The organism is Nonomuraea sp. NPDC003707 (assembly GCF_053587055.1).
Map to the genome: position 1 here is coordinate 57,124 of NZ_JBSFNK010000032.1, position 107,044 is coordinate 164,167.

The 107,044-nt window shown below is 70.9% G+C and carries 94 protein-coding genes (1 of these 94 cut by a window edge); 51 read left to right on the forward strand and 43 right to left on the reverse strand.

Features of this window, described 5'->3' with window-relative positions:
- The 3 genes in view from ACWDRB_RS50705 to ACWDRB_RS50715 are tightly spaced (at most 12 nt apart) and all read right to left on the reverse strand, a layout consistent with a single transcriptional unit that may run on beyond the window.
- A protein-coding gene (locus ACWDRB_RS50705; protein ID WP_363980023.1) for a carbohydrate ABC transporter permease crosses the window boundary here: on the reverse strand, positions 1-173 show its start. 709 nt of this gene lie to the left of the window's left edge; 173 of the gene's 882 nt are visible here — the first part of the coding sequence; it begins with the start codon at positions 171-173; its stop codon lies off the left edge, out of view.
- On the reverse strand, positions 173-1,543 hold the full coding sequence (locus ACWDRB_RS50710) for an extracellular solute-binding protein (protein WP_449907257.1): 1,371 nt from the start codon (positions 1,541-1,543) through the stop codon (positions 173-175). The genes ACWDRB_RS50705 and ACWDRB_RS50710 overlap by 1 nt, the downstream gene beginning before the upstream one ends.
- Before the next feature lie 12 nt (positions 1,544-1,555).
- Positions 1,556-3,409 (reverse strand): glycoside hydrolase family 127 protein, encoded by a 1,854-nt coding sequence (locus ACWDRB_RS50715; RefSeq protein WP_449907260.1) that lies wholly within the window; start codon positions 3,407-3,409, stop codon positions 1,556-1,558.
- Between the two features lie 126 nt (positions 3,410-3,535).
- On the opposite strand from ACWDRB_RS50715, the gene ACWDRB_RS50720 reads away from it, so the two are divergent.
- From ACWDRB_RS50720 to ACWDRB_RS50730, 3 genes are all read left to right on the forward strand, one after another.
- Positions 3,536-4,567: a LacI family DNA-binding transcriptional regulator gene (locus tag ACWDRB_RS50720; RefSeq protein WP_350736589.1), complete on the forward strand. Its 1,032-nt coding sequence runs from the start codon at positions 3,536-3,538 to the stop codon at positions 4,565-4,567.
- Between the two features lie 109 nt (positions 4,568-4,676).
- On the forward strand, positions 4,677-6,638 hold the full coding sequence (locus ACWDRB_RS50725; protein WP_449907264.1) for an Ig domain-containing protein: 1,962 nt from the start codon (positions 4,677-4,679) through the stop codon (positions 6,636-6,638).
- Between the two features lie 9 nt (positions 6,639-6,647).
- Entirely contained in the window at positions 6,648-8,147 is a 1,500-nt protein-coding gene (locus ACWDRB_RS50730) for an Ig domain-containing protein (protein WP_449907267.1), read from the forward strand.
- Between the two features lie 57 nt (positions 8,148-8,204).
- Here the strand turns inward: ACWDRB_RS50730 and ACWDRB_RS50735 are convergent, their stop codons facing one another.
- Both ACWDRB_RS50735 and ACWDRB_RS50740 read right to left on the reverse strand, forming a co-directional pair.
- Positions 8,205-9,455: a hypothetical protein gene (locus tag ACWDRB_RS50735; RefSeq protein ID WP_449907270.1), complete on the reverse strand. Its 1,251-nt coding sequence runs from the start codon at positions 9,453-9,455 to the stop codon at positions 8,205-8,207.
- A gap of 40 nt (positions 9,456-9,495) precedes the next feature.
- On the reverse strand, positions 9,496-10,269 hold the full coding sequence (locus ACWDRB_RS50740; RefSeq protein ID WP_397367978.1) for a pectate lyase: 774 nt from the start codon (positions 10,267-10,269) through the stop codon (positions 9,496-9,498).
- A gap of 183 nt (positions 10,270-10,452) precedes the next feature.
- Here ACWDRB_RS50740 and ACWDRB_RS50745 point away from each other — a divergent pair, with 183 nt between their 5' ends.
- Positions 10,453-14,229 (forward strand): ATP-binding protein, encoded by a 3,777-nt coding sequence (locus tag ACWDRB_RS50745; protein ID WP_449907275.1) that lies wholly within the window; start codon positions 10,453-10,455, stop codon positions 14,227-14,229.
- Positions 14,230-14,356: 127 nt separating this feature from the next.
- Here the strand turns inward: ACWDRB_RS50745 and ACWDRB_RS50750 are convergent, their stop codons facing one another.
- Both ACWDRB_RS50750 and ACWDRB_RS50755 read right to left on the reverse strand, forming a co-directional pair.
- Positions 14,357-15,757 (reverse strand): epoxide hydrolase family protein, encoded by a 1,401-nt coding sequence (locus ACWDRB_RS50750; protein ID WP_449907278.1) that lies wholly within the window; start codon positions 15,755-15,757, stop codon positions 14,357-14,359.
- A 21-nt stretch (positions 15,758-15,778) separates the two neighbouring features.
- A complete protein-coding gene (locus ACWDRB_RS50755) occupies positions 15,779-16,597 on the reverse strand; it encodes an NAD(P)H-binding protein (protein WP_449907281.1) in 819 nt (272 codons plus the stop codon).
- A gap of 124 nt (positions 16,598-16,721) precedes the next feature.
- On the opposite strand from ACWDRB_RS50755, the gene ACWDRB_RS50760 reads away from it, so the two are divergent.
- From ACWDRB_RS50760 to ACWDRB_RS50770, 3 genes are all read left to right on the forward strand, one after another.
- Positions 16,722-16,988, forward strand: a complete 267-nt coding sequence (locus tag ACWDRB_RS50760) for a hypothetical protein (protein WP_449907284.1) — start codon at positions 16,722-16,724, stop codon at positions 16,986-16,988.
- 85 nt (positions 16,989-17,073) lie between these two features.
- The gene (locus tag ACWDRB_RS50765) at positions 17,074-17,301 is read left to right on the forward strand and encodes a hypothetical protein (RefSeq protein WP_449907287.1); all 228 of its coding nucleotides are present in this window, start codon (positions 17,074-17,076) and stop codon (positions 17,299-17,301) included.
- Between the two features lie 207 nt (positions 17,302-17,508).
- A complete protein-coding gene (locus ACWDRB_RS50770) occupies positions 17,509-18,498 on the forward strand; it encodes an aldo/keto reductase family protein (RefSeq protein WP_449907495.1) in 990 nt (329 codons plus the stop codon).
- A gap of 60 nt (positions 18,499-18,558) precedes the next feature.
- On the opposite strand, the gene ACWDRB_RS50775 is transcribed toward ACWDRB_RS50770, so the two are convergent.
- Both ACWDRB_RS50775 and ACWDRB_RS50780 read right to left on the reverse strand, forming a co-directional pair.
- Positions 18,559-19,173: a hypothetical protein gene (locus ACWDRB_RS50775; protein ID WP_449907291.1), complete on the reverse strand. Its 615-nt coding sequence runs from the start codon at positions 19,171-19,173 to the stop codon at positions 18,559-18,561.
- On the reverse strand, positions 19,170-20,129 hold the full coding sequence (locus ACWDRB_RS50780; RefSeq protein WP_449907294.1) for an oxidoreductase: 960 nt from the start codon (positions 20,127-20,129) through the stop codon (positions 19,170-19,172). The genes ACWDRB_RS50775 and ACWDRB_RS50780 overlap by 4 nt, the downstream gene beginning before the upstream one ends.
- A gap of 101 nt (positions 20,130-20,230) precedes the next feature.
- Between ACWDRB_RS50780 and ACWDRB_RS50785 the strand changes: the two genes are divergently transcribed.
- Entirely contained in the window at positions 20,231-20,842 is a 612-nt protein-coding gene (locus tag ACWDRB_RS50785; protein ID WP_449907296.1) for a TetR/AcrR family transcriptional regulator, read from the forward strand.
- 33 nt (positions 20,843-20,875) lie between these two features.
- On the opposite strand, the gene ACWDRB_RS50790 is transcribed toward ACWDRB_RS50785, so the two are convergent.
- Positions 20,876-21,457 (reverse strand): TetR/AcrR family transcriptional regulator, encoded by a 582-nt coding sequence (locus tag ACWDRB_RS50790; RefSeq protein WP_449907299.1) that lies wholly within the window; start codon positions 21,455-21,457, stop codon positions 20,876-20,878.
- A 64-nt stretch (positions 21,458-21,521) separates the two neighbouring features.
- Between ACWDRB_RS50790 and ACWDRB_RS50795 the strand changes: the two genes are divergently transcribed.
- Positions 21,522-22,565, forward strand: coding sequence for an FAD-dependent monooxygenase (locus ACWDRB_RS50795; protein WP_449907302.1), 1,044 nt, complete (start codon positions 21,522-21,524; stop codon positions 22,563-22,565).
- A gap of 2 nt (positions 22,566-22,567) precedes the next feature.
- Here ACWDRB_RS50795 and ACWDRB_RS50800 read toward each other — a convergent pair whose 3' ends face one another.
- The gene (locus ACWDRB_RS50800) at positions 22,568-23,260 is read right to left on the reverse strand and encodes a type 1 glutamine amidotransferase domain-containing protein (RefSeq protein ID WP_449907305.1); all 693 of its coding nucleotides are present in this window, start codon (positions 23,258-23,260) and stop codon (positions 22,568-22,570) included.
- A gap of 292 nt (positions 23,261-23,552) precedes the next feature.
- On the opposite strand from ACWDRB_RS50800, the gene ACWDRB_RS50805 reads away from it, so the two are divergent.
- Positions 23,553-24,401 carry an enoyl-CoA hydratase/isomerase family protein gene (locus ACWDRB_RS50805; RefSeq protein WP_449907308.1) on the forward strand — a complete coding sequence of 283 codons (849 nt, stop codon included), beginning with the start codon at positions 23,553-23,555 and terminating at the stop codon, positions 24,399-24,401.
- Positions 24,402-24,484: 83 nt separating this feature from the next.
- On the opposite strand, the gene ACWDRB_RS50810 is transcribed toward ACWDRB_RS50805, so the two are convergent.
- Positions 24,485-26,014, reverse strand: a complete 1,530-nt coding sequence (locus ACWDRB_RS50810; protein WP_449907310.1) for an FAD-dependent monooxygenase — start codon at positions 26,012-26,014, stop codon at positions 24,485-24,487.
- Positions 26,015-26,087: 73 nt separating this feature from the next.
- On the opposite strand from ACWDRB_RS50810, the gene ACWDRB_RS50815 reads away from it, so the two are divergent.
- Together ACWDRB_RS50815 and ACWDRB_RS50820 are read left to right on the forward strand one after the other, a co-directional pair.
- Positions 26,088-26,771 (forward strand): TetR/AcrR family transcriptional regulator, encoded by a 684-nt coding sequence (locus ACWDRB_RS50815; protein WP_449907313.1) that lies wholly within the window; start codon positions 26,088-26,090, stop codon positions 26,769-26,771.
- Between the two features lie 163 nt (positions 26,772-26,934).
- Positions 26,935-27,465 (forward strand): hypothetical protein, encoded by a 531-nt coding sequence (locus tag ACWDRB_RS50820; RefSeq protein ID WP_449907316.1) that lies wholly within the window; start codon positions 26,935-26,937, stop codon positions 27,463-27,465.
- Between the two features lie 113 nt (positions 27,466-27,578).
- Here the strand turns inward: ACWDRB_RS50820 and ACWDRB_RS50825 are convergent, their stop codons facing one another.
- A complete protein-coding gene (locus ACWDRB_RS50825) occupies positions 27,579-29,579 on the reverse strand; it encodes a WD40 repeat domain-containing serine/threonine protein kinase (RefSeq protein WP_449907319.1) in 2,001 nt (666 codons plus the stop codon).
- Positions 29,580-29,862: 283 nt separating this feature from the next.
- On the opposite strand from ACWDRB_RS50825, the gene ACWDRB_RS50830 reads away from it, so the two are divergent.
- Positions 29,863-30,558: a DUF899 domain-containing protein gene (locus tag ACWDRB_RS50830; RefSeq protein WP_449907322.1), complete on the forward strand. Its 696-nt coding sequence runs from the start codon at positions 29,863-29,865 to the stop codon at positions 30,556-30,558.
- Here the strand turns inward: ACWDRB_RS50830 and ACWDRB_RS50835 are convergent.
- A complete protein-coding gene (locus tag ACWDRB_RS50835; protein ID WP_449907325.1) occupies positions 30,537-31,274 on the reverse strand; it encodes an SDR family oxidoreductase in 738 nt (245 codons plus the stop codon). The two genes, ACWDRB_RS50830 and ACWDRB_RS50835, sit on opposite strands and share 22 nt — an antisense overlap.
- 132 nt (positions 31,275-31,406) lie before the next feature.
- On the opposite strand from ACWDRB_RS50835, the gene ACWDRB_RS50840 reads away from it, so the two are divergent.
- From ACWDRB_RS50840 to ACWDRB_RS50865, 6 genes are all read left to right on the forward strand, one after another.
- Positions 31,407-31,763: a winged helix-turn-helix transcriptional regulator gene (locus ACWDRB_RS50840; RefSeq protein ID WP_350742805.1), complete on the forward strand. Its 357-nt coding sequence runs from the start codon at positions 31,407-31,409 to the stop codon at positions 31,761-31,763.
- Positions 31,764-31,986: 223 nt separating this feature from the next.
- Positions 31,987-34,041 (forward strand): hypothetical protein, encoded by a 2,055-nt coding sequence (locus ACWDRB_RS50845; protein WP_449907330.1) that lies wholly within the window; start codon positions 31,987-31,989, stop codon positions 34,039-34,041.
- Positions 34,042-34,077: 36 nt separating this feature from the next.
- Positions 34,078-36,171, forward strand: coding sequence for a glycoside hydrolase family 36 protein (locus ACWDRB_RS50850; RefSeq protein WP_449907333.1), 2,094 nt, complete (start codon positions 34,078-34,080; stop codon positions 36,169-36,171).
- Positions 36,172-36,182: 11 nt separating this feature from the next.
- Positions 36,183-37,502: an ABC transporter substrate-binding protein gene (locus ACWDRB_RS50855; RefSeq protein WP_397367956.1), complete on the forward strand. Its 1,320-nt coding sequence runs from the start codon at positions 36,183-36,185 to the stop codon at positions 37,500-37,502.
- Position 37,503: 1 nt separating this feature from the next.
- Positions 37,504-38,418, forward strand: a complete 915-nt coding sequence (locus ACWDRB_RS50860) for a carbohydrate ABC transporter permease (protein WP_350742797.1) — start codon at positions 37,504-37,506, stop codon at positions 38,416-38,418.
- Positions 38,415-39,272 carry a carbohydrate ABC transporter permease gene (locus ACWDRB_RS50865; protein ID WP_397367955.1) on the forward strand — a complete coding sequence of 286 codons (858 nt, stop codon included), beginning with the start codon at positions 38,415-38,417 and terminating at the stop codon, positions 39,270-39,272. The genes ACWDRB_RS50860 and ACWDRB_RS50865 overlap by 4 nt, the downstream gene beginning before the upstream one ends.
- Here ACWDRB_RS50865 and ACWDRB_RS50870 read toward each other — a convergent pair.
- From ACWDRB_RS50870 to ACWDRB_RS50890, 5 genes are all read right to left on the reverse strand, one after another.
- Complete coding sequence (locus ACWDRB_RS50870; protein WP_449907337.1) at positions 39,265-39,870, reverse strand: hypothetical protein; 606 nt, start codon at positions 39,868-39,870, stop codon at positions 39,265-39,267. The two genes, ACWDRB_RS50865 and ACWDRB_RS50870, sit on opposite strands and share 8 nt — an antisense overlap.
- A 328-nt stretch (positions 39,871-40,198) precedes the next feature.
- On the reverse strand, positions 40,199-42,373 hold the full coding sequence (locus ACWDRB_RS50875) for a fibronectin type III domain-containing protein (RefSeq protein WP_449907340.1): 2,175 nt from the start codon (positions 42,371-42,373) through the stop codon (positions 40,199-40,201).
- A gap of 191 nt (positions 42,374-42,564) precedes the next feature.
- Positions 42,565-45,270: an outer membrane protein assembly factor BamB family protein gene (locus ACWDRB_RS50880; protein WP_449907343.1), complete on the reverse strand. Its 2,706-nt coding sequence runs from the start codon at positions 45,268-45,270 to the stop codon at positions 42,565-42,567.
- A complete protein-coding gene (locus ACWDRB_RS50885; RefSeq protein WP_449907346.1) occupies positions 45,264-46,136 on the reverse strand; it encodes a hypothetical protein in 873 nt (290 codons plus the stop codon). Before ACWDRB_RS50885 ends, ACWDRB_RS50880 begins: the two co-directional genes overlap by 7 nt.
- Positions 46,137-46,270: 134 nt before the next feature.
- Entirely contained in the window at positions 46,271-46,879 is a 609-nt protein-coding gene (locus ACWDRB_RS50890; protein WP_350742781.1) for a TetR family transcriptional regulator, read from the reverse strand.
- A gap of 87 nt (positions 46,880-46,966) precedes the next feature.
- On the opposite strand from ACWDRB_RS50890, the gene ACWDRB_RS50895 reads away from it, so the two are divergent.
- The gene (locus ACWDRB_RS50895; RefSeq protein WP_449907349.1) at positions 46,967-47,758 is read left to right on the forward strand and encodes an SDR family NAD(P)-dependent oxidoreductase; all 792 of its coding nucleotides are present in this window, start codon (positions 46,967-46,969) and stop codon (positions 47,756-47,758) included.
- A gap of 31 nt (positions 47,759-47,789) precedes the next feature.
- Here the strand turns inward: ACWDRB_RS50895 and ACWDRB_RS50900 are convergent, their stop codons facing one another.
- Together ACWDRB_RS50900 and ACWDRB_RS50905 are read right to left on the reverse strand one after the other, a co-directional pair.
- On the reverse strand, positions 47,790-48,269 hold the full coding sequence (locus ACWDRB_RS50900; protein ID WP_449907352.1) for an ABC transporter permease: 480 nt from the start codon (positions 48,267-48,269) through the stop codon (positions 47,790-47,792).
- Positions 48,155-48,913 carry an ATP-binding cassette domain-containing protein gene (locus ACWDRB_RS50905; protein WP_449907355.1) on the reverse strand — a complete coding sequence of 253 codons (759 nt, stop codon included), beginning with the start codon at positions 48,911-48,913 and terminating at the stop codon, positions 48,155-48,157. Before ACWDRB_RS50905 ends, ACWDRB_RS50900 begins: the two co-directional genes overlap by 115 nt.
- A gap of 97 nt (positions 48,914-49,010) precedes the next feature.
- Between ACWDRB_RS50905 and ACWDRB_RS50910 the strand changes: the two genes are divergently transcribed.
- From ACWDRB_RS50910 to mtnB, 8 genes are read left to right on the forward strand one after another with little or no spacing between them, the layout of a single operon-like run.
- A complete protein-coding gene (locus ACWDRB_RS50910; protein ID WP_449907358.1) occupies positions 49,011-50,033 on the forward strand; it encodes a BMP family ABC transporter substrate-binding protein in 1,023 nt (340 codons plus the stop codon).
- A gap of 2 nt (positions 50,034-50,035) precedes the next feature.
- On the forward strand, positions 50,036-51,520 hold the full coding sequence (locus tag ACWDRB_RS50915) for an ABC transporter ATP-binding protein (RefSeq protein WP_449907361.1): 1,485 nt from the start codon (positions 50,036-50,038) through the stop codon (positions 51,518-51,520).
- Positions 51,517-52,569 (forward strand): ABC transporter permease, encoded by a 1,053-nt coding sequence (locus ACWDRB_RS50920; protein WP_449907364.1) that lies wholly within the window; start codon positions 51,517-51,519, stop codon positions 52,567-52,569. Before ACWDRB_RS50915 ends, ACWDRB_RS50920 begins: the two co-directional genes overlap by 4 nt.
- Entirely contained in the window at positions 52,566-53,435 is an 870-nt protein-coding gene (locus ACWDRB_RS50925) for an ABC transporter permease (protein ID WP_449907366.1), read from the forward strand. Before ACWDRB_RS50920 ends, ACWDRB_RS50925 begins: the two co-directional genes overlap by 4 nt.
- A complete protein-coding gene (locus ACWDRB_RS50930) occupies positions 53,432-54,427 on the forward strand; it encodes a s-methyl-5-thioribose-1-phosphate isomerase (protein ID WP_449907369.1) in 996 nt (331 codons plus the stop codon). Before ACWDRB_RS50925 ends, ACWDRB_RS50930 begins: the two co-directional genes overlap by 4 nt.
- Positions 54,424-55,374, forward strand: coding sequence for a nucleoside hydrolase (locus tag ACWDRB_RS50935; protein WP_449907372.1), 951 nt, complete (start codon positions 54,424-54,426; stop codon positions 55,372-55,374). Before ACWDRB_RS50930 ends, ACWDRB_RS50935 begins: the two co-directional genes overlap by 4 nt.
- Positions 55,371-56,030 carry an acireductone synthase gene (mtnC, locus tag ACWDRB_RS50940; protein WP_449907374.1) on the forward strand — a complete coding sequence of 220 codons (660 nt, stop codon included), beginning with the start codon at positions 55,371-55,373 and terminating at the stop codon, positions 56,028-56,030. Before ACWDRB_RS50935 ends, mtnC begins: the two co-directional genes overlap by 4 nt.
- A complete protein-coding gene (gene mtnB, locus ACWDRB_RS50945; protein WP_449907377.1) occupies positions 56,031-56,660 on the forward strand; it encodes a methylthioribulose 1-phosphate dehydratase in 630 nt (209 codons plus the stop codon). It begins immediately after the preceding gene.
- A gap of 3 nt (positions 56,661-56,663) precedes the next feature.
- Here mtnB and mtnK read toward each other — a convergent pair whose 3' ends face one another.
- Genes mtnK through ACWDRB_RS50965 form a run of 4 tightly spaced genes read right to left on the reverse strand, consistent with a single transcriptional unit; the run spans position 56,664 to position 61,430 of the window.
- Positions 56,664-57,833: an S-methyl-5-thioribose kinase gene (gene mtnK, locus ACWDRB_RS50950; RefSeq protein ID WP_449907379.1), complete on the reverse strand. Its 1,170-nt coding sequence runs from the start codon at positions 57,831-57,833 to the stop codon at positions 56,664-56,666.
- The gene (locus tag ACWDRB_RS50955) at positions 57,830-58,855 is read right to left on the reverse strand and encodes an ABC transporter permease (RefSeq protein ID WP_449907382.1); all 1,026 of its coding nucleotides are present in this window, start codon (positions 58,853-58,855) and stop codon (positions 57,830-57,832) included. The genes mtnK and ACWDRB_RS50955 overlap by 4 nt, the downstream gene beginning before the upstream one ends.
- On the reverse strand, positions 58,852-60,357 hold the full coding sequence (locus tag ACWDRB_RS50960; RefSeq protein ID WP_449907385.1) for a sugar ABC transporter ATP-binding protein: 1,506 nt from the start codon (positions 60,355-60,357) through the stop codon (positions 58,852-58,854). The genes ACWDRB_RS50955 and ACWDRB_RS50960 overlap by 4 nt, the downstream gene beginning before the upstream one ends.
- Positions 60,354-61,430, reverse strand: a complete 1,077-nt coding sequence (locus tag ACWDRB_RS50965) for a substrate-binding domain-containing protein (RefSeq protein WP_449907387.1) — start codon at positions 61,428-61,430, stop codon at positions 60,354-60,356. The genes ACWDRB_RS50960 and ACWDRB_RS50965 overlap by 4 nt, the downstream gene beginning before the upstream one ends.
- A 48-nt stretch (positions 61,431-61,478) precedes the next feature.
- Here ACWDRB_RS50965 and ACWDRB_RS50970 point away from each other — a divergent pair, with 48 nt between their 5' ends.
- The 3 genes from ACWDRB_RS50970 to ACWDRB_RS50980 all read left to right on the forward strand — a co-directional run bounded on the left by ACWDRB_RS50970 (position 61,479) and on the right by ACWDRB_RS50980 (position 63,856).
- Positions 61,479-62,081, forward strand: coding sequence for a 1,2-dihydroxy-3-keto-5-methylthiopentene dioxygenase (locus ACWDRB_RS50970; RefSeq protein WP_449907390.1), 603 nt, complete (start codon positions 61,479-61,481; stop codon positions 62,079-62,081).
- Between the two features lie 696 nt (positions 62,082-62,777).
- Positions 62,778-63,692, forward strand: a complete 915-nt coding sequence (locus ACWDRB_RS50975; RefSeq protein ID WP_449907393.1) for an NAD-dependent epimerase/dehydratase family protein — start codon at positions 62,778-62,780, stop codon at positions 63,690-63,692.
- Entirely contained in the window at positions 63,689-63,856 is a 168-nt protein-coding gene (locus ACWDRB_RS50980; protein WP_449907396.1) for a hypothetical protein, read from the forward strand. Before ACWDRB_RS50975 ends, ACWDRB_RS50980 begins: the two co-directional genes overlap by 4 nt.
- Positions 63,857-64,047: 191 nt before the next feature.
- On the opposite strand, the gene ACWDRB_RS50985 is transcribed toward ACWDRB_RS50980, so the two are convergent.
- Genes ACWDRB_RS50985 through ACWDRB_RS51000 form a run of 4 tightly spaced genes read right to left on the reverse strand, consistent with a single transcriptional unit; the run spans position 64,048 to position 67,888 of the window.
- Entirely contained in the window at positions 64,048-65,019 is a 972-nt protein-coding gene (locus ACWDRB_RS50985) for a PhzF family phenazine biosynthesis isomerase (protein WP_449907399.1), read from the reverse strand.
- Positions 65,020-65,047: 28 nt separating this feature from the next.
- On the reverse strand, positions 65,048-65,416 hold the full coding sequence (locus tag ACWDRB_RS50990) for a RidA family protein (protein ID WP_449907402.1): 369 nt from the start codon (positions 65,414-65,416) through the stop codon (positions 65,048-65,050).
- Positions 65,417-65,447: 31 nt separating this feature from the next.
- Entirely contained in the window at positions 65,448-66,962 is a 1,515-nt protein-coding gene (locus ACWDRB_RS50995) for a leucyl aminopeptidase (RefSeq protein WP_449907405.1), read from the reverse strand.
- Positions 66,959-67,888, reverse strand: coding sequence for a DMT family transporter (locus ACWDRB_RS51000; protein WP_449907408.1), 930 nt, complete (start codon positions 67,886-67,888; stop codon positions 66,959-66,961). Before ACWDRB_RS51000 ends, ACWDRB_RS50995 begins: the two co-directional genes overlap by 4 nt.
- Positions 67,889-68,018: 130 nt before the next feature.
- Between ACWDRB_RS51000 and ACWDRB_RS51005 the strand changes: the two genes are divergently transcribed.
- A complete protein-coding gene (locus ACWDRB_RS51005; protein ID WP_449907411.1) occupies positions 68,019-68,927 on the forward strand; it encodes a LysR family transcriptional regulator in 909 nt (302 codons plus the stop codon).
- Positions 68,928-69,363: 436 nt separating this feature from the next.
- On the opposite strand, the gene ACWDRB_RS51010 is transcribed toward ACWDRB_RS51005, so the two are convergent.
- Entirely contained in the window at positions 69,364-69,936 is a 573-nt protein-coding gene (locus ACWDRB_RS51010; protein WP_449907414.1) for a TetR/AcrR family transcriptional regulator, read from the reverse strand.
- A gap of 97 nt (positions 69,937-70,033) precedes the next feature.
- Between ACWDRB_RS51010 and ACWDRB_RS51015 the strand changes: the two genes are divergently transcribed.
- The 4 genes from ACWDRB_RS51015 (at position 70,034) to ACWDRB_RS51030 (ending at position 73,794) form a co-directional block, all read left to right on the forward strand.
- Positions 70,034-70,960, forward strand: a complete 927-nt coding sequence (locus ACWDRB_RS51015) for an SDR family oxidoreductase (protein WP_449907417.1) — start codon at positions 70,034-70,036, stop codon at positions 70,958-70,960.
- A 178-nt stretch (positions 70,961-71,138) separates the two neighbouring features.
- Complete coding sequence (locus ACWDRB_RS51020; protein WP_449907420.1) at positions 71,139-71,588, forward strand: nitroreductase family deazaflavin-dependent oxidoreductase; 450 nt, start codon at positions 71,139-71,141, stop codon at positions 71,586-71,588.
- 420 nt (positions 71,589-72,008) lie between these two features.
- On the forward strand, positions 72,009-72,512 hold the full coding sequence (locus ACWDRB_RS51025) for a hypothetical protein (protein ID WP_449907423.1): 504 nt from the start codon (positions 72,009-72,011) through the stop codon (positions 72,510-72,512).
- A complete protein-coding gene (locus ACWDRB_RS51030; protein ID WP_449907426.1) occupies positions 72,460-73,794 on the forward strand; it encodes a cytochrome P450 in 1,335 nt (444 codons plus the stop codon). The genes ACWDRB_RS51025 and ACWDRB_RS51030 overlap by 53 nt, the downstream gene beginning before the upstream one ends.
- A 70-nt stretch (positions 73,795-73,864) precedes the next feature.
- Here ACWDRB_RS51030 and ACWDRB_RS51035 read toward each other — a convergent pair whose 3' ends face one another.
- Entirely contained in the window at positions 73,865-74,077 is a 213-nt protein-coding gene (locus ACWDRB_RS51035; protein WP_449907430.1) for a hypothetical protein, read from the reverse strand.
- 31 nt (positions 74,078-74,108) lie between these two features.
- Between ACWDRB_RS51035 and ACWDRB_RS51040 the strand changes: the two genes are divergently transcribed.
- Both ACWDRB_RS51040 and ACWDRB_RS51045 read left to right on the forward strand, forming a co-directional pair.
- Positions 74,109-75,464, forward strand: coding sequence for an L-lactate MFS transporter (locus ACWDRB_RS51040; RefSeq protein ID WP_397367946.1), 1,356 nt, complete (start codon positions 74,109-74,111; stop codon positions 75,462-75,464).
- Positions 75,461-75,571: an MFS transporter small subunit gene (locus tag ACWDRB_RS51045; protein WP_417629245.1), complete on the forward strand. Its 111-nt coding sequence runs from the start codon at positions 75,461-75,463 to the stop codon at positions 75,569-75,571. The genes ACWDRB_RS51040 and ACWDRB_RS51045 overlap by 4 nt, the downstream gene beginning before the upstream one ends.
- Here the strand turns inward: ACWDRB_RS51045 and ACWDRB_RS51050 are convergent.
- Positions 75,568-78,459 carry a CBM35 domain-containing protein gene (locus tag ACWDRB_RS51050; protein ID WP_449907435.1) on the reverse strand — a complete coding sequence of 964 codons (2,892 nt, stop codon included), beginning with the start codon at positions 78,457-78,459 and terminating at the stop codon, positions 75,568-75,570. The two genes, ACWDRB_RS51045 and ACWDRB_RS51050, sit on opposite strands and share 4 nt — an antisense overlap.
- A gap of 124 nt (positions 78,460-78,583) precedes the next feature.
- Between ACWDRB_RS51050 and ACWDRB_RS51055 the strand changes: the two genes are divergently transcribed.
- Genes ACWDRB_RS51055 through ACWDRB_RS51075 form a run of 5 tightly spaced genes read left to right on the forward strand, consistent with a single transcriptional unit; the run spans position 78,584 to position 82,968 of the window.
- Positions 78,584-79,168, forward strand: a complete 585-nt coding sequence (locus ACWDRB_RS51055) for a hypothetical protein (RefSeq protein WP_449907438.1) — start codon at positions 78,584-78,586, stop codon at positions 79,166-79,168.
- An 18-nt stretch (positions 79,169-79,186) separates the two neighbouring features.
- Positions 79,187-79,900: a hypothetical protein gene (locus tag ACWDRB_RS51060; protein ID WP_449907441.1), complete on the forward strand. Its 714-nt coding sequence runs from the start codon at positions 79,187-79,189 to the stop codon at positions 79,898-79,900.
- Between the two features lie 7 nt (positions 79,901-79,907).
- Positions 79,908-81,206: an ABC transporter substrate-binding protein gene (locus ACWDRB_RS51065; RefSeq protein ID WP_449907444.1), complete on the forward strand. Its 1,299-nt coding sequence runs from the start codon at positions 79,908-79,910 to the stop codon at positions 81,204-81,206.
- A complete protein-coding gene (locus ACWDRB_RS51070; protein WP_449907446.1) occupies positions 81,206-82,141 on the forward strand; it encodes a carbohydrate ABC transporter permease in 936 nt (311 codons plus the stop codon). The genes ACWDRB_RS51065 and ACWDRB_RS51070 overlap by 1 nt, the downstream gene beginning before the upstream one ends.
- Positions 82,138-82,968: a carbohydrate ABC transporter permease gene (locus tag ACWDRB_RS51075; RefSeq protein WP_350742823.1), complete on the forward strand. Its 831-nt coding sequence runs from the start codon at positions 82,138-82,140 to the stop codon at positions 82,966-82,968. The genes ACWDRB_RS51070 and ACWDRB_RS51075 overlap by 4 nt, the downstream gene beginning before the upstream one ends.
- On the opposite strand, the gene ACWDRB_RS51080 is transcribed toward ACWDRB_RS51075, so the two are convergent.
- Complete coding sequence (locus ACWDRB_RS51080; RefSeq protein ID WP_449907450.1) at positions 82,943-85,009, reverse strand: amylo-alpha-1,6-glucosidase; 2,067 nt, start codon at positions 85,007-85,009, stop codon at positions 82,943-82,945. The genes ACWDRB_RS51075 and ACWDRB_RS51080 overlap by 26 nt on opposite strands.
- A 162-nt stretch (positions 85,010-85,171) precedes the next feature.
- Here ACWDRB_RS51080 and ACWDRB_RS51085 point away from each other — a divergent pair, with 162 nt between their 5' ends.
- From ACWDRB_RS51085 to ACWDRB_RS51105, 5 genes are read left to right on the forward strand one after another with little or no spacing between them, the layout of a single operon-like run.
- Complete coding sequence (locus tag ACWDRB_RS51085; protein ID WP_449907453.1) at positions 85,172-86,155, forward strand: LacI family DNA-binding transcriptional regulator; 984 nt, start codon at positions 85,172-85,174, stop codon at positions 86,153-86,155.
- A gap of 39 nt (positions 86,156-86,194) precedes the next feature.
- A complete protein-coding gene (locus tag ACWDRB_RS51090; protein ID WP_350742829.1) occupies positions 86,195-87,445 on the forward strand; it encodes a sugar ABC transporter substrate-binding protein in 1,251 nt (416 codons plus the stop codon).
- A complete protein-coding gene (locus tag ACWDRB_RS51095) occupies positions 87,442-88,467 on the forward strand; it encodes a carbohydrate ABC transporter permease (protein WP_449907457.1) in 1,026 nt (341 codons plus the stop codon). Before ACWDRB_RS51090 ends, ACWDRB_RS51095 begins: the two co-directional genes overlap by 4 nt.
- Positions 88,460-89,305, forward strand: coding sequence for a carbohydrate ABC transporter permease (locus tag ACWDRB_RS51100; RefSeq protein WP_449907460.1), 846 nt, complete (start codon positions 88,460-88,462; stop codon positions 89,303-89,305). The genes ACWDRB_RS51095 and ACWDRB_RS51100 overlap by 8 nt, the downstream gene beginning before the upstream one ends.
- 54 nt (positions 89,306-89,359) lie before the next feature.
- The gene (locus tag ACWDRB_RS51105; protein WP_449907463.1) at positions 89,360-90,397 is read left to right on the forward strand and encodes a hypothetical protein; all 1,038 of its coding nucleotides are present in this window, start codon (positions 89,360-89,362) and stop codon (positions 90,395-90,397) included.
- A gap of 10 nt (positions 90,398-90,407) precedes the next feature.
- Here the strand turns inward: ACWDRB_RS51105 and ACWDRB_RS51110 are convergent, their stop codons facing one another.
- From ACWDRB_RS51110 to ACWDRB_RS51130, 5 genes are read right to left on the reverse strand one after another with little or no spacing between them, the layout of a single operon-like run.
- Positions 90,408-91,325 (reverse strand): NAD(+)/NADH kinase, encoded by a 918-nt coding sequence (locus tag ACWDRB_RS51110; RefSeq protein WP_350742837.1) that lies wholly within the window; start codon positions 91,323-91,325, stop codon positions 90,408-90,410.
- 26 nt (positions 91,326-91,351) lie between these two features.
- A complete protein-coding gene (locus ACWDRB_RS51115) occupies positions 91,352-92,623 on the reverse strand; it encodes an MFS transporter (protein ID WP_449907466.1) in 1,272 nt (423 codons plus the stop codon).
- 28 nt (positions 92,624-92,651) lie between these two features.
- A complete protein-coding gene (locus ACWDRB_RS51120; protein ID WP_449907469.1) occupies positions 92,652-93,464 on the reverse strand; it encodes a hypothetical protein in 813 nt (270 codons plus the stop codon).
- Positions 93,461-94,501, reverse strand: a complete 1,041-nt coding sequence (locus tag ACWDRB_RS51125; RefSeq protein ID WP_449907472.1) for a Gfo/Idh/MocA family protein — start codon at positions 94,499-94,501, stop codon at positions 93,461-93,463. The genes ACWDRB_RS51120 and ACWDRB_RS51125 overlap by 4 nt, the downstream gene beginning before the upstream one ends.
- Positions 94,498-95,376, reverse strand: coding sequence for a sugar phosphate isomerase/epimerase family protein (locus tag ACWDRB_RS51130; protein ID WP_449907475.1), 879 nt, complete (start codon positions 95,374-95,376; stop codon positions 94,498-94,500). The genes ACWDRB_RS51125 and ACWDRB_RS51130 overlap by 4 nt, the downstream gene beginning before the upstream one ends.
- A gap of 172 nt (positions 95,377-95,548) precedes the next feature.
- On the opposite strand from ACWDRB_RS51130, the gene ACWDRB_RS51135 reads away from it, so the two are divergent.
- The gene (locus ACWDRB_RS51135) at positions 95,549-96,187 is read left to right on the forward strand and encodes a TetR/AcrR family transcriptional regulator (RefSeq protein WP_449907478.1); all 639 of its coding nucleotides are present in this window, start codon (positions 95,549-95,551) and stop codon (positions 96,185-96,187) included.
- 51 nt (positions 96,188-96,238) lie between these two features.
- Here ACWDRB_RS51135 and ACWDRB_RS51140 read toward each other — a convergent pair whose 3' ends face one another.
- From ACWDRB_RS51140 to ACWDRB_RS51155, 4 genes are all read right to left on the reverse strand, one after another.
- On the reverse strand, positions 96,239-97,522 hold the full coding sequence (locus ACWDRB_RS51140) for an FG-GAP-like repeat-containing protein (RefSeq protein ID WP_449907481.1): 1,284 nt from the start codon (positions 97,520-97,522) through the stop codon (positions 96,239-96,241).
- A 106-nt stretch (positions 97,523-97,628) separates the two neighbouring features.
- A complete protein-coding gene (locus tag ACWDRB_RS51145) occupies positions 97,629-98,474 on the reverse strand; it encodes an ABC transporter permease (RefSeq protein WP_449907484.1) in 846 nt (281 codons plus the stop codon).
- Positions 98,471-99,361, reverse strand: coding sequence for an ABC transporter ATP-binding protein (locus ACWDRB_RS51150; RefSeq protein WP_449907487.1), 891 nt, complete (start codon positions 99,359-99,361; stop codon positions 98,471-98,473). Before ACWDRB_RS51150 ends, ACWDRB_RS51145 begins: the two co-directional genes overlap by 4 nt.
- 122 nt (positions 99,362-99,483) lie before the next feature.
- On the reverse strand, positions 99,484-103,317 hold the full coding sequence (locus ACWDRB_RS51155; RefSeq protein ID WP_449907490.1) for a S8 family serine peptidase: 3,834 nt from the start codon (positions 103,315-103,317) through the stop codon (positions 99,484-99,486).
- Between the two features lie 115 nt (positions 103,318-103,432).
- On the opposite strand from ACWDRB_RS51155, the gene ACWDRB_RS51160 reads away from it, so the two are divergent.
- Both ACWDRB_RS51160 and ACWDRB_RS51165 read left to right on the forward strand, forming a co-directional pair.
- The gene (locus tag ACWDRB_RS51160) at positions 103,433-104,386 is read left to right on the forward strand and encodes a LuxR C-terminal-related transcriptional regulator (RefSeq protein ID WP_449907491.1); all 954 of its coding nucleotides are present in this window, start codon (positions 103,433-103,435) and stop codon (positions 104,384-104,386) included.
- A 34-nt stretch (positions 104,387-104,420) separates the two neighbouring features.
- Positions 104,421-105,401, forward strand: a complete 981-nt coding sequence (locus ACWDRB_RS51165) for a helix-turn-helix domain-containing protein (protein WP_350742859.1) — start codon at positions 104,421-104,423, stop codon at positions 105,399-105,401.
- Positions 105,402-105,655: 254 nt separating this feature from the next.
- Here the strand turns inward: ACWDRB_RS51165 and ACWDRB_RS51170 are convergent.
- Positions 105,656-107,044, reverse strand: a 1,389-nt coding sequence (locus ACWDRB_RS51170) for an N-acetylmuramoyl-L-alanine amidase (protein ID WP_449907493.1), incomplete at its 5' end; no start/stop codon positions are given.

Sequence of the window (107,044 nt, forward strand, 5' to 3'; positions counted from 1 at the left end):
TGGACCATGGTGGCGTAGTTGTCCAGGCCGACGAAGTTCGGGCTGGCGCCGATCGTCCAGTCGGTCAGGCTGAAGTACGCCGACGCCACCATGGGCCCGATCGTGAAGATGACGAACCCGAGGATGGCGGGCAGCGCCATCAGGATGCCCCATCGTGTTTCGAGGCGGCGCATCACAGCTCCTGGGAGTGCTGCCAGCCCTGGAGCATGCTGGAGATCTTCGGCGCGACGGCCTTGAGGATCTCGGCGGCCGGGCGCTTGCCGGTCTCGAGCTCCTGGAGGGCGGGGGTGAGGACGTCGCTGGAGATGGTGGACATGTTCTTGACGCGGTTGCCGAACGTGGGCACGCCGTGGTCGCGCGCGTAGTCCACCACGGCCGTGCGGAACTCCGGCGGGTGGAGTTCGTTCTTGGTCCAGGAGTCGATGGAGGCCTGGTCCTCGTAGTACTTCTTCTCCTGGGGCATCCACAGGCCCTTGGCGAACAGGTCGACGTAGCGCGGGTCGTTGTGGAAGGCGAACAGCTCGACCGCCTCCTGCTCGTGCTTGGACCCCGCGAACACCGCCGAGGCGCCCGCCACCTGGGAGGAGGTGAACGGCTCCTTGTACTTGGGCAGCACGCCGAGGCCGTAGTCGACCTTGCTCTCGTTCATGTCGAGCAGGCTCCAGTGACCGTCCACCACCATCGCCACCCGCTTGGTCTTGAGCAGGATGTTGGTGCCGGGCACGTCGTCGCCGGTCGCGGCCAGCTGGCCCGGGCCGGGGGCGACGCGGTGCTTGTAGATGAGGTCCTGCAGGTTCTGGAACACCTGGATCGCCTCAGGGGTGTCGAGCAGGCACTTCTTGCCGGCCTCGTCGGCGAAGTCGACGCCGTTGCTGCGCAGGAACCCGTACCAGGCGGCGCCGTAGGTGATGCTGCTGGAGATGCCGAACTGCTTGATCTGCTTGGGGTCGAAGCCCGACTCGTCCGGGTGCTTGCCGTTCTGGTCGATCGTCAGCTTGTAGGCGTTCTCGACGAGCTGGTCCCACGTCCACGCGGAGGCGGCGTCGGCGGGCGGCGTCACCCCGGCGGCGGCGACGGCGGACTTGCTGTACCACAGCAGCTCGATCTCGTTCGCGGTCGCGACACCGTGCAGGTTGTCCTGGCCGCTCCACAGGTACGCGTCCGGCAGGTATCCGGCCAGCTGCGGATATTTCTTCAAATAGGGGAACAGGTTGACCAGCTTGCCCTGCTGGCCCAGCCGGTACGACATCGCCAGCGGCACGTACCCGGCGTCCGGGAGCCGGTTGCTGGCCACGAGCGTGTTGAGCTTCACGTCGTACTCGTCGGGCGTGTAGAGCGGCTTGACCGTCACCCCCGCGTGCTTCTGCTCGTACTGCTTGAGCATCCGCTCGACAGCCGCCTTCTCGAACGTCGAACCCCAGTACATGAACTGGAGCTGCACGTTCTTGCCGCCCGAGCCGGAGCCCGAGCCGCCGCCGCAGGCCGCGGCCGCGGTGCCGAGGGCGGCGAGCCCGCCCAGCTTCAACAGGTCGCGTCTTCTCATCCGCGTCTTTCCTTACGCGAGGGGGATCCAGACCCGCATCGGGCCGCCGTCCCGGTTGTCCCACTGGAAGTAGGGGACGGCGGTCGCGGTCACGCTGGTGCTGGTCGCCAGGGTTTTCGTGGTGTAGGGCAATCCGCCGCGCGGCTGGTCCACGGCGGCGGCGTCGGTTTCGATCAGTACGGTGCGCCCGACGCCCGGGAGGTCGTCCACGGGCTTCAGACGCAGGGGCGCCTGCGGGCTCAGGGCGAGGTCGTCCACCTCGACGCCCTCGGGCTGGTCGGTCTGCTCGAAGCAGTAGACGAGCGGTCCGCGCTCCAGGGCCACGCTGCCCCGCAACGCGTCGATCCTGCGGTGGGGGTGGACGATCCTGGGCGTCATGTCGAGCCGGAGCTCGACCGTGTCGCCCCGGCGCCACTGACGACGGATACGGAAATATCCGTCTTCGGCGGCTTGGGCGGGGCTGTCATCGATGGTGGTGTTCTCGCTCCAGGCGGGGATGCGCAGCGCGAGCTCCCATTCGCCCTCGTCCTCGATCGTGATGCGGACGAGCCCGTCCCACGGGTAGTCGGTCTCGATCCGGACCCGGCCGTTCACGGTGCCGGGGACGTACTGGTGCAGCTGGAGGCCGGCGTCGGTGGTCGTGGCCAGGTAGGAGCCGAGCGAGGCCACCAGGCGCATGATGTTCGGCGGGCAGCAGGCGCACGCGAACCACTCCCTGCGCCGGCCGAGATAGGCGTCCTCGACGAGGTCGGAGCGGCGCTGCAGCGGGTTGACGTAGAAGAAGCGCACGCCGTCGGCCGACGTGGAGGCGGCGAAGGCGTTGTAGAGCGTGCGCTCGATCAGGTCGGCGTGGCGCCCGTGGCCGGTGGCCAGGAGCAGCCGCCAGTTCCAGTGGATGCTCGCGATGGCGGCGCAGCTCTCGCTGTAGGAGCGGTCGGACGGCAGCTCGTACCGCTCGCCGAACGCCTCGCCGTCGTGGCGCGAGCCGTGGCCGCCCGTGATGTACGTCTTGGTGGCGACCATGTCCTCCCAGCGGCGCAGCGAGCACTCCAGCAGCGACTCGTCGCCGGTCTCCAGGTAGACGTCGACGATGCCGGCCTCCAGGTAGAGCTGGCGCACGGCGTGCCCGACCGCGGTGTCGGCCTCGCGGACCGGCAGGTGGTCCTGGGCGTACAGCATGCCCATGCCGCTGTCCTTGATGAGGCCCTTGCCGCGGTTGTCGATCAGCTTGGACGCCAGCTCCAGGTACGTGCGCTCGCCGGTCAGCCGGTACAGCTCGACCAGCGCGGTCTCGACCTCGGCGTGGCCGTCGATGCCGTCGTTCCCGCCGGTCAGGAACTCCTCCACCAGGTGGTCGGCGAAGCGCCTGGCGACCTCGACCACCCCGTCGCCGATCCCGGCGCGGGCGGCGGCCACCGCCGCCTGGAACAGGTGGCCGGCGCAGTACATCTCGTGGCTGTACTCGAGCTCGGCGTAGATCTTGTCCGGCTTGACGACCTGGTAGTGCGAGTTGAGGTAGCCGTTGTCACGCTGGGCCTTCTTCAGCACGGCCGCGGCCTGGTCGGCGAACTCGGCGTACCCTGGCTCAGGGACGCGGACGTGCTCCCACGCGATCGCCTCCAACTGCTTGTAGAGGTCGGAGTCCTGGAAGCGGTAGCCCTGGAAGGGCCCTTCGCCCTCACCTCCGGCGCGGCGGAGGTTGGGCAGCACGCCCGAACGCTCCATCTGCTCCAGGCCCAGCGGGATGCTGTCCTCATGATTGATCCGCTGCCATCGCGCGAACGGGCCGCCGGTGATGACGACGTCATTGATGCCGATCGGCCGCCACAGTGCCCGACTGGACGGAACGACAGGACTCTGGTGCATCAAGCTCCTCAACCTCAACTCGGGGCCTCGCTGAGAAAACCTTGGGAATAGGTTTTCTCAAACGGAGGGTAAGGTGTGATACATCACAGGTCAAGAGCGGATGCTTGTGCGCGAAAGGGGACTCGGTTGATCAGTCCTTCGGATGGGACGGCGAAGACCATCACGATCAGGGACGTCGCGGCCGCGGCCGACGTGTCGATCGGCACCGCGTCCAAGGCGCTCAACGGCCGCGGCCGGATGCGCGACGAGACCCGCGACCGGGTGCTCGCCGCCGCCGAGCGGCTCGGATTCCGGCCCAATCCGCTGGCCCAGGGGCTGCTGGCGGGCCGCACGTACACGGTGGGCCTGGTCACGGGCGACAGCTTCGGCCGCTTCAGCATCCCGGTGATGCTGGGCGCCGAGGACGCGCTCGGCGCGGGGCAGATCTCGGTGTTCATGTGCGACACGCGCGACGACCCGATCAGGGAGCGGCACTACGTCGAGCGCCTGCTGGCCAGGCGCGTCGAGGGCATCATCGTCACGGGGCGGCGCACCGAGCCGCGCGCCGGCATCGGCCATGACCTGCCCGTCCCCGTCGTGTACGCGATGACGCAGTCGACCGACGACTCGGACGTGTCGATCATCCCGGACGACGAGGGCGGCGGGGCGCTGGCCGCCCGCCACCTCATGGCGACGGGCCGCACCCGCATCGGCCACGTCACCGGGCCGCAGCGCTTCCAGGCCGCGCGGCGGCGCGCCCAGGGCCTGACCACCGCCCTCGCCTCGGCCGGGCTGTCACCGGCGGGCGAGATCCTGTACGGGCAGTGGAGCGAGGAATGGGGGCGGCAGGGGGCCGACGTGCTGCTACACGCCGCGCCCGACGTGGACGCCATCTTCTGCGGGAGCGACCAGATCGCCCGCGGGGTCGCCGAGACGCTGCGCGAGCGGGGGCGGCGGGTTCCCGAGGACGTGGCGCTGGTCGGGTTCGACAACTGGGAGCCGATGGCGCTGGGGTGCCGGCCACCGCTGACGACCGTGGACATGAACCTGGGGGAGATCGGCCGGATGGCGGCCCGGCACCTGCTGGACGTCATCGCGGGCAAGCCCGCCACCGGCGGCGTCACGATCGTCCCGGCCAGCCTGGTCCTGCGCGAGTCCACCCGTCGCGCCGCCCCGTAGCGGGGGGCGCTACAAGGCGCTGCAAGGGCGGCGGATGGGGTTGACCGGTGCTGTGTAACACCTTACTGTGCGCCAGGGAAAACCTATTCCCATCCTTAAAGGAGTCCGGATGGACCGAGGATGCCGCAGCGCCCCGAAAGCCGCCAGGGGCGCCAGGCGAATCACCGTGGCGGCAGTCGTGCTCGCCTCCTTACTCACCGGCGTGTCGCAGCCCGCGCACGCCGCCGCGCCGACCGCGACGGTCGTCGACATGTTCGGCAGGACCGTCAACGACTACGGCGTCAAGCTCGTCGACTGGCAGGGCTACCTGGCCAACCCGTACGTCGAGCTCACCGTCAAACCCCCGACCGGCGTCCAGTACCCCGTCACGATCGACCTCAAGGCCGAGGGCACCTCCAGGCTCATGATGGACCTGCCCAGCCAGCTCACCGCCACCGGCGCCACCAAGACGCTGACGTTCGCGAGCGCGAGTGACCAGAAGGTGTTCCGCCTCGCGATCCACTCCAAGCGGGGCCCCGGCCAGGATGAAAGTTACACGCTCAAGCTGAACATCCGGGACGGGTCCGGCACGACGACCCTGCAGCAGCTGCCGATCCGGGTGCAGCAGGACGAGAAGACCGCGCTGCAGCCCAGCCTGCCCCTCAACTTCGACTACCGCTACGACAACATCACCGGCTACTTCAACGAGCCGAACTTCAGGAACGCCGCCGAGGAGGCGGTGAAGGACTGGTTCAGGTTCTTCGACATGCAGCCGTTCGACACCGTGGCGGCCGGGGCGGAGAACAACCACCTGCCGGGCAACGACTGGCAGAACACCATCAACGTCACCAACAACGCCGCCTACAACGGCATGTACGTGTTCTTCCGCGGCATCCAGACCCCGTACTCGACCGGCTACCCCGCCGCCAACGGCAAGTACAGCACCCGGGGCGGCCAGCAGCTCGCGGGCCCGCTGCACCGCTCGACCGCGATGATCTTCGAGTACGACGAGGCCGGCAAGCAGCTGTTCACCTCCCTGGCCGACGAGGACTGGTACAAGACGGAGATCGCGGGCTCGGTGCTCGACGTGCACGGCCTGGTCATGCACGAGTACGGCCACGCCGTCGCCTACCACAGCGACTGGGCCGGGATGCGCTCCTACGTGGCCTCAGGGGGCAATGACCCCGATGTCGTCGCCTACGAGGGCTACCCCGTCCCCCTGGACAGCAGCTACCACATCCCCGGCGACCAGAAGTACTGGGACCGGCTCAGCGGCCAGAACGGCGGCTGGACCCACATGTTCCCCACCCGCCGGTGGATGCTGACCAAGCTGGCGCTGCTGGTCGCGGAGAACGCCGGATGGAAGCTCAACCGCAACCTCACCCCGTTCCTGCCGCCGTCCATCGTCACCACCTCCCTCCCGTCGGCCACGCCGGGCACGGCCTACAGCCAGACCCTTCAGGCCAAGGGCGGCGTGCCCTTCTACGACTGGCAGGTCACCGGCGGCTCCCTGCCCGCGGGGCTCACCCTCGACCGGTTCACCGGCGCGATCAGCGGCACCCCCACCACGGCCGGGACGTCCAGCTTCACCGTCCAGCTGCGTGACTACGACAAGCTCAGCACGCCGCAGACCAGGACCTTCCAGCTGACGGTCGGCACCGGCGGCGGCACCTCCACCAACGTGGCCGGCAGCGCGACCCCGTCGGCGTCGTACACCTCCCCGTGGGAGAGCGTGGCGGCCATCAACGACGGCATCGACCCGCCCAGCTCGAACGACACCGTCAACCGGCGCTGGGGCACCTGGCCCAACACCGGCAGCCAGTGGGCCGAGCTCACCTGGCCGTCCGCCCAGACCCTCAAATCCGCCGACGTCTACTTCTTCGACGACGCCGACGGCGTGCGCCTGCCCGCCTCCTGGAAGCTCCAGTACTGGAACGGCAGCGCCTACGTCGACGTCCCCGGCACGTACCCGATCGCCATCAACGCCTACAACAAGGTCACGTTCAACCCGATCAGCACCACACGACTACGCGTGGTCCTGCAGAGCGGTCAAGCCTCGGTGGGACTGCTCGAAGTGAAGGCCTACACCTAGAAGGGTTCAATGCGGAAGATCGCCATCTTCAGCGCGCTGGCTGCCCTGGCCGGCGCGCTGTCGGTCCCCTCCCCCAGCCTCGCCGCACGTCAGCCCGCTCCCGCGCTGGACGTGTTCGACATCTTCTACCGCAAGGTCAACGACTACGGCGTCCAGCTCGTGGACTGGCAGGGCTACCTCGCCAACCCCTACATCGAGCTGACCGTGCGCGCGCCGAAGGTCCCCGGCATCCAGTATCCGCTGAAGGTGGATCTGCAGGCCAAGGGCACCTCCCGGCTGATGTTCAACATGCCGAGCGAGCTGACGGCCGCCGGGGCGACCAAGTCCTTCACGCTCACCGGCCCCGCCGACCGCGAGGTCGTACGGCTGGCCATCCACTCCAAGCAGAGCGGCGGCCAGGACGAGCAGCACCAGTGGATCATGAAGACCACGGACGCGAGCGGCGCCACCGGCACCCAGACCATGCCGATCCGGGTGCAGCAGGACGAGAAGACCCCGCTCAAGCCGACGATCCCCATCGACTTCGACTACCGCTACGACGACATCACCGGCTACTTCAAGGACCCCGGCGTCCGCAAGGCCGCCGAGGCCGCGGTGCGCAACTGGTTCGCGTTCTTCGACCTGCAGCCGTTCGACACCGTCCCGGCGGGCGACGAGGTCAACCGGCTGCCGGGCGACGACTGGCAGAACGAGGTCGAGGTCTCCAACGCCAAGCCGTACAACGGCATGTACGTCTTCTTCCGCGGCATCCAGACCCCGTACTCGACCGGCTACCCCACCATCAACGGCAAGTTCCACACCCAGAACGGCAAGCCCACCCCCTACCACCGCTCGACCAGCATGATCCTCGAGTACGACGAGCAGCTGATGAAGCTGTTCACCTCGCTCAAGGACGAGGACTGGTGGAAGACCGACCTCGGCCAGGTGATCGACATCGAGGGCCTGGTCATGCACGAGTACGGTCACGCGGTCGCCTTCCACAGCGACTGGCAGGGCATGGCCGACTACGTGGCCTCCAAGGGCAAGGACGACCAGGAGGTCATCGACTACCAGGGCTACCCCGTGCCGCTCGACACCAGCTACCACGTGCCCGGCGACGACCCGTACTGGGACCGGATCAGCGGGCAGAGCGGCGGCTGGCGGCACGTCTTCCCGACCCGCAGGTGGGAGCTGACCAAGCTGTCGCTGCTGATCGCGGAGAACGCCGGCTGGAAGCTCAACCGCAAGCTGACCCCGTTCCTCAAGCCCTCGATCGAGACCGCCACCGTGCCCGCCGCCACGGTCGGCGCCGCCTACCAGCACAAGCTCGCCGCCAAGGGCGGCGTCCCGTTCTACGACTGGCAGATCACCGGCGGCTCGCTGCCGGAAGGGCTCACCCTCGACAGGTTCACCGGAACCGTCACCGGCAAGCCCGCCAAGGCCGGGTCGTACGAGTTCACCGTCCAGCTCAGGGACTACGACAAGCTGAGCGCCCCCGTCACGCGTGACTACAAGCTCACCGTCGGATAGCACGAAGGAGGGCGGCGGAGACCCCGCCGCCCTCCCCCTTTCGTCTTTCGCCTTTCGTCAGAGGCCGTAGCGGCTCTTCAGGTGCCGCCACCAGTCCCGGAACATCCACTTGTCGAACTCCGTGATCTGCGCCGCGCTGCCCGCCTTCATCAGGAAGCAGCACTGGCCCGTCGGAGTCCAGTCGTAGAAGTCGTCCAGGCCGAACGAGTGGCCCATCTCATGCAGCAGGATGTGGATGTTGTCGGCGTTGAGGTTCGACATGTAGTACTCGCTGCCGATCCGCTGCCCCCAGTCGCCCCCCGCTCCCCCGCCGAACCCGGCGGTCAGCCAGAGCGACATGTCGTAGTGGTGCGAGGCGCCGCCCGGGCAGTTGGGGTACTGACCGCTCTGGTTGAAGAACCGGCCGCAGGGCTCGGAGCACTGGGGCGCGTTCTCGCGGATGTTGTTGACGTAGATGTCCACGGAGTTGTCGCTCCACTGCAGCTGCGCGCGGTCCCGTACGGCCCAGCCCACGACCTTGACCGGCACGTTCGCGTAGGGCCAGCCGTTGTGGCCGGCCATGACGTCCATCCACTTCTTGAACTGGCGGGCCAGCGCCGCGTGGATCTGGTCACGCTGCGCCGCGGTCACCGTGGCGGTGGTGTCCCAGCGTACGCAGTAGTTGATCGAGCCGCCGTTGGCCATGACCTGGTCCCAGCCGTAGTTGCGGAACCCGTACAGGTTGGGGTACGTGCTCTCGACGTGCTGCCAGACCTCGTTGAGCGGGGTGACCAGGTTGGCGGGCGGGTTCCAGTTCGAGGTGCCGCCGCCGGAGTCGGGGGCCCACGCCTTGACCTCCAGCAGGCCGACCGAGCCCGCGCCGCTCTGCAGCTGGACGCGCAGGCGCGTGGTGCTGACCTGCGTGAAGGTCACCTTGTTGTAGGCGTTGACGGCGATCGGGTACGAGGCGGAGATGTCGACGTAGGCGCTGCCGTTCCAGTACTGGAGCTTCCAGGAGGCGGGGACGCGGACGCCGCCGCCGTCGTCGAAGAAGTACACGTCGGCGCCCTTGAGGTTCTGGGTCGAGCTCCAGGTGAGCTCGGCCCACTGGGTGCCGGTGTTCGGCCAGGTGCCCCAGCGGCGGTTGACGGTGTCGTTCGAGCTGGGCGGGTCGATGCCGTCGTTGATGGCCGCCACGCTCTCCCACGAGGAGGTGTAGGAGGCGGACGGGGTCGCGGTGCCGGCCACGTTCGTGTCGGCCAGGGCGTTCTGGATGGGTAAGAAGAACGTGATGATCAGGAGGAGGGGCAGGACGGCCAGTCGTTTCATTCGGGCCTCTCTGGTTGTGGTAGCGCTAACATTTGAGGGTTCACCGGTAGGTGATGTCGGATGAAGAGTAGATGCAGTTCACGCCGTCGGCCCCGGATCCGATCTTCACCGGCTCCTGGCCCTTGGGGACGCCCCGGTACTTCTCGCAGATGGTGGCGCTGCCGTACACGGTGATCCGGCTGAACCTGGCCGTGTCGCCCCAGTTCGTGTTGATCCCGGCCAGAACCTTGGTGGTGCGGACGGTGACGCCGTCCATGACCACGTTCCGCCGGTAGGAGGTGGAGCAGTTTCCGCAGGCGCGGTAGAGCTTGCCCGAGCCGTGCACCTGGAAGTTCCTGATGGTCAGCGTGCCGGCGCCGTTGTGCTGGAACACCTTGTCGGAGGCGGACTTGGCGCCGCCGCCGTCCACCAGGTAGGTCGCCGACGAGCTGGACGACTTGAACGTCGCGGCGTCCTCGCCCACGTCGTTCCACCACACGTTGCGGATGGTGCACGAGCCCTCGCAATGGATGCCGTCGCCGGCCGGGGCGTCGATGATGACGTTCTGGATGGTGCCGCCGTTGGCCACGACGAACATCGGGTCCTGGCTCTCGCCCTGGCCGCCGTCGCCGATGCCGTAGTAGCGCTTCATGCCGCCGTCGAAGAACGTGCCGGCGTTGCGGGTCGAGGTGAGGTGCACGCTGCCGGTATCCGAGGGCCAGGGGCCGCTGCCGTCGGTCGGGGCTGCCTGCGCGGGCGGCGCCGAGGTGACGGCGGCCAGCAGTCCGGCGGCCATCGCTGTGGCCACCACGGTGGAACGGGATCGGAATGTCAAGGTCGCCCTCCCTTTCGGTAAGCGCTTTCCCAATGGGACTGAACCGCGCCTGCTTTGATCGCACGGGCACGGGTCCACGTCAAACCGCGGACGGGGCTGTCGCCGCCGACCTGCGGTTTCGGGCTGAAAGTTTCATCTTTCCCGGGCCCCTGAATTGTCGGCCCGGCCGCGTAGGGTGCCCGCATGGCGATGCTCATCGGGAGGGAGCGACCCGCGGCCGTGCTCCGCGGCGAGGTCGAGCGCACGCTCGTCAGCCACGGCGCGCTGGTGCTCGTCACCGGCGAGGCGGGCATCGGCAAGAGCGCCCTGGTGGCGGGCGCGGCGGCGGAGGCCGTGCGCGCGGGCGCCAGGCTGCTCGGCGGCGCCTGCTGGGAGGGCGAGGGCGCGCCGGGCTACTGGCCGTGGGTCCAGGTGGTCCGCCGTCTCACGCCCGGGGCGACGCTGCGGAGCCCTTTTCTGGGCCTGGCCGGCTCCGACGGGTTCGAGCTGTACGACGCGGTGACCGGCCTGCTGGTGGACGCCTCCCGCGAGCGGCCGGTGGTGGTCGTGCTCGAAGACCTCCATTGGGCGGACGCGGCCTCGCTGCGGCTGCTGGAGTTCGTGGTGCGTCATGCCTGGTTCGAGCGGCTGCTGGTGATCGGCACCTATCGTGACGCCGAGGTCGACGGGCCGCTGAGCCTGCCCCTGGAGGCCAAGGCCACCGTCCTGACGCTGACGGGGCTGGACCGGGAGGAGGTGGGCCGGCTGGTGGCCCACACCACGGGCGTGGACCCTGGCGAGGAGCTGGTGACGGAGATCCACCGGCGCACGGGCGGCAACCCGTTCTTCGTGGAGCAGACCGCCCGCCTGTGGCAGGGCGGGACCCCTCTCGCGACGATCCCGCCGGGGGTGGGGGCGGCCGTGCGCCGGCGGTTGTCGCGGCTGCCGGAGGAGGTGCTCGAGGTGCTGCGCATGGCGGCGGTCCTGGGCCGCGACTTCACCGAACCCACCCTCCACACCGCCCTCACTCCCCCACCCACCGACCCCCCTCTCGCCCCCTCCCCACCCCACGGCAACGCACCCCTCAGCCCCTCACCCCACGGCCCCTCACCCGACGAGCCCTCGCTTGACCAGCCCCCACCTGACCAGCCCCCACCTGACCGGCACCCACCTGACGGGCCTGCGACCGACGGCCCCTCACCCGACGACTCTCCACCTGACGGACCCCTGCCCTGCCGAGGATCCGCGTCCTCACCCGCTCGCGGCGCCTCTCCGGCCGGGCAGTCGCTCGTGGCGACCGAGCTCTCGGTGCGGCGGGCCCTCGACCAGGCCGTGTCGGCCAAGCTCATCACCTCTCTGGGCGCCGGCCACCATGCCTTCATCCACGACCTCGTACGCGAGACCCTCTACGCCGAGCTGAACGAGCACGAAGTCCGTGCCCGGCACGCGGCAGCCCTCCGCGCCCTCGACCCGGCAGCACCCGCGATCCGCGCCCACCACGCGTACCTCGCCGCCACACCCGATGCCCCCGCCCTCCTCCTCACGGCGGCCAGGGACGCCGAGGCACGGATGGCGAACGAGGAAGCAGTCGGCCACTACCGGCGCGCCCTGGAGCTGACCCCCGCGGGGGAGACTCGCAGACGGGCCACGATCGGCCTGGACCTCGGCGTGGCGCAGCACCGGGTGGGCGACACCGCCACCGGCACCCGCACACTGGAGGCCGCCGTCGCCATCGTCCGTCGCCTCGACGACCCCGACCTGCTGGCCCTGACCGCCCTGAAGCTGCACGACCTCGGCCACACCGACCACGGCCGCTGGACCGACTTCGTCCACGAGACCCATAACCGCCTGGTCCCGTCACCCACCCCCACCGCCGAGGCGCCACCCCACCCTGTACGGGGCGAACCCGCATGCGGGCGACCCGGGGCTCAAAGCGCGCCGGATCAGGACAGGCCCAGCCCAGCGAGCACGATGGACCCGGCACGCGACCACACCCCTACGACACACCGACGCAACGACATCGCACAGACGTCAACCCACGTCTCCCCCGAGACGAGCGGCACCGCACGCGAAAGCGAAACCACCCGCCAGGGCCACACCACACACGAGGGCAACGCCAAGAGACGCCCGCACGGCGACACCACGGGTGAGCGCAATACCACAAGCTCGCGCGATATCACGGGCAACCGGCGCGGCGGCATCGCGCACACGACCACTGACCTGTCCCACGAGACGGCCGACACCGCAAGTCAGCACGACACCACACGGGACCGCAGTGCCCTCCACGAACGCAACGCCCCGCGCGAGATCGACCACCTGCACGAAGACGACGCCCTACGCGGAGGCGACGCCCAGCCCGGAGGCGACGCCCTTTTCAGGGATGACACCACACCCGACACCGCTGGCTACGGCCGAGGACGGTTGGATGTCGCCGCCCGGGAGTTGAGCGAGGTCGCGGCGGAGCTGGCCAGACAGGGGGAGGATGACGAAACACTCGGCTTCAGCCTGCTGACCAGGCTAGGGGCAGTTTGGGGGCCGGGCAGCGCGGCCGAACGACTGGCCGTCACCGAGGAGCTGTCGGCCGTGGCGCGGCGAAGCCGGGACCCACGGCTGGAGCTGACCGCGCGCTCCTGGCGCGTCGGGGCGCTGCTGGAGATGGGTGATCCACAGTGCCTGCCCGAGCTGCAGGCATTCGCCACGCGCGCCGAAGGTGCCGAGCTGGCGCTGTTCCAGCACGAGGCCACGGTCCTCAGAGCCATGTTCGCCACGCTCGCCGGACGCTTCGACGAGGCGGCGCCGCACATCGACGCCGCCTACGAGCTGGGCGAGCAACCAGGCATCGGCCGACGCGACCTGCGCTGGATGCAGCGGTGGTCGGTCGCGACGCTCAGGGGCCACTTCGACGTGGCCGACGGCGTACTGGCGGAGATGGAGCTCGCGGGCAGCCATCACTTCCCGCTCTACCGCGCCGCGACAGCGGTGCAGCGTGGCGACGAGGGTGCGGCGCGCCACCTGGCGGAGGTCGTGACGCCGGGCGAGCAGTACCTGCGGTGGATGGCGCCGCTGTGGCTGAGGCTCCAGGCGCAGGCGGCCGCCCTGTCCAAGGATCCGGTGCTCTGCGAGCGCGCGCGGACCGCGATCACCCCGTACGTCGGCCAATGGGGCGTGACGGCCACTGTCGCCGTCGAAGGGCCGTTCGCGCACTGGGCGGCGGTGCTCGACGCCGCCCAGGGACGCTGGGACGAGGCCGTCGACGGGTTCACCGCCGCCTGGCGCGCGGCCGACCTGCTGGGTGCCCGACCCTGGTCGATCGAGTCCCGCGCCCGCCTGGCCGAGGCGCTGCAGATGCGCGGCGACGACCCCTCCACGCTGATCGCGCAGGTCGAGCGGGATGCCGCCGCCCTCGGCATGCTGGTACGCCTGCCGCCCCCCGCAGCCAACGCCTTCCGCCTCGACGGCGAGGTCTGGGCCCTGACCTTCGCCGGCCGTACCGTGCACCTGCCCGACTCCAAAGGCCTGGCCGACCTGCGCGTCCTGCTCGACCGCCCTGGAAGCGACGTCTCGGCGGTCGAGCTGCTGAACCCGGCCGGCGGCGAGGTCGTGCTCGCCGCCCGGAGCATGGGCGGTGACGACGTACTGGACGAGGAGGCCAGGACCCGCTACCGGAGGCGGCTGGAGCTGCTCGACGACGAGATCGACCGAGCCGCCGAGCTGGGCGACGACCGCCGGGCGGCCGAGCTCGACGCCGAGCGCACGGCGCTGCTGAACGAACTACGCACGGCCGCCGGGCTGGGCGGCCGCCCGCGCCGGCTCTGCGACGAGGCCGAACGCGCCCGCAAGGCGGTCACCAACCGGATCCGCAACACACTGCGCCAGCTCGACCAGCGCCACCCGGAACTGGCCGCCCACCTGAGATCCTCGCTCTCCACCGGCGCCACATGCCGCTATCACCCCAGCCCCGAGGTGCGCTGGCCACCGTGACAACCGGCCCTTGAAGGCGCTAACCACCGCAACGACCGGCCGTTTGGATGCCGGTCGCCGCCTGGGCAGCGTCACCCATGTCACCGAGTTGCCGTTACCGGGCACCCGCCGCCGTCACCGGGCGGAGTCAGCGGAGCTTTGCGAAGAACGCGGTGACGTCCTCGGCGAAGAGGCCCGGCTGCTCGGTGGCGAAGAAATGGCCGCCCTTGTCGTATTCGACCCAGTGCACGATGTTGTGGTCGCGTTCAGCCCAGGGGCGGATGGTGACGTCGCAGGGCTTCGACACGAGCACGCCCGTCGGCACAGTGCCCCGCGCCGCCGCAACCCAGTCCCCCGCACCATCCCAGTCACCCACACCACCCGAGCCGGACGCCCCCGAAGCGGCCGTACCGCCCCAGTCGCTGGCACCCTCCGAAGCGGACGCAGCCGAAGCGGACGCAGCCGAGCCCGACGTACTCAAGCCGGACGCGCCACCCCGCTCACCGGCACCACCCAAATCGGAGGCACCACCCGAGTCGGGAGCATTCGCATCGGGCGTGCCGGCCCAGTCTTCGGAAGTACCGCTCGAGACGGACCCGCCGTTTGAGGTGGTGGCCCAGTCGTCTGCGCCGGCTTCGCTCCAGGCGGCCGCGCCCATGCTCTCGTAATAGAACTGCGCCGACGACCCCGCAGTGCCGGTCAGCCAGTAGATGGTGACGTTGGTCAGCATGAGGTCGCGGTCGAGCGAGTCCTCAGGCAACCCCTCCACCGGGTCCGTCAGCTCCTTGAACTTCTCCATGATCCACGCCAACTGCCCCACCGGCGAGTCGTGCAGCCCGTACGAGACCGTCTGCGGCCGCTTCGACTGGGTCTGGAGGTAGCCGTCGTTGAAGTTCTGCATCGTGTCCCAGCGCCGCCGCTCCTCCTCCGTCAGCCCGTCCATCTCCCCCTCCTGGCCGACGGGAAAGGTGATGGCTGCGTTGAGGTGGACGCCGACGACGTGGTCGGGGGCGTGTTTGCCCATCTCCGGCGCGATGAAGGAGCCGCTGTCTCCGCCCTGCACCCCGTACCTGTCGTAGCCGAGCAGCGCCATCAGCTGCGTGAAGGCTCTGGCGGTGCGGGCGGGATCCCAGCCGGGGCCGGACAGCGGGGCGGAGAAGCCGAAGCCCGGTAGGGAGGGGATGACCAGGTGGAAGTCTCGCGAGAGGGGCTCGATGACGTCCAGGAACATCACGAACGTGCCCGGCCAGCCATGCAGGAGCATGAGCGGCAGGGCGGACGGGTTCTCGGAGCGGATGTGGGCGAAGTGGATGTTCTGCCCATCGATTGTGGCGGTGAACTGGGGGATCTCGTTGAGCCTGGCCTCGTGGGCGCGCCAGTCGTAGCCGGTGCGCCAGTATTCGGCCAGGTTCTTGAGGTAGTCGAGGGGGACGCCGCGCTCCCATCCGGTGCCGGGGAGCTGGCCCTGCCAGCGGGTCATGGCCAGGCGGGTACGGAGATCCTCCAGGTCCTGCTGGGGAACTTCAATACGAAAAGGGCTAATTGTCATGATATTTCTCCTGTTAATGAGCTAAGAGCGGAAGGCGGCGGCGTGCTCCGAGGCCCACTGGGCGAACGTGCGCCCGGGACGGCCGGTCACCTGCTCGACGGTGGGCAGCACGACCGAGGCGGCGTCCGGCGGGTTGGCCCCGAGCCGGACCGCGAACTCGATCAGCTCCTCCCCCGCCCCCCACGCCTCCATCGACGCCCGGTACTGCGCCTCGCTCAGCTCCTCGAACCGGATCTCCCGCCCGACGGCCTCGCCGATCACGCGGACCCGCCGCTCCGGGGTCAGCGCCTCCGGCCCGGTGAGCAGGTACGACTGCCCGGCGTGCCCCTCCTCGACCAGCGCCGCCACCGCGACGGCGGCGATGTCGGCCTCGTGCACCACGGCCCCCGGATGGTTGCCGAAGACCCGGACCACACCCTCCTCGCGGATCGATTCGGCCCATTCGAGCGCGTTGGTCATGAACTCCACGCAACGCAACTGCGTCCAGCCGAGGTCCCCGGCCCGCAGCGCCTCCTCGACCGAGCACTCGTCCCAGCTGCTCAGCACGCTGACCCGGGTCACGCCCGCCTTCGCGGCCAGCTCGACGAGCTCGGGCCCGGTCTGGAGCGCCGCTTGGTCATCACCGGCGACGGTGATCAGGTGCAACCCGGTCACGCCTTCCAGCGCGGGGCCCAGGGACTGCGGCGCGGTCAGGTCGCCGTAGGCCACCTCCACGGCCCCGGGCAGCCGTGCCGCCGCCGGGTTCCTGGTCAGGGCCCGGACCCGCTCGCCACGCGCGACGAGCTGCGCCACGATCTGGCGGCCGACCGTGCCGGTGGCGCCGGTCACGAGAATCGTCATTCTTTCCTCTCATCCGAAGGTCTCGAACGTCTCGACAGGCAGGCGCCACACGGGAAATAGCACCCGCTACACGGGTGGAGGCTCCGTCCTTCCAGTCCGTGCCACATGATCGCGCCCGCCATCGATGACGTACCGGACGAGGACACTGGCGGCCTGGACGCACGCGCTCGGCGTGGGACGCATGTTCAGACAGCGCGGACCCCTCATCGGCGACAGCCCGGCCACCTTGGAGGGCCCTGCCCACCTGCGGCGCCGCCGCCTGATCCACCCGCCGTTCCGCGCCCGCGAGATCCCCGGGTACGCCGGCGTCATCACCCGGCTCGCCCGGGATCTGAGCGGCTCGTTCAAACCGCGAACCCGTACGCCTCGACCGCGCGCTGTACCAGGCTGACCCTCACCGCCGCGGCCGAGACCCTGTTCTCGGTGGACCTGGCGGGTCCGGTCGTGGCGGAGGTCGATCGGTCGTCACCAGCGGCGTGGCACTGCGCGCCTTCCTGCCGCGAGCGTTCGAGCGGCTCCCGTCCGGCACGGACATCCTGCTCAGCCCTTATGTGATCCCGCGCTTCTTCGATGACCGCTTCGACCCCGGCCGTGCCCACCACATCCCGCGCATGGCGTACCTGCCGTTCGGCGCGGGCCCGCACAAGCGCGTCGGCGACGCCCAGCCCTGGGCCGAGCCGGTCATCGTACCGGCCACACGGTGACCGCCGTCCCCAGCGTCGTCCCCCGGCCGGACGACCTTCTCATGATCCCCGAACCCGCACGTGAGCTCCCGACGAGCGACCCACGCGACATTTGACAAATTCACCTTCACCTGCTCTCTCAATTCACCTGGAGAGCGCCTTTAATTAATTTGTCAAATCGCCTCGACAAAGTCCCGAGTGGTCAAAATGAAGCGCTACCGTAAATGCATGGAATTTCGTCGTCTCGGCCGTAGCGGCCTGTCAGTCAGCGCGATCTCCTACGGCCACTGGCTCGCATACGACGCCCCCGACCAGGAAGAGCGTGCGCGAGCGTGCGTCACGGCGGCGCTGGACGCGGGCATCACCACATTCATCACCGCGGACGCGTACGCGAACACCGCAGCCGAGTCGGTGCTCGGCCGCACGCTGAAAGGACAGCGGCGGGAAAGCCTGGAGATATCCACGAAGGTGTTCTGGCCCACCGGGCCGGGCGGGCCCAATGACAAAGGTCTGGGCCGCAAGCACGTCATGGAGTCGGCACGCGCGTCGCTGCGGCGGCTGGGCACCGACTATCTCGATGTGTACCAGGCGCATCGATTCGACCGGACGGTGCCGCTGGAGGAGACCATGGTGGCGTTCGCCGATCTGGTCAGGCAGGGCCATGTGCTCTACGTCGGCGTCTCCGAATGGACGGCCGAGCAGATCACGAGGGGCGCCGCGCTCGCCCGGGAACTGCACGTGCCGTTGGTCTCCAACGAGGCGCAGTACAGCGCGTTGTGGCGGGTGATCGAGGCCGAGGTCGTGCCGGCATGCGAGCGGGAAGGGCTCAGCCAGCTCGCCTGGTCCCCGGTCGCGCAGGGCGTACTGACGGGCAAGTATCGGCCGGGGCAGCCGGCGCCCGCCGGGTCGCGCGGCGCGGACCTGAACGGTGCGGGCAGTTTCATCCAGCCCTTCCTGCGAGAGGACGTGCTGGTACGGGTGCAGCGGCTGCGTCCTCTGGCCGATGAGGCCGGGCTGTCGCTGGGACAGCTCGCGCTCGCCTGGGTGTTGCGGCGCCCCAACGTGGCTTCGGCGATCATCGGGGCATCGCGGCCCGAGCAGGTACGGGAGAACGTCGAAGCGGCCGAGGTCCAGCTCGACGCCGACCTTATGGAGCGCATCGATCAGGTGCTGGACGGCGTTGTCGAAACGAACCCGGCGCTGACGACGAGCCCGTGAAGGGCCTTCGCCCAGCTCGACCGGGCACGGGTTGGTCTTGACCCGGGAGACGGCACGGAGTCAGCCACCACGGCGGTCGTCGACAAGCACGGCCAGGCCAGGCCATACGCCCGCAAAGCGGAGCAGGTCGTCGGCGAGCGGGGGAAGGTGCGCGCCGGGAAGAAAGTGCACGGTCGTCCCCGTGGCGCCGTCGCCGGCGATGGGCTCCAGGCCGGTGACGGGGACGCCGTGCTCGTACCGCTGGGTCCAGGACCCGTTCAGGCGGCGGTTGGTGTGGACAAGCCACTCGCTGAGCGCGGCGACGACGGACATACCGCGGCGCGGATGCCCGTCGGCAAGCACCTCCGCGCCCGGGTCGTCGAAGAAGCGCAGGTCCTTGGACGCCATGACGGGCTTCTTCACCGGCCGCCCCTGCTCGTCGAAGCGGGTGTCGGTGCCTCGCCCCTCGTCGGCCACGGACACCGAGCCGTCGGCGTGGAGGGTGACGGTGCAGCGTCCGGCGCCCGTGCTCGCCGCCTCGTCGGCCGGGTAGGCGAGGACTTCGAGGATCAGGTGCCGGATGCCACCAGGGGCGAACTCGTCCGGGTTCTCCCGGATGCGGGCGAGGTGGCCGAGGTCGACGTCGGCCGCCCAGTCGTGGGTGGTGTTACGCCAGGAGGCTCGGGGTGCGCTCACCCCCGCACCCTATCCACGGTGGCTGCGGACAGAGCGTAGGTGACGCCGGTCAGGCGTTCGGACAACTGCCAGAGGCGTGCGGCTGTGGCCGTGTCGCGGATGGCGCGCTCACGAGTGCGACCGGTGGGCTCTCCGCGCAGTTGCAGCGGCCCGTCGGGAACGATGTAGCTGCCGCCGGGCAAATCCGGCGCGGTCGCCGCGTACAGAGAGGTCTTCGCCCCTTCCGGAGTGGGCCGGAAGGCCACGCGCACCAGCAGGCGGGCAAGGGCCGCATACAGCCGTCCCCTGCCGCTGTTGGCGCCGCCGGTGAGCACGTTGGTGCGGGTCAGACCGGGGGCGACTGCCATGCTGCGCAGCCGCTGTCCGGCGGCGTCGGCCCGGCGCTGCAGTTCCATCGCGAAGTAGAGGTTGGCCCGCTTGGACTGCACGTAGGCGAACGCCGTCCGGTAGCCGCGTTCGGCGTTGAGGTTGGCCAGGTCGAAGCGGGCGAAACGCTGGCCCTCGCTGCTGACGGTGACCACCCGCGGATCGGGCGCGGCGAGCAGATGCGGCAGGAGCAGACCGGTCAGGGCGAAGGTGCCCAGGTGGTTGACGCCGAACTGCGACTCGAACCCGTCGACGGTCAGCGCGTACGGCACCATCGCCACCCCGGCGTTGTTGACCAGCAGATCGATCCGGCCGCGGTCCCAACCGGCGGCGAACTCCCGGATGGAGGCCAGGCTGCCCAGGTCCACCCGGCGCAGCTCCACGCGAGCGCCGGGCACCTCACCCCGCATGCGAGTGAGGGCGGCCTGGCCGCGTTCGGGGTCGCGGCAGGCCAGCACGACGTACGCGCCACGACGGGCCAACTCCCGGGCGGTCACGTAGCCGATGCCGCTGTTGGCTCCGGTCACCACAGCGACGCGCCCGGTCTGGTCGGGGATGGCACGGAGAGTCCCGGAGGGAGAGTTGCGCATGATGTACCACCTCAAGGGGATGCGGCCACATGTATCGCAACTTCGAGTTGCGATACATTCATCCTGCCAGCACCCTCCGAATATCGCAACTTGGAGTTGCAATGCAGTCCGATCCTTCCACCGCCAGGCCGGTCGGCCGGGGCGCCAAAGTACGCGCCGCCGTCCACGCCGCCACGCTCGCCGAGCTCGTGGACAAGGGCTACGCCGCATTGACCATCGAGAACATCGCCCAGCGCGCCGGAGTCCACAAGACGACGGTGTACCGGCGGTGGAAAGATCGAGAGAGCCTGCTCACCGACGCCCTGTCCGAACACATGGCGCTGGACATCCCCGTCCCTGACAGCGGAGCGATCGAGGCCGACCTGCGGGCGCTGGCGCGCTCGCTCGCCCAGGCGTTCACCAGCCCGACCGGGCAGGCCATCCTCGCCGCGATGTTCACCGGGGCCGCCCATCTTCCGGAGATCGCCGCAGCCCGGCGTCACGTGTTCGAGGACCGGCTCGCCAGAGCCGAACCGGTGGTCACGCGCGCCATCGAGCGTGGCGAACTTCCCGGCGACACCGACCCCGCCGAGCTGTTGAAGACCTTGGCCGCACCGATCTACCTGCGCCTGCTCATCACCGCCGAACCGGTCGACGAGACGACCGCCGACCAGGCGGTGCGCGTCACGCTCGCCGCCGCGCACGCCGGCGCCCTGCGGCCGATCGACGGATGACACGGGCACGGCCGGCCCAGCCCAGGTCGCCGGTCAGTTTCGGTGGCGGGGGTAGGCGGAGGCGATGAGGCGGCTCAGGAATCGGTCGAGGTCGTCGAGTCCGTAGGAGGCGAGCACGTCGGGCGGCTGGGTGAGCAGGTAGGTCAAGGCGCTGTTGACGGCCAGGGTCACCATGGCGGCGCTCTCACGGGTGACCGGGAGGCCGGCGGCCTGCTGGGCGGCTAGGTGGAGGTCGAGGTCGGCGCGGGAAAGCCGGGCCAGGGTCTCCTGCACCTGGGGATTCCTGGCGGCCTCGGCGTGCAGCTCGATATAGGCCAAAACCCGGGACCGGTTCACCGTCATCGCCCGCTCGACCATCAGGCGCAGCAACACGAGCAACTGGTCGGGGGTGTCGATCTCGGCCTGCTGCAGCTCACTCCAGTAGCGCTCGACGCACCGCTCGGCGGCGGCCTGGAGCAGGCTGTCGCGGGTCGGGAAGTAGTTCTTGGCCGTGCCTTCCGGCAACTCGGCAGCACGGTCCACCGCACGGTGGGTCAGCCCTCTGCCGCCCTCCCCCGCCAGCACCTCGATAGCCGCGTCGCGCAACCGGTCGCGGCGGTCCCTGTTCTCCACCATGGCCCCCATCCTCCCGCCTTTGTGCAATCACCATAGCTGTGGTACCACATGTGTGGTGATTGAGATGAAAAGAGCTGTCGTCGTCGGCGCCGGAGTCGGCGGGCTGACGACCGCGATCGCACTGCGCGCGATCGGCTGGGATGTTTCGATCTTCGAGCGATGGCCTCGGGTCGTCGCCGAAGGCACGGCGCTGGGCCTCCGCCCGGACGCCCAGGCCGGCCTGGCCCGTCTGGGGCTGGGCGAGCAACTGCGCGAGCGCACCGTCCCCTACCGGCGCGCGCAGATCCGTACCCCCGATGGCAGGCGCCTGGCCGACCTGCCGTTGGAGCGCATCGAACGGCGCGGAGGGGCGCCGGTCCGCATGCTGTCGCGGGTCTCGCTGATCGAGATGCTGGTGCAGCAGGTGGACCCGGCGACGATCAGCACGGGCGTGGAGATCACCGATCCCGCCGCGCTACGCGCCGGCTACGACCTGGTGGTAGGTGCCGACGGGGTGCGCAGCGCGGTGCGCCAGGCGTTCTTCGGCGCCGCGACCCGTCCCCGCTACGCGGGCATCGTCGCCTGGCGCGGCGTGATCAAGGGCTTCGAGCCGCAGGACTACGGCGAGACCTGGGGGCGCGGGCAGATGTTCGGGATGACGCCGCAGGCTCCGGGGGTGACCAACTGGTACGCGCCCGTACGCACCCCGGAAGGGGTTCGCGAGAGCCTCGACGACCTGCGCGCACGCTTCGCCGCCTGGCACGACCCCATCCCCCGCGTGCTCGCGGCCGCCGAGGCGGACGCCGTGCTGCGGCACGAGGTCTACGACCTGGCGCCACCGCTGGGGTCCTACGTCACGGGGAACGTGGCGCTGATAGGAGACGCGGCCCACGCGATGACCCCGGCGCTGGGGCAGGGCGCCTGCCAGGCCCTGCTCGACGCGGTCGAGCTCGCCACCTGCCTGCGTACGCACCCCGGCGACGTGGCGAAGGCGCTGCTCTCCTATGACGCACGGCGGCGCCCGGCCGCCCAGCGGATGGTCACCGCCTCCAGTTGGATGACCCGCCTGGCCGGAGCCGGTCGCCTGGCAGGACCGCGCAACACCCTGATGCGGATGCTGCCCATATAAGCCTACGAGAGGACCTTGAGCAGCCGGTCGGCCAGGACGGCTGCCGAGGCCGGATTCTGGCCGGTGAGCAGGTTGCGGTCGACCACCGTGTACGGCTTCCACACCTCGCCCTTGGTGAAGTCGACGCCCAGGTCGATGAGCTCGTCCTCCAGCAGCCAGCGGGCCTTGGAGCCGAGACCGACCGCGTTCTCCTCCTCGTTGGTGAACGCGGTGACCCGGTAACCGGCGAAGGGCGACACGCCACGGATCCTGGTCGCCAGCATCGCCGCCGGGGCATGGCAGACGACGGCCAGGGGCTTGCCGGAGGCCAGCGCCTCGGTCAGCAGCCGGCCGGCGTCCGCGTCGACGCACAGGTCTTCCATGGGGCCGTGGCCGCCAGGGAAGTAGAGCGCGTCGTAGTCCTCCAGCCGGGCGGTCGCCAATTGGATCGGCCGCCGCATCTCCTCCGCGGAGCGGATGATCGCCTCCAGGTCGAGAGCGATCTGAGCGCTACCGGCCATTTCGGGGCGCAGGCTCATCATGTCGACGGTCGGGACCACTCCGCCGGGCGTGGCGACGACGATCTCGTGGCCGGCGTCGGTGAGCGCCTTGTACGGGGCCGCGAACTCCTCGGCCCAGTAGCCCGTCGCATGCCTGGTGCCGTCCTTGAGCGTCCAGTACGCCGTCCCGGTCATCACGAAAAGTAGCTTCGCCATCGGACAACCGCCTCCCCGTCCTGCGTCTACAGCATTTTATGTCCGGCGTGATGTGCCGGATGAAAGCCACCCATGCCGATATTGTTCTTTTTTTGCCAGGCGGCCGAGTTTCCGACGGTAGCCGGGACCGGATATTCACCGGCGAATGATGAAGGGGTTACGAACACGAGACCGACCGCTCACACGGCGTTTCCCGGCGCGCCTGAAAACCTTGCCGACCTGTAGACCTTTGAGAATGAAAAGGCAGCGAGGCTGAGCCGCCATTCGGCCGTCAGAGCCTAGCGTCAGATCCATGACCTCACCGACCCGGTTCACCCTGACCGAGCACTCAGCCGCATTGTGGCGAGTGACGTTCGACAATCCTCCCGTCAATCTCGTCGACGCGACGATGACGAGCGAGTTGAATGCCCTGTTCGCGCGCGCCGAGGCGAGCGACAGTCTCGCGGTCATCGTCTTCGACAGCGCCGACCCCGACTTCTACTTGGCCCACTACGACCTGTCCGACAGTGACGAGGTGAAGCGCGTCCTGGCCCATCCGGAGGAGGTCCACCCGTGGACGGCGCTGCTGACCCGTCTCAGCTCCCTCCCCGTGGCGACCATCTCCTCCATCAGGGGCAGGGCACGCGGTGCGGGGAGCGAATTCCTCCTCGCCACCGACATCCGCTTCGCCAGCCGGGAGAAGGCCATCGTCGGTCAGTTCGAGATCGGCATGGCCGCCATCCCGGGCGGCGGACCCGCCACGCGTCTGCCCGGCCTGGTCGGACGGGGCCGGACTTTCGAGATCCTCTTCGGCGGGCTCGACTATGACGGAGCGCTCGCCGAAATGTACGGGTACGTGAACCGGGCCCTGCCCGACGACGACCTCGACGGCTTCGTCGACGCGTTCGCGTCCCGCGTCGCCTCCTTCGACCTGCGGACGATCAGGGACATCAAGCGCTTCGTCAACCTCGCCACGCAGCGGCCCGAGGCCGAGTTCAAGGACCAGATGGATGCCTTCTGGGCCGCGGTGACCCGTCCGGCCCAGCAGCACATCGCGAGGCACCTGTTCGAGGCGGGACTCCAGCAGCGAAGCGACGTCGAACGCGACCTCCCGCATTGGGTGACGCGGTTCCCGTACCGCCCTGGCTCCGACGGGAAGTAGACGACCCGCACTTCGCCCTCGGGCCGCCGTTGGGCCACAGACGACGGCTTCCCGTGGCAGGCCCGGGGTCTCGTAAAGCGGCCTCAGCCCGGGCTGAACCAGCGGGTGAGGGCCACCTTCAGGCCGTCGGGGTCCGCGCCTGCCCAGGCGACGTAGCCGTCCGGCCGGATGAGCAATGCGGGTGCCGGGGCGTCGGCGGCGGTTGCGGTCACACGGCGCACCCGGTCGTTCCAGGGCTCTGCGGTGGCGGCGAGGTCGTTCCCGCCGGTGAGGTCGAGAAGCAGGAGGCGGGCGTCGCGCAGGAGCTCGGCGAGGCGCCGCGCGTGTCCGTCGCCGGTGGTCAGCTCAAGGGATGGTACGAACCAGCCGGTGGGCGCGGCGGGGTGTTCCTCGCCCATGTCGTAGCGGACATCGGCACCCGCCAGCAGGGCGGCGACCAGGTGCAGGTTCTCGGTGCGGCCGAGGAGTTCGGCGAAGAGCAGGCGCAGGGCGGTGACATCGCCTCCGGGTGCCATCAGGGCGGTCGCGGCCTGCGTGTGCATGAGCACGCGTTCGCCGCTCGCGTGGCGTTCGGTTCCGTAGCTGTCCAGCAGGCCTTCCGGGGCCCAGCCCTGCAGTGCGGCGGCCAGTTTCCAGGCCAGGTTGGCCGCGTCCTGCAGCGCCAGATTCAGGGTCGGCCCGTGGCTGACGTGGGCGGCGTCGCCGGCGATGAAGACTCGGCCGTCGCGGTAGCGGTCGGCGAGCCGGGAGTTGCGGCCGCACTGGCGGCGAAGCAAGGTAGGCGAACCCTCGGGCGGCGCAGTCAGGGGCAGGCGCACTCCGAGCACCCGTTCGACGCTGCCCTCCATCTCGACCATCGTCATCGGCGCGCCCGGCCCCGGGAAATCGCCTGCCGGGTGATCATCCCATTCGGCGGTGTTGACCAGCGGCCGCTCCGGGTCGTGCGCGAGGAGGGTGAAAACGCCCCGCTCGGTACGGTGGAAGTGCGCCGGGATCTCGCCGAGTCCCTCGATCACGACCCGTCCCCCCGGCACGAAACGGAAGCGGTCGCTCGGCCCGATGAGGGCCGTCCGGTCGACGACGTTGTCGTCGCTGGTGCCGAGGAAGGCGATTCCCGCCTGCCTGCGAATCAGGCTGTGGCCGCCGTCGCAGCCGACGAGGTATCGGGTCGTGAAGGTCGTCTCCGTTCCGTCTGCACCGCGTGCCACGACGTCGACCTGGTCATCGTTCTGGCTGAAGGACAGCACATCCCAATCTCGCCGGACCTCCGCGCCGAGTTCTGCCGCGCGCTCGCCGAGCACCCGTTCCAGGTCACGCTGGTTGACCGGCAGGAGATACATCGGGTTCTCGTCGCCGAGCACGTGCAGCGGCAGCGGCATCCCGCCGAAGAAGAACCCGGGCGCAGGCACCGGTGCCCCTCGGCCCCCGCAGCGTTCCAAGAGGCCGCGGTTGTCCAGCAACCGCACGACCTGGCCGGCGAGGCCGTGTGCCTTGTCTGCCGGGTCCGGTTCCGGCCGTCGTTCCAGCACCAGGGGCCGGGCTCCCGCGAGGCGGAGCTCGCAGGCCAGAAAGAGACCGGCGGGTCCACCGCCGACGATGATGACGTCGAACATCACTGACGCCTCCTTAGGATACGCAGCTGTATCTAACGGCGGACACCGTAAATCACCGCGATAAGATACGCAAGTGGATCCTAAGTACGAGCGGATCGTGGATGAGCGCGGGACGATCGGGGCGCAGGCGGCGGAACGCCGTACCGACGGCGGCGCATCCCGTCGCCGTGGCTCCGAACTCGAGGGCGCGATCCTCGACGCCGCGTGGGAGGTGCTGATCGAGCACGGATACCACGGCTTCACCTACGAAGCGGTCGCCGCCCGCGCCGGTACGAGCCGTCCCGTGCTCTACCGGCGCTGGCCGCAGCGCGACGACCTGCTGCTGGCCACTCTCACCAAGTTCTGGCAGCCGATCGCGGTGCCCGACACCGGCAGTCTCCGCGACGACGCGATCGGCTTCCTGCGCAACGCCAACGCCGACCGCGCGCCCACGATCACGTTCATGAGCGTGCAGCTGGCGGACTACTTCCGCGACGCGGGCACCAGCTTCGGCGAGCTGCGCCGCACCCTCCTCCCGCCGGGCCAGGCGACCGCCTTCGAGACGATCGTCGCCCACGCGGTCGAGCGCGGCGAGCTGCCCGACGTGCCACGCCCGTCCCGCGTGGTGAACCTGCCGTTCGACCTGCTGCGCCACGACCTGCTCACGACGATGCGCGCGGTGCCGGACGAGTCGATCGTCGAGATCGTGGACGAGGTGTGGCTGCCGCTGCTGGGGACACGACCCCGCCCCCAAGCACCGCGACCGGGCCGTCTCTGAAGCCAGGTCGACGAGACGGACGGGGGCGCCATCGGGCCACGGCGTCGGTGGTACGGGACGCGCACCTCAACGTTCGCGAAGACATCTGATGATCTCGTCAATCACCGGCACTCCCCGCCGCGTTCGGGCTACAGTTTGCAGTCATGATCACGGAGGAAATGCTGTGAAACTGTCCAAAGCCCAACGAATCGGCCGGTCGGCGCTGGTCACGGCGCTGGCCGCAGGCGTCATGATGGCAGGCGTCGTTCCCGCGGCGAACGCCGCTGCCACCGCCCAGAAGAGGACGCTAGGACCGTTCGGGTACGGCAACATCAAGCTCGGGATGACGGAGGCGCGGGCCAGGGCGACCGGGAGGATCGTCCGCAAGACCATCAACGTCCCCACCAAGTGCTCGACCTATGACCTGAAGGAGCGGCGGTACAGCGGCAACCGGGCAGGGATGTACATTTCGAAGAAGCAGGGCGTGGTCACGATCTCCGCGCCGGGCCGCGGCGTCAAAACGCCTCAGGGCATCGGCATAGGCGCCACTCCCGCGCAGTTGAAGGCCGCCTACCCCAACCTGAAGCAGAATGCGCTGTACGGCACCTTCGCCACCGTTCCGGGCAACCCCAAGGCGTCCTACGTCTTCCTCGTGTCGAAGAGGATGGTCCTCGGGGTGACCCTGGTCCTGACCGCTCAGGACTGCTTCGGGTAGCGGCCCCGTCACAGGAGCTCGGCCGAGACCGCGAGACCCGGTGGCAGGCCTGCCTGGCGCCCGAACAGCTCAACGGAGAGCTCGCTGAGGCGGGCTCTGTCGATGGAATCCGTTCATGGAGACGGGTACGGGGAGCTCAGGCTCCAGACCCGGACCTTGCCGTCGTTGCCCCCGGAGACCGCCACCAGGCGGCCGTCCAGGTATCCGGTTGCCACCGCTTCGATCAGGCCCACGTGGTCCTTGAAGGGTTCGCCGATCGGCTTGCCGGTCGCCAGGTCCCACACCCGTACGGTCTGGTCGTTGTAGCCGCCGGAGACCACGATCGGGCGGCCGTCGGTCAGTTGCGCCGCGGCCAGGCCGAGCGCCCAGCTCCGGTGGCCTCTGAAGGGCCGGCCGATCGGTTCGCCGGTGGCGAGGTCCCAGACACGTACGGTGTGATCGCCTTTCCCACCGCCGGAGATCGCCACCGGGCGGCCGCCGAGTCGCGCCACCGTCGCCGATTCGATCGGCCCGTCGTGAGCGTTGACGCGCCTGGCCATGGGAGTGCCGGTGGCCAGGTCCGTCATCAGGATGGTGCCGTCGACGTCCCCGGAGACCACGATCGGGCGGCCGTTCACCTCGCCCACCGCCACCGAGAGCACCCAGCCGCGGCCGGTGCCGACGGGGTCGCCGACCCGGTCGCCGGTGGCCAGGTCCGAAACCTGCACCGTACCGTCGAGACCGCCGGACACCGCCACGGGGCGGCCGTTCACCTGCCCGACCGCCACCGATTCGACCGAGCCCCGATGGCCTTGGAAGGGCTTGCCGATCGGTTCGCCGGTGGTCTGGTCCCAGACGCGTACGGTGCCGTCGCGACCACCGGAGACGACGACCGGGCGGCCGCTCACCTGCCCTGTCGCCACCGACCAGACCGGACCCTGATGCCCCCCGAACGGGGAGTGGAGGGGTGCGCCGGTGGCGAGATCCGATATGAGCACCGTGCCGTCGTAGCCTCCAGAGGCGACCACGGGACGGCCGTCCCACTGTCCGACGGCCAGCGACAGCACCCACGGCTGCCAGCCGTTGACGGGCTCGCGGATCAGGGTGCCGAACGGCGCGCCCGTCGTGGAGGGCTTCGCGCCGGCGGTGGAGAGGGGGGTGCCGGGGAGGCCCCCGGTCAGGACGGACGCCAGCCACAAGGCCACGGGGATCGCGAGGACGACGGCGGCCGCCGCGAACACCTTCGCCAAGCCGGGCGGACGTTGACGGCGGCGGCGCGGGGCGTTTTCGGGCGGCGGTGCGGGACGCCGGTAACCCGTGTCCTGGAGGGGGGTCTCGTGGGTGAGCGCGGTGAACAGGTCGGTGATGCTCGGCCGGGACGCGGGATCCTTGGCCAGGCCGGCGGCCAGGAGGGGACGGAGGCGGTCGGGGACGCCTGCCAGGTCGGGCTCGCGGGTCATGATCGCGTTGAGGACTCCCGCGGTGACCGTGCCGGAGAAGGCCCGGTGCCCGGTGGCGGCGTACACCATGGTCGCGGCCCAGGCGAACACGTCCGAGGCGGCCCCGGCCGGCTCTCCGTTGAGCTGTTCGGGCGACAGGTAGGCCGGGGTGCCGATCAGGCCGGATCCCGTGGTGGAGTGGTCCAGTACCCGGGCGATGCCGAAATCGATGACGACGGGGCCTTCCTGGCCCATGATCACGTTGCTGGGCTTGAAGTCCCGGTGCACGATGCCGGCCCGGTGGATCGCGTCGAGCGCGACCAGGGTGGTGATCGCCAACCGGTCCAGCCCGCCGCCCGTGCGCGGCCCTTCCCGGGTCACGAGCTCGTCCAGGGACGGGCCCTGTACGTACTCGCTGACCAGGTAGGGCGCCCGGTCGGCGATCCCGGCGTCGACGACCCGCGCGGTGCAGAACGCCGCCACCGACCTGGCTATCTCGGTCTCGCGCAGGAACCGGTCCAGGGCTTCGGGCTCGGAGGCCATCCGGGCGTGCAGCGTCTTGACGGCCACCTGCCGGCCCGAGGGGGCCTGCCCCAGGTAGACGACTCCCTGCCCGCCCACGCCCAGCATGCCGATCAGTCGATAGTCCCCGATCTGCCGGGGATCGTTCTCGGCCAACGGGCGCGGACCGGACATGAGGCAATCTTCTCCTGGGGTCAGGGAGGATCCACTCGGCTGCTCAAAAGGTATATGTCCGCATGATGACGCAAAAGCCTTGCCTATGGGCGCATGTGGCGGCGATCGCTCAACGCCTGGTGCAGCCGGCCGAGGCGGGACTGGTGGCGGGTGCGCTATCGGGGCGGCGTTTCCGCGCCGATGCGGGCCCCGCGACCGGGACGGCCCGCTGGAGGCGTTGAAGGATCATCCCGACGGGGATGGGGAGGGGAACGCGGAACTGGACGGGAAGGTGAACGGCACCATGAAGACACCCGCGATCGTCACGCCACAGGAGTGGGAGGCGGCGCGCCGGCGGTTGCTCGTCAAGGAGAAGGAGCTGACCCACGCCCGGGACGCGCTGGCCGCGGAGCGTCGGCGGATGCCGTGGCTGGCGGTGGAGAAAGACTACGAGTTCGACGGGCCGGCGGGTAAGGCGAGCCTGCCGGACCTGTTCGAGGGCCGTCGCCAGCTGGTCGTCTACCGCGCCTTCTTCGATCCCGGCGTGCACGGCTGGCCCGATCACGCGTGCGTCGGGTGTTCCATGGTGGCCGATCATGTCGGGCACCTCGCCCATCTGAACGCCCGTGACACCACTCTCGTCTTCGTCTCCCGCGCGCCCCAGCCGGACATCGCGCGGGTGAAGGCGCGGATGGGCTGGACGATGCCCTGGTACACCCTGACCGACGACTTCGACGCCGACTTCGGCGTGAACGAGTGGCACGGCACCAACGCGTTCATGCGAGACGGCGACAGGGTGTTCCGCACGTACTTCATCAACGACCGCGGCGACGAGGCGCTGGGGAGCACCTGGAGCTACCTCGACATGACCGCGCTCGGGCGGCAGGAGGAGTGGGAGGACTCTCCCGAGGGCTATCCCCAGACCCCGCCGTACCAGTGGTGGAACTGGCACGACGAGTACGGCGCGGGCGAGGGCCGTCAGCCGGACAGGACCCGGTAGCCCGCGTCCACCGGGATGCAGGCGCCGGACACGGCGTCGAACCCGCCGGCGAGAATGGAGCCGATCACCGCGGCGACGTCCTGAGGATCGAGCATCCGGCCGAGGACCGAGCGGCGCCCCAGCGCCGCCTCCGTCTCGGGCGTTCGCATCATGGCGCTGGCCTCGGTACGGACCGCGCCGGGCGCCACGACGTTCACCCGGATTCCCCAGGCACCGGCCTCCGCGGCGACGTGCTGGGCAAAGGTGTTGAGCGCCGCCTTCGCCGTCGCATGCGCGACCGCGCCCGGACGTACCAGCTCGGCGCTGAGGCTGGAGACGTAGACGATTCGGCCGTCGCCCTGCTCGCGCATGCGGTCCAGGGCCCGCCGGGTGATGTGGAAGACCCCGGCGAGCTCCCCGGTGACCTTGCCGGCGAAGTCCTCCCACGACATCTCGGCCAGCGGGCCGAACGGCGGGGGGATGTTGGCGTTGCAGACCAGCGCGTCCACCCGCGCGCAGGCCTCGACGAGTTCGGCCACCTGGCCAGGGTCGCGGACGTCGGCCTGGACAGCCTGCGCCGTACCGCCGGCCGCCTGGATCTGCTTGACCACCGAGGTGGCCGCCGACGTGTCGGCGCGATAGTTGACGATCACGTGGAAACCGCGACGGCCCAGCTCATGTGCTGTCGCGGCACCGATACCGCGCCCCGCGCCGGTGATGAGTGCGATGCGTCGCATGTCATGCCTCCTCTGCTCTACGGCTTCGGGGGCAGACTCTAGGTATTGAGCATTCCCAGAGAAAGTACCTACCTTTTGGTAAGCTCCATACCCTGCCGTCGGCTTTCTGCTCGTCAAGGGGTGGCACGACGTATGAGTGACGCGTTTCACAGGGACTGCCCGGCGCGCATGGTGCTCGACCACGTCACCAGCCGCTGGGCGGTGCTCGTGCTGACCGCCGTCCGCGGTGGCCCGCTGCGGTTCCACGAACTGCGCACCAAGATCGAGGGGATCAGCGAGAAGATGCTGTCCCAGACGCTGCGCACTCTCGTACGCGACGGCTTCGTCCGCCGAACGGTCACCCACACCACGCCGCCACAGGTCAGCTACGGCCTGACCGCCCTCGGCGAGGGGATCACCGAGCCGCTCCAGACCCTGTCCGACTGGATCCGGGACCATGCGGGTGACATCCTCGCCGCCCAGGCCGTGTACGAACAGGAAACTCCCTGAGCGGTTCCGCCGACCCTGCGACCCCAAGGTGGCAGGCCGCATCCCGCGCACGCGGCGGACTCTCGGTCGATATTTGCCGGTAACAACCTGGTAACAGGGTCTTCTCCTCGGCAATGTGAGCGGTCACACTCAGGCAACAAGAAATGTGACCGGTCACATCTGCGCACCTCCACGTCCCCCCAAGGGCTCTGACGCCCGCAGCACGCAAGGAGGTTGTCTCGCCATGAGGAGGAAACATGCCTGGTCAGCGATGCTGGCGGTGGTCCTGTTGACGGGTGCCGTGCACGCCGCCCCCGCCCAGGCCGCGTCTCAGCTCGTCGTCGATCTCGGCAGCTCGACCGGCGCGCTCAGGTACGGAGCCACCGGCTTCCTGTACGGGCTCGGCGACGAGGGCATCCCGAACGAGACCATGCTCGCCGCCCTCAAACCGCAGGTCACCGCCCAGAAGGCGCCTGACGGCCTGCAGCACCCGAACGGCGACGCGCTCAAGATCGCCCCCATGTTCAAACGCGCCGGCGGCCGCGAGATCCAGATCTACATGCAGGACGTCTACAAGCAGTGGCCGTACGAGAACCTGGGCATCAACGACTACCTGGCCAAGGTGGACACGATGGTCAGGAAGGTCGTCGCCGACCCGTACCGCACCTCGTACGTCTACGTCCCCTTCAACGAGCCCGACCAGATCTGGTACGGCGGCAACCTCGCCGGGTTCATGAACGACTACCGGACCGTCTACCGCCGGATCCGCTCCCTCGACCCCGGCGCCCGCATCGCGGGCCCGAACTTCGCGAGCTACCGCTCGGCCGACATCCGGACGTTCATGCAGTTCGCCCGGGACAACGCCGTACTGCCGGACGTCACCACCTGGCACGAGCTCGGCGACGACTTCTTCACCAGCTGGCACACCCACTACGCCGACTACCGGGCGATCGAGTCCAGTCTGGGCATCTCCCCCAGGCCGATCACCATCAACGAGTACGGGCGCTTCTCCGGGGACCTCGGCGTGCCGGGCAACCTGGTGCAGTTCGTGGCGAAGTTCGAGAACAGCAAGGTCGACGGCTGCCTGGCGTACTGGACGACGGCCGGCGGGCTCAACGACCTGGTCACCAGGAACAACCAGGCGACCGGCGGCTGGTGGCTGTACAAGTGGTACGGCGAGCTGACCGGCAACACCGTGGCCGTCACCCCACCCGCTCCCGACGGCTCCCTCCAGGTCCTGGCCGCGCTCGACCAGGGCAAGAAGCAGGCCAGGGTGATCTTCGGCGGCAACAACCCGGCCAGCGGCACGTACGACACCAACCTGGTCGTCAAGGGCATCCCGGGCGCCCTGGGCACCACGGTCCACGCCGCCGTCTGGGGAGTGGACAACACCGGGCTGAACCCCTCCCCCGGCCCGTACAAGGTCACCGAGGCGGACTTCACGCCGTCCGGCGGCCAGATCACGATCCCGCTCACCGGGCTGAAGGGCTCCTCGGCGTACCAGGTGATCGTGACCCCGGACAAGGACCCGACCACCGGCTCCCGCTACGAGGCCGAGTACGCCGCCGCGCCGGGCGCGATCACCTACGGCCCGGTCTCCTCCGCGGACGGCGGCGCCAAGTTCGTGGTCACGGCCCCCTCGGACGGCTACTACAACGTGGACCTGCGTTACTCCGCCTCCGCCGCCCGCACGGCCAAGCTGCGGCTCAACGGCTCCGACCTGACCGACGTCAGCCTGCCCGCCGCCGCGAGCTGGAGCACCGTCACCACCAAGGTGTTCCTGACCGCCGGGATCAACCGCCTGGAGGTCGGCGCCGCCGGCGTCAACGTCGACTACCTCGACGTGTCGGCGACGACGGGGACGATCACCGCGTACGAGGCCGAGTCCAGCGCCAACACGCTGGGCGGCGCCGCCAGGGTGGCGGCCAACTCCGCCGCCTCGGGCGGGAAGTACGTCGGATATGTCGGCGCCGGCGCGGCCAACACGCTGCGCTTCAACAACGTCACCGCCGCCTCGGCCGGCCGCTACCGCCTGGTCGTCACGTACGCCAACGGCGAGCTGGGCGAGGGCGCCACCAACTACAACAGCAACATCGTCGACCGCTACGCCGACATCTCGGTCAACGGCGGCGCGGCCCAGCGGCACTACTTCCGCAACACGCTGGGCTGGTCGAACTACCGGACCACGGTCGTGGACGTCACCCTGGCCGCCGGAGCGAACACGATCACGTTCGGCAACGCCTCCACCGGCTACGCGCCCGACATCGACCGCATCCAGATCGCCAAGCCGGTCGGCTGAGACAAGCCGACCGGTAAGAAGCAGCAGAGGAGATCCATGAACACCAGCGTCGTCTGGGGCCACCCGAGCCTGCGGGTCGTGCTCGACGTCTCACCCGACGGCCCGGTCGGCGTCCGGTCGCTGTCCGGTGGCGACGCCGCCACGGCGCACCTGCCCAGGGCGACGCAGCCGCTGGTGGAGCTGCTGGTCCCGGAGGAGGGCCGGGCGCGGGCCTCGCACCGCTTCTCCCGGACGGCCGTCGGCCTGCGCCTGGCCTACCGGGGCTGCGAACAGCGCAGGGAGGGGGCGTGGCACGTGCTGCAGCTCGACCTGCACGACGCGCGGAGCGGGCTGAGCGCCGAGGTGTTCCTGCGCTCGGCTGAGGGCGTCAGCGCGTTCCAGGTCTGGACGCGGGTGACCAACCGCGGCCAGCACCCCCGGCTGCTGCTGGGCGTCACGTCGTTCGCCGCCGCCTTCGCGGGGGCGGTGGACGACCTGGACGTGGTACGGGCCGACAGCGAATGGCTGGGCGAGAGCCGCTGGGTCCGCGAGGCCCTGCGCGGGCAGGCCGTACCCGATCTCCGCCTGGGCGGCCACGGACAGGACGGCCGCGGGCGGCTCGCGGTCGTCAGCACCGGCACCTGGTCGACCGGCTCCCATCTGCCCACCGGCGGCCTGATCGACCGCGCCGGCGGACAGGCGTGGCTGTGGCAGATCGAGCACAACGGCGCCTGGCGCTGGGAGGTCGGCGAGCGGCTCGACGACCCGTACGTCGCGCTGCTCGGCCCGACCGACATCGACCACCAGTGGCAGCACCTGCTCCGACCCGGCGAGTCGTTCACCACGGTGCCGGTGTCGGTGGCGGTGTCCGGCACGGGCCTGGAAGGGGCGGCCGCGGCGCTCACCGCGCACCGGCGGATGATCGTCCGGCCGCACCCCGACCGGGAGCGGCTGCCGGTGGTGTTCAACGACTACATGAACACGCTGTCGGGCGACCCGACCACGGCCAAGCTCCTGCCGCTGATCGACGCCGCCGCCTCGGCCGGGGCCGAGACGTTCTGCGTGGACGCGGGCTGGTACGACGACGGCGGCACCTGGTGGGACAGCGTCGGCGAATGGCAGCCGTCGCAGACGCGCTTCCCGCGCGGCATCGAGGAGGTCCTCGGCCGCATCAGGGAGCACGGCATGGTGCCGGGGCTGTGGCTCGAACCCGAGGTGATCGGCGTCCGCAGCCCCATGGCCGACAAGCTGCCCGCCGAGGCGTTCCTGCAGCGTGGCGGCGTGCGCCTGGTCGAGCACGGCCGCTACCACCTCGACCTGCGCCATCCCCGCGCGATCGCGCACCTGGACCAGGTGGTGGACCGGCTGGTGGAGGAGCTCGGCGTCGGCTATTTCAAGCTCGACTACAACATCGACCCAGGCGCGGGCACCGACCTGGACGCCGACAGCGCCGGGGACGGGCTGCTGGCCTGCAACCGGGCCCACCTGGCCTGGCTGGACGGCGTCCTGGCGCGCCATCCGGGGCTCACCCTGGAGAACTGCGCGTCGGGCGCCATGCGCATGGACTACGCCATGCTGTCCCGGCTGCACCTGCAGTCCACCAGCGACCAGCAGGACTTCCGCCTCTACCCGCCGATCGCGGTGTCGGCGCCGATGTCCGTGCTGCCCGAGCAGTCGGCGAGCTGGGCCTACCCGCAGCCCGACATGTCGGACGAGGAGATCGCCTTCGCGCTGTGCACCGGCATGCTGGGGCGGCTCTACCTGTCCGGCCACCTGGACGGGATGAGCCCCGCCCAGCTCGACTCGGTCCGCGACGCCGTACGCGTCCACAAGGAGATCCGCGCGGACCTGGCCCGCGCGACGCCCGTGTGGCCGCTGGGGCTGCCGCGCTGGAGCGACCGCCACCTCGCCCTGGGTTTGCAGACGGCTGACGTCACATACCTTGGCGTATGGCGACGCGACGGGGCGAAGCCCGTACGGCTGGACCTGCCACATTTGGCGGGCCGCGCGGTCGAGATCGACGTGATCTACCCGCGGCACCTGCCGGACTGGGCTCGCGACTGGCAGCCCGGCACCGGCGTGTTGACGCTCACCCCCTGCTGCGACGAGCCCCACTCCGCCCGGATCCTCCGCATCCGCACCGCCTCATGAAAGAGACCACCATGAAGACCACCTGGACGGCCGCCGCCGTCGCGACGGCGCTCGCGCTCGGCCTCGCCGCGTGCAGCGACCCCTCCGTCGAGACCTCCTCCGCCGCGCCCGCCACCGCCGCGGCCTGGCCCGACCCGGCCACCAAGCTCGACGGCGTCAAGCTGACGATCTGGGCCGCCCAGAACAGCAACACCGTGCCCAAGGCGGTCATCGCCGGATTCCAGCAGGCGACGGGCGCGACGGTCGAGGTCGTGACGATCCCGGACCCGTACGAGCAGGGCATCCAGACCAAGGTCGCCACCGGCGACAAGCCCGACCTGGCGTTCTGGCAGCCGACCGCGTCCATGCTGACCGCGATCAACGCCAAGGCCAACCTCCAGCCGCTGAACGACGCGCCGTGGCTGGCGCAGCTGTCGCCGGATCTGAAGGACATCACCGGCATCCTGGACGGCGCCCGGTACGCGGCCCTCATCACGAGCCCCGCGGTCGAGGGCGTCTACTACAACAAGGAGGTCTTCGCCGCCAACAAGATCACCAGCACGCCGAAGAACTTCGACGAGATGGTGAAGCTGGGACGCACGCTGAAGGCCAAGGGGGTCACGCCGTTCTTCGAGATGGCCGGCGACAAGTGGGCGACCCAGTGGTGGGTGCAGGTCCAGCTCGCGGACGCGGCCAAGGACGGCCTGTGGGAGCGGATCAACACGGGCAAGGAGACGTTCAACAGCCCGGCCGTCGTGGGGGCGATCAAGACGTACAAGTCGCTGATCGACGAGGGGCTGTTCAACTCCGACATCAAGACCGCGAAGTTCGAGGACCAGGGCGCGGCGCTGCTGGCCGGCAAGGCGGCCATGGTCGTGCAGGTGAACTCGTTCTTCGGGCAGCTGCAGGCCTCGGCCGACACCGCCACGCTGAACAAGAAGATCGGCTTCTTCCCGATCTCGCCGTCGGGGAACGTCGGCACGTTCATCCCCGACCAGTCGAACGCGCTGGTGGCGTTCAAGACCGGGGACGCCAAGCGCGAGGCCGCGGCGCGGCAGCTGCTGGCGTACTGGATGGGGCCCGGCTACAAGGACTTCGTCGCCGACCGCAACACCGTCTCCCTGGAGCCGTCGGTGCCCAGCCCGGCGGGCGTGCCGCAGGCGCTGCTGGACGTGCACGCCGCGCTGCCCACCGCGGTCGGGTCGATGCAGGCGCTGGCGGTGGCCAACCCGGACCTGTACCTGAACCTGGCCGACATGATCACCGGGACCATGACGCCGGAGAAGGTCGCCTCGGCCACCCAGGATCAGTTCGCCCAGCTCGCCAAGGCCGCCGGGGCGAGCGGTTTCTGACGTGCTGATCACCACCTCGCGGCAGGCCGCCTCCCGCACCACGACCGCGACCCGCGGACGCCCGGTCGTCGGGAGGCGGACGCACCCCATGTGGTTCATGGCTCCGGCGTTCGCCATCCTGCTGGTGTTCTTCTTTCTGCCGACGCTGTTCAACTTCGTCTACGCCTTCACCGACTGGTCGGGCTTCAAGAGCGCGATCCGGCCCGTCGGGCTGGACAACTTCACCGACCTGGCCTCCAACGGCACGCTGTTCCGGTCGCTGCGGGTCACGGTCGTGTACGCGGTGCTGGTGGCGCTCTTCCAGAACGCGTTCGGCTTCGGCCTGGCCGTGCTGCTCGAACGCGACACCTGGCTCAACCGGGTGGCCAGGGTGTTCTTCCTCATCCCGGTGCTGATGTCGGCCCTCGCCGTCGGCTACATCTTCCAGGCCCTGCTCAAGCCGACGGGCGGCCTGAACCGGCTGCTCGGGATCGACTACGCCTGGCTGGGCGACACCACCTGGACGGTCGTGGTCGTCGCGCTGATCCACGCGTGGAAGTGGATGGGGCTGTCGATGCTCATCTATCTGGCGGGGCTGAAGACCGTCCCGGAGGACATCGTGGAGGCCGCCCACATCGACGGGGCGTCGCGGTGGCGTACGTTCTGGGCGGTCCGCTTCCCGCTGCTGGCGCCCGCGATCACGTTCAACGTCGCCACGGCGCTGCTGGGCTCGATGAACGGCTTCGACATCGCCCAGGCCACCACCGGCGGCGGGCCGGCCCGCACGACGGAGATCCTGAACATCTTCATCTACCGCACCTTCGGCCAGGGGCTGTTCGCGCAGGCCACGACGATGAGCCTGGTGCTGTTCCTGCTGGTGGCCCTCATGGCCTTCCCTGTCATCTACGTGCTGCGTAAGCGGGAGGAGATCCTGTGACCCCCGTCGTCCCCGACCGCCGCGGGGTGAGCGACGCGCCCGTGTGGCGCCGGCTCCAGCCCGCGGTCACGTTCGTGCTCGTGGTGCTGTCCATCGGCATCCCGCTGTGGCTGGTGCTGGTCACGGCGGCCAAGTCCCGCGGCGAGGCGCTCACGCCGGACCTGTCGCTGCCGACCGAGTGGCACCTGCTGGAGAACCTGCGGCAGGTGTGGGGCGACGGCGAGGTCCTGCGGGCGTCGCTGGGCAGCCTGCTCGTCGTCGTGCCCTCGGTGATCGGGGTGCTGCTGTTCGGGTCGATGGCGGCCTGGATCCTGGCCCGCCGCGCCACGCGGCTCAACGCCGTCCTGTACGCGCTGGCGATCAGCGGCATCGTGCTCCCGCCCGCCGTCGTGACCGTCGTCCTGCTGCTGCGCCAGCTCGGCCTGGCCGGGAGCGCGGTCGGGATGATCGGCGTCTACATGGGCATCTACATGTCCACGGTGATCTTCTTCGTCACCGGCTTCGTGCGTACCATCCCCACCTCCCTGGAGGAGGCGGCGCAGCTCGACGGGGCGAGCCCGATGCGGGTGTTCTGGCTGGTGGTGCTGCCGCTGCTGCGCCCGGTGCTGGCCACGGCCACCATCCTGGTCTGCCTGTACGTGTGGAACGACGTCTTCTACGCCTTCTTCGTGATCGGCGGACGCCTGGACACGCTGCCCCTCAACCTCTTCCGCGTGGCCAGCGCCGGGCTCTATCTCAACAACTGGCACCTGATCTTCGCGTACGTGATCCTGATGAGCCTGCCGCTGGTCGTGGTCTTCGCCGTCGCCCAACGCAAGATCATCTCGGGTATCACCAGCGGCGCCGTCAAGTAGCGGGCCGGTCAGCCGCGCCGCGCGCCTCCACCGGGCCGTGCAGCTCGCCGAGCGGCACCGCCGGCTCGGGCGTGCGGACCGTCGCCAAGGTCTCGGCCAGCTCCCGGGCGGTGCCGCTGGGCACGTCCGGCTTGGTGACACCGGCGTAGTCGATGATCTCCCAGTGGTCCAGGTGCTCGGCGGCCATCGCGGCCGCCCGGCGCAGCACGGTCGCCATCACGGAGAAGTTCCCCGCCGCGATCACGCCGGCGTCGTGCTCGCGGGCCAGCCGGTCCAGCTCGGCATAGTCGTCGGCGGTCAGGCCGCTGGAGCCGACGACCACGTTCACCCCGGCGCGCACCGCCGTCCACACGTTGTCCTTGACCGCGGCCGCGCTGGTGTAGTCCACCAGCACATCGACCGGGACCGCCGCCAGCGCCTCGGCGACCGACCCGTACACCCGCCCGGCGCCCACGGAGCCGGACGCCTCCGCCAGGGACCTCCCCGCCGCGGACCGCGACACCCCGGCGGCCAGCGTCAGGTCGTCGGCCCGGTCGATCGCCGCGACGATCGGCGGCGCCGTCCAGCCGGTGACCCCGGCGAAACAGACGTTGATCATGCCGTCACTCTAAGCGTCCGGACCGCCCGTCACGACGCCTTCTGCCAGACCGACACGTGGCTCCTGCTGTCGCCGGTGAGCCCAGCTCGAGAGCGGGGCCTGGTCCCGCCAGCTCGGCGAGGAAACTCACAGCGGGGTCGACGACGGCCGGATCGAACAGTTCCGGCCATTTGGCTTCGTACGTCTGCGCTGTCCGTTCGTCGAAGTGGTTCTCCGGCACAGACCCACTGTGCCCAGGACGCTGGGCGACCGCCACCGATCAACCCGGCCTTCGCCTCGCGCCCGGCCCGGGATTGGCGGGCCGGGCACGACGGGAGAGCCGGGGCGGTCAGGCGCAGGTGTAGCCGGAGGGGAGGGCGGTGTTGCCGTTGGGGCGGGTCGCCTGGAAGCCGACGCTGGTGGTGGCGGCTCCGGGGGCGAGGGTGCCGTTGTGGCTGACGTTCTTGATGGTCACGGTCTGCCCGCTGACGGTGGCGGTGCCGTTCCACGAGCCGGTCAGCGTGTGCCCGGCCGGCAGCGTGAAGGTGACCGTCCATCCGTTGATCGTCGAGGTGCCGGTGTTGGTGATGGTCAGGGGCTGGATGACGTACCCGGTGGCCCACTGGGTCTGGACGGTGGGGACGGCCGTGCACGTTCCGGTGGAGGTGCCGGGCTGGGTGGTGACCTGCGCGGTGTTCGAGACCGGCGAGGTGTTGCCCGCGGCGTCGCGCGCCCTGACCTGGTAGCGGTAGGTGGTGCTCGGGGTCAGGCCCGTGTCGCCGAACGAGGTCGTGGCCGAGGTGCCGACCTGGGTGAACGTGCCGCCGCTCGCGCCGGGCGCGCGCAGGATGTCGTAGCCGGCGACGCCGGTGTCGTCCGTCGAGGCCGTCCAGCCCAGGGTCGTGCCCGTGGACGTGGTCGCCGAGGCCGCCAGGCCGGCCGGGGCCGTCGGCGGCGAGGTGTCGCCACCGCCGGTCGTCGTCGTGAACGTGACCGGTGGCGAGTCGCCGGACAGGTTGCCCGCTCCGTCCCGTGCCCGCACGTACACCTGGTACTGGGTGTTCGCGGTCAGCCCGGTGAGGGTGATCGAGTTGGTGGCGGACTGGCCGAGCTGTGGGTCGGTGGTGCCCTGCTCGCGGTAGACGTTGTAGCCGGCCAGGCCGGAGCCGCCCTGGTCGGTGGACGCGGCCCAGGTCAGCGTGGCGCCGGTGGCGGTCACGTTGGACGCGGCCGGGGTGCCCGGCGCGCTCGGCGGGGTGGTGTCGCCGGAATCGCCGAGCGTGGGAGTCTGCCAGTCTCTCCACTCGGCCAGATTGCCGAGCGCCTTGGACGAGATCCTGATCGCGCCGGGAGCATTGCCCGTCTTCAGCAGGAACTTCTGGATGTTCTGCTGGAGCGGGGTCCGCCATTCCGCCCTGTTGGCGCAGTGGTTGCCGTCCTGGATGTCGGACCAGTACGTGATGTTGTCTCCCGCGCCGAGCGCCTTGTAGACCTCCGCCCCGCCCAACGCCGCCACGCTGGCGGACTTGGGTCCGAGATTGGTGATGTGCGGATTGTCCATGATGAACAGTCCGCGCGGCGCGACCATGGCCACCATTTCATGCGTGTCCACCGGCAGCCTGGCCGGGCTGCTCGTGAAGGAGCCGAACGCGTCGCCCAGCCACGGCTGCTCTCCGTAGGCGCTGCTCAGGCTCTGGGCGCCCTCCCCGGGAATTCCGCGGAAGATGGGAACGCCGGCGCTGCCCGACTCGATCGGCATGGTCAAGGCGATACGCTGATCGAACGCGCCGATCACGAAAGCGCCCTTTCCGAAGCGCGAGCATCCCGTGACGCCGGTCGCATCCGCTTTGAGAATGCCGCCGCCCGACTGTTCGATGACGTCGATGATCCGGCTCACGCCCCAGGCCCAGGCGAGCAGCAGCCCCGTGCTGCTGGAGGAGCCGTAGACGCTGTAGAACGCGCCTTGCTTGTTATTGCGTGGCGTGCCCTCTTTCCCGACCGCGTACGGGTCGTAATTGATGACGGCGGCGCCGGCCGCTTTGATGGCGGCCGTGTCCGCGCCGAATCCGCCCACGACGACGACGGCCGGGAAAGGTCCGGAGTCACTCGGCAGATCGACGCTCGCCGAGAAACTCGAGCTCTTGCCGTTGTGGTTCACGTTCACGGTGATGCCGGTCCTCGAAACCGTTCCGGTGACGCTCGCCGGCTTTCCCGGCTTCTCGCCGTAGACGAATTTCTCCGCCAGCTTCTTGATCTCCTGGCGTCGGCACCGCCAGTCGGACCTGGCGGAGATGCGCGTACCGTCCAGCTTCTTGAAGGGGTCGGGAAGCTTGGAGTTGGTGGGTAAGGAGCCTGCGTCGGGCAGGCTGGTCACCGTGCAGTCGGCACCCTCGTCCTCGACTCCGGCCGCCGCGACGGCCTCGGGGGGCGCTACCGTCACCGCTCCGGCGATCGACAGCGCCGCTGCCGCCGTCAGCGCGACGACCCTCGTACGGATCTTGGAGCGGGCCAAGCTGGTGATCACCAGGGCTCTCCCTTCCGGGTGGAGTGTTGGCGATCAGTCTGGGAATCCCTATGAAACATGTCAATATAAGACAGAAATATTTCAAAGATCAATTTTCTGTCGTGATTGTGAGCTGGGAATATATCAGCACGAATGTCGAAACTTTCGGAGATCGGGCGATGCATAGGGCACCTCTGTCCCCATAAAGCCCGCTATCCCGAAAGTTTCGAGATATCGCCGTTCGAGCCGCCGACGTACACGAAGCCGCCTGCCACGACCGGTCTGGTCTCGATGGGGCTCCCGGTCGGGAAACTCCGGCGCACCGTGCCGGTGGCGGGGTCGAGCGCGTGCAACGTTCCCGCGCCGTCCCCGATGTGAATGGTCCCGCCTGCCGCGACCGGGCCCGCCGGGCGGCCCTTGCCCAGCGGGAACGACCATCGCGACGCGCCGGTGGCGGCGTCGAGCGCGTGCAGCGCGCTGTCGGCGCCTGTGGCGTACACGAGTCCGGAGGCCACGGCGGCATCCCATCGGTAGCCGGGTTTGTCGCCTTCGGTCCGGAAGTGCCACAGCCGCGTGCCGGAGGCGGCGTCCAGCGCGTACGTCGTGCCGTCCCTGCCGCCGAGGCACACGGCCCCGCCGGCCGCCACGGGGCGGAAGTCGACGGAACCGGCGACCTCCGAGCTCCACCGGGCCTTCCCGGAGGCGGCTTCCAGGGCGTGCACCTCGCCGTCGGTGCTCGCGGCGTAGACGACCCCGTCGGCTCGCGCAAGATAGGTGTGGTCTCGTGCTCCGCCGGCCCGGAAACGCCATTTCCGCGCTCCCGAGGCGGCGTCCAGCGCGTACACCGTGCCGTGGTCGTCGCCGACGTGGACGACGTCGCCGGCCAGCACAGGGTCGGGGTTGAGGACGTCGCCCTCCGGCCGGAAGGCCCACGCCCGCTTGCCGGAGGCGGCGTCGAGCGCCACGACCTCGGCGTTCGCGGACCAGGCGCGGCTCCTGGTCCAGACGTAGAGGCGGCCCGCCGCGCCCACCAGGTCGCCGGCCACGTTGAGCCTGCGGCTCCACCTCGGGCGGCCGGTGGCGGCGTCCAGCGCCATCAGCCTGCCCGACGTGTTCGCGACGAAGACGGTGCCGTCCATCACCACGTGATCGAACTGAACGGGGCCGCCTGTCCGGAAGCTCCACCGCAGCCCGCCGGTGGCGGCGTCCAGCGCGGAGACCGTGCCGTCGCCGCTCGTGGCGTAGACGACCCCGCCGGCCACCACCGGCTCGGCGTGGACGGCCGCGTCGGTCGGATGGATCCAGCCGCGCTCGCGGACGGGGCCGGGAGCGCGGGCGCCCGGCCGGTAGCGGGCGAGCAGATTGTCCCGCAGCAACGGGGAGAGGAGCCGCACGGCCTGTCGTGAGGCGGAGCTCAGCCGGACGATGACGGGGCCCGCGTTGACGATCGTCGCGCCGTGGAGTCCGTTCGTCCTGGCCACGGTGTAGGAGAGGAAGTCCGGGCGCTGGGTGGCGAGGTCGACGGCATCGGCCCCCTTGACGGCGTCCACCTCGGCGGTGAACAGCTTTCGCGCGGCCGCGCTCGACGGGGACACCCATTCCACGGAGAGCGAGACGACGGCGCCGTCGTCCGTGGGCGGTATCCAGTCGCATGTCGCCGGTTTCGGCAGCGCCGGATCGTCCTGTCCGGGCACCGCGCGGTAGCCGTCCGCGAGGACGGACAGGTCACGGCCGGCCAGCAGGGCGCAGGCGTCCGGCCAGGCGCTCGCCGGGACGCCGCCGAACCGGGCGGACCCATGGGAAAGCCCGTAGCGCAGCTTGTACGCGGTGAGGCGGCCGTCACCGTACACGAAAGCCAGGTCCCGGATCGCCCCGACGAGGAACACCGACCGCGCGGGCAGGTCGAGCGGCAGTGCGCCGAGCCGTCCGGTGGCGGGGTCCAGGGAGGTCAGGTACGCGGGCAACGGCCATCCGTTGTGCAGGAGGAGCGCGCCGTTGCCGGCCGTCACGGGGTACGAGCCGGCGAACAGGGGCGCGCTCCAGCGGGTCGGGTTCATGACCCGCGCGGCTTTCGAGGCGGTGGACGCCGGGCGGCCTTCCGGACCGTAGAAGAAGTCCTCCTCCCCCACCGAGGCGTGGACATATCCATCCGCATTGGCCGTGAGGGTCATCGGCGGGCCTCCACCCGGCGGCGAGGCGAGCGACGACAGCAGGCGCGCCCAGCCGGGCCGGAGCGTGCGCGGATCCATCGAGGCGAGCCGCACCTGGCTGCTCGCGCAATAGCTGAGCAGCATCACCGATCGGGCGGTCGCGGCGCCTCGAAGGTCGCAGCCTCGCGGGTACGTCGCCCGCACCGTGGTCGCGCCGGTCCGGAGATCGAGGGCCTGGAGGTCGAAGGGTTCGGCAGGCCGCTCGAACACCACGATGCCGCGCTCGGTCACCATGATCCGCGGGCCCCGGTACACGCCGGCGCCGATCGCCGGGGGCCTGTGAGTGGAGACGGCGATCGTGCGCCGCCACAGCGTGGCGCCCGTGGCCAGGTCCAGGCCGGTCAGGGCATGGGCGGCGACGTCGGGCGTTCCTCGCGACACGACCAGCGTGTCCGCCGCGATCCACACGCCGGTGACGGGCGCGGCGGGAGCCGGGCCTGCGGGGACGGTGCGCCGGAGCTCACCTGTACGCGGATCGTGGATCCGTACGGTGCCCTGGAGTGTCGCCATGGCGACCGCGCGTTCGGACACGGCGTAGCGCGGAGTCTCGAAGGGCGGCTCGCCGGTGCCGGCGTCCGCGGGCGCCGACCACGCCACGTGCCACTCGACGGGTACGAGCGAGAGCCGCGCAGCGTCCGCGGACGAGCAGGCCGCCAGGACCACCACGAGCAGGATCACCCCCGCGCGCCGCCCGAGCACGGTCAGCACCCCTTGATCTTTTGGATCTTACGCTCGATCGCGCACGCCTGGCCGCGCGAGATCGGCTGCCAGCCGCCGAGCGAGGAGACGGCGTAGTAGGCGCTGTAGGCGTCGGCGATGCCGGTCACCCGGAACGGGCTCTTCCCCGGCCCCTCGATCGTCACCTGCTCGGTCCGGTCCTCCGCCAGCACGGTGACCAGGAGATCGAACTCGTAATACGCCGCCGTGCCCTTGATCGACAGGGAGAGGGTGACCGGCTCATCCCGTTTCAGGTCTATCTGCTTCTTCCGGAAATACGAAGCGTCCTCTGCGCTGGAGAACCGGGGAGCCGGCTCGTCGAGGTCGGCGGAGAGCTCGATGGTGTCGGCCTCGCCGGCGGGGGTGTAGACCAGCAGCGCGCCGTCCGACACCGGCTCGCGGTCGAGGACCCGCGGCTCGATGTCGACGATGCGTACGCTGCTGCGGTTGCCGATGAGGACGACGGTGACGTTCGCCTGTTCGAGCGGGGCCCGGCGATGGCCCGCCATGATCGTGTCACGGCCCGAACCTGAGGTGTTGCCCAGCAGGGCCGCTCGTTCTCCGGGGTCGGTCACCGGCATCCTCAGGGCGGTGTCCTGCGCGGAGTGGTCGACGGCCACGTGGCCGACCTTGATCAGGGGCGCTCCGCTGATCCGGTCCACCGTGTCGGGTCCGCGGGCGTTGAACCAGGCGGTGAACACGACGCCGATCGCCGCGATGAGCCCGGCGCTGAGAATGCCCGCCACCCACGTCCGCGCGGCCTTCCACCGCCCGGCCCCGGCCTCCTCCGGTCGAGAGGCGGGAGCCTCGTCGGCTCCGGCGGATTTCGCACGCCTTTTGCGGCGCGCTTTGGCCATGAGGCGTCCCCCTGTGCCCGGCGAACGGCGGCTGACTCTCCCCTTACTGTCTACCTATACGGCTGCGACGGCTGTGGCGTTGGGCTGTCGACGAATTTCCTATGGCACGGACGGGGCTCGCCCGCTCGCCTTCGTCAACGGCCGAGAGGCGGGCGGCTCTCGGCGAGGGTGCGGACGGCCGACACCACGCTCTCGCGGCGCCGGGCCAGGGCCGCCTTGTCGTCCTGCTCGTCGAGGACAAGGCGGCACAGCTGGGGGACGGCGAAGTTCCAGGCGACCAGCCCGAGCACGGTGAACATCCAGTCCTGGGCGGCGCAGGTGCGCTCGGGCCCGTCCAGTCCGGCGCCGACGCCGGCGTCCACGAGGTCGCGTACGTTGTCCCGGTACGCCGCGCGCCGTTCGTCCTCGCCCTGGACGGGACCCGGGCCGCTCTCCAGGGCCTCCCACAGCAGCAGCCTGATCAGGTCCGGGTGGTCCTGGTACCAGTCGAACAGCTGCCCCACGGAGTCGGCCACCGCACCGGGATCGAGGGTGTCCGCGTGGCAGACCTCGTCGACCTTGGCCTGCACCACGGCGCCGAACAGCTTCTCCTTGCCCCCGAAGTACAGGTAGATCGCCTGCTTGTTGGCCTTGGCGGCGGCGGCGATGCGCTCGACCCGGGCGCCGGCCAGGCCGTGCGCGGCGAACTCGGCGGTGGCGGACTGGAAGATCCGCTGTCGGGTGGCCTCCGCGTCGTAGCTCATGAACTGAATTAAACCATCCAGTTGACTTTCCGCGCGACATCCGCTTCGATCTAAACCAACCAGATGGTTTATTGCTGAGGAGACATCATGTCCATAGCTCCCGTACCGGTCCGCTCGCCGCTCCCCACCGGCCTGGCCGGCTCCACCGTCGTCCTCATCGGCGGCACCTCGGGCATCGGCCTGTCCGCCGGTGTGCTGCTGGGTGGGGTGGGCGCCCGGGTCGTGCTGGTCGGCCGCGACCAGGCCAGGCTGGCCGCCGCCGTGGACCGGGTACGCGACGCGGCCCCGGCGGACGGCCCGGCGGACTCAGTGCTCGGCATTTCCGCGGACGGGTCGGACGAGGACGCGCTGGCGCAGATCTTCGAGCGGGCCGGACACGTCGACCACGTGCTCGTGACGGCCGGCGGCCTGAGTGGCGCGGGCCCGGTGACCGAGCTCTCCCACGACGACCTCCGCTCGGCCCTGGACTCCCGGCTCTGGGGGGCGGTCGTCGCCGCCCGGCTCGCGGCGACCCGGCTGCCGGCGGGCGGTTCGATCACCTTCACCTCGGGCACGTACGTCGTCCGCCCGATCCCCGGGATGACCGGCCCGCTGGCGGCCGTCGGCGCCGTCGAGACCTTCACCAAGGCACTCGCCGTCGAGCTCGCGCCGAAGCGGCTCCGGGTGAACGCCATCCGCTACGGCACCTTCGACACCCCGCTGCTGCGCACGCTGTCCGGGCTCGACGGCGACGCCGCGGTCGCCAAGGCCGGAGAGGGCTCCCCGCTCGGCCGCTTCGGCACCGCCGAGGAGGCCGCCGCGTCGGCCCTGTTCGTGATGGCCAACAACTACGTCACCGGCCAGGTGATCACCGTGGACGGCGGGCAGAGCCTGGCCTGAGCCGACCGGGGGTGAGCGGCCCGGGCGCCGCTCACCCGTGCCCGCCCGGCAGGCGGCGTTCGGCCAAGCTGAGCAGCGCGTCGGCGGTCTTGCCGAGGAGGGCGAGGAGGAGGATGGACAGCAGGAGGATGTCCGTACGGCCCGTGTTCTGGCTGTCGATCAGCAGGAACCCCAGGCCCATCGAGGACGCGATCAGCTCCGCCGCCACCAGGAAGAGCCAGCCTTGGGCCAGGCCCAGCCGCAGGCCCGCCACCACCGCGGGGGCCGCCGACGGCAACTGAATCCGGGTGAGGAGGGCCACGCCGCGCAGCCCGTACGCCTTCCCGGCCTCCACCAGGTGCGGGTCCACGTGGGACAGGGCCGAGGAGAGCGTGGTGTAGACGGGGAAGAAGGCGCCTATCGCCACCAGCACGATCTTCGGGCCCTCCGCGATGCCCAGCCAGAGCACCAGGAGGGGGACCCAGGCCAGCGACGGGACGGCCCGCAGGGCCGCGATGCTGGGTGCCAGCACGGCTCTGACCGGCGCGTACAGGCCGACGGCCGCCCCCAGCGCCAGGCCGGCCGCGCCGCCTTCGCCTCCGCCTCCGAACGGACCTGGCTCTCCTGCACGAGCGTCGGCAGGATGCGTTCGAGCACCGCGCGCTGCTCGGCCCCCGGGACCGGGCTGACGTCGACCTTGGTGCGCTCCTTGAGGACCAGGGTGGCGACCTCGGGCGACAGTTTGGCCTCGGCCGCCCGCTGGGCCATGCCGCCGGAGACCTGGCGGGGCCGGTGCCGGTGGAAGCCCTCGAGGCCGACGACGTCCAGCCAGTGGCGGACGATCTCGCGGCCGCTCGCCCGGTCCGTGCCCTTAGGCAGGCCCAGAGCCACGTTCCCGGCCAGGTCGCGCCAGGGCAGCAGCCGCGGCTCCTGGAAGACCACCGCGCACCGCTCGTCCACGCCAGTGGCGGCCCGGCCGTCCACCAGGACCCGGCCCGCCGTCGGCGTGTCGAGCCCGGCCACCAGCCTGAGCAGGGTGGACTTCCCGCACCCGGACGGGCCAAAGATGGCCACGATCTCGCCGGGCAGGACGTTAAGGTCGACGTCGCGCAGCACGGTTTGACCGCTGCCGAACGTCCGGCCGACGCCCCGGAGCCCGACACCCGCCGGTGACATGCCATCATGCATATTCATACTATTTAGGTAGGAATAATGGACCGTCAAGGGTCATCCAGGTTGTTCAGGTAGGAAAACGGTGAATATGCTCTGCGCCATGCGCACCACCTCCACGTTGGCCGTACTGACCGCCGCGACGCTCGCGCTCACGGCCTGCGGCTCGGGTCAGCAGCCCGCCGCCACCTCGTCCTCCGCCAAGTCCGTCATCCTGATCACGCCCAACCCGGTGGGGACGAACAGCTTCCTCCAGCTCAGCGTCAAGGGCGCGGAGGCCGCGGCGAAGGAGAGCGGCGCCACGTTCAAGCTGTACGAGAGCAAGGACCCGACCAGCATGGCCCAGAACCTCGACGCGGCCGTCCGGGCGAAGCCGACGATGATCGTCGGGGTCAGCTTCTCCTTCGACGACCTGTTCTCGACCGTGCCGAAGCAGCAGCCGGGACAGCAGTTCCTCCAGGTGGACTCGTGCGCCAAGCAGCAGGCGCCCAACCTCACGTGCGTGTCGTTCAAGGAGCACGAGGCGGCCTACCTGGCGGGCGTGGAGGCGGGGCTGCTGTCCAAGAGCGGCAAGCTGGGCGTGGTGGCGGCGCTGGACTCGCCGTTCGTGCACCGGTGGATCGACCCGTTCTTCGTGGGCGCCAAGTCGGTGAACCCCGCCGCCACCGGCACTCCGCTGTACGTCGGCGGCAACAACCCGTTCAGCGACCCCGCCCGGGCCAAGTCCCAGGCGCAGTCACTCACCGGCCAGGGCGCCGACGTCGTGGCCGCCGCCGCCTCGGGCGGCAATCAGGGCGTGTTCGAGGCCGCTGCGGCGGCCGGCGCCAAGTCGTTCGGCGTGGATGTCGACCAGTGCGCGCAGAGCCCCGGCACGATCATCGACAACGTGCTCAAGCACGTGGACGTGGCCGAGGGCGCGGCCATCAAGGACATCGTGGCCGGCAGGGCGGGCGGCGTGAAGGTGTACGGCCTCAAGGAGGGCGGCGTCGGCGTGAACGCGCTGGGCGATCTGGCCGGCTCCAAGTGCACCGTCGCCGCCAGTCCCGAGGTCGTCGCCAAGGTCAAGCAGGTGCGTGACGACGTCGTGGCCGGCCGCGTCACGGTCGCCGACCCGCTGGCGGGCTAGGCATGCCCGCGGTGGAACTGGCCGGGATCACCAAGCGTTTCGGCCCGGTGCTCGCGAACGACGGCGTCGACCTCACCGTCGAGCGGGGCGAGGTGCACGCCGTCGTCGGCGAGAACGGCGCGGGCAAGTCGACGCTGATGTCCATCCTGTACGGCCTGCACCGCCCCGACGCGGGCGAGGTGCTCCTGGACGGCGTACGCGTGCGGCTGCGCTCCCCCGCCGACGCCATCGCCCGTGGACTGGGCATGGTGCACCAGCGGTTCCGGCTGTTCCCAGGGCTGACGGTGGCGGAGAACGTCGTGATCGGCGCCGAGCCTGCCCGCCTGGGGGTGCTCGACCGGGGCTCCGCCCACCGCTCGGTGGCCTCCCTGGCGGATCGGTACGGGCTCGGCGTGGACCCCGGGGCCCGGGTCGGCAACCTGCCCGTGGGGGTGCGGCAGCGCGTGGAGATCCTCAAGGCGCTGTACCGGCGGGCCGAGGTGCTCATCTTGGACGAGCCCACGGCCGTGCTGACGCCCGGGGAGGCGGAGCGGCTGCTCGGGGTGCTGCGGGAGCTGGCGGCCACGGGCGTGGCGGTGCTGCTGGTGACGCACAAGCTGGGCGAGGTGCTGGCCGCCGCCGACCGGATCACGGTGCTGCGGAGAGGACGCGTGACGGGGCGGTTCGAGACCTCTGCCACGTCTGCCGACGAGCTGGTGGTCGCCATGATCGGCCGCTCCCTGGGCGGCGCCGCGAGCCCCGAGGGAGCCGGTCCCGCCACCAGGCCGGAGAAGTACGCGCTCGAAGTGCAGGACCTGCGGGTGCTCGACCGCGACGGCGTCGCGCGGGTGGCGGGGGTGTCGTTCGGGGTGCGGCCGGGCGAGGTCGTAGGGATCGCCGGTGTGGCGGGCAGCGGCCAGCGTGAGCTGGTCGACGTCGTCACCGGGCTGCGCCGCGCCGACGCCGGCGAGGTGCTGCTGGCCGGCGATCCCCTGGCCGGCGGCCGCGAGCGGCGGGTCGCCTACGTGCCCGAGGACCGTGCCGGACGCGGCACCGCGGCCGAACTGTCGCTGGCGGACAACCTGCTGATGGGCGGGCAGCGCGGGTTCCGGCTGGACGTGCGCGCGGTCCGGGAGCGGGCCGCGGACCTGGTCGAGCGGTTCGGGATCCGGGCCGCGTCCGTGCGGGCGCCCGTGGCGCAGCTGTCGGGAGGCAACGCGCAGAAGGCGATGCTGGCCCGCGAGCTGTCCAAGGACGCGCCGGTGCTGGTGGTGGAGGAGCCCACCCAGGGCGTGGACGTGGGCGCGCAGGAGCGCATCCACGACCTGATCGCGGATGCCGCGCGGGCCGGGCGGGCGGTGCTGCTGCAGTCGAGCGAGCTGTCCGAGCTGCGGGCGCTCGCCGACCGGGTGCTGGTGCTGTTCGAGGGCCGCCTGGTCGCCGAGGTGCCGGTGTCGGAGGCGACGGACGAACGCCTGGGCGCCGCCATGACGGGGACCACCGGATGAGCAGCCTCCACGCCACTCGGCTCCCGAAGGCCGGACGGCTGCGGGCCGTGGCGGGATCGCCCGCCGTGGTGTCCGTGGCGGGGGCGCTCATGCTGACCACGCTGGTCATGGTGGTGAGCGGCGTCGACCCGGCGCTCGCGTACCCGGCTCTCATACGGGGCGCGCTCATGGACGGCAACCTCGAGTACACGGTCGCCGCGTTCGTCCCCACGCTCGGCATGGCCATGGCCTTCGCCATCCCGTTGCGGGCCGGGGAGTTCAACCTGGGCGGCGACGGCCAGCTCGCGCTCGGCGGAATCGCGGCGGCGGCCATCGCCTTGCACGCGGGCGGCTCGTTCGTGCTTCCGCTGGTGGGCGCGGCCGTGGCCGGGGGGCTGCTGGCGGCGGTGTCGGCGCCGTTGCGCACCAGGTTCGGGGTGCCGGCGATCGTCAGCACCCTGCTGCTCAGCGCGCCGGCGGTGTCGCTGGCCTCCTACCTGGCGCGGTTCCCGCTGGCCGAGCGCGGCACGGGGCTGGCGCAGACGCCGCTGCTGCCCGAGGCCACCCGGCTGCCCGCGCTCGGGTCCGGCGCGTACGTGACGATCGGGCTGCCGGTGGTCGCGGTGCTGGCGGCGGCCTGGCTGTACGGCGACGCCAGGACCGTGCCCGGCTACGAGATCCGGGCGATGGGCGCGGGCCGGGAGTTCGCACGCTATGGCGGCGTCCGGGTGAACCGGCTGGCGGCCGTCACCCTGGCCGCCGGTGGGGCGCTGGCCGGGCTGGTCGGCGGGCTGATCGTGCTCGGGCCGCCGTACCGGTTCGTGGACGGAGCGCTCACCGCGCCCGGTTACACCTTCACCGCGATCGCGGCCGTGCTGCTGGCCACCGGGCGCCCGCCCGCGATCCCGGTCTCCGTCGGGCTGCTGACGATCCTGCAGGCGGGCGGCCAGGGCATGGAACGGGAGGTCGGCGTGCCGAGCCAGCTCATGCAGATCGTGCAGGGGCTCATCATCGTGATCGTCGCGGTGGCGGCGGTGGTGCGGGGCAGCCTGGCGGGGAGGCGGCCGTGAGCGTGTTCCTCGCGGCCGTGCTCACGGCCGCCGCCCCCGTCGTCCTCGCCGCGCTGGGCGGGCTGCTGAGCTCCGTCGGCGGCGTCTTCAACATGGCGCTGGAGGGGCAGCTCCTCTGGGGCGCCTTCGTCGCCGTGCTGGCCAGCCACCTGACCGGCAGCGCCTGGCTCGGCGTGGCGGCGGCCGTCCTGGCCACCACGCTGTACGCCGCGCTGCTGTCCGTCCCGGCCGTGACGTTCCGGGCCGACCCGGTCGTGGTCGCCGTCGGGGTCAACCTCCTGGCCCTGGGGCTGACCGCGTTCCTGATGCGCCAGGTGTTCGGCAGCGGCGGCACCTTCACCTCGCCCGACCTCGCCGGGCTGCCCACGCTGGCGGAGCTGGGCCTGGACGTGCCCGTGGCCGGGGCGCAGTCGCCGCTCGTGCCGGCCGCGTTCCTGCTCGCCGGCTGGGCCGCCTGGTGGCTGGGGCGCACCCGGTCGGGGCTGCGGCTGCGGGGCATCGGCCAGCATCAGGAGGCGGCCGAGTCGATCGGGCTGAAGGTGCCCGCGTACCGGCACGGCGTGCTGCTCGGCGCGGGCGCGCTGTGCGGGCTCGGCGGGGCGCAGCTCGCGCTCGGCAACGTGACGCTGTTCAGCGAGGGCATGAGCGCGGGGCGCGGATGGGTGGCCGTCGTGGCGGTCATGCTCGCCGGCGGCCGGCCCTCCCTCATGCTCGGCGCCTGCCTGCTGTTCGGGGCGGCCGAGGCGCTGGGGTTCCGGCTGCAGGGGCTCGGGCTGCCGCAGCAGGCTGCCGACGCGGCGCCGTATCTGATCACGCTGCTCGCCCTGGTCCTCGTGGCGGCGGCTCGTCGAAGGGAGACCACATGAGCGGCCCCGCGCTGGCCGATTCCGTACGCCTCACCGAGGACGCGGTCGAGATCCTGGACCGTCGCGTCTACCCGTTCGAGGCCCGCTGGGTGCGCTGCGCCACCAGCGAGGACGTCGCGGTGGCGATCGAGCGGATGGTGACACAGAGCTCAGGCCCGCTGTTCGCGGCGACGGCCGGGATGGTGCTCGGGGCCCGCGAGGCCCGGCACGAGCCACCGGAGACCGCCGCCGAGCGCCTGCGCGCCGTCGGCGCGCGGCTGGTGGCGACCCGGCCGACGAACAACCACATCCGGGACGCTGTCAAGGCCGTCCTGACCGCGACCGCGGGCACGGCCCTCGCGGGCGACGAACTGGTCGAGGCGGTCACCGGCGCCGCGCAGGCCCATGACGCCGCCTACCGGGCGCGCAGCGCGGCACTCGGCGAGCACGCCGCCTCGCTCCTCGGCGACGGGACGCGGGTGCTGACCCATTGCTGGGCCGACGCGTACCTCATCGCCACGGTCCGCGCGGCGCAGGCGGCGGGTAAGGAGCTGGAGTTCGTCTGCACCGAGACCCGCCCCTACCTGCAGGGCGCGCGGCTCACCGCGGCGACGCTGGTCGAGATGGGCTACCGGCCCACGCTGATCACGGACGGCATGGTCGCCGCCGCGCTGGCCGACGGGCTGGCCGACGTCGCGCTGACCGCCGCCGACCGGGTCACCCTCGACGGCCACGTGATCAACAAGGTCGGCACGCTCGGCGTCGCCCTGGCCGCCCGCGCCTTCGACGTCCCCTTCTACGCCCTCGTGGACGCCCCCGACCCGCAGGCGCCCACGCCCGCCGACGTGGTGATCGAGCGGCGCGACGGCGCGGAGGTCCTGCATGTAAGGGGCCTGCGCACCGCCGCCGAGGGCGTGACCGGCTACTACCCCGCATTCGACGTGACCCCGCCGGACCTGGTGACCCGCATCGTCACCGAGCACGGCGTCCATCTGCCCAAGGAGCTCTCATGAGACGCCTCGTGGTCGACACCGACACCGGCATCGACGACGCCCACACCCTGCTGTACCTGGCAGGCCGCCCCGACGCCGAGATCGTCGCGATCACCTCGGTCTTCGGCAACTGCACCGAGGACGACGCCACCCGCAACATCGGGTACGTCTCCCGCCTGCTCGGCCTGGACGGCGTCCCGATCGCCCGCGGCGCGGCCGAACCCCTGCGCGGGGCCGCCCACATCGCCGGGTACGTGCACGGCAAGGACGGCCTCGGCGACCTGGGCCTGGACCGCCCGGTCCCGGACGTGACCGCGGAGTCCGGCGCCGAGTTGCTGGTACGGCTGGCGAACGAGCAGCCCGGCGAGCTGGACCTGCTGGCCCTCGGCCCGCTCACGAACCTCGCGCTGGCCCTGCGCCTGGACCCCGCGCTGTTCACCAAGTACCGCTCGGTGGTGCTCATGGGCGGCTCCGGCCCGTACACCGAGCCCGGCACGCTGCTGATGATCGACGCGAACGTCAACAACGACCCCGAGGCGGCCCGCGCGGTCTTCTCGGCACCGCGGAACGAGCTGGTCATGGTCGGCGTGAACGTGACGGCGGGCACCATCCTGGACGAACGCGCCATCGCCGCGCTCGCCGCCGCCGGCACGCCCGTCGCCCGTTTCGCGACCGACGTCCTGGCCGCATACCTGGACTTCTACCAGAACGAGTGGGGCCGCCGGATCATCCCGCTGCACGACCCGCTCGCGGCCGGGATCCTGCTGGACCCCACGTTCGCCACCGCGCACATGGACGGCCCGGTCAACGTGCGCAGCGACGGCTTCCTGGCGCGGGCGCGGCTCATGCGCACGCACGACGGCCTGCCGCCCGCCTTCCCGTACGAGCCCGCGCCGGACACCCGCGTGATCACCACTGTGGACGCGCGCAGGTTCGTCGCCGACTTCGTGGAGGTGCTGACCCGATGAGCACCATCGTGCTGGACATCGAAGGGACGACCAGCTCGACCGAGTCCGTGCACGTCGGCCTGTACGCCTACGCCCGGCCCCGGCTCGGCCCGTGGATCGACGAGCACCGCGACGACCCCACGGTGCGCGCCGCACTGACGGAGATCGACGCCGCGACGACTCAGGAGGCCGTCGCGGTGCTGCACAAGTGGATGGACGGCGACGTCAAGGCCACACCGCTCAAGACGCTCCAGGGTCAGATCTGGGCCGCGGGCTTCGCCGCCGGCGAGCTCACCGCGCATTTCTTCCCCGACGTGGCCCCAGCGCTGCAGGCCTGGCACGCCGCCGGGCACCGGCTGGCCGTGTTCTCGTCGGGATCGGTCGCCAGCCAGCGGCCGTGGTTCGGGCACACTGCGTACGGGGACCTGTCGGTGCTGGTCGGCCACTGGTTCGACACGGTCAACGCGGGCCCCAAGCGGGAGCCCGCCTCGTACGCGCGGATCGCCGAGACGCTGGGCGATCCGGCCGGGCTGCTGTTCCTGTCGGACGTGCCCGCCGAGCTGGACGCGGCGGCGCGGGCCGGGTGGCGCACGACCGGCGTGCGCCGGCCCGGGGAGCCCAACAGCCGGACGCCGTTCGGCGCACATCCCGTCATCTCATCATTCGAGGAGCTGTAAATGAGCATCGGCACGGAGCCGTTCGCCGACCGGGTCCACGCGGCGGGCGCCAGACTGGCGATCGAGGCGGCGCGCTTCACCGAGATCGGATGGATGCGCGGCACCTCGGGCAACATCTCCGAGGTCGTCTCCCGCGACCCGCTGCGCCTGGCCGTCACCGCCAGCGGCCTGGACAAGGGCGAGTTGCTGGCCACCGACGTGGCCGTGGTCGGCACGCGCGGCGAGCAGGTCTCGGTGGACGGGGTGGCGCCGCTGAAGCCGTCCGCCGAGGCCGGGCTGCACGCCCGGGTGGCCGCCGTGACCGGCGCGGACGCGGTGGTGCACGTCCACGCGCTGAATGCCGTCGTCGCCGGGCACCGCTGGCCGAGGGGCGTGCTCCTGCGGGACGTGGAGACGCTCAAGGGCATCGGGCGCCTGGCCCACGACGACGAGGTGACGATCCCGGTCATCCGCAACAGCCAGGACATGGGAGAGCTGGGCGACTGGTTCGAGCAGGCCTACGACCCGCGCACGCCCGCGGTGATCGTGGCCGCGCACGGCCTCTACACCTGGGGCACGGACCTCAAGCACGCCCGCCATGTCACCGAATGCGTGGAATGGCTGCTCTCCTACGCCCTGGCCGTCGCCTGATTCCTACGCCAGGACCTCGCCGACCCGGTCGAACAGCGGCTTGGTCTCGGCGTGGCGTACCCCTTCCACCAGCAGGAACCGGGCCGCGCGGAGCACGCCGGCGACGGCGCCCGCGCGGACGTCCTCGGGCAGGGTCTCGATGTCGGTGACCCGGGCGAAGCCGATCACCCGGCGCGCGGCCTTCGCGGCGGCGAAGGCCGCCGCGTCCGCGTGCACCTTGGCCAGGTAGGGCTCGAGGTCGATCACCCGCGGGTCGGCCCGTCCCGGCCACAGCGCGGCGAACTCGCCGGCGAACCCCTCCCACGTCGCCCCCGCCTGCGCCAGCACCCAGGCTGCCTGCGCGTCGTCGCCCAGCGCGAGCGCCCGGGCGGCGGCCAGCACGTAATTGCCCCAGAGCGCGCCGAGGTCGAAGCCCACCGGGCCGTAGAAGGCGAACTCCACGTCGAAGGCCCTGGTGGCCGGCGGCTCGTCGCGCACCAGCACCGACCCCGTGTGCAGGTCGCCGTGGACGAGCGCCTCGGCGTGCGTCATGAAGGCGAGCTTGGCCGCGCCGATGGCCGCCCGCACCTCCGGGTCGCCCGCGTAGGCGGCCACGTCGGCCGCGTTGGCGGGCGCGATCCGGTTGTGCTCGTGGGTGATGTACGGCTCGGTGAAGACCAGGTCCTCGGTGATCTCGCACAGTTCGGGGTTGGCCGAGGCGATCAGGGCCTCCTTGTACGCCTTGGCGCCCAGCCCGAACACCGACGTGCCGAACGCCACCTTGGCCACGTAGCGGCCCAGGTCGCCGGCCGCTCCCTCGTGGCGCAGGCCCTCGTTGAGCGCGCCCCGCCACACCCGGTGGTCCGACAGGTCCTCGATCGCGATGACGTGCCGGGCGGGGTCGGCGTCGTAGATCTCCGGCACGAGGCCGGGCGCGACCCGGTTGTGCACGCGCAGCGCCCGGCTCTCGATGTCATTGCGCTCGGGCGTGATGGGCCAGGTCGGGTCGACCCGCACGTACGGCAGGGCCTGCTTGAGGACCAGGCCGCCGCCGGTGGCCTCGATCACGAAGACCAGGTTGAGGTTGCCGTCGCCCACCTCCCGCACCCGCGTGACCTCGCCGAACCTGGCGAGCTCCGGCCGTCCCGCGACGTAGCCGGGCACCGTCTCCACCGTGAGCACCTCGTAGCTCAACGGATCCTCCTGAGCGTGTAACTGGTCACCAGCGCGCCGGCCAGCAGCGCGCCCTGGACGAAGGTCTGGGCGTAGTAGGGGGCGTTCAGCATGGTCAGGCCGTTGATCACGACGCCGATGAAGAGCGCGCCGACCACGGTGCCGAGCGCGTTGGGGCGGTTGGCGCCCAGGACCGCGAACCCGATGAGCGCCGCGGCCACCGCCTGCAGCAGGTACGGGTCGCCGGCGCCCACGTCTCCCCTGCCCAGCCGGGCCGACAGCAGGATCCCGGCGACCGCCGCGCACACCCCCGACACCGCGTAGGCCAGGGCGCGATAGCGGGCCACGCGGATCCCGGCCAGCCTGGCGGCCTCGGCGTTGCCGCCGATCGCGTACAGTGCCCGGCCCCACCTGGTGTGGTTGAGCAGCACGTACACCAGGGCCGCCAGCAGGGCGAACACCACCACGGGGACCGGCACCGACGCGATCGTGCCGCCGCCCAGCCACGCGAACCCCTCGGTGTACCGGCCGGGCGCGGGCGCGCCGTCCACCGTCATGCCGGGCGCGACGGACTCGCCGCCCGTGACGATCAGCGCCAGCCCCTGGAACAGGAAGAGCGTGCCCAACGTGGCCACCAGGTCGGGCACCTTGGCCACGACGGTCAGCAGGACGTTGACGACGGCGACGAGGAGGCCGGTGAGCAGGCCCGCGACGATGGCCGTGCCGCCGGTGAGGTTGTACTTGACCATCGTGAGCGCGGTCACCATGACGACCGCGCCCACGCAGGCGCCGGCCGACAGGTCGAAGCCTCCCGTGGTCATGGACACGGTGACGCCGAGCGCGACGATGCCGACCACCGCGACGGACTGAAGGACGACCAGGGCGTTCTGGTAGGTCGGGAACGCCGGTCTGACCAGCGAGAACAGGATCAGCATGGCGACGAGCACGGCCAGCAGCCCGTACCGGTAGGCGAAGGCGGCCGCGCCGGCGCCGCGGCGACGGGCCGGACGGGCGGCGCGCTCGCTCTCAACGGCGGCGGTCATGATCCCTCCCTCCGGGGTGCGCCGGCCATGAGGGCCACCAGGCGTTCGGGCGTCGCCTCGGCGATCGGCAGCTCGCCGGCGAGGCTGCCCTCGTGCAGGACCAGGACGCGGTCGGCCAGCTCGATCAGCTCCTGCGGGTCCGAGGAGGCGACGACCACGCCCATGCCGCGGGCGTGCCGCCGGACGACGCGGCCGATATCGGCCCTGGCGCCCACGTCCACGCCGCGGAAGGGCTCGTCGAGAACCAACAGCCGCGTCGCGTCCTGGAGCCGGCGCCCGACGACGACCTTCTGCTGGTTGCCGCCGGACAGCACCTCGATCGGGGCCTCCTGGCCCGGGCCGCGCACGCCGAACAGCTCGGTGACCCTGGCGGTGGCCGCCCGCTCGGAGCGCCGTCTCAGCAGGCCGGCCCGGCTGTGCGCGCGTAGGTGCGGGAGCGTGACGTGCGCACGTACCGGCCAGCCCGGCACGACGGCCTGCGCCACCCGCTCCTCCGGGGCGAACGCCACGCCCGCCGCGATGGCGCCGCGCGGGTCCCTGGGCCGGTACGGGCGGCCGTCGAGCAGCAGCTCGCCGGAGACCAGCGGGCGGGCGCCGCCGAGCTGTTCGAGCAGCTCCGTCTTGCCCGCCCCAACCAGGCCCGTCACGCCCAGCACCTCGCCCGCCCGCACCCGCAGCGCGAACTCGCCCCCGTGCGGCGTGGCCCGCACGCCGCGCCCCACCAGCACATCGGGCCCGTCGGCCCCGCCACTCACGGAAGACGGGCGCGGGGCGGAGCGGCCGAGCATGGCGGTCACGATCGCGGCCCGATCCAGCGGGGCGGCGAACGTACGGACGACCTCGCCGTCTCTGAGGACCACCACGCGGTCGCACAGCGCCTCGATCTCCGCCAGCCGGTGCGACACGTAGAGCACTGCCACCCCCGAGCGGGCCACCTCCCGCACCCGGGCGACCAGCGCGTCCGCCTCCGCCACCGACAGCGTGGAGGTGGGCTCGTCGAGGATGAGCAGGCGGGCCCGGCGCGACAGCGCGCGGGCGATGACGATCTGCTGCCTGGCACTGGCGGGCAGGCTCTCCACCGGGGCGTCCAGGGGCAGCCCGAGCTCGGGCGCGACGGCCGCGGCGGCGGCGCGGACCCGGGCCCGCGTCTCGAACCACCCCGCGGCCCGCCACCCGGCCGGGCCGGCCAGGGAGTCGAGGGTGAGGTTCTGCGCGACGGTGGCGCCGGAGACGATGCCGTCGTCGATGTTCTGGTGGACGGTCTGCACGCCGGCCGCCTGGGCCTCCAGCGGGCCGCCGAACGACAGGGGGCGCCCCTCGTACGACAGCGTGCCGGACGTCGGCGGGACCGCACCCGAGAGGATCTTGATGAGCGTGGACTTGCCCGCACCGTTGGTGCCGATCAGGCCCACGACCTCGCCCGGCCGCGCCTCCATGGTGACGGAGGACAGCGCGGTCGTGCCCCCGTACACCTTGGAGACGGACGTGACCGCGAAGGTCACGACGCCGCCCAGGGCACGCGGGCCACGTCCGGCGTCACGAGCTCGGGGAAGGCCCGCGTGAGCTGCTCGATGTTGGCGATGCCCGCGTCGCGCAGGCCCTTCTGGCTGATCAGCGCCGGGGGCACGGTGAGCTCGGGGCCCACCTTCTCGCCCGCGACCAGGAGCGCGGCGGCGCGTACGGCCACGCGGCCCACGTTCGAGGGGTCGGTGGCCGAGGTGGCGACCCAGGGGCTGCCCGGCTCGGTGATGACGCCGATGTCGGCCGTGGACACGTCCGCGCCGTAGATCTTCACCTTGTCGCCCAGGCCGAGCTCCTTGACCGCGAGCGCCGCGCCCTTGGCGAACTCGTCGTACGGCGCGAAGACCGCCTTCACGCCCGGGTGTGTCTGGAGTGCCGCCTTGGCCTGATCGGCCACGGCGGAGGCGGTCGAACTGTTGACCACGCCGATCTGGGCGACCTGCTTGATGCCGGGGTTGTCCTTCTTGAACCGCGTCCAGACCTCGTTGCGCCGGTCGAGCGGCGCGAACCCGGCGACGTAGACGTACAGGACCTCGCCCGCGCCCGCGGTGTCCGCCTTGAGCGCTCCGAGCGACTGCTCGGCGATCCGCTGGTCGTCCTGGGTGAGCGCGACCGCCTCGGGCGTACCGGGGTCCACGTCGAACGCCACGAGCGGGATCTTCGCCTCGACCGCCTTCTTGATCGCGGGCTGCACGGTCTGGGCGAAGCCGTGGTCGACGATGATCGCGTCCGGCTTGTTCGCGACGGCCTGTTCCAGGTTGAGCGCCTGCTTGTCGTTGTTGCCGTCGCCGCTGGAGACCTGCAGGTCGACGTTGAGCGCCTTGGCCTCGGCCTGGGCTCCGGCCAGCCACTGCTGGAAGTAGTCGCCGGAGGAGAGCTGGCGCACCAGGGAGATCTTCACCCCGCCCGCGGCGAACTTGGCGGGCACGGAGGCAGTCGGGGCCGGGCCGGAGGTCGTGGGAGCGGGGGCGGCGGGGGTGGTGGCGGGCGTTCCCTGGGAGCAGCCGCCCAGGGCGAGCAGGAGCGCGAGGCCCGCAAGTCGTGCACGGTTCACACAGGGACTATATCCCAACTATTCATGTCTGTATTGTAGGCTTATGTCATGACGTACCTGACCGTGTACAGCGACGGCGAACAGCCTGAGACCCTGCTGGAGACCGAGGACGCCGCGCGGATCGCGGCCACGCTCAAGGAGATCGACGTCGTCCTGCGCCACTGGCAGGTCGCCGCGGACCTGCCTGCCGGCGCGGGGCAGGAGGAGGTCCTGGCGGCGTACCGGGCGGAAGTGGACCGCGTCACCGCGGAGGAGGGGTACACGTTCGTCGACGTCGCCCAACTCCACCCGGACGGGACACCTGACTTCGCCGAGCGGGCGGCGGCGGCCCGGCAGAAGTTCCTGTCGGAGCACACGCATGACGACGACGAAGTGCGCTACTTCGTCTCCGGGTCCGGGATCTTCTACCTGCACGTGGACGGCAAGGTGCACGCGGTTCTGTGCGAGGCGGGCGACCTGCTGAGCGTGCCGAAGAACACGACACACTGGTTCGACATGGGGACCGAGCCTGCCTTCACGGCGATCCGGTTCTTCCACGACGACGACGGGTGGGTCGGCGACTTCACCGGCGATCCGATCGCTCAGCGGATCCCGGACTTCGACACGATCGCCGCCGCCCGCCGCTCCCGAACGACGGCGGCCTCAGACTGACCTCCGCCCGCGCCAGGCATGGCCGCGTGGAGGCGCCTCATCCCGCACCGGCCGCCCTGGCGCGCGGCCCTGGTACGCCCCTGCTCGAACCGATCACCACTTTCCTTGCGGCGCGACGCGCACCGGCTGCAAGGCCGTGACCAGCACCCCCGCACAACCGGGAATCGCGTTGGCGCTGCTGATCCCGGTCACCCTTGTCGATGGGCTGCGCCACGCATCAGACCTGTCGCCCGACGTGGGATCGGCGGTCTTTCCGGTTCGCGGCCGCACTCCATCGCACCGCAGCGATGACGGGAGCACGGCACTTCGAGCGTGTTCCGCTGATCAGGACCGGCATCGGCGCGCCGGTTCGGAATGGGTACGCCGAGCGCGTCGCCGCTGGACAAGATCGCGTCCGCGATGGTGCCCGGCAGATGCTCGCGGCGGCGTCGCAGGCCGAGGTCGCCGCCGGTGGCCCTCCCCATACAGCGTGCTGACCCTGCATGGCGAACTTGACGTTCCTTCCTCGGGTCTGATCCCGCCTGCCATCGACACGTTGGCCGCGGCAGCACGGCCGCCGACGAGTTGGTCATGTGCGGCCCGACCCCGTTGATCGGATCAGGGAACCGATATGAGAGCAGTGCTCTTGAATTTCGAAGCTCAATGAGAGAGCATTGCTCTCGCAAGGAAGCACCAGTATCAAATGAAGGAGACACCATGGGCAGGCACGTCATCGCTGGAGCCGGACAGGTCGGCAAGCACCTCGCCGCGCACCTTCTCGCCCAGGGCCACGAGGTCACCGTGATCACCAGGTCCGGCAACGGCCCCGCCGGCGTCGAGGTCATCGCGGCTGACCTCACCGACCGTGACCGGCTCACCCAACTCGTCAAGGGCGCCGACGCCCTGCACAACTGCGCCGGCCCCGCCTACACCCGCTGGGCCCAGGACTGGCCCTCACTGGCCGCCGCGTTACTGGCCGCCGCCCAGGACACCGGCGCGGTACTCGTCACCGCCGGCAACCTCTACGCCTACGGACCCGTCACCGGGCCGATGACCGAGGACCTCCCCCTCGCCGCCACCGGTACCAAAGGCCGCGTCCGCGCCCGGATGTGGACCGACGCATTGGCCGCGCACCAGGCCGGCCGCGCCCGCGTCACCGAGATCCGCAGCTCCGACTACTTCGGGCCCGGCGCCAGCGACCAGACCCCCGTCGGCACGCGTTTTGTGCCTTCGCTGCTCGCCGGTAAGCGCACGTCCTTCCTCGGCGACCCCGACCAGCCCCATTCCTGGACCTACCTGCCCGACGTCGCCGCCGCCATGGCCATCGCCGCCACCGACGAACGCGCCTGGGGCCACGCCTGGCACACCCCCACCAACCCCGCGCTGTCGGCCCGCGCACTGGCCGAACAGCTGTGCGCACTCGCTGCGGCGCCCGCGCCACGCCTGAACCGCCCCCCGGGCCCGATCCTGCTCGCCCTCGAACTGACCAACCCCGTCATCCGCGAACTGAAAGAAACCCGCTACCAGTTCGACCGCCCCTTCATCGTCGACTCCTCAGCCTTCGAGAACACCTTCGGCCTGACCGCCACCCCGCTCCACGCCGCGCTCCAGGCCACGATCAGCGCCACATGAACCACCCGACGATCGACCGACCAAACGTCCGCGTGGCAGTTGAAGGGGCACGCCGTTGTAACGGTGGCGTCCTGAGCCGGCCCGACCAGCTCGCCCAGATCACCCGCGAACGCGACGACCTGGCCCGCCGCCTGACCGATCTCCAGGCGGACACGCAAGTCTGACGAGCACCCGTGGGCCGGCGACCGGCTAGAGGGAGCAGAGAGGGCCGGAGTCCTCAGCGGGGGCTGCCGGGGCGGCGAAGAGGGCGACCAGATGGCGCACCGAGAGCCAGGCATCGAAGGCGAACGGCATGGATGTACGGATCGGCCGTTCCTGTGGCAAGAGCGCCATGTGACAGGGATCGATGCGCGCTTCAGCGGAAAGAAGGGCCCGGCTCGTTCAGCGGCCCGGGCGCCGTGGTGTCCGCTGGATGCTCGTCCGGCAGGGGACTGTGCAGCTCGGCCCTGAATGCCGTTGCCGCATCACCTGTGATGGATACCAGGAGTCTGCCGTCGGACTGGGTTTCAACATGAACGCGAACATCGCCGGGCCGTCCCATCGCTGCTCCCTGTCTCCCGGTGAAGGTGAGTCGTCCGCCGGCTGCCGGGACGATGCCGTGTCGCACCAGATACGCGCCGAGCGGGCCGTGCCCATTGCCGGTTACCGGGTCCTCGGTGATGCCGATCGCGGGTGCGAACATCCGCGACCAAGTGAGCAGACCGGCGTCACCGGTGGCACGGGAGAAAACGAAGAAGCCGTTGCTGCCCACTTCATGGCTGAGCTCCGTCAACGCGGTGGGATCCGGCTTCAAGCCGTCCACCGCGGCGCGGTCACGCAGTTCCACCAGCACTTTGGAGTGCCCGGTCGAAACGACCTGGACCGGACCGTTGTCGGCGAGGTCCCCAGCGCCGGCACCCAGGCCCCGCAGCAACCTGTCCACCTGGTGGCGGCTCAGCTCGGGGCCGAAGCCGGCCACACCCTGGTGCATCCCGATCCGCACCCTGTCGCGGTCCCGGTGGATTTCCACCCGCTGGAGCAACCCGGTGCCCGTCTTCTGCACCAAGGAGCACGACGGCAAGTCATACTCAACGGCTCGGGCAAAGTGTGCTCCCACAGTGGCGTGCCCACAAGTCGGAACCTCTGTCGTCGGGGTGAAGAAGCGGACTCGCACATCATGGTCAGAACCATCCGGGGGCAACACGAAGGCCGTCTCGGAGTTGTTGAGCTCGCGCGCGACCGCAAGCATCTCGGCGTCCGTCATGCCCTGTGCCGTCAGCACCACACCAGCCGCATTGCCGGTGAACGGAGTGAGAGTGAAGGCATCGACCTGGTAGAGAATCCTCATGGCCGCCCGCCCTTTCGATCGGGAGTCATCATGGTGTTCGCCAGGAGACAGCGTCTGCCGCCACGCGAAAGCCATGGTGCAACCCGCCGACTTGGAGCACGGTCCGCGCTGGGCGATGTTCGCCGAACACCTCGGCGAAGACGGCGTCGACCGCGTCCCAGTCGGAGATGTCTGTCAGGTAGAGGTTGACCTTGGCGACGGACTCGATTTTGCCTCCGAAGGATTCGACGATCGACAAGACGTTCGACAATGCCTGTCGCGCCTGCCGCGGAACGGGGGAATCGGAACTGATGCCGCTGCCCACCGGAAGCTGCGCGGACACCCAGATGGTGCCGTTCGGCGTGACCGTGGCCAGTGCGTAGTGGCCGAAGGGTGCGGCGGAGTCGAGAAGGGTCATACGGTCTTCCGGTCCCATTCGTCGTGGATCGTCATCTGCCGGCCGGCTTGCGATCGCCCGCAATGTCCTCTGCCAGCTGAACCAGGGTTCGCACCGCGGAACCGGTACCGCCTTCGGGGGTGTAGCCGTAGGGGGCGCCCTCGTGGAAGGCCGGTCCGGCGATGTCCAGGTGAGCCCAGTCGGTGTCGTCCGGCACGAACTCCTTGAGGAACAGGCCGGCCACCAGGCCGCCTCCCATCCGCTCGCCGACGTTGGCGATGTCGGCCACCCGGGAGTCCAAGCTCCTGCGCAGCTGGGCAGGCAGTGGCAGCGGCCAAGCCTGCTCGCCGGCCCGCCTGGCGGCGTCGAGGATTCGGTCGCGGAAGTCGTCGTTGTTGGACATCACGCCGAAGATGCGATTGCCCAGTGCCATCCTCATGGCCGCGGTCAGGGTGGCCACGTCCACGATGGCGTCAGGCTTCTCCTCGCCCGCGCGCACCAGGGCGTCGGCGAGCACCACCCGTCCCTCTGCGTCGGTGTTGAGCACCTCGACGGTCTTGCCGCCGTACATCCGCAGCACGTCGCCGGGGCGGGTGGCGGACCCGGACGGCATGTTCTCGGCCAGCGCCAGCCAGCCGGTGACGTTGATTCGCAGGCCTAGCCGGGATATGGCCGCCACGGCTGCCAACACGGCGGCGGCGCCGGACATGTCGCGTTTCATGATCTCGTTGAAGCCGACCGGCTTCAACGAGATGCCGCCCGAGTCGTAGGTGATGCCCTTGCCCACGAAGGCCAGGTTGGTCTTCGCCTCCGGGTGGTTGTAGGCGATCTTCACCAGCCGTGGCGGGTTGGTTGACCCCTGACCGACACCGAGGATGCCGCCGAACGAACCTTCCATGAGCGTCTTGTCGTCGAGGACCTCGACCTCGAGCCGGTACTCCTTACCGACTGCCCGCACGGTGGTGGCGAAGCTCTCCGGGGTCAGGTCGTTCGCCGGCATGTTGACGAGGTCCCGGCAACGGTTCAGCTCCCGGCCGATCACCGTGGCGCGCTGTGCCGCGAGCTTGGTGCTCGCGTGGCCCCGGTGATCGGTGAGGATTGTCAGCTCACCGACAGGGGCCTTGGCGTTGCCGGGTGTGCGGTACGCGGTGAAGGTGTATGCGCCGAGCAGACCGCCCAGGGCCACCGCCTCCGCGGCTTCGGCGGTCTCGGCAGGAAGGGCCAGGGCGGCTTTCCCGGCGCCGGCCAGGCTCCGGGTGGCCGCACCTGCGGCCTCGCGCAGTTTCTCGGCATCGTACGCGCCGCTGTTGACGGCGTCGCCAAGGCCGACCGCGAGGACCACGCCGGCCTCGACGCCGTCGGGGGACGGCAGCTTGACCACCTCGCCCTCAGCACCGGTCACGCCGAGCCTGCCAAGGATCTCGGCCAACGCACCGTCGAACGCCTTGGCCACTGTCTCCGCGCCGGGTGCCGGCACCGGCCCCTGCGGGCCTTTGGCGACACCGATCACAAGGGCGTCCGCTCGCAGCGACACCGCCGGGGAGATGCTCACTGTCACTGTCGTCACTGAAGGACATCCTCTTCTTTCGCAGTCCGCGAGGTTTCGACGGCCGGTTCCCGTCGACGCGTCATACCGACACCGATGAGTACGACGACCATTCCGGCGGCGACCCGGACGCTGAAACCCTCGTCCAGCACAATGGCCCCCAGCACCACCGAGACCACCGGCAGCAGGTAACCGACTGTCGCGGCATTGGTCGCGCCTTCATCCGCGATGATCCGGAACGTGAGGTGGAAGGTGATTCCGGTGGCGAAGATCCCCAGGATGACGACGGCGATCAAGCCCCGCTGGTCGGCCTGGACCGGCGCCAGGCTATCGGCCGGCAAGGTCAGCGACGTCAGCGCCGCCGCTGCGAAAAGCTGAGCTGTGGAGAGGGAGATCGTAGCGGCACCCTTCCCGACGAGGTTTCGTCCCATGTAGATGAAGCCGATGGCATAGCTGGCCGCTGCGGCGACGATGGCGAAGACCCCCCAGCCGACAGGGCCGGCATGCTGCCATGGAGCGAAGATCACCACGACTCCCGCGAATCCGAGAAGCAGCCCGCCCAGGCGGACTGGGCGGACTCCGCGTTCGGTGCCGATGACGATCCCGATCAGCAGTGACCACAGCGGAGTCGTCGCGTTCAGCACGCCGGCGACCCCGGAGTCGACGCTCTGCTCACCGATGCTGAAGAGGAAGAAGGGCAAAGCGTTGCAGAAGAAGGCTGCGACGAAAAGGTGTCCCCAAATCTTGCGCCCACGGGGGAGACGCTGACGCGCCCCAAGACACAACGCCATCAAGGTGAGCGCCCCGAGTACGCAGCGAGCGAAGGTGAGCTGGGCAGGAGACAGCGCGGTCAGGGCCAGTTTGATCCAGAGGAATGTCGATCCCCACAGCAGGGCGAGCACGCCCAGACGGGCCCATGCCCAGGTTCTGCCGGCGATGCCGTTCACGCTTGTTCTCCTCGTTTCGAGTCGTCTTGTGGACGCATGCCGCCGCTGATCGTGCCGTCACCTGCTCAGTCTCGGTAAGGTGGAGAGATGAAGCAAATAAATCAAGTTCATCCATCCATGAGGTAGATGCATGAGCGTTACCCTGCGCCAGCTGGAGGTGTTCACGGCCGTGATCGACCACAGTGGCTTCGGCGCGGCAGCCGACCACCTCCGGATGAGCCAGTCAGCCGTCTCCCACACACTCGCCGCGTTCGAACGCGCCACCGGAGCCCCGCTTGTGCGCCGTTCCCCCACCATCACCGCAACCGTGCTCGGCGAGATCCTCCTCCCGCACGCCCGCAGCGTGCTCGCGGCGGCACGCGCCCTGGAAGCCGCCATCGAGACCCACAACGAAGAGGACGCCACCGGCCTCGTTCGGGTGGCAGCGTCGCCGACCGTCTCCCACCGGCTCATTCCGGAACTGTTCGCCCTGTGGCGTACGGAGATCCCCGGGGTCGACGTCCGGCTCTTCGAAGGCGGCGACGCCGAGATCGAGGAATGGCTGGCGACCGGGGCCGTCGACGCCGCCGTGCTCATCGACCCCGACCCGTTCCCAGCGGGCGGTCTGCTGCTGGCCGGCGACGACTTTCAGGCCGTGCTCCGACGGGATCACCCCCTGGCGGCCAGTGGGCACATCGAACTCGAGGACCTTCTGGCGGATCCGCTCCTGGTCACCTCCAGCGGCTGCGAGCCCCAGATCAAGCAACTACACGCCATGGCCGGCGCCCGCTACGCCCCCGCGCAGAGGGTCCACGAGGTCAGCACCCTCCTCGCCATGGTCGAGGTACACCTCGGCGTCGCGATCATGCCTTCGCTCGCCGCCACCATGCTCTCCGACACCCTCATCATGGTCGGGCTCGAACCGAGACTCGGCCGTCGGCTCGTGCTCACTGGCCCCACGGACCGGCCTTGGCATCCCCACGTCACACGGATGCGAGACATCGCACAGAAGTCCACGGGGAGTCGGCCCAGCGGGAGCCGGATCCCCGGGCCGGGCTGAGGAGCCGAGTTCCTGGTGATCTCAATCGAGCGAGGAAGGAAGGCCTCACACAGCGAAGTGGCAAGCCACGAGATGGCCTGAGCGGCGCTCCTCCTGCGCGGGCGACTCGGTCTCGCACCGCCGCCTGTCCGGGGACGGCAGGCCCGCGTATACGGGGCAACGGCCGCGAAACGGGCATCCCTGGTGGCGTTCGAAGGGGCTCGGCGGGTCGCCCGGCAGGAGCAGCTGCTCGCGGGCACGCTCGACGGCCAAGTCCCCTCGCGGACCGGCCTCCGGTACTTGGTGGATCGGACCGGATTTTGGCGCTACGACCGACCGCTGTCGGCCTCTGGTCAGGCAGCTGCTATCGGACGCGATAGCCGCTCTGCGCTGCCGCCCGCCCAGTCTGTGTGTTCCAAGAAAGGCTGCGTCACCTCGAACGGGTAGCAGAGCCTCTTCAATACGAGTTCTGAGGGCTGAGACCTGCAATGGCCAGCTGGAACAGCCGGTTCGCGCGGGTGGCGGGGTCGGGGTGGTGCTCTGTTGCGAGGACGATGCCGACGATCAGTGCGATCAGGTCGGCGACGGTGATGCCTTCCGCCACCGCGCCGTCCTGCACGGCGCGGCGCAGCAGGGGGTTTCCCGCCTCTTCCAGCATCGCCGAGCAGGTGTTCTCGTGTACGGAGTCGAGCTCGGCCTCGTCGTAAGCCAGTGCCGGCGCCAGTCCCCGGGCCGCGACGCAGTAGGCGACGACGTCGCCGAGCCATTCCAGGAGCGCATCGCGGCTGTTGCCCTTGCCTGCCAGTTCGCGGGCGCGGGCGCTCAGGGCCTCGATCCGTTGGTGGGAGACCGCCTCCAACAGTACCCGGCGGGTCGGGAAGTGGCGCCGTACGGTCGCCGAGCCGACCCCCGCGATGCGGGAGATCTGTTCCAGGGAGGCGCTGGCGCCGTGCGCGGCGACCTCCTCCTCAGCCACGGCGAGGATGCGCGCGTAGTTGCGCCGGGCGTCCGCGCGTTGGCGGTCGGGCATGGCGTCGTCTCCAAGGTTTGCTAACTGGCGGGCCCCGCCGTTTCGTACCGCAAAGAAAACGGCGGGCCTCGCCGTTTATGGGTCCGAAGGGGGAACCATGTCCACCGATTCCGCGCCTGTCCTGGTCACCGGCGCCACCGGCAAGCAGGGCGGGGCCACCGCCCGTGTCCTGCGCGCGGCCGGCATTCCTGTCCGCGCCCTCGTGCGCGATCCGGCCACCGCCCGGGCCAAGGCCGTCGAGGCGCTCGGAGCCGAACTCGTCACCGGCGATCTTCACGACCGCGATTCGGTGGTCCGGGCCGCCGAGGGCGTGCGCGCCGTCTTCTCCGTGCAGATAGCCGCCCTGACCACAGAAGGCTTCGATTTCGACGGAGAGGTGGCCCAGGCCGTCAACCTCATCGAGGGTGCGAAGAGCGCGGGAGTGCCGCAGCTCGTGCACACCTCCACCAGCGGTGCCGGCCAGCACACCGAGACCCCCGGCTGGATCTCAGGCCGCTGGGGTTCGCTGGACGGTAGCCTGGGAGCCAAGGGCATGATCCAGGACCGGGTACGCGCGGCCGGCTTCCCCCACTGGACGATCCTCAAGCCGGCCTTCTTCATGGAGAACTTCCTGCCCTCCATGGCGTTCCTGTTCCCGCGCGGCATCGGGGGCGGCCTGGTGAGCGTCGTCAAGCCCGAGACGCGGCTGTCCCTCGTCGCGGTAGACGACATCGGCACCGCGGCCGCCGCGGCCATCGCCGCACCCGAGCGGTTCGACGAGCTGGAGCTGGAGCTGGCGAGCGACTATCTGTCCATGACGGCGATAGCCGAGGTCCTCTCTCGAGCGTTGGGCACGCACCTGTCCGCGCCGAACATGACCGAGGAGGAGGCGCTCGCCGCCGGAATGCCGGCGATGGGCATTTCGCACGAGTGGATGAACGTGGCCGGTCAGCCGGCACGCCCGCAATACGCCAAGGACCTTGGCCTCCCGCTCACCAGCTTCGAGGAGTGGGCCCGGCAGCACGTTCGGCCCACGCTCCCCTGACGCGCGTCCAGGTCAGACGCCGAGAGTTTCCGGCATGAGGATGAAGCCACGCGCTCAGACGGGGCGTCGGAGCGCACGCCCCAGCCCCTGGCAACCGAGACTGGGGCGTGGATGAAAAGGCACGGGCCGGGTGTTGGAGCATTCCGAACGTGAGTCGGTCGACCGAGAGATGGATGTCATGCCTCTTGAGGGTGAGTACGAACCCAGCCCAACGCAGTGGGTGCGCGAGCAAGTGGAGCTGTACGAGAGCTCCGGCGGCACCAAGGGAACGACCCTGAGGGACACGGGAATGCCCGTCATCTTGCTGACCACCCTGGGTGCCAGGAGCAGCAAGATTCGCAAGACGCCGCTGATGCGTGTGGAGCACGAAGGCCGATACGCCGCGGTCGCCTCGCTGGGCGGCGCTCCCGAGCACCCCGTCTGGTACTTCAACGTCAGGGCCCACCCCCAGGTGGAACTTCAGGACGGCCCTGCCAAGCAGGACATGAAGGCCCGTGAGGTGACCGGCGTGGAGAAGGCCGAGTGGTGGGAGCGTGCGGTGGCGGCGTATCCGCCGTACGCCGACTACCAGAAGAAGACGGAACGAGAGATCCCGGTGTTCGTGCTGGAGCCGCTGGACAGCGACTGACCGCGCGAAAATCTTGCTCCGCGGGACGCAAGGCCCGCGCCCGCCAGGCTCCTGTGCGTCCCGTGGGGCTCCTCCGTCGCGGCGGGATTCTCTCTTGCCTCCCGGCGCGGATGGGTCGGTGACGTCGAGGAAACCAATCGAGGAGGCCGGGCAACGGCTGCCGCAGGATCGGCGCCGGGAGCGCCGGCCGACCGGGGAGTGGGTTCGGGCCCGGCGAGTACGTCCTGGTGGTGCACTACGCCAACGCCGGCAGGAACACCGGTCACGGCTTCGGCCCCACCCCTGCCGGAGGACGTCGCAAGTCGGCCGTCAGGCCATCGGCCGGCCGCAGGACGCTGACACGATTCATGGGACTCTCATCTCATCACCATGTGGCTCCAAGACCCCTCCACGACCCTGGTGCCGTAAGGAGGGGGTGTCATGACCGTGGTACCGGATGTGATCATTGGGCCATCGCCTGTCGCGGGCCTGCGGGAGTCGGTAAAGGCGTTCGTGGCCGATTGGGGCAAGCAGGCGAGGATTCCGGTGGAGGTGTGGGCGCTGCCGGAGGGTACGGTTCCCCACGAAGCGGCCCTCCTCGCCTTCGCGGTGCTGGTCGACGCGTTCTCGGCCGTCGAGCAGGCCACGTACGTCTCGATGGCGCTGACCGCGGGGGTCACGTTGAGGCTGACCGTCTGCGACGACGGGCCGGGGCTCGGCTCGCACGAGGTCATCGACCGGAGCAAGCTGCACGCCCGGGCCACCGCGTTGGGAGGGCGGTACGACATCGCCTCATCGGCCGGCAACGGAACGACCGTCACGCTGGAGCTGCCGCGGGTGCTCGGCACCTTGCCAAGCAGCCGCTCACGGGAGATACGTAGAAGAGATCCGTATGTCCATGGAGGTGACCGTGCCGGTGATCCCCGGACCGCCCGTACGAGGTGACGGCGGGCTGCATGACATCGCTACCGCGGGCGGCCTGCATGCCTACCAACTGCAGCTGCACGCCGCATACGGGCCGGTCGTGCGTTTCGAGCTGCCCGGCACGGACTCAGCGGTCTCCATCGCGGACCCGGCGCTGCTCGAGGCCACCGCCGGGGTCAACAAACGGCCGGAAGCGCTGTTCGAGTTCCTGGCCCCGCTGTGTGAGGCCGGCAACCTGCAGACCCTGCCCGCGGACGAGCACACGCCATGGCGCCGCGCGGTCCTGTCCGTACTGGCCGCTCGCCGCTCCCACGAGGCCCACTTCCCCGGCTTGACCGCGCTCGCCGGCCGGCTGGCGGACCGGTGGGCGAAACAGGCCGGCGAGGGACCGGTCGAGTTGCAGAAGGACCTGAGCGCGCTGTCGCTCCGGATGATCTGCCAGTACGCCCTCGGCAACGGCGTCCACGACCCGGACGAGGTCGTGACGGCCTTCGAGATCGTGCTCACGGAATACCTGGGCCGCCAGTACCAACCGGCCGACCCGGGAACCGAGGAGCAGAGACGGAAGCGTGCCCAGGAGGCCCTGACCTACCTGCGCGCAACCGTGAACGACGTGCTCGCCTCGGCCCGGCAGGACGGCAACGCCCTGGCCGCGGCGTTGGTCGCGGCGGGGATGAGCCCGGCCCGCGTGCGGGACACCGTGTTGATGATCATGCTTGCCGCCCACCACACGACCGGCGTGGCGGTCTCGTGGACCCTCTACCTGCTCTCCCGGCACCCCGCCGAGGCCGAGCGGGTCACGGCGGAGATCGACGAGGTCCTGTCCGATCGTGTCGCACCCGAGTACGCCGACCTCAAACGGCTGACCCGGCTCCAGATGGCGCTCAAGGAATCGATGCGCCTGTATCCGCCGGGTCCGTACGGGGCCCGCGAGACCACCGAGGATCTCGTCCTGGCCGGCTACGAGATCCCCACCGGGACGACCATCTTCTATCCGTTCTGGGCCGTCCACATGAACCCGCGGTACTGGCCCGATCCCGAGACGTTCGATCCTGGCCGTTTCACCCCCGACCAGGTCGCCGACCGACCTCGCTACGCCTACATCCCGTTCGGCCTCGGTCCGCGCAGCTGCGAAGGCGCGATCCTGGCCATGGTGGAGGCCGAACTGGTGCTGGCGATCCTTCTGAGGAGATTCCGCTTCCAGCCGGCCACCGGACACGACGTCGTCCCCGTCGAACGGTTCGTGCTGTGGGCCGCGGACGGGATCCGCATGAATCTGACGCCACGGCCGGCAACCCGGTGACGAACGCCCACGAGCTCCGAACGGTGCGCCCCGACGCCTGCGCGGGGTCACCGCCGCCCGGCACGGCGGATCACCTCGCCGACGATCGGCGGAAGATCACCGGGCCGCTCCAGAGGCGCACGCGGCCGGCGTAGACGATCTGGTTCTCGTCGTGCCGATGCGTGCCGACTCTGGTACCGGCCGGCAAGGAGCGGAGCCCCATCGACGCCGGCGGCGTATGTCGCCTGCCGCGCTCCGAACCGTTCGTCGCCGGTTTCTGACCGCTTGTCGTAAAGATCTTCAATACTGCATACCGTATGTGGTACGCGTGTGAAGTGGCAAGATTCCTCGACCGTTCCCGGATCGTGGCGGCACCCGGCTGGAGCCGGTGGCTGGTGCCGCCCGCCGCACTCTCGGTCCACCTCGCGATCGGGCAGGCGTACGCGTGGAGCGTGTTCAAGCCCCCGCTGGAGTCCTCCCTTCACCTCTCGGGCACGCAGAGCGCGCTGCCGTTCCAGCTGGGCATCGTCATGCTCGGCCTGTCGGCGGCCTTCGGCGGCACGCTGGTGGAGCGCAACGGGCCGCGCTGGGCGATGTTCGTCTCGATGGCCTGCTTCTCCTCCGGCTTCCTGCTGTCCGCGCTCGGCGTGGCCACCCGGCAGTACTGGCTGGTCGTGCTCGGCTACGGCGTCGTGGGCGGGATCGGGCTCGGCATCGGCTACATCTCCCCCGTCTCCACGCTGATCAAGTGGTTCCCCGACCGGCCCGGCATGGCGACGGGGATCGCGATCATGGGGTTCGGCGGCGGCGCGCTCATCGCCTCGCCGTGGTCGGCGCAGATGCTGGAGTCGTTCGGCACGAGCACGGGCGGGATCGCCACCACGTTCCTCGTGCACGGCGTGGTCTACGCGGTCTTCATGACGATGGGCGTGCTGCTGGTGCGCGTCCCGGCGGAGGGCTGGTCGCCGCCGGGGTGGACGCCGCCGGTGGTCGCGTCGAGGCCGCTGATCACCGACGCGGACGTCTCGGCCCGCAACGCGATCCGCACCCCGCAGTTCTACTGCCTGTGGGTCGTGCTGTGCTGCAACGTCACCGCGGGCATCGGGATCCTGGAGAAGGCCGCGCCCATGATCAGGGACTTCTTCGCGGGCACGGCCACGCCGGTCGCGGTGGGGGCGGCGGCGGGGTTCGTCGCGCTGCTGTCGCTGGCGAACATGACCGGCCGCTTCGTCTGGTCCTCCACCTCCGACGTGATCGGCCGCAAGAACATGTACCGCGTCTACCTGGGGGCCGGCGCGCTGCTCTACCTGGTGATCGCGCTGGCGGGCAACTCCTCCAAGCCGCTGTTCATCGTGTGCGCGCTGGGCATCCTGTCCTTCTACGGCGGCGGCTTCGCGACGGTCCCCGCGTACCTGAAGGACCTGTTCGGCACCTACCAGGTCGGCGCGATCCACGGCCGCCTGCTCACGGCCTGGTCCACGGCGGGCGTGCTCGGCCCGCTGATCATCAACGCCATCGCCGACGCGCAGAAGGCGGCGGGGCGGTCGGGGCCGGCGCTCTACACGACCTCCCTCTACATCATGATCGGGCTGCTGGCGGTGGGCCTGCTCGCCAACGAGCTGATCCGGCCGGTGAGCGACCGGTACCACGAGAAGCCGGCCGAGCCGGCCATGGAAGGGCAGGCGACATGACGTCCAGGCGGACCGCCCTGATGGTGCTGGCGTGGGCCTGGGTCGCGCTGCCCTTCGCGTTCGGCGTGTACGAGCTGGTGCTGAAGCTCACGCAGCTGTTCGACTAACCGAGCGAGATCCGGTCCAGGTCGGGCGCGGCCTCCGTGTCGTTGTAGATCTTGACGGTGTTGGCGCCGGCCCGCAGCGTGACGGGCACGGTCGTGGTGTAGGGGGTGTTGTTGCCGGCGCCGCTCACCTTCACCTCGACCGGCGCCTCGCCGTTGACGCTCACGAAGTACGAGCGCGGCCCGTTGACGGTGAAGTCGATGAACAGCGTGTACTGCCGGGCCTCGGGCACCACGACGTCCTCGAACCGCACGAAGGCGTCGGGGGCGCCGCCGAGGTTGCGGACCTTCTGGCCGCCGGAGCACGGCGAGCAGTTGGTGATGCCCGCGCTGCCGAGCCCGTTGCGCGAGTCCTCGGCCTCGCGCATGAACACCCGGTCGGCGGGGCGCGGCCGGACGCGTACCTGCCGGGTGACCGTGCCGGCCCGGCCCAGCACCTCGAACGCGGCCGTCACCGGGATGTCGGCCGGCGTGACGTCCTGGCCGGGCGGCGAGGTGAGGGTCCAGGTGCCTTCGAGGGTCTGCCCGAGCCGCATCGAGGCCGCGGTGACGGGGGCGCCCTCGACGGTCCAGCCCGCGGGCGCGACCGGGGCCAGCCGCACCCGGTCGAGCGCGTCGTCGGCGTCGAGGCGCAGCTTGGCCGACACCTTCATCGTCTGCTGCCCGGGGCCGGCCCACTGCAGGCCGCCGGGCTCGACGGTCATGGTCGTCTTGGGCACGTACGAGGCGGGCGGCAGCGGTGCGACCGCCAGGCGGTCCACTCCCGGGCCCTTGGCCGCGTCGCTGAACAGGGTGATCGTGTTGGCCCCGGCCTTGAGCGGCACCGGCAACGCGGTGGAGAGCGGCACGTCCCGGTTGTCCGCCGGGACCTGGACCTCCACGGGTGCGGCGCCGTTGACGGCGACCTTCAGGGACGTGGGCGTGGCCGTCGTGTGGTCGATCTGCAGGCGGTAGTCGCCGGCCGCCGCCACCGTGACGTCCCGGTACGTGATCGCGTTGCGCGCCCCGCCGCCGAGCCCGGTGACCTGCGCGTGGCCCGAGCACGCCTGGCACAGGTCGGGACGGGCGGCGCCCGAACGGTGCTGACGCTCGGCCTCCAGCGGCACCGGGTCGCCGAAGGAGAGCGGATATTCGTTCGCGACCCTGATCTCGTCGATCTGCAGCTCACGGAAGAAGCGCGGCGCCTGCGGGCCGGCCCAGGTGTTCAGCACCTCGAGCTTGAGGTAGCGGGCGCGCAGCTCGCCCAGGTCGACGACCTGCGTGCCGCGGGCGCTGCGCATCGCGCCGGCGCGGACCGGGCGGCCCCAGTGCCGGCCGTCGTCGCTCGCGTAGACGCGGTAGTCCTTGATCCGCGCGGAGTCCTCGGGGCGGCCGAACGTCTCCCGCGCGTACGTCGGCGACCATTCGCGCTGGCTGACCGCCAGGTACGCGGCCTTGCGCACGCGGCCGAGGTCGAGCGTCACCGAGACGGGCAGGGTCGCGCCGCTGTCCCAGTAGACCTCGTGGCTGCCGTCCACGAGCGCCGCGGCGGGGTGGCCGTCGCGGGAGGCGGAGGCGGTGGCCTTGAGCCCGTCGTAGAAGCCCGGGCGGCCGGCCGTCTCGACCTTGAACACCGTGTCGTAGTCGTCCCATCGCGTGACGCCGAGGATCGTCAGGTAGCCGCCGGACTCGCTGAAGCGCATCCGCTCGCCCGTGCGCAGGTCGCTCACCCGGGTCACCCGGTGGCCGTTGTCGCGCAGCCGTACCTGGTCGGTGCTGGGCCTGGTCACGACGTGCACGTACTGGATCTTGGCGCCGGGCTCCACGGTGACGACGCCGTGGGCGCCGTCGTTCCAGAAGCCGGGCTGCAGGCCGCCGTACATGTAGCCGCCGCCCTCCGTGCCCCGCAGGGACGCCTGGATCGGCGGGACCCACGTGGACATGAAGGCGTTGAACTCCTCCTGCTGGGGCGGGAACCTGCCGTTGACCATCGGGGTCTCGGCCATCAGCGACTTCATCGACGAGCCGGCGTTGGTGACGTAGCGGCCGGTGCTGAGGCGGAAGTCGACCGGGTGGCTGCCGCCGTCGTACCACCAGTCGCCGGTGGTGGGCAGCTTGTAGTCGGCCTCGACCAGGCGCGGCATCGGGGTCCAGGCGGCCTGCGGGTAGTCGTAGGCCGGGGTCATGCCGGTCTTCTGCTCGTTGCTGACCGTGTCCATGATCGGGGTGTCCTCGTTGTTGTTGCTCAGCAACCAGGACGGGCGCTTCTCCCGGATCTGCTCGTAGAGCCGGTTCTGCTCCCAGTACTCGTTGTCGTTGTCGATCCAGAACCCCGCCAAGTCCTGATATTTGGCCAGTACCTCGAAGAAGAGGTCATAGCTGTACATGCCGAAGCCGGCGCGGGTGGTCAGGTCGACCTGCCGCCCCTTGTACGCCGAGTAGGCGGCCGAGTCGAGCGTCTCGACGCCCTGCTCGTTGTGCCACTGCGGGTCGTCGGTCATGTAGAGGATGACCCGCACATTTTTGGCTTTCCCGGCGCTCACCAACTCGCCGAGGAAGTCCCGCTTGGTGCTGCACGAGCCGGGGATCTGCGACGGCCACGGCCGCGCGTACCCGAGCCTGCTGTGGAAGGTCGCCAGCACGATGTACGAAGCACCCAGCTTGCGAGCCTCGTCCACCCAGTAGTCCGGGCTCCAGCCGCCACCCGTGACGTCGCTCTCCCAGGCCGCGCAGTCGAGGTGGCGCGGCGCGGTGAACATGCCCCAGTGCAGGAACAGCCCGGCAGTCGAGTCGCGTAACCACTCCTGCCTCGGATGCTGAACCTCCGCGCCGGCGGGCGCCGCGCACAGGCTCGCGATCACGGCGAGAACGAGTGCGGCGAGGAGGGTACGGCGATGCGGTCGAAGTCCCATAGATCGCTTCCCTTCAGACATCCGACGAATACAGCAGCCACGGCCCTCGGTCAAGAGACTTGACGTGCCAACGCGCTAAGTGATCCTATGACTCGTGATAGGAAAGTTTCCTAATGGAGGGTCGATGCGATTACTCACCGCAAGCGCGCTGACCGCCGGACTGCTGCTGCCCGCCCTCCCGGCCGCGGCCGACCCCGTGGAATCGGGACCGTGGACCTCGTACTCGCCCACGTTCACCGTCCAGGAGCGGGGCTGCGGCGACGTCGGCGATCTGACGTTCAAGCTGACCTGCTCGACCGACAGCGGCGACCAGCGGGCCGAACGGCGCTACGCCACCTACTCCGACGGCACGCGCCAGTTCGAGGGCTACTTCAAGATCACCAGCCTGCCGGGTTCGCGGATCAGCCTCAAGCAGACGTTCAAGACCACGGGCCCGTTCTTCATGCTCGCCGTCGAGCGCGGCGGACGGCTGTACGCGGTGCACGGCGGCGACACGATCGCCACGGGCGCGACGATCGGCACCACGGTGCGCGTCAACACCGTCCACGTGGTCGGCAGCGTGCACCGGACCTATATCAACGGGTCGTTGAAGCACACCGTGGCCAGCGAGAGCGGCAGCTTCTACGACAAGTTCGGGGCGTACCGGACGGCCAGCGGGCAGGGGCCCGCCACGGTCGAGTGGAGCGGCGTCCGCTTCTGGCGTAAGTAGGGGGCGATGAGGGCCCGGATGGTGTTGGTGCTGATGGCGACGGTGGTCGCCGGGTGCGCGACCCCGCAGCAGGAGCGGCCGCAGAATCCGGCGGTCCGGCTGGAGGCCGCGCTCGTGTCGCCGACCGACATCGCGCTCCGCTGGCAGGGCCGCGATCCGGGCGCCGCCGGGCACGTGATCGAGTTCGCCACCGAGCCTCAGGGGCCGTACACGATCCTGGGTTTCCTGCCGCCGGAGCAGACCGCGTACACCCATCCCGACCTGATGCCGCGCACCACGTTCCACTACCGGCTGCGGCCCTACTACGGCGCGGCCTCCGCGCCCGTCGACGTCACGCTCGGCGACGGCCCGTACCCGAAGCCCGGCCCCGGCTGGGCCGAGCCGCGCGTGATCCCGGGAGGGTCCCCCGGGAGCCGGCCGGTGGGCGGCGAAGGGGCCGCGCCCACCGGCCTGACGGCCACGGTGACGCAGGCCGACGGCGTCGCGTTCCGGTGGGCCGACCGGGCCCGCGACGAAGAGGGTTTCCTGCTGGAGGACCGGCCCGCCGGCCGGCCCGACTACCGCGTGACCGCCGTGCTGGCGCCGGACGTCAACGCGTTCGGCCTGGTGACCCTGCCCGAGGAGCGGCACGCGTCGTACCGGGTGCGCGCCTTCCGCTACGGCCCGCCGTCGAACGTCGTCAGGCGGACGACCGGCGACGACCTCCCATCCCCCACCACCGGAGAAGACTGAGCTCACCATGAACAAGCTGTCCGCGGCCGGAGCGCTCGCGCTGGCCGTCACGTTGGCGCTGAGCGCCTGTTCGAGCGGTACGCCGAGCACGTCCGCCGCACCCTCAACCGCGTCCTCCGCCGGGGGCAAGCAGAAGGTCACCTTCCTCGTCTTCCCGTCGCCGAACCTGCCGGAGTCGTACTGGAAGGCCCAGGTCGCGCTGGTGACGAAGGCCAACCCCGACCTCGACGTGGAGCTCGTCGCCGCGCCGTCGGAGTCGGAGCGCAACGACTACGCCAAGCAGCTCGCCGCCTCGGGCCAGCTGCCGGACGTGCAGATCGGCATGCAGGACCTGATCGCGCTGGAGCCGAACCTGGCGACCTGGACCGAGCAGGAGCTCAAGGACTTCATCTGCCCGACCTGCGGGGCGGTCAACGGCAAGGTGCTGCAGCTGCCGGCCAACACCCAGACGATCCCGAACGTCTACTACAGCAAGAAGCTGTTCAAGAAGGCCGGGATCGAGGCGCCGCCGAAGACGTACGCCGAGCTGCTCGCCGACGCCGGCAAGCTCCAGGCCGCCGGGATCACGCCGTTCGTGAGCGGCGGGGTGTTCGTCACCTCCCAGCCGTGGACCGCCATCCTGGCCACCGACCTGTACGCCAGGACCCCCGACTGGATCGCCAAGCGGCGCGCAGGGCAGGTCACCTTCGCCGGTGACCCGGCCATGAAGGCGGCCACGCAGAAGTTCGCCGACCTGGCCGCCAAGGGCTACATCGACAAGCGGCAGATCGGCCAGGACTACCCGAAGACGCAGGAGGCGTTCCTGGGCGGCAAGGGCGCGATGTACCCGATGGGGAGCTGGTTCGCCGCCGCGGCCGACCAGTCGGAGATGAAGGACGACATCGGCGTGTTCGCCTGGCCGAGCGACGACGGGAGCCTGCATCTCCCGGCGTTCACCGGCGGCGGCCTGTCCGTCAGCGCCACGGCCAAGAACATGGCCGCGGCCAAGAAGTTCGCGCTGGCCTTCCAGCTCACCAAGGAGAACCTGGACGCCTCGGTCAAGGCCGACGCGCTCTTCCCCGCCGTCAAGGGCTACACGCCGCCGTCCACCACCGGCCCGGTCTTCAAGGCCGTGTACGACCTGTGGCAGCAGGCGCTCCAGCAGAACGCGACCGTCCCGGCGTTCAGCTGGGAGGCGGGCGACGCGGCGATGCTGCCCGGCATGCAGGGCAAGTTCTGGTCGACCGCGCAGGACCTGGTCAGCGGCAAGAAGACGACGGACCAGGCGCTGGCCTTCCTCGACACCGAATGGGAGAAGAGCGGCTGATGGCCGTCAGCACCACCCATCGCAGGCCCGGCACGCTCACCCGCCCAGGGAGCAGGCGGCCGGCGTGGCCGGGCCTGTGGCACTTCCTGACGTTCGCGGCGCCGGGCACGCTCGTCTACACGTGCCTGGTCCTGCTGCCGATCGCGATGAGCGTCGGCTACAGCCTCACCAACCAGGCGCTGCTCAGGCCGAACACGCAGTTCGTGGGCCTGCGCAACTACGAGCTGCTCCTGCGGGACGAGACGTTCCTGAACTCGCTGCGGGTCACCACGATCCTGACGCTGATCGTGGTCATCGTCCCGAACGTGCTCGGCGTGGCCGTCGCCGTCGTCCTCGACCGGCGCGGCTGGCTCTACAACGCGCTGCGCAGCGTCTTCTTCACGCCGATGGTGATCAGCTCGGTGGTCATCAGCGTGATCTGGACGCGCGTGCTCGCCGACGACGGGCCGGTCAACCAGGGGCTGCGGGCCCTCGGCGTGGCCGAGCCGCCGGGCTGGCTGTCCGACCCGGACATCGCGCTGTACTCCCTGGCGTCCATCGTCTGCTGGCAGATGCTCGGCTTCTGCGTGGTCGTCTACCTGGCCGGGCTGCAGGGCGTGCCGCAGGAGCTGGCCGAGGCGGCCGCGATCGACGGGGCGGGGCCGCTGCGCCGCTTCTGGAAGGTGACCTGGCCGCTGCTGGCGCCCGCGCTGACCATCAACACCGTCGTGCTGCTGATCTCGGCGTTCAAGATCTTCGACCACGTGAAGGTCATCACGAACGGCGGCCCGGGCACGGGCACGACGGCCAGCGTGGCGTTCGTCGTCCTCCAGGAGGGGTTCGTGGAGAACCGCACCGGTTACGCCTCCGCCGAGGCGGTCGTCATGCTCGTCGTCATCGCCGCCCTGTCGGTGGTCACGCTGCGGATCCTGCAGCGCAGGGAGGTCCAGCTGTGACGGGTTCTCGCCTCCCGTGGGTGCGCCCGCTGGTGGCGCTGGTCATCGGCGCGGTCTTCTTCATCCCCCTCTACATCGCGCTGATCAACGTCTTCAAGGCGAGCGGCCAGGTCTCCCGCGACACGATGTCGTTGCCCGATCCGTTCACCCTGGACAACCTCACCCGCGTGCTGACCGACCCCGACAGCCTCTTCTGGTCGTCGCTGCGCACCAGCGTCGTGGTCACGTCGCTGTCGATCGTCATCCTGACGCTGCTGTCGGCCATGCTGGGCCACTACCTGGCGCGGCACACCCAGTGGTGGTCGCGCGCGGTCATGGTGCTGCTGCTGTGCGGGCTGATGATCCCGCCGCAGGTCATCCTCATCCCGGTCACGCAGGTGCTGAAGTCGCTCGGGCTGATGTCCACGCTCCAGGGGCTCATCCTGTTCAACGTCGGCTACTACGTGCCGTTCGGGGTGTTCGTCTTCTCCGGGTTCATGAAGGGCATCCCGCGCGAGCTGGAGGAGGCGGCCGCGATCGACGGGGCGACGCGCTGGCAGACGTTCTGGCGCGTCGTCTTCCCCCTCCTGCGGCCGGCCACCGCGAGCGTGCTGATCTTCCTCGGGGTGTGGATCTGGAACGACTTCCTCAACCCGCTGATCATTTACGGCCCCCGCGAGGGCACCACGATCATGACGGGCGTGTACAAGTCGCTCGGCCAGTACGCGGCGGACTTCGGCGGCATGTTCGCGCTGATGTTCCTGGCCACGCTGCCGATCCTGGTCTTCTACCTGCTGCTGCAGAAGCAGTTCGTCAAGGGTCTTACCGGCGGCGCGACGAAGGGGTGACGGTCTCCTCCAGGCGGATGCCCGGGGGCAGGCCCTTGACCGTGGCGGTGCCGTCGTGGTCCACCCGTACCTCGACCTCGGCGTCCGCCACGCGCAGCCCGGCGGTCAGCGCGCCCAGGGGGGCGCCGGACAGCGGGCGCAGCTCCACCCGGCCCGCCGGCACGTCGGGGTAGAGCCCGGTGGCCGCATGGGCGATGACGACCGCGGCGGCGGCCGACCACGCCTGGGGGCGGCAGGAGGCCGGGTAGGCCACCGGGCGGCCCACCCGGTCCCGGGCGTCGCCCGCGAACAGCTCCGGCAGCCGGTAGCCGAACGACTCGGCCGCCGCCAGCAGCCCCTCGGCCAGGGTGGTGGCCTGCTGGTCGAAGCCCTCCCTGGCCAGGCCGGCGATGACGATGGCCGTGTCGTGCGGCCAGACGGAGCCGCAGTGGTACGACAGCGGGCTGAACCCGCCCTCCTCCGACGACATCGTCCGCAGCCCGAACGCCTCGGCCATGCCGGGCGAGGCCAGCAGGCCGGCGACCCGGGCCGACTCCTCGCGCGAGAGCAGGCCGGTGCCGAGCAGGTGGCCGATGTTGCTGGTCAGGGAGTTCACGGGGCGCTTGTCGCGGTCGAGGGCGAGCGCCGGGAAGGGACCCTGGGGTCCGTCGACCCAGAAGGCGGCGCGGAAGCGCTCGGCCAGCGCCCCGGCGTAGTCTCGCCATCGGCCGGCTCCCGGGAGGTCGAAGGCGTCCAGGAGGGCGGCCCCGTGCAGGGCGGCCTGGTGGGCGTAGCCCTGCACCTCCGCCAGCGCGATCGGCGGCTCGGCCTGGCGGCCGTCGTGGAAGCGCACCGAGTCGCCCGAGTCCTTCCAGCCCTGGTTGGCCAGGCCGCGCCCGCTGGAGTCGATGTACTCGAGGAACCCGTCCCCGTCGGGGTCGGCGTGGTCGGCGAGCCAGCCCAGCGCGGCCTGGAGGTTCGGCAGCAGCGCCCGCACCTCGGAGTCCGGCAGGCCCCAGCGCCACGCGTCGTGCAGCAGGCTGATCCAGAGCGGGGTGGCGTCGATGGTGCCGTAGTAGGCGGCGGGCAGCCGTCCGCCCTTGTCGTCCAGGTCGAAGGCGTCCCGGCGCAGCTCGTGCATGATCTTGCCCGGGGCCTCGCCGGAGTCCGGGTCGAGGCGCCGGCCCTGGCGGCGGGCCAGGACGCGCAGGGTGCCCGCGGCCAGCCGGGTGCCGAGCGGGAGCAGCATGCGCGCCGCCCAGATGCTGTCCCTGCCGAAGAGGGTCAGGAACCAGGGCGCGCCGGCCGCGAGGAAGGTGTCACCGGGCTCGCCGGGCTCGGCCAGCCGCAGCGACCGCAGGTCTTCGAGCGACTGGTCGAGCAGCCTGGTGACGCGCCGGTCGGCCGCGGTGACGTGCGGCGGGATCCATTCGAGGGTCGCGGCGGGGGGCACGACGACCGCGGCGGGGTCCTCGACGGCGAGCTCCCAGCGCAGGGTGGCCCGGCCGCGGGGCGGCAGGCTCACCTCCCACCGCAGGCAGGCCCCGTCGCCCGCCGTCGCGTGGGCGCCGTGGCCGGTGACGGTGACGCGGGCGCTGTCGGCGTGCCAGGTCAGGCGTCCGTCCCCGGCCGCGCCCGCCGGTACGGGGGTGCCGGAGCGCCCGGACTTGACCGCCTCGACGGCCGCGAAGTCGCAGGCCAGCTCGACGGTGACGGTGGCCGTGACCGGCGACGAAGCGGTGGAGACGATCTCCACCTGCTCGCCCATGCCGAACGGCGACACCTCCCGCGAGCGCTCGATCCGGACCGTGGGGTCGATCGTGCGGTCGCCGAGCCAGCGGGCCAGGGACACGAACCGGGCCTGGCCGGCGGCCCCGGGCGCGTACCCGATGGACTCCGGCTCGCGCCCGTCCACGAGGAGCCGGGCCTGGGACAGCACCCGGCGGTCCGCGCAGAAGAGCCCCTGCACGCCGGCCTGACGGATCTGGCCGTCGGCGTCGCTCAGCGCGCTCGCCGGCGCCATGACGGTGCTGACCAGATCGTGCAGCAGCGGCTGAAGCACTACGTTTCCCCCTGAGGTCAGATCAATGATCACCCCGGGTCTTGACAGACGGACGCCGGGGGTGCAGATTTCGAAACACTCCGCTAACTTTGAACGATCAAATCATGCCTCACCGGACTTTGAACGTTCAACCCCCTCGAAAGGCGATTTATGGCGGAAAAGGTGACGATCACCGATGTGGCGAAGGCAGCAGGCGTGTCGCGCCAGACGGTGTCGAACACGCTCAACAGCCCGGAAGTGGTCCGAGAGGAGACCCGCAAGCACGTCCTCGAGGTGATCGAACGGCTCGGCTACCGAGCCAACCAGGCCGCCCGCCAGATGCGCACCGGCCGCTCCCGCCTGATCGCCATCGGCATCGAGCCCGACGGCGACGGGATCAGCGGCTCGTGGGCCGACCGCTTCCTGCACAGCCTGTCGGAGACGGCCGCGCAGGAGGGGTACCGGATCCTGCTCTACACCGCCGCGGACGACCACGCGGAGATCGCGACGTACGAGGACCTGCTCGGCGCGTACAAGCCGGACGCGTTCGTGCTGACCGGCACCCACCACGACGACCTGCGCGCGTCCTGGCTGCTGGAGCGCGGGCTGCCGTTCGTGGCGTTCGGCCGGCCCTGGAGCGACCTGCCCGACGCGCGCCATCCTTGGGTGGACGTGGACGGCGCCGCGGGCACCGAGGCCGCCACCCGCCACCTGCTGGCCGCCGGGCACCGGCGCATCGGCTTCATCGGCTGGCCGCCCGGCTCGGGCGTGGGCGACGACCGCCGTGAGGGCTGGGCGAGAACGCTCGCCGGCCACGATCTGGGCGGGTTGCAGCGAGCGGTCGAGGACGGCATCGCGGCCGGGGAGAGCGCGGCCCGCGACCTGCTCGCGGCCGACCCCGGCGTGACCGCCCTGGTGTGCGCGAGCGACTCCCTCGCCCTCGGCGCGCTGCAGGCCCGCGAGCCCGGCCGCCCCGTCGCGGTGATCGGCTTCGACGACACGCCCGCCGCCAGGGCCGTCGGCCTCACCAGCGTCCACCAGCCGCTCGGCGAGGCCGCCGCGGCCTGCGTCGACCTGCTCGCCCGTGCCCTGGAGAGCCCCGACGCCGAGCCGCCGTCGGCGCACGTGCTGCTGCCCCCCTCTTTGACCAGCCGTAAGTCCGCCTGACCCCTAACCCCCCACAACGCGAGAACAGGAACCACCCCGATGACGTCACGTAACCGCCGCGCCGCCGCGATCAGCGGCCTCGCCTGCGCCACGCTCGTTCTGTCGGCCTGCGGCAGCGGCTTCGACGACAAGCCGAGCCAGGCCCCCCAGCAGAGCGGCGGCCAGGTCAACCTGCAGATCCTCATCGGCTCCTCCGGCGAGGCGGAGACCGCGGCCGTCAAGCAGGCCGCCCAGACCTGGGCCTCCTCGGCGGGCGCGGCCGCGACGGTGACGCCCGCGCAGGACCTCGCCCAGCAGCTCGGCCAGGCCTTCGCCGGTGACAGCCCTCCGGACGTGTTCTACGTGGACGCCTCCCGCTTCGCCGACTACGCCAGCGTCGGCGCCCTGGAGCCCTACGGCGACAAGATCAGCCAGCCCGACGACTTCTACCCCTCCCTGCGCACGGCGTTCACCCGTGACGGCAAGCTCTACTGCGCGCCCAAGGACTTCTCCACGCTCGCGCTGATCGTCAACAAGGACCTGTGGTCCAAGGCCGGGCTCACCGACGCCGATGTGCCGACCACCTGGGAGCAGCTCACCTCGGTCGCCGAGAAGCTCAAGGCCAAGGACGTCACCCCGCTGGCGATCGGTCCGACCCGCGACCGCGTCGGCGCGTTCATGGTGCAGGCCGGCGGCTGGCTGACCAGCCCCGACGGCAAGCAGGCCACCGCCGACAGCCCGCAGAACCTCGCGGCCCTCGAGTACGTGCGCTCGCTGGTGTCGGCCAAGCTGGCCCGCTACCCCGACCAGCTCGACGCCGGCTGGGGCGGCGAGGCGTTCGGCAAGGGCAAGGCCGCCATGACCATCGAGGGCAACTGGATCAAGGGCGCGCTCAAGGCGGACTTCCCCGACGTCAAGTACTCGGTCCACGAGCTGCCGGCCGGCCCCAAGGGCAAGGGCACGCTGTCGTTCACGAACTGCTGGGGCATCTCCGCCAAGAGCAAGCACAAGGAGCAGGCCATCTCGTTCGTCGAGGCGATGACCAAGGCCGACCAGCAGATGACCTTCGCCAAGGCGTTCGGCGTCATGCCCTCGCGCCAGTCCGCCAAGGCCGCCTACACCGCCGAGTTCCCCGACGACGGCCCCTTCGTCAACGGCGCCGACTACGCCCAGGGCCCCGTGAACGCCCCCAAGATGGACAGCGTCCTGGCCGACTTCGACACCGGGCTGCAGCAGCTGGCCACCACCGCGCCCAAGACGCTGCTCCAGCGGACGCAGAAGAACATCCAGGCCGCGCTCGGCACGTCATGACCATCAGCAAGACTCGTGAGAACCTGGCGGGCTGGCTCTTCGTGGCCCCCGTCGTGGTGATCCTGGGCCTGTTCATGCTGGCGCCGATCCTCATGGCGATGTGGGTGAGCCTGACCGACTGGAACGGGCAGGGCAGCCCGTTCCGGGGCAGCGTGCCGTTCGTCGGCGTGGACAACTACACCCGCCTGTTCACCGAGGATGGGCTGGCCCGGCAGGACTTCATGACGAGCGTCCGCAACAACGTCTACTACGTGGCCATCGTGGTCCCGTTGCAGACCGTGCTGGCGCTCGGCCTGGCCCTGGTCGTCAACAGCCGGCTGCTGAAGGGCCGGACGTTCTTCCGCGCCGCGTTCTTCTTCCCCTCGGTGACCAGCTCGGTGGCGATCAGCGTGGTGTTCCTGTTCGTGTTCGCCAACTCCGGCGCGGTCAACGCCCTGCTGGGCCTGTTCGGCGTCGACGGGCCCCAGTGGTTCGCCGACTCGCGCGGGGTGCTGCACCTGCTGCTCGGGTCCGTCGGCCTGGTCGATCCGGCGGCCCCGCCGGAGGCGCTGACCTCCGGCGGGCCGTTCGGACTGTCGTGGTGGGAGTGGCTGTCCGGGCCCAGCGTGGCGATGACGACCATCATCGCGCTGGTCGTCTGGACCACGTCGGGGACGTTCATGCTCATGTTCCTGGCGGCGCTGCAGGATATCCCGGTGTCGCTGGAGGAGGCCGCCATGCTGGACGGGGCGGGCCGCCGCCAGGTCTTCCGGCGCGTGACGCTGCCGCTGCTCAAGCCGACCATGTTCCTGGTGCTCACGCTGGGGCTGATCTCGACGTGGCAGGTCTTCGACCAGGTGTACGTGATGAGCCAGGGCAATCCCGCCAAGACCACCCTGACGCCGGCGTTCCTGTCGTACCAGACGGCCTTCCGCAGTTTCGAGTACGGCTCGGGCACCGCGATCTCGTTCGTGCTGTTCGCCATCATCGTGGTGCTGACCCTGGTCCAGCGCTGGGTGATGAGAGAGAGGCGTCATGCGTAAGGACAACGCGCGGTCGCTGGCCTCCACGTTCGCCGGCTACTGCATCCTGATCTTCTTCGCGCTCGTCTTCCTCTACCCGTTCGTCATCCAGATCGCCGCCTCCTTCAAGGCCGAGTCGGACGCGGCGGCGCATCCCCTGTCGCCCATCCCCGACCCGGTGACGCTGGGCGGCTACGAGAAGGTGTTCCTCAACACCGACCTGCCGCTGTGGCTGGGCAACTCGTTGCTGGTGACCGTGGTCATCACGGTCGGGCGCGTGCTGCTCGACTCCATGGCCGGGTACGCGCTGGCGCGGCTGCGCTTCCCGGGGCGGCGGGCGATCTTCTCGACGATCATCGCGATGCTGGCGGTGCCGGGCGTGGTGCTGTTCATCCCGAAGTTCCTGGTGCTGAACCAGTTCGGCATCTACGACAGCTACACCGCGCTGATCCTGCCGGTGATCGCGGACGCGGCCGGGGTGTTCATCATGAAGCAGTTCTTCGAGTCGCTGCCGGTCAGCGTCGAGGAGGCGGCGAAGGTGGACGGGGCGGGCGTCTTCCGCACGTACTGGTCGATCGTGCTGCCGATGGCCCGGCCCGCGCTGCTCACGCTCACCATCATCTCCTTCCAGGGCTCCTGGAACGAGTTCGCGCACACGCTGGTGGCGGTGCAGAACCCCGAGCTGTTCACGCTGCCGCGAGGGCTGGCCGACCTGGTGAGCGGGTCGCTGGGCAAGGGCACGCAGTATCCGCTCAAGCTGGGGGCCGCGCTGATGGCGACCATTCCGGTGGCGGTGGTGTTCGTGATCTTCCAGCGGTACTTCGTGCGCGGCGCGAACGAGGGCTCCGACAAGGGCTGACCGTTCCTCTGGACGTCAGCGGATGTTCAGAAGCACCCCCTAGATTCCGGTCACGTGAAAGTTGATGACAGATCTTCCCTGCTCACCCGTCGTTCCCTCCTTGCCGGCGCGCTCTCCGGAGCGGGCCTCGCCGTCCTGGGCGGCACCGCCGCCCAGGCGGCCACGCTCGGGAGGGCACCCCGGGTTCTGATCGCCACGAACGAGCCGTGGGGCACCTACCATGTGGCCCCGCTGCTCCCGGAGGCGCGGCGGCGCGGGTGGGAGATCACGCAGCTGGTGCCCGACCTGACGGGGATCAAGCCGGGTGACCCGGTGCCGGTCGCGACGCCGGACCGCGTTCCGGACGCCGACCTGCTCGTCGTGACAGGTGCCGGGGACTGGCCGGCGGAGTGCGCCGCCCGGTTCCGGACGCTGCCGCTGGTCGCGAGCTCGCTGGCGTACCAGCTGCCGGTCGAGGCGCCCCGCGCGAAGGAGTTCCGCGACCGGCTCAGGGCGATCACCGCGTCCTCGCCGGCCGAGGCCAAGGTGTTCGACGACTACCTGGGCACGCGCCGCCCGATCACGGTCGTCGGCACCCCGCAGACCGACGACCTGCCCAGGCACGCGCCCGAGCCCGGCACCGTCCTGGTGCTCACCAGCGTGACCAAGTCCAGCAGCACGGGCGGCTCGGCCCCCGGCACCGAGCTGCTGCTGGCCGCGGCCGATCGGCTGGCGGCGGCGGGCAAGCACATCCTCGTGGGACTGCACCCCCGCGAGGACCGCTCGCTCTGGGAGAAGTACGAGATCAGCTCCGTGCCGTCGGTCCAGGCGTCGGCCAGAGCCGAGGCCGCCATCGGCATCCCGGGCACCGTCTTCCCGGTGGTCGCGGCCGTGGGCGTCCCGCTGGTGGGCTGCACGGACCCGGGTCTGAACATCCCCGCCTACCTGCTGAGCGTCTGCTCCCACACGATCACCACCGCGGACGAGGCCGTGACCGCCGTGGCGGGGGCCGAGCCGGTGTCGCGGGAGGTGCTGTACGAGGCCGTCGGCCCCATCGGCGGCTCGGCCCGCCGGCTGCTGAAGGCGTGGCGGAAGGCCGGCGTCCGGGTCTAGCGGGTCAGGTCTAGCGCGTCATCGTCTGGCGCAGCCGCTCGGCCTGCTCGCGCAGGGGTTGCGGGATCAGCTCGACGAGCTGGTCCGGCCTGAGCGGCAGGTCGAGCAGGCTGAGCTTGACCCGCTTGCGCTGGGCGTAGGTGTCGGCGTCGAACCGTACGACGTCCACCGCGTCCGTGCGCAGCCGCGCGGACAGCTCGGCTCCGGGCCGGAGCTGCCTGGCGGGGGTGCCGTCCACGGAGAAGAGCAGCGTCATGTCGTCCGACGGGTTGCGCAGCACGATGTGGTCGTCCTTGCCGAGGATGACCGAGCGGCTGATGCCGGACATCGGGGCCACCGGGGTCAGGGCGACGGCCTCGGTGGACGGGGAGATGATGGGGCCGCCGGCCGCGTGGTTGTAGGCCGTCGAGCCGGTCGGGGTGCAGACGATCACCGCGTCCGCGCGGTAATAGCCGTGCCTCAGGCCGTTGACCTCGAGGTCGAGGGTCAGGCTGGACAGCGGATCGGCGGCGGTGACCACGATGTCGTTGAACGCGGTGTGGTCGTCGGCCTCCAGGCAGCTGTGCGGTTCGAGGGTGTAGTGGCCCTCGGCCAGGCGGTCGAGGGCCGGCTCCAGCTCCGACGGGGTCACCTCGATGAGGAAGCCCAGGTGCCCGTGGTTGACGCCGAGCACCGGCACCTGGCGGCCGACCACCAGGCGCATCGCGCCCAGCATGGTGCCGTCGCCGCCCAGGCTGATCACTCTGGTCACCCGCTCGACGAAGTCCTCGGGCGTGACGATCTCGACCTCCGGCCCCACTCGCCCGGCGTCGCACCGCCGGGCGATGACCACGCCTCCGGCGCGCCGCGCGTGCCGGAGGATCAGCCGTACGGAGTCCTGCACCGGCCGGTCGGGGTGCACCACCAGCCCAAGAGTGAAGTGCTTCACGTGGTGCCCCCTACCCAGCGATGCGGTCAGCGGACCTTTCGGATGGGAATCACCGTCAGGGCGCCGAGCACGGCGAACACCAGGGCGGCTGTGAAGGCGGCGGGATAGTTGTCGGTGCCGCCGCCGATGGTGAGGAAGAGCGGGGCGATCAGCGGGGCCAGCGACTGGGGCAGCGAGTTGGCGATCTGGAAGACGGCCAGGTCCTTGGCCGCGTTGTCGGGGTTGGGCAGGACCCGCACGACCAGCGCGATGTCGACGGCCATGTACGCCCCGGTCCCCAGGCCCAGGATCAGCGAGCCGACCAGGTACTGGGGGTAGGTGGTGGTGAAGCCGAGGGTCAGCAGGCCCACCCCCATGATCAGGGACGCCACCAGCACGAAGACCTTCCTGCGTCCCAGCCGGTCGGACAGCCAGCCGCCGATCGTGGCCGTGACCAGCGAGCCGCAGGTGAAGACGAGCGTGGCGGTGAAGACCAGCGACACGGCATCGGTGGGGCTGTAGCCGAGGCGGTCGGTGATGACGTAGAAGCCGAACGTCAGCTTGAACGCGTTCCCGGTGAAGATCAGGAAGCGGCCGGCGAAGGCCCAGCCGAAGTCGCGGTGGGCGAAGGGGTTGACCCACAGGCTGCGCAGCAGGTCGAGGGGGCGGAACGGGCCGAGCGCGGCCCGGTCGGCGGGACGGTCGGGCAGGAACGCGATCAGCAGCCCGAGCGCGACGAACGCGAAGATCCCCGGCAGCAGGAACATGAGGAACGTGCTGCCGGCGACGGACGTGGTGATGAACGTGCCGGCCAGGATGCCGACGTTGCTCATCAGGCCGATGACGCCGGAGACCCGTCCGCGCTGCCGCTCCGGTATGTGGTCGGGGTTGATGGCGTTGAGCGCGGCCTGGGCGGCGTTGTAGCCGGCCTGGGTGACGCACCAGCCGAGCAGGATGGTGGGGACGTTCTGCGCGAGCGCCATGATGAGCAGCCCCGCCGCCCCTGCGAGGGCGCCGCCCGCCAGCCACGGACGGCGGCGGCCGAAGCGGCTGGTGGTGCGGTCGGAGAGGTTGCCCCAGATGGGGGTGATGGCCATGGACAGGAACGCGCCCACGGACAGGATGAGCCCGAGGCTGGCGGCCTTGGTTTCGGGGGCGACGGCGCCGACCTTGACCGAAAGGGTCACGGTGATCGGGGTCAGCAGGGCGGCCCAGAGGCCGAGCTGGCCGAAGGCGTACAGGGCGATGAAGCGGGTGCTCGCGGGGGCGGCCGGCGCGTCGTGCGGGCCGGTCGCGGCCGGGGTCGGGAGAGCGGTCACGGGGACCTCCGGAAGTGGAGCAGGGGGGTCAGTTGTGGAGCAGGTCGAGGTCGTCGGCGAGGTCGTGCAGCGAATACGGCGGGGCCGCGCCATCAGTGACGGCGGCGTGCAGGTGACGCCAGGCGGCGCGGTAGGCGCTCTCGTACAGGGTGGGGAGCAGGCGTTCGCCGTCCGCGTCGGTGCGGGCGACGGTGGCCGGGCGGGCCGTCGCGGGATCGGGGAACGAGAGCCGCCACTGGACGGCCGGCCCCAGCACGTCCAGCCGCGCCCGCCGGGTGCCCAGGCCGGAGACGGCCGCGGCGAGGTGCACGGGCACGTCGCCGACGTGGGCCCGCGCGAGGTGCCCGTGGGCGTCGGCCTGGATCACCTCGACGGCCCGGGCGGGCCCGATCGCGGTACGCAGCAGGGCGAGCTGGTCGAGCAGGACGTCCGGCGGCGAGCTCCCGGCCGGGACCGTCGCGGTCACCTCGATGAGCGAGGCGTCCTCGGCGTCCAGGGCTCCGGCGAGGGCCGCGACCGCCGGATCGAGCGCCCACGGCCCGGCCACGACGACGGGGACCCCGGCCGCGGCCGCACGTCCGGCGAGCTCCCGCACGTCCGCGACACCGCCCGCGGCGACCCCGGCGAGCAGGATGCCGGTGGGTCGGGCGTCCAGGGCGGCGCGCAGGGCGGTCAGGGTGGGGACTGCGGCGACCGTGCCAGTGATTGGGCCGGTGGTCGGGCCGCCGGGGGCGGCGGGGCGGAAGTACTTGGGCAGCGAGGCCAGGGTGGCGTGAACGGCGGGGTGGTCGGTGCTCCCGGCGAGGGTGACGGGCAGCGGTTCGAGGGTGGTGCTGGTCATGCGGCGGTCCCTTGGAGCAGCAGGTCGGCGGCGCGTTCCGCGAGGTCCAGCGCATAGGCCAGGTCGTCGACGAGGTCGGACGCGGCGTAGCGGAGCGGTTCGGCGCCGGTGGCCAGGGCGGCGAGGTGCTGCCACTCGCCGGTGTAGCCGTTGTCGGGGTGGGGGCCGAAGGTGTGCAGCCCGGTGGGGGTGCGAAGCTCCGCGGTGGCCGAGCCGGCGCGCACGTACGACGGGGTGAAGTCGAGCCGCAGCTCGCCGCCGTCGCCCCACACCTCGAAGCTCCACTCCTCCCGCCAGCCGCGGTGCAGGTATCCGATGAGCTCGGCGGTCCGCCCGCCGCCCTGGAAGGTGAGGACGTAGCCGAACGGGCTGAGCGGCCGGGCGACGTCCACGCGCTCGACGCGCGGCAGGAAGCGCCGTACCAGCGGGAGGTTGTGGATGGCCAGGCCGAGAACGGCTCCCCGGATGGAGGCCGCCCGCACCGCCGGGTCCGACGGGTCGCCGGCGCGGACCGGGAACACCGGTTCGGCGTGCAGCTGGGTCGCCAGCGTCTCGAAGCGGGCGTTGGGCGGGAGCACGATGCGCGAGCGGATCCGGCGGGCGGTGGCGGGCAGGTCGCCCCAGTGCCGCTCGGCGGCCAGCCACGCCGGGTCGTAGGTGTGCATGGCGCCGACCACGATCGGGACACCGGTGTCGCGTGCCGCCTTGGCGATCCTGCGGGCGTCGTCCAGGGTCGTGGCCAGCGGCTTCTCCACCAGGACCGCCTTCTTCCCCGCCGCGCAGGCGGCCTCGGCCTGCTCGGCGTGGAAGGCGTGCGGGCTGCACACGGCGACGATCTCGACGGCGGGGTCGGCGAGCAGCTCCTCGACGGAGGTGCCGTGGGCGGCCCCGGCGCGGGCGGCGACCGCGGCCGCGGTGCCCTCGTCGACGTCCATGACGCGGGCCACGTGCAGCCGGTCGGACAGCCCGGCGACGGCGGGGAGGTGGATGGCCTGGGTGACCGGGCCCGCTCCGATGAAACCGACGCCGACGGTCATCGACGCTCCTCTGCGGTGGTGAGGTGTTCGGTGACCCACTGGCGCGACAGGAGCGCGCTGTCCTTGGGGGTGCCGTGGTCGGGTACGTCGACCTCGACCACCAGCCACCCGCCGAAGCCCGCGGGCAGCGCGGCGAGCGCTCCTTCGAGATCCACGTCGCCCTGACCCGGCTCGGTCCACAGGTGGCGGGCCACGGTGGCCTCCCGGTAGTCCGCGCCCGCCTCGCGGGCCTGCCGGGCGACGGCGGTGTGGACGTCCTTGAGGTGGGCCGCGCCGACCCGGTCGCGGTAGCGGGTGATCAGTTCGGCCGGATCCGCGCCCGCCCAGTGCAGGTGGCCGGTGTCGGGCCCGAAGGAGAGCAGTTCCGGGGCGATGGCGTCCAGGACCGCGCGGGTCTCCTCCTCGGTCTCGATCCAGGTGCCGACGTGCGGGTGCAGGCACGGGCGCAGCCCCTCGCCGGTGATGACCTCGCAGGTCCGGGCGAGGTTCTCGATGACGGTGGCGAGCCTGCCCGGGTCGTACGCGGCGCCGGTCGCGGGTGCGGCGAGCCGTTCCGGGGTGAGGGCCGAGGCGATGAACACCTCGGTCATGCCGAGCGTGGCCTGCGTTCCCGCGTGCCGCCTGGCGTGTTCGAGGAGGCCGGGTATCACCTCGGGGTTCTCGTACGCGCCCTGGAAGTAGCCGGGCGCGGGGGCGAGTCCGTACTCGCCGAGGAGGGCCAGGTAGGCGGCCGCCGAGGTGCCTTCGGGCATGTCGGCCTGGACGGCGGTGAAGCCCGCCTCGGCGATCTCGGCGAAGGCGGTGCGCAGGGTGGGGACGTCCAGCGTGAAACCGGACGGCCCGAGCAGCCAGGGTAGCGGGTTGATGCCGATCATCTCGGGGTCCTTCCAAGGGCGCGAGCATGTGGCGTCGCGCCTGCTCCAGGGCGTAACGGAGCCCATCGGGGAAATGTGATCGAGTGTTAACCTTTGGGACTCAAAACGTAAACGCCTGATAGCTTTTGACGCAAGAGGTTGATCCGAAGATTTTCCGTGGGAGGCTCAGAGGGTGGCGAACGTCGGCGGGACCCCGCGCGGCCCGTACCGGAGCGGCATCAAGCGCCGCGAGCAGATCGTCAGCGCCGCCGCCAAGGCCTTCGGCGAGCGCGGCTACAACGGGGCGTCCATGCGGCAGATCGCCGCGGACGTGGGCGTCTCTCCGGCGGCCCTGCTCCGCCATTTCCAGGACAAGGAGGAGCTGCTCGCCGCGGTGCTCGAATGGTGGGCGCGGGAGACCGCCGCGCTCCGGCACGAACGGCGCGACGGGCTGTCGGCCTTCGACGACCTGCGCGACCTCATGACGTACCACACCCACCACCGGGGCCTGCTCGAGCTGTTCATCCACCTCACGGGCGAGGCGTCCAACGAGAAGCACCCAGCGCGCGCCTTCATCCAGGACCGCTACACGGGCATCGTGAACATGCTGGTCAAACGCCTGCTCGCGACGGCGGGGACGGGAGAGATCCCGCCGTTGACCGACGCGCAGGCCGAGGCCGAGGTACGCGCGCTCTGCGCCACCATGGACGGCCTGGAGATCCAGTGGCTGCTCGACCCCACCGTGGACCTGGTCGGCCTCTTCGACTTCCACCTCGACCACACGCTGGCGCGGTGGAGGAGCGGCGCGTACGCGCCGGTCACGGCCTCCTGAGCCCGCGCAGTCGACGGCGGGCGCTGAAGCGTCACCCCGATGCCGGGGGGTTCAGCGGGGTGGCAGGTCGAAGCGGGTCAGCACGCTCCTGCCGTCCGTCACCATGACGTCGAGGAGGTCGTCGCCGGCGGCGAGGACCAGCTCGTCGTCCCCGTCGCCGTCGTAGTCGCCCGCCGCCAGCGGCGCGCCGCGGACCAGGCCGCTGATGCCGCCACCGGCGCGCAGGCCGCCGGGCCCACCCCAGAACATCCGGACCGGCTCACGCCCGTCGCGCGCCCCGCCGAAGGCGAGGTCGTCACGGCCGTCGCCGTCGAAGTCGCCGGCGACCGCCGAGCCCCTGTCGCCCTTGAACGTCCGGGTGCGGCCGTCGCCGTAGTAGACGGTGAGCGTCCTGTCGACGGCGGGCGCCTCGGTCTCGGTGCCGGGCTCGTCGTTGCGGCTGCCGTCGTCGCCGACCGCCAGGTCCCTGGCGCCGTCGCCGTCGAAGTCGCCGAACGTGGCCGCCATGCCCTTGCCCAGCCTGCGCCCCGTCTTCGCCAGGCCGTCCGGACCGCCGTTCAGCAGCCACCCGGAGGTCTGCTCGCCGTCGTCGCCGTCGAACACGACCAGCCCGGTCGCGTGCCGCCCGTCGATCTCGTCGACGGTCATCCGCCAGAAGTCGCTCCCCGTGGGCGAGGGCTGGACGGTCTGGCGGCTCGGCACGCCCGCGCGGCTGAACGGGCCGTACATCACGACCAGGTTGGAGCCGCCTCGGTTGTCGTCGGCGGCCATCGCCACGTCGGCGGCGCCGTCCCCGTCGAAGTCGCCGGCGACGGACCGGAACGTCGCCGTGGTGGTCTTGACGGGCGGCGGCACCGGGGTCGGGAGCGTTCCGGTGTCGATGCCGTCCGGGCCGCCCCAGAAGATGTGCGGGCCCATCGTCTCGTCGCGATCGCCTGGCCGTCCGTAGCCCAGGATGTCGCCGAAGCCGTCCCCGTCGAGGTCGGCTCGGATGCCCGGGTCGATCTGCCAGGCGAAGAACGTCCGCGACGACACGACCGCCGGCCTGCCGGTGCGCAGCCCCCGGGGCGAGCCGTAGACGACCGCGAGGAAGCGCAGGCCCGGTCGGAGCAGCTCGGCGTAGACGAGCAGGTCCGCACGGCCGTCGCCGTTGACGTCGTCGGGCCGCCCGCCGGCCTTGGCCGAACGCCGCGCGGGGGTCGGGGTGGCGGTCGGCGTCGGAGCCGGGGTGGACGCCGACGGCGACTGACCGGCGGGGCTGGGCGCAGGCCGGACGCCGCCGCATCCGGCGAGCAGGAGGACCAACGCCGGCCAGATCATCACCCTTCGCGGCACAGGCACCGAGCTTAGTGCGCGACCCTGCCGAGCGCCGGGTTTCCGCCACCGCTTTCCGCCACCCGCGTCCCCGCCGCCGGGCCTTCTCGCGGCGTCGCAGGGCGCGTCAGATCCGCTGCAGGGCCTTCTCGCGGCGGGCCGCGACGCTGGAGCCCGACTCCCCGCGGGCCATCCTGCGCAGCAGGAACGGGGCCGCTACCAGGCCGAGCACGGCCCAGGCCACCAGCACCCCGGCCGTCTCCACGGGCCGCCAGGACCCGCCGATCTCGACGGCCGCCGCGGCGTCCGGGAGCAGGGCCGAGCGCATGCCGAGCCCGAGCCAGTAGACCGGGAACGCCTGGGCCATCCACTGCACCCACTCCGGCAGCGCCGTGATCGGGTAGAAGATGCCGGAGATCGCGATCAGGCCCAGCACGGGGAGCTGGATCAGCCCCTGGCTGCGGGCGCTGACGAACACCGAGCCCAGCACCGCCCCCAGCGGCAGCGTCGCCACCAGCCCCAGCACGAGCACCCAGAGCACGGTCAGCCAGGCGCCCGCGTCGCCGAACGCCAGGCCGGGCACCAGGAACATGCCGGGAACCAGGAAGATCGCGAGGTCGGCGACCAGGCCGCCGGCGACGAGGATGATCTTCCCGAGCAGGTAGCCGGTCATCCCGTGCGGCGTGGCCTTGGCCCGCAGCAGGGTGCCGTCTTCGCGGTCGGCGGTGAGGTGCTGGCTCATGCTCACCATGGACATCCCGGCGTTCATGCCGAGGATGCTCGGCAGGGCCAGGGCTCCGAGGGAGAGCCCGCTCTGCCCGAAGGAGACGTTCCGCAGGAAGTACGTGGTGACCAGCATCAGCACGGGCCAGAGGAAGTGGCCGAACAGGTCGGCGCCGTTCGTGAACGACTGCCGCAGCTCGATCAGGCCGCGGGACCAGCCGGCCCGCCAGGCCGTCGCGGTCGGGCTCATCGGGCCGCCTCCTCCGCCTGCCGGACGAGGGAGAGATAGGTGTCCTCCAGCGAGGCGCGGCGCACCTCGAGGTCCTCGATCTCCTCGCCGTACTGCTTGAACAGGTCGAACACCAGCCGGGTCGCCTCCGTGGCCGACCGGGCGAAGCGCTGCCCGTCACGGGTCCAGCGCACCTCGTCCTCGCCGGCGATCTGCTGGGCGAGCTGCGCGACCGTGCCGTCCGCGACGATGCGGCCCCCGTCGAGCACCATGATGCGGTCGGCGAGCTTCTCGGCCTCGGCCAGGTCGTGGGTGGTGAGCAGGATCGTGGTGTCGCCCTCGGCGGCGAGCTCCAGGACCAGCTCGTGGAAGGCGCGCCGGGCCACCGGGTCGAGCCCGGCGGTGGGCTCGTCGAGGAAGACCAGCTCGGGGCGGCCCACGAGGCCGACGGCCACGTCGAACCTGCGCCGCTGGCCGCCCGAGAGCGTCCTGATCTTGTGCTCCGCCTGCTCGGTCAGGCCGACCGCCGCGATGAGCCGGTCGGCCGGCCACGGCCGGATGACGGTCTCGGTGGCGTACGCGGCGTAGTAGCGGCCGAGGTGCTCGAGCAGCTCGCGTACCCGCCATTTGCCGTGGTCGCGCCAGGACTGCAGGACGACCCCGACCCGCGCCCGCCAGTCCTCGCCGCCGCGGGCCGGATCGGTGCCCAGCACCTCGACCCGGCCGGCCGACCGCATGCGGAAGCCTTCGAGGATCTCGATCGTGGTGGTCTTGCCCGCGCCGTTCGGGCCGAGCAGGCACACCACCTCGCCCCGGCGTGCCCCGAAGGTCACGTCGTGCAGGACGTCGGCGGGGCCGTAACGCATCCGCAGGCCCTCGACGTCCAGCACGACTTCGCTCGTCGTCATGGATCTCGCCTCTCGTGGGAGCACGCCTCGGCGTGGCGCCCGGAGAGTCCGGCCGCACAAGCAACCCTAGTTGACTAATTCCGACTTAGTCAACGCGGGTTGCTTGGCGCGGCCGTGCGAGGTCACTTCAGGCCGTACGCCCGCTGGACGGTCTGCTCGACGGTGTTGCCCTCGGCGTCGGTCGCCTGGGCCCGCAGGCCCACGGCGCCCGTGGTGGCCGCCAGCGCGGGAGGTGTGACGGTGGCCTGGCCGGAGGCCGAGACGCGGACCGGCGTCCAGTGGGCGCCGTCGTCGAACGTGACCGAGAGCTTCACGTCCTTGACCTTCGCGTCCGGGGTGCCGTAGGACCCGTGGTAGCCGGTGACGGTGATCCGGTGCGGCGTGCCCGCCTTGAGGCGGTTGTCCAGGTCGAGGGGCACGTCGTAGCGGAGGTTGAGCCGCCGGACCGGCTCGCACGGCGCCAGCTTGCCCGTGGCGAACCAGGCCAGGCAGAGCCCGTCGTCCGTGGTCTGCATCCCGCCGGTGGGCCGCTTCGACTTGAACGTCCAGGCGGTCTCGACGTCCTTGGCGTACAGCTGGGCCGGGTTCGGGGTGTGGAACTTGTCGGTGAGCCGGTAGGCGGCCTCGGTCTCCGGGAGGGTGAAGGTCGGCACGATGATCGCGAAGATGGCGATCACGACCGTCGCCTCGACGAGCGGGACCTCCCGCCCGTCGCGGTACAGGCGCAGCTCGTCCTTTCCGCCGTGCTTGTCACCCTGGAAGTTGGCGTTGTACGCGAACGCCTCCTGGTGGTTCGGCACCGGGCCCATGATCGGCAGGGCCGACAGGAAGGTGTCCTTCGTCCGGCAGGGGAAGCACTGGGCGGTCCCGGAGCGGAGCACCGCGTCGGAGACGACGACGTTGCCCGGCACGCGGGGCTGGATCCCCCACGGCTCGGTCCGCGTGCCCGCGGTGGCGAAGATGTCCACCGCGGTCGCCGACAGCGCGCGCTTGTTGTAGAAGTCGCCGCCCTCGTCGTAGTTCATCGTGTTCGTGCGGGTCCAGACGACGTCCGGCGAGACGGGCCCGACGTACTCCGTGAAGGTCGTCTGCGCCCGCACGGTGTGCTCCATGGACCACGTGTTCGCGAACCTGGCCGGCCGCACCATCCCCGCCGACGTGCTCAGCTCGACCGAGCCGGGCCGGTCGGCGTGGAAGCGGTCCTCGATGCGCTGCAGGTCGCCCGTCCGGACCGAGTAGGAGAGGTCGGCGGGGACGCGGCCCTGCTCGGGCAGCATCAGCGAGTACAGGTACGGCGTGGTCGCGACGCCCTCCGCCGTGACCGTCACCGGCCGGCGCCCGGCCAGGGCGGCCAGGGCCCGCCCCTGCTCGGCGGTCAGGCTCATGGTCGGGATCGGGTACGTGGGCCAGCCGGCCGCCGGGTCGAGGAAGGCCCGGTTGACGGCCCCGTACCCGAGGACTCCCACGGCCCCCGCCTGCTGGGCGGCCTTGACCCGGTCCAGGGCGTTGCCCGTGCAGGCCACGGCCGGGCAGAGGTCCTCGAGGTTGAGCAGGACGAGCTTGCCGCGCACGTCCAGGCCGCCGAAGTCGGCGCCCTTGCCGGCGTAGGCCAGCGAGAGCCTGCTGCGGCCGTCGAGCTTGGGCGTCTGCGGCGCCATGTCCTGGTAGCGGGGGGTGATGCGGGGGCCGCCGGGCACCGTCATGGTGATGGCGGGGGCGCCGAGCTGGTAGCGGCCGTTGAGGGTGAACGTGCCCTGGGTGACCTTGCGGGTGGGCAGCATCACGTAGTTGTCCAGCCCGTACTGCGGGTACAGGGACTGCACGTCGACGTAGCCGACGCCGTTGGCCGCAGTGCGCCGGTAGGCGTACTGCGACAGGCGGGTCTCCGACTCGCGCGGCGTCCGCACGGACACCTTGCGCGCCTTGCGCAGGTCGAGCGTGACCGTGGTGTCCTTGGTGATCTCGATCTGCGGGTCGGACGGGAGCGACTGGACCCATGCGCCGTCCGCGCCGCGCCAGGCCAGCGCGGTGAGCACGGTGTAGGTGCCGGGGTAGACCTGGGCCTCGGTCTCGGTGCCCGAGGCGGGGGTGTAGGCGTACTGGAGGTCGTCGCGGTCGTCGGTGCGCATGAACATCCACGGGTTCTCCGTGGGGGCGCTCGCGCCGTCGGGCAGCACCACCCGGGCCCGGACGGTGACCTTCTTCGGCTCGACGAACGCGCCCACGGCCGTGTTCACCTGGACCTGGCCGTTCTCGCCGGTGGCGCGGACGGAGCCCTCGTACCAGGTGTCGGGGCCCGCGGGGTCGAACGTGACCGAGACCGGCGCGGTGCCGTGCGCCGGGACGGTGACCGTGTCGCGGTCGACGGTGAGCGTGCGAGCGGGCACGTCGCCGCCCCGGTGCGCCTTGACGCCCGTGCTCAGCGTGAGGGTGACCGGCTGGTCGCCGTCGTTGGTGTAGGTGAGGGTCTTGGTGACCGGGCCGTTCTGGGGCGAGGGCAGGAAGCCGAAGTCGATGCCGCCGGAGCCGCGCACCTGCTGCTTGACGGCGCGGGCGACGTCCACGCGGCCGGCGCCCTGCTCGTAGGCGTCCTGGCCGTCGCCGTGGGCGGAGCTGGTGAGCGCGGCCTTGAGCTGGGTGTTCGTCCAGTCGGGGTGCTGCTGGGCGAGCAGCGCGGCGGCGCCCGCGACGTGCGGGGTGGCCATCGAGGTGCCGGACGCGGTGGTGTAGCCGTCCTCGGCGGGCTCGCCCATGGACGTGCCGGCCGCGCGGGCGGCGACGATGTCCACGCCGGGGGCGCTGATGTCGGGCTTGAGGCTGTAGTCGATCGCGGTGGGGCCCCGGCTGGAGAAGGACGCCAGCTTGTCGTCGCGGTCCACGGCGGCGACCGTGAGCGCCGAGGCCGCGGTGCCCGGGGCACCGACCTGGCGGCTCTTGCCGTCGTTGCCCGCGGCGACCACGAACAGCGCCCCCGAATCGGCGGACAGCTTGTTCAGGGCCTGGTCGAGGGGGTTGTCCGGGCCGGGGCAGCAGCCGCCGAGGCTCATGCTGACCACGCGGGCCTTCTGGTCGACCGCCCACTGCATGCCCGCGATGATGTCGGATGAGAGGCCGCTGCCGTAGTTGTTGAGCACCTTGCCGACCAGCAGCGACGCCTCGGGGGCGACGCCCCGGTACTTGGCGCCGTTGCCCGCGATGATGGAGGCGACGTGCGTGCCGTGGCCGTGGCCGTCCTGGGCGGTCTTCTCCGAGCTGAAGTTCTCGGCCGCGGCGATGCGGCCGGCGAGGTCGGGGTGGGTGGCGTCGATGCCGGTGTCGAGCACGGCCACCTTGACGCCCGCGCCCTTGAGCCCGGCCGCCCACGCCTCGGGCGCGCCGATCTGCTTGACGCTCCTGTCGAGCGAGACCTGGACCTTGCGGTCGAGCCAGATCTTCTCGGACGCGGCCCTCGCCGTGCTGACCCCGGACCAGAACTGGCCGGCGGCCTTCTTGTCCACCTTCACGGCGGCGGCGTCGATGCTGGCCAGGGTGCGGGCCCCGGCTATGCGCTGCTGCGCCCCGTGCTGGACGATCAGGGGCAGGGTGGGGCTCTCCGCGTCGGAGTAGCCGTTGGCCGCCAGGTAGGCGACGTCGAACAGGCCTCTGTCCAGGCGTCCCGCCGACACCAGGCCCATCACGTCCGTGGGGTAGACGTAGTACGCGGCGGGCTCGCGTACCGACATGAAGAACACCGGGGCGCCGTCCGGGCGCCGGGCCGGCTGGATCTGGGCCTGCGGGCTGCCGTCCGGGGCGGTACTGTAGGTGACCACATCCCCGGTGATCAATGTGATCCTCTTCGCGGACTCCCCCGCCGCGCCGACGACCGGCGGCGGCACGGAGAGAGCGGGAGGTGGGGTCGGGGCGGCCATCCCGGTGGAAAGCAGCACCCCCAACGCGACAAGCGACCGGCCGATCATGCGTCTCCTCAGAGATCATCGTGTCCCCGGGAACCATGACAGATCGCAGTAAAGCCGCGAAAGACGATTGTGAGTCCTCTTCCCGCCATGTGCGGAAATAGGACATACTGTGATCGTGCTGGAGATCATCGGGCTCTCGTACGCCGAGCAGGCGCTGTACGAGGCGCTGGTGGAGCGCTCCCCAGCCGCGCTCGCCGAGCTGGGGCACGCCGCCTCCACGGCCGCCAGGCTGGAGCAGCTGGGGCTGATCACCCGGCTCCCGGAGGACCCGCCGCGCTACGTTGCGGTCTCTCCCGAGATGGGGCTGGACGCGCTGATCCGGGCGCGCACCCGGGAGCTGGCCGCGGCCCGCCACCGCGCCGCCCAGCTCGCCGCGCGCTTCCACCGCTCGGTGCCGGACGGGGACTCCGCCGACCTGGTCGAGGTGGTGATCGGCAAGGACGCGGTGGGCCGGTGGTTCCGGCGGCTCCAGGAGAGCGCGCGGCGGCAGATCAGCGTCTTCGACGCGCCGCCGTACGCGACGCCCATGGGCGGCAACGCGGTGGAGTTCGAGCTGCTGGAGCGGGGGGTCGAGTACCGTGCGCTGTACGACCGGCGGGCCATGGAGGTGCCGGGCACCCTCTCGCTCATCACCCGCTACGTCGCGGCCGGCGAGCAGGCCAGGGTCGGCGACGTGCCCGTCAAGCTCGCGCTGAACGACCTTCCCATGGCGATCATGCCGCTCCGCCACGACCAGCACGTGGTGGAGTCCGCGCTGGTGGTGCACGACTCGACGCTGCTGGACGCGTTGTCGGCGTTGTTCGAGATGTACTGGGAGCGGGCCGTGCCGCTGCAGGTCAGGCACGGGCGGCTGGCCGAGGCGACCGGCCCCGCCGAAGCGCAGCGGGACCTGCTGCCGCTGCTCACCGCAGGGCTGACGGACGCGGCCATCGCCGCCCACCTCGGGTGGAGCGACCGGACGGTACGCCGCCACGTGCGCGCGATGATGGTCCGGCTCGACGCGCGAACCCGCTTCCAGGCGGGCTACCAGGCGGTCGTACGCGGCTGGCTGGACGGGGACGCGCTATGACCGCCCTCGGGCTCGGCATGGATGGGGGTGGGCCGTGACCTCGCTGGGCGCGATCGGGCTCGGGCCCGATGAGGAGGCGCTGTACGAAGTGCTGCTCGACCGCTCCCCCGCCACCCTCGCCGAGCTGGCCGCCGCCTGGCCGCGCGCCGACCTGCAGCCGCTGCTCGCGTCGCTGGAGGCCAAGGGCCTGCTCAACACCTCCCCGGGGCCTCCGCCCGCCTACGCCGCCGTCGCCCCGGAGATGGCGCTCGACGTCCTCCTGCTCGCCGCCGAACGCGACCTGCTGCGGGTCCGCGAACGCGCCCGCGAGCTCGAGGAGGTCTTCCAGGAGCGCGCCCGCGAGCGTACGCCCCCGGTGGTCGTCGAGGTGGTCACCGGGCGGCGGGCGGTCGAGCAGCGGCACGCCCAGATCCAGCGCGCCGCCAGGCAGCAGCTTCGGTGCCTGTCCAGGCGGCCGTACTTCGACCCGCTGGGCAGCGTGGCCGCGCAGCGGGAGCTGCTGGAGCGCGGGATCACCAGCCGCATGATCTACGAGCGGGACTTCGTGGCGGCCGAGGGCGCGTTACGGCAGATCGAGGAGATGGTGGGGGCGGGCCAGCAGGCGCGGGTGCTGCCCGAGCTGCCGATGAAGCTGTACGTGGTGGACGACCGGCTGGCGCTGCTCCTGCTCAGGCACGAGCCGGCGGACGCGGTGGCGGCGCTCGTCATCCATCCGTCGGGGCTGCTGGAGGCGCTGATCAGGCTCTTCGAGGGGTTGTGGCAGCGGGCGCTGCCGCTCGGGCTGGCGCCGTCCGTCCGCAACCCGCCGCCCAGGGACTCCCGGGACGACGCGCGGCTGATCGCGCTCCTGCTGTCGGGGCTCACGGACGAGGCCATCGCCCGCCAGCTCGGGGTCGGCCACCGGACGGCGGAGCGCCGGATCGCCGAGCTGATGTCCCGGCTCGGCGCCCGCACCCGCTTCCAGGCCGGCGTCCAGGCCGCCCTCTCCCAACCACCCCCACCACCGTCCCCTTGACGGCGGGAGAGCCACTCCCCCACCGACCGGAGTGCGGTCCTTCGGGGAGTGGGAGTGTCAGGACGCGCTCAACGCCGCACAACCACAGCACCGGCCCTCCCTCCAAGGGACCCCGCCCCTGACGGCGGGAGAGCCCCTCCCCCACTGACCAGTGTGGAGGAGCTGTAGGCGTCTTGGGTGGTCGGGGGAGGGGGTGCGGGCGCATGGATGTGGCCGGATCGCGAGCCCGCGCGATCCGGCCACAGCTCAGAGGGTCAGCTTCCGCAGTGTTCGAAGGGGCTCTCGTACGTGCTCGCCCCGGCCTTGCCGCCCCACTTGACGCACTTGTCGGCGGCGGCGGCCCGGACGGGTCCGGCGTAGTACTCGAAGTTGCCGGTGTCGGTGACCCGGGCCTTGCCCTCGACCTCCAGGAAGGCCGTGGTGGCGGTGGCCGTGCCCAGCGAGGTCTTCTTGATCGTGGCCACGCAGTTGTTCCCGTTGTCCGCGTTGTACAGCAGGAAGACGGTGCCCGCCGTGCCCAGCGCGCTCGAGTCGATCACCTTGTAGCCGGTGCCGCACACCGACTCCGGCGTGTGCGGGTTGGTGCCCCCGCCGCCACCGGTGACGTACTGCATGTACTTGGTCCAGTCCCAGTACTGGCCCGGGTCGGTGTGGTCGGCCTCCGGGACCTCGCTGTGACCCACGATGTGGGTGCGGTCCTTGGGGATGCCGTACCGATCGGCGATGTTGCGGGTCAGCGCCGCCGACGCGCGGTACATCGTGTCGGTGAACCACGTCGCGTTGTCGACCCAGCCCTCGTGCTCGATGCCGACCGAGCGCCGGTTGTAGTTGCCGGCGTGGAAGGCCCGGTCCTTCTCCCTGACCGTCTGCGTGATGGCGCCGTCGGAGGAGCGCACGACGTAGTGGGCCGAGGTGGGGTTCGGCCGGGGCCCGGTCTGGAACCAGTCGATCGTCCCGGCGTAGGTGCCCTGCGCCACGTGGATGACGATGCGGTCGATCGCGTCGCTGGTGGGCCGGTTGGAGACGGCGTAGTTGGTGCTGTGCGCCGGAGCCCACGCGGCGCCCGGGTAGTCGGTGCTCGCCGCGAGCGTGCTGGGCTTGTCCAGGTCGTCCGCCTTGGCGTACGCGCCGCGGTCGGGCGTCACGGCGCGTGCGGGCGCGGTGACGGTCTCCCCTGCGGGCGTCTTGGCGTTCACGCCCTTGGCGAGCTGCTCGTACACGGTGTCGGCGTACAGCCGGGCCACCGCGGGCGAGGAGGCGCCGCCGTACTTGGCGACCGCCTGGTACCACTTGCCCGCGTCCTTGCGGGCGGTGGCGTCCAGCTTGAGCTCGTCGGCGAGGGCACGAAGCACGGCCGCGCCGCCCGCGATGTTCGTCGCGTCGTCCGACTTCAGCGCCGAAGCGGACTTCTTCGTCAGCGTGGCGGCCTTGTCGAGGGTCTTGGCGGTGACCAGGTGCATCACGCCGTAGCCGCCGTCGGCACTGGGCTGGCCCTGGTGGCCGTCCAGGTGGGTCTCGGAGTAGGCCACCGAGACCAGCAGGTCACGGGGCACCTCATACGTCGAGGCCGCCTTGGTGAACGCGTCGGTCATCGGATCGGCGGCCGCCGCCCCGGCCGGCTGCCCCACCAGCATCGACAGGGG

Bases quoted from the DNA above. Each gene is read 5' to 3' on its own strand.
- ACWDRB_RS50745 (WP_449907275.1), top strand. From the start codon at position 10,453: ATGGCGATGCTCATCGGGAGGGAGCGACCCGCGGCCGTGCTCCGCGGC.
- ACWDRB_RS50805 (WP_449907308.1), top strand. From the start codon at position 23,553: ATGACCTCACCGACCCGGTTCACCCTGACCGAGCACTCAGCCGCATTG.
- ACWDRB_RS50830 (WP_449907322.1), top strand. From the start codon at position 29,863: ATGAAGACACCCGCGATCGTCACGCCACAGGAGTGGGAGGCGGCGCGC.
- ACWDRB_RS50970 (WP_449907390.1), top strand. From the start codon at position 61,479: ATGACGTACCTGACCGTGTACAGCGACGGCGAACAGCCTGAGACCCTG.
- ACWDRB_RS50850 (WP_449907333.1), top strand. From the start codon at position 34,078: ATGAACACCAGCGTCGTCTGGGGCCACCCGAGCCTGCGGGTCGTGCTC.
- ACWDRB_RS50920 (WP_449907364.1), top strand. From the start codon at position 51,517: ATGAGCAGCCTCCACGCCACTCGGCTCCCGAAGGCCGGACGGCTGCGG.
- ACWDRB_RS50935 (WP_449907372.1), top strand. From the start codon at position 54,424: ATGAGACGCCTCGTGGTCGACACCGACACCGGCATCGACGACGCCCAC.
- ACWDRB_RS50750 (WP_449907278.1), bottom strand. From the start codon at position 15,757: ATGACAATTAGCCCTTTTCGTATTGAAGTTCCCCAGCAGGACCTGGAG.
- ACWDRB_RS50845 (WP_449907330.1), top strand. From the start codon at position 31,987: ATGAGGAGGAAACATGCCTGGTCAGCGATGCTGGCGGTGGTCCTGTTG.
- ACWDRB_RS51050 (WP_449907435.1), bottom strand. From the start codon at position 78,459: ATGGGACTTCGACCGCATCGCCGTACCCTCCTCGCCGCACTCGTTCTC.
- ACWDRB_RS50955 (WP_449907382.1), bottom strand. From the start codon at position 58,855: ATGACCGCCGCCGTTGAGAGCGAGCGCGCCGCCCGTCCGGCCCGTCGC.
- ACWDRB_RS50895 (WP_449907349.1), top strand. From the start codon at position 46,967: ATGTCCATAGCTCCCGTACCGGTCCGCTCGCCGCTCCCCACCGGCCTG.
- ACWDRB_RS50710 (WP_449907257.1), bottom strand. From the start codon at position 1,543: ATGAGAAGACGCGACCTGTTGAAGCTGGGCGGGCTCGCCGCCCTCGGC.
- ACWDRB_RS51125 (WP_449907472.1), bottom strand. From the start codon at position 94,501: ATGACCGTCGGCGTCGGTTTCATCGGAGCGGGCCCGGTCACCCAGGCC.
- ACWDRB_RS50840 (WP_350742805.1), top strand. From the start codon at position 31,407: ATGAGTGACGCGTTTCACAGGGACTGCCCGGCGCGCATGGTGCTCGAC.
- ACWDRB_RS50715 (WP_449907260.1), bottom strand. From the start codon at position 3,409: ATGCACCAGAGTCCTGTCGTTCCGTCCAGTCGGGCACTGTGGCGGCCG.
- ACWDRB_RS50855 (WP_397367956.1), top strand. From the start codon at position 36,183: ATGAAGACCACCTGGACGGCCGCCGCCGTCGCGACGGCGCTCGCGCTC.
- ACWDRB_RS51090 (WP_350742829.1), top strand. From the start codon at position 86,195: ATGACGTCACGTAACCGCCGCGCCGCCGCGATCAGCGGCCTCGCCTGC.
- ACWDRB_RS51070 (WP_449907446.1), top strand. From the start codon at position 81,206: ATGGCCGTCAGCACCACCCATCGCAGGCCCGGCACGCTCACCCGCCCA.
- ACWDRB_RS50755 (WP_449907281.1), bottom strand. From the start codon at position 16,597: ATGACGATTCTCGTGACCGGCGCCACCGGCACGGTCGGCCGCCAGATC.
- ACWDRB_RS50770 (WP_449907495.1), top strand. From the start codon at position 17,509: ATGGAATTTCGTCGTCTCGGCCGTAGCGGCCTGTCAGTCAGCGCGATC.
- ACWDRB_RS51055 (WP_449907438.1), top strand. From the start codon at position 78,584: ATGCGATTACTCACCGCAAGCGCGCTGACCGCCGGACTGCTGCTGCCC.
- ACWDRB_RS50760 (WP_449907284.1), top strand. From the start codon at position 16,722: ATGACGTACCGGACGAGGACACTGGCGGCCTGGACGCACGCGCTCGGC.
- ACWDRB_RS51045 (WP_417629245.1), top strand. From the start codon at position 75,461: ATGACGTCCAGGCGGACCGCCCTGATGGTGCTGGCGTGGGCCTGGGTC.
- ACWDRB_RS50905 (WP_449907355.1), bottom strand. From the start codon at position 48,913: ATGTCACCGGCGGGTGTCGGGCTCCGGGGCGTCGGCCGGACGTTCGGC.
- ACWDRB_RS50985 (WP_449907399.1), bottom strand. From the start codon at position 65,019: ATGAGGATTCTCTACCAGGTCGATGCCTTCACTCTCACTCCGTTCACC.
- ACWDRB_RS50825 (WP_449907319.1), bottom strand. From the start codon at position 29,579: ATGTCCGGTCCGCGCCCGTTGGCCGAGAACGATCCCCGGCAGATCGGG.
- ACWDRB_RS51095 (WP_449907457.1), top strand. From the start codon at position 87,442: ATGACCATCAGCAAGACTCGTGAGAACCTGGCGGGCTGGCTCTTCGTG.
- ACWDRB_RS51065 (WP_449907444.1), top strand. From the start codon at position 79,908: ATGAACAAGCTGTCCGCGGCCGGAGCGCTCGCGCTGGCCGTCACGTTG.
- ACWDRB_RS51015 (WP_449907417.1), top strand. From the start codon at position 70,034: ATGTCCACCGATTCCGCGCCTGTCCTGGTCACCGGCGCCACCGGCAAG.
- ACWDRB_RS51130 (WP_449907475.1), bottom strand. From the start codon at position 95,376: ATGATCGGCATCAACCCGCTACCCTGGCTGCTCGGGCCGTCCGGTTTC.
- ACWDRB_RS50725 (WP_449907264.1), top strand. From the start codon at position 4,677: ATGGACCGAGGATGCCGCAGCGCCCCGAAAGCCGCCAGGGGCGCCAGG.
- ACWDRB_RS51100 (WP_449907460.1), top strand. From the start codon at position 88,460: ATGCGTAAGGACAACGCGCGGTCGCTGGCCTCCACGTTCGCCGGCTAC.
- ACWDRB_RS50810 (WP_449907310.1), bottom strand. From the start codon at position 26,014: ATGTTCGACGTCATCATCGTCGGCGGTGGACCCGCCGGTCTCTTTCTG.
- ACWDRB_RS51010 (WP_449907414.1), bottom strand. From the start codon at position 69,936: ATGCCCGACCGCCAACGCGCGGACGCCCGGCGCAACTACGCGCGCATC.
- ACWDRB_RS50780 (WP_449907294.1), bottom strand. From the start codon at position 20,129: ATGCGCAACTCTCCCTCCGGGACTCTCCGTGCCATCCCCGACCAGACC.
- ACWDRB_RS51060 (WP_449907441.1), top strand. From the start codon at position 79,187: ATGGTGTTGGTGCTGATGGCGACGGTGGTCGCCGGGTGCGCGACCCCG.
- ACWDRB_RS50735 (WP_449907270.1), bottom strand. From the start codon at position 9,455: ATGAAACGACTGGCCGTCCTGCCCCTCCTCCTGATCATCACGTTCTTC.
- ACWDRB_RS50835 (WP_449907325.1), bottom strand. From the start codon at position 31,274: ATGCGACGCATCGCACTCATCACCGGCGCGGGGCGCGGTATCGGTGCC.
- ACWDRB_RS51155 (WP_449907490.1), bottom strand. From the start codon at position 103,317: ATGATCGGCCGGTCGCTTGTCGCGTTGGGGGTGCTGCTTTCCACCGGG.
- ACWDRB_RS50730 (WP_449907267.1), top strand. From the start codon at position 6,648: ATGCGGAAGATCGCCATCTTCAGCGCGCTGGCTGCCCTGGCCGGCGCG.
- ACWDRB_RS51020 (WP_449907420.1), top strand. From the start codon at position 71,139: ATGCCTCTTGAGGGTGAGTACGAACCCAGCCCAACGCAGTGGGTGCGC.
- ACWDRB_RS50885 (WP_449907346.1), bottom strand. From the start codon at position 46,136: ATGGCCAAAGCGCGCCGCAAAAGGCGTGCGAAATCCGCCGGAGCCGAC.
- ACWDRB_RS50915 (WP_449907361.1), top strand. From the start codon at position 50,036: ATGCCCGCGGTGGAACTGGCCGGGATCACCAAGCGTTTCGGCCCGGTG.
- ACWDRB_RS50990 (WP_449907402.1), bottom strand. From the start codon at position 65,416: ATGACCCTTCTCGACTCCGCCGCACCCTTCGGCCACTACGCACTGGCC.
- ACWDRB_RS50790 (WP_449907299.1), bottom strand. From the start codon at position 21,457: ATGGTGGAGAACAGGGACCGCCGCGACCGGTTGCGCGACGCGGCTATC.
- ACWDRB_RS50980 (WP_449907396.1), top strand. From the start codon at position 63,689: ATGAACCACCCGACGATCGACCGACCAAACGTCCGCGTGGCAGTTGAA.
- mtnC (WP_449907374.1), top strand. From the start codon at position 55,371: ATGAGCACCATCGTGCTGGACATCGAAGGGACGACCAGCTCGACCGAG.
- ACWDRB_RS50910 (WP_449907358.1), top strand. From the start codon at position 49,011: ATGCGCACCACCTCCACGTTGGCCGTACTGACCGCCGCGACGCTCGCG.
- ACWDRB_RS51150 (WP_449907487.1), bottom strand. From the start codon at position 99,361: ATGACGACGAGCGAAGTCGTGCTGGACGTCGAGGGCCTGCGGATGCGT.
- ACWDRB_RS50930 (WP_449907369.1), top strand. From the start codon at position 53,432: ATGAGCGGCCCCGCGCTGGCCGATTCCGTACGCCTCACCGAGGACGCG.
- ACWDRB_RS51005 (WP_449907411.1), top strand. From the start codon at position 68,019: ATGAGCGTTACCCTGCGCCAGCTGGAGGTGTTCACGGCCGTGATCGAC.
- ACWDRB_RS50785 (WP_449907296.1), top strand. From the start codon at position 20,231: ATGCAGTCCGATCCTTCCACCGCCAGGCCGGTCGGCCGGGGCGCCAAA.
- mtnB (WP_449907377.1), top strand. From the start codon at position 56,031: ATGAGCATCGGCACGGAGCCGTTCGCCGACCGGGTCCACGCGGCGGGC.
- ACWDRB_RS50800 (WP_449907305.1), bottom strand. From the start codon at position 23,260: ATGGCGAAGCTACTTTTCGTGATGACCGGGACGGCGTACTGGACGCTC.
- ACWDRB_RS51030 (WP_449907426.1), top strand. From the start codon at position 72,460: ATGTCCATGGAGGTGACCGTGCCGGTGATCCCCGGACCGCCCGTACGA.
- ACWDRB_RS50870 (WP_449907337.1), bottom strand. From the start codon at position 39,870: ATGATCAACGTCTGTTTCGCCGGGGTCACCGGCTGGACGGCGCCGCCG.
- ACWDRB_RS51120 (WP_449907469.1), bottom strand. From the start codon at position 93,464: ATGACCAGCACCACCCTCGAACCGCTGCCCGTCACCCTCGCCGGGAGC.
- ACWDRB_RS50890 (WP_350742781.1), bottom strand. From the start codon at position 46,879: ATGAGCTACGACGCGGAGGCCACCCGACAGCGGATCTTCCAGTCCGCC.
- ACWDRB_RS50795 (WP_449907302.1), top strand. From the start codon at position 21,522: ATGAAAAGAGCTGTCGTCGTCGGCGCCGGAGTCGGCGGGCTGACGACC.
- ACWDRB_RS50975 (WP_449907393.1), top strand. From the start codon at position 62,778: ATGGGCAGGCACGTCATCGCTGGAGCCGGACAGGTCGGCAAGCACCTC.
- ACWDRB_RS51145 (WP_449907484.1), bottom strand. From the start codon at position 98,474: ATGAGCCCGACCGCGACGGCCTGGCGGGCCGGCTGGTCCCGCGGCCTG.
- ACWDRB_RS51025 (WP_449907423.1), top strand. From the start codon at position 72,009: ATGACCGTGGTACCGGATGTGATCATTGGGCCATCGCCTGTCGCGGGC.